The sequence below is a fragment of the Streptomyces sp. NPDC050147 genome (assembly GCF_040660195.1).
Classification (GTDB): Bacteria; Actinomycetota; Actinomycetes; order Streptomycetales; family Streptomycetaceae; genus Streptomyces.
This window is the reverse complement of sequence record NZ_JBFALJ010000011.1, coordinates 57,672-171,042: the sequence shown is the minus strand read 5'-3', so window position 1 is coordinate 171,042 and position 113,371 is coordinate 57,672. Positions and strand designations below refer to the sequence as shown.

Annotated in this window: 109 protein-coding genes, 5 tRNA genes, 1 pseudogene and 1 riboswitch (2 of these 116 only partly in view); of the genes and pseudogenes, 82 read left to right on the top strand and 33 right to left on the bottom strand. The window is 69.9% G+C overall.

Translation table 11 applies throughout. The features are described from left to right. The 3 genes from AB0I94_RS19085 to AB0I94_RS19075 form a co-directional block, all read right to left on the bottom strand. Positions 1-366, bottom strand: the 5' portion of a protein-coding gene (locus AB0I94_RS19085) for a DUF742 domain-containing protein (RefSeq protein WP_363310723.1). Its footprint begins 39 nt before the window's first position; 366 of the gene's 405 nt are visible here — the first part of the coding sequence; its start codon is at positions 364-366; its stop codon lies off the left edge, out of view. A gap of 120 nt (positions 367-486) precedes the next feature. Beyond that, positions 487-906, bottom strand: coding sequence for a roadblock/LC7 domain-containing protein (locus tag AB0I94_RS19080; protein WP_098244998.1), 420 nt, complete (start codon positions 904-906; stop codon positions 487-489). Further along, positions 907-4,776 carry a nitrate- and nitrite sensing domain-containing protein gene (locus AB0I94_RS19075; protein WP_363310722.1) on the bottom strand — a complete coding sequence of 1,290 codons (3,870 nt, stop codon included), beginning with the start codon at positions 4,774-4,776 and terminating at the stop codon, positions 907-909. It lies immediately after the preceding gene. 573 nt (positions 4,777-5,349) lie between these two features. Between AB0I94_RS19075 and AB0I94_RS19070 the strand changes: the two genes are divergently transcribed. The 3 genes from AB0I94_RS19070 to gltX all read left to right on the top strand — a co-directional run bounded on the left by AB0I94_RS19070 (position 5,350) and on the right by gltX (position 7,891). Then, a complete protein-coding gene (locus tag AB0I94_RS19070) occupies positions 5,350-5,550 on the top strand; it encodes a hypothetical protein (protein WP_363310721.1) in 201 nt (66 codons plus the stop codon). A 78-nt stretch (positions 5,551-5,628) separates the two neighbouring features. Beyond that, a complete protein-coding gene (locus AB0I94_RS19065; RefSeq protein WP_363310720.1) occupies positions 5,629-6,417 on the top strand; it encodes a fumarylacetoacetate hydrolase family protein in 789 nt (262 codons plus the stop codon). After that, positions 6,410-7,891, top strand: coding sequence for a glutamate--tRNA ligase (gltX, locus tag AB0I94_RS19060; RefSeq protein WP_363310718.1), 1,482 nt, complete (start codon positions 6,410-6,412; stop codon positions 7,889-7,891). Before AB0I94_RS19065 ends, gltX begins: the two co-directional genes overlap by 8 nt. A gap of 73 nt (positions 7,892-7,964) precedes the next feature. On the opposite strand, the gene AB0I94_RS19055 is transcribed toward gltX, so the two are convergent. Beyond that, positions 7,965-8,390 carry a hypothetical protein gene (locus AB0I94_RS19055; protein ID WP_363310716.1) on the bottom strand — a complete coding sequence of 142 codons (426 nt, stop codon included), beginning with the start codon at positions 8,388-8,390 and terminating at the stop codon, positions 7,965-7,967. Positions 8,391-8,489: 99 nt separating this feature from the next. On the opposite strand from AB0I94_RS19055, the gene AB0I94_RS19050 reads away from it, so the two are divergent. The 6 genes from AB0I94_RS19050 (at position 8,490) to AB0I94_RS19025 (ending at position 9,798) form a co-directional block, all read left to right on the top strand. Beyond that, positions 8,490-9,215, top strand: a complete 726-nt coding sequence (locus AB0I94_RS19050; protein WP_363310715.1) for an HAD family hydrolase — start codon at positions 8,490-8,492, stop codon at positions 9,213-9,215. Between the two features lie 87 nt (positions 9,216-9,302). Continuing rightward, positions 9,303-9,374, top strand: a tRNA-Gln gene (locus AB0I94_RS19045). Between the two features lie 21 nt (positions 9,375-9,395). Then, a tRNA-Glu gene (locus tag AB0I94_RS19040) sits at positions 9,396-9,468 on the top strand. Between the two features lie 62 nt (positions 9,469-9,530). After that, positions 9,531-9,603, top strand: a tRNA-Glu gene (locus AB0I94_RS19035). 28 nt (positions 9,604-9,631) lie between these two features. After that, positions 9,632-9,703 (top strand) — tRNA-Gln (locus AB0I94_RS19030). Positions 9,704-9,725: 22 nt separating this feature from the next. Next, positions 9,726-9,798, top strand: a tRNA-Glu gene (locus AB0I94_RS19025). 78 nt (positions 9,799-9,876) lie between these two features. Here the strand turns inward: AB0I94_RS19025 and AB0I94_RS19020 are convergent. Continuing rightward, positions 9,877-10,524, bottom strand: a complete 648-nt coding sequence (locus tag AB0I94_RS19020) for a MerR family transcriptional regulator (RefSeq protein ID WP_363310714.1) — start codon at positions 10,522-10,524, stop codon at positions 9,877-9,879. A 133-nt stretch (positions 10,525-10,657) separates the two neighbouring features. On the opposite strand from AB0I94_RS19020, the gene AB0I94_RS19015 reads away from it, so the two are divergent. Further along, complete coding sequence (locus AB0I94_RS19015) at positions 10,658-11,116, top strand: DUF4188 domain-containing protein (protein WP_363310796.1); 459 nt, start codon at positions 10,658-10,660, stop codon at positions 11,114-11,116. A gap of 96 nt (positions 11,117-11,212) precedes the next feature. On the opposite strand, the gene ndgR is transcribed toward AB0I94_RS19015, so the two are convergent. Further along, on the bottom strand, positions 11,213-11,929 hold the full coding sequence (gene ndgR, locus AB0I94_RS19010) for an IclR family transcriptional regulator NdgR (protein WP_053137572.1): 717 nt from the start codon (positions 11,927-11,929) through the stop codon (positions 11,213-11,215). Positions 11,930-12,109: 180 nt separating this feature from the next. Between ndgR and leuC the strand changes: the two genes are divergently transcribed. From leuC to AB0I94_RS18990, 4 genes are all read left to right on the top strand, one after another. Next, positions 12,110-13,543 (top strand): 3-isopropylmalate dehydratase large subunit, encoded by a 1,434-nt coding sequence (leuC, locus tag AB0I94_RS19005; protein WP_363310713.1) that lies wholly within the window; start codon positions 12,110-12,112, stop codon positions 13,541-13,543. Between the two features lie 5 nt (positions 13,544-13,548). Next, on the top strand, positions 13,549-14,142 hold the full coding sequence (gene leuD / locus AB0I94_RS19000; RefSeq protein WP_363310712.1) for a 3-isopropylmalate dehydratase small subunit: 594 nt from the start codon (positions 13,549-13,551) through the stop codon (positions 14,140-14,142). A gap of 238 nt (positions 14,143-14,380) precedes the next feature. Beyond that, positions 14,381-14,617: a hypothetical protein gene (locus tag AB0I94_RS18995; RefSeq protein WP_363212500.1), complete on the top strand. Its 237-nt coding sequence runs from the start codon at positions 14,381-14,383 to the stop codon at positions 14,615-14,617. Positions 14,618-14,790: 173 nt separating this feature from the next. Next, the gene (locus AB0I94_RS18990) at positions 14,791-15,480 is read left to right on the top strand and encodes an HU family DNA-binding protein (RefSeq protein ID WP_363310711.1); all 690 of its coding nucleotides are present in this window, start codon (positions 14,791-14,793) and stop codon (positions 15,478-15,480) included. A gap of 127 nt (positions 15,481-15,607) precedes the next feature. Here AB0I94_RS18990 and AB0I94_RS18985 read toward each other — a convergent pair whose 3' ends face one another. Further along, positions 15,608-15,811, bottom strand: a complete 204-nt coding sequence (locus AB0I94_RS18985; protein ID WP_160507421.1) for a hypothetical protein — start codon at positions 15,809-15,811, stop codon at positions 15,608-15,610. 13 nt (positions 15,812-15,824) lie between these two features. Next, positions 15,825-16,460 (bottom strand): 2-phospho-L-lactate guanylyltransferase, encoded by a 636-nt coding sequence (cofC, locus tag AB0I94_RS18980; protein ID WP_363310709.1) that lies wholly within the window; start codon positions 16,458-16,460, stop codon positions 15,825-15,827. Positions 16,461-16,619: 159 nt separating this feature from the next. On the opposite strand from cofC, the gene AB0I94_RS18975 reads away from it, so the two are divergent. The 3 genes from AB0I94_RS18975 to AB0I94_RS18965 are packed head-to-tail and all read left to right on the top strand — an operon-like array spanning position 16,620 to position 19,656. After that, positions 16,620-17,435 carry a lysophospholipid acyltransferase family protein gene (locus tag AB0I94_RS18975; RefSeq protein ID WP_363310708.1) on the top strand — a complete coding sequence of 272 codons (816 nt, stop codon included), beginning with the start codon at positions 16,620-16,622 and terminating at the stop codon, positions 17,433-17,435. Next, positions 17,432-18,442 carry an NAD(P)H-dependent glycerol-3-phosphate dehydrogenase gene (locus AB0I94_RS18970; protein WP_363310706.1) on the top strand — a complete coding sequence of 337 codons (1,011 nt, stop codon included), beginning with the start codon at positions 17,432-17,434 and terminating at the stop codon, positions 18,440-18,442. The genes AB0I94_RS18975 and AB0I94_RS18970 overlap by 4 nt, the downstream gene beginning before the upstream one ends. A 35-nt stretch (positions 18,443-18,477) precedes the next feature. Further along, positions 18,478-19,656, top strand: a complete 1,179-nt coding sequence (locus AB0I94_RS18965; protein ID WP_363310704.1) for a D-alanine--D-alanine ligase family protein — start codon at positions 18,478-18,480, stop codon at positions 19,654-19,656. A gap of 49 nt (positions 19,657-19,705) precedes the next feature. Here AB0I94_RS18965 and AB0I94_RS18960 read toward each other — a convergent pair whose 3' ends face one another. Further along, complete coding sequence (locus AB0I94_RS18960; RefSeq protein WP_363310795.1) at positions 19,706-20,188, bottom strand: DUF3515 domain-containing protein; 483 nt, start codon at positions 20,186-20,188, stop codon at positions 19,706-19,708. Positions 20,189-20,214: 26 nt separating this feature from the next. Beyond that, positions 20,215-20,448, bottom strand: a complete 234-nt coding sequence (locus AB0I94_RS18955; protein WP_030787487.1) for an Lrp/AsnC ligand binding domain-containing protein — start codon at positions 20,446-20,448, stop codon at positions 20,215-20,217. Between the two features lie 209 nt (positions 20,449-20,657). Here AB0I94_RS18955 and AB0I94_RS18950 point away from each other — a divergent pair, with 209 nt between their 5' ends. Together AB0I94_RS18950 and thiD are read left to right on the top strand one after the other, a co-directional pair. Next, the gene (locus tag AB0I94_RS18950) at positions 20,658-21,626 is read left to right on the top strand and encodes a thiamine-phosphate kinase (protein WP_160507427.1); all 969 of its coding nucleotides are present in this window, start codon (positions 20,658-20,660) and stop codon (positions 21,624-21,626) included. After that, on the top strand, positions 21,623-22,420 hold the full coding sequence (gene thiD / locus AB0I94_RS18945; protein WP_363310703.1) for a bifunctional hydroxymethylpyrimidine kinase/phosphomethylpyrimidine kinase: 798 nt from the start codon (positions 21,623-21,625) through the stop codon (positions 22,418-22,420). Before AB0I94_RS18950 ends, thiD begins: the two co-directional genes overlap by 4 nt. A gap of 179 nt (positions 22,421-22,599) precedes the next feature. On the opposite strand, the gene rpmB is transcribed toward thiD, so the two are convergent. Further along, positions 22,600-22,785, bottom strand: coding sequence for a 50S ribosomal protein L28 (gene rpmB / locus AB0I94_RS18940; protein ID WP_160507429.1), 186 nt, complete (start codon positions 22,783-22,785; stop codon positions 22,600-22,602). Between the two features lie 228 nt (positions 22,786-23,013). Between rpmB and AB0I94_RS18935 the strand changes: the two genes are divergently transcribed. The 9 genes from AB0I94_RS18935 (at position 23,014) to mutM (ending at position 32,221) form a co-directional block, all read left to right on the top strand. Then, positions 23,014-24,711, top strand: coding sequence for a DAK2 domain-containing protein (locus AB0I94_RS18935; RefSeq protein WP_363310702.1), 1,698 nt, complete (start codon positions 23,014-23,016; stop codon positions 24,709-24,711). 70 nt (positions 24,712-24,781) lie between these two features. Further along, positions 24,782-26,992, top strand: a complete 2,211-nt coding sequence (recG, locus tag AB0I94_RS18930) for an ATP-dependent DNA helicase RecG (RefSeq protein WP_363310701.1) — start codon at positions 24,782-24,784, stop codon at positions 26,990-26,992. A 96-nt stretch (positions 26,993-27,088) separates the two neighbouring features. Next, the gene (rsmD, locus tag AB0I94_RS18925; RefSeq protein ID WP_363310700.1) at positions 27,089-27,682 is read left to right on the top strand and encodes a 16S rRNA (guanine(966)-N(2))-methyltransferase RsmD; all 594 of its coding nucleotides are present in this window, start codon (positions 27,089-27,091) and stop codon (positions 27,680-27,682) included. Positions 27,683-27,708: 26 nt separating this feature from the next. Continuing rightward, positions 27,709-28,188 carry a pantetheine-phosphate adenylyltransferase gene (gene coaD / locus AB0I94_RS18920; RefSeq protein WP_363310794.1) on the top strand — a complete coding sequence of 160 codons (480 nt, stop codon included), beginning with the start codon at positions 27,709-27,711 and terminating at the stop codon, positions 28,186-28,188. Positions 28,189-28,286: 98 nt separating this feature from the next. Then, the gene (locus AB0I94_RS18915) at positions 28,287-29,381 is read left to right on the top strand and encodes a cell division initiation protein (protein ID WP_363310699.1); all 1,095 of its coding nucleotides are present in this window, start codon (positions 28,287-28,289) and stop codon (positions 29,379-29,381) included. A gap of 128 nt (positions 29,382-29,509) precedes the next feature. Continuing rightward, positions 29,510-30,202, top strand: a complete 693-nt coding sequence (locus AB0I94_RS18910; protein WP_363310698.1) for a DUF177 domain-containing protein — start codon at positions 29,510-29,512, stop codon at positions 30,200-30,202. A gap of 2 nt (positions 30,203-30,204) precedes the next feature. Then, positions 30,205-30,378: a 50S ribosomal protein L32 gene (rpmF, locus tag AB0I94_RS18905; protein WP_003965982.1), complete on the top strand. Its 174-nt coding sequence runs from the start codon at positions 30,205-30,207 to the stop codon at positions 30,376-30,378. A 7-nt stretch (positions 30,379-30,385) separates the two neighbouring features. Continuing rightward, entirely contained in the window at positions 30,386-31,243 is an 858-nt protein-coding gene (gene rnc / locus AB0I94_RS18900; RefSeq protein ID WP_363310697.1) for a ribonuclease III, read from the top strand. Positions 31,244-31,357: 114 nt separating this feature from the next. Beyond that, entirely contained in the window at positions 31,358-32,221 is an 864-nt protein-coding gene (mutM, locus tag AB0I94_RS18895; protein ID WP_363310696.1) for a bifunctional DNA-formamidopyrimidine glycosylase/DNA-(apurinic or apyrimidinic site) lyase, read from the top strand. Here the strand turns inward: mutM and AB0I94_RS18890 are convergent. Continuing rightward, complete coding sequence (locus AB0I94_RS18890; RefSeq protein ID WP_363310695.1) at positions 32,191-32,595, bottom strand: helix-turn-helix domain-containing protein; 405 nt, start codon at positions 32,593-32,595, stop codon at positions 32,191-32,193. The two genes, mutM and AB0I94_RS18890, sit on opposite strands and share 31 nt — an antisense overlap. Positions 32,596-32,658: 63 nt before the next feature. Then, positions 32,659-33,615 (bottom strand): CAP domain-containing protein, encoded by a 957-nt coding sequence (locus tag AB0I94_RS18885; protein WP_363310694.1) that lies wholly within the window; start codon positions 33,613-33,615, stop codon positions 32,659-32,661. A 132-nt stretch (positions 33,616-33,747) separates the two neighbouring features. Here AB0I94_RS18885 and AB0I94_RS18880 point away from each other — a divergent pair, with 132 nt between their 5' ends. The 4 genes from AB0I94_RS18880 (at position 33,748) to AB0I94_RS18865 (ending at position 40,170) form a co-directional block, all read left to right on the top strand. Next, on the top strand, positions 33,748-34,029 hold the full coding sequence (locus AB0I94_RS18880) for an acylphosphatase (protein WP_363310693.1): 282 nt from the start codon (positions 33,748-33,750) through the stop codon (positions 34,027-34,029). A gap of 383 nt (positions 34,030-34,412) precedes the next feature. Beyond that, on the top strand, positions 34,413-34,616 hold the full coding sequence (locus tag AB0I94_RS18875; RefSeq protein ID WP_135333243.1) for a hypothetical protein: 204 nt from the start codon (positions 34,413-34,415) through the stop codon (positions 34,614-34,616). 311 nt (positions 34,617-34,927) lie between these two features. Further along, positions 34,928-38,491 (top strand): chromosome segregation protein SMC, encoded by a 3,564-nt coding sequence (smc, locus tag AB0I94_RS18870; RefSeq protein WP_363310692.1) that lies wholly within the window; start codon positions 34,928-34,930, stop codon positions 38,489-38,491. Between the two features lie 251 nt (positions 38,492-38,742). Beyond that, complete coding sequence (locus AB0I94_RS18865) at positions 38,743-40,170, top strand: sugar porter family MFS transporter (protein WP_363310691.1); 1,428 nt, start codon at positions 38,743-38,745, stop codon at positions 40,168-40,170. A 44-nt stretch (positions 40,171-40,214) separates the two neighbouring features. On the opposite strand, the gene AB0I94_RS18860 is transcribed toward AB0I94_RS18865, so the two are convergent. Together AB0I94_RS18860 and AB0I94_RS18855 are read right to left on the bottom strand one after the other, a co-directional pair. Next, positions 40,215-41,195, bottom strand: coding sequence for an LLM class flavin-dependent oxidoreductase (locus tag AB0I94_RS18860; protein WP_363310690.1), 981 nt, complete (start codon positions 41,193-41,195; stop codon positions 40,215-40,217). Between the two features lie 91 nt (positions 41,196-41,286). Further along, positions 41,287-42,732: a cytosine permease gene (locus AB0I94_RS18855; protein WP_363310689.1), complete on the bottom strand. Its 1,446-nt coding sequence runs from the start codon at positions 42,730-42,732 to the stop codon at positions 41,287-41,289. A 208-nt stretch (positions 42,733-42,940) separates the two neighbouring features. Between AB0I94_RS18855 and ftsY the strand changes: the two genes are divergently transcribed. Then, positions 42,941-44,143: a signal recognition particle-docking protein FtsY gene (ftsY, locus tag AB0I94_RS18850; protein WP_363310688.1), complete on the top strand. Its 1,203-nt coding sequence runs from the start codon at positions 42,941-42,943 to the stop codon at positions 44,141-44,143. Positions 44,144-44,240: 97 nt separating this feature from the next. Here ftsY and AB0I94_RS18845 read toward each other — a convergent pair whose 3' ends face one another. Next, positions 44,241-44,903, bottom strand: coding sequence for a bifunctional DNA primase/polymerase (locus AB0I94_RS18845; RefSeq protein ID WP_363310687.1), 663 nt, complete (start codon positions 44,901-44,903; stop codon positions 44,241-44,243). A gap of 423 nt (positions 44,904-45,326) precedes the next feature. Between AB0I94_RS18845 and AB0I94_RS18840 the strand changes: the two genes are divergently transcribed. From AB0I94_RS18840 to ftsH, 6 genes are all read left to right on the top strand, one after another. After that, positions 45,327-46,802 carry a hypothetical protein gene (locus AB0I94_RS18840; RefSeq protein WP_363310686.1) on the top strand — a complete coding sequence of 492 codons (1,476 nt, stop codon included), beginning with the start codon at positions 45,327-45,329 and terminating at the stop codon, positions 46,800-46,802. A gap of 336 nt (positions 46,803-47,138) precedes the next feature. Next, a complete protein-coding gene (locus tag AB0I94_RS18835; RefSeq protein ID WP_363310685.1) occupies positions 47,139-48,509 on the top strand; it encodes an ammonium transporter in 1,371 nt (456 codons plus the stop codon). Further along, entirely contained in the window at positions 48,506-48,844 is a 339-nt protein-coding gene (locus AB0I94_RS18830; RefSeq protein ID WP_249587501.1) for a P-II family nitrogen regulator, read from the top strand. Before AB0I94_RS18835 ends, AB0I94_RS18830 begins: the two co-directional genes overlap by 4 nt. Positions 48,845-48,921: 77 nt before the next feature. Further along, on the top strand, positions 48,922-51,381 hold the full coding sequence (locus tag AB0I94_RS18825; RefSeq protein ID WP_363310684.1) for a [protein-PII] uridylyltransferase: 2,460 nt from the start codon (positions 48,922-48,924) through the stop codon (positions 51,379-51,381). Between the two features lie 234 nt (positions 51,382-51,615). After that, positions 51,616-53,169, top strand: a complete 1,554-nt coding sequence (ffh, locus tag AB0I94_RS18820) for a signal recognition particle protein (RefSeq protein ID WP_363310683.1) — start codon at positions 51,616-51,618, stop codon at positions 53,167-53,169. Positions 53,170-53,298: 129 nt separating this feature from the next. After that, the gene (gene ftsH, locus AB0I94_RS18815; RefSeq protein ID WP_363310682.1) at positions 53,299-55,239 is read left to right on the top strand and encodes an ATP-dependent zinc metalloprotease FtsH; all 1,941 of its coding nucleotides are present in this window, start codon (positions 53,299-53,301) and stop codon (positions 55,237-55,239) included. Between the two features lie 30 nt (positions 55,240-55,269). Here the strand turns inward: ftsH and AB0I94_RS18810 are convergent, their stop codons facing one another. Then, positions 55,270-55,893, bottom strand: a complete 624-nt coding sequence (locus tag AB0I94_RS18810) for a maleylpyruvate isomerase family mycothiol-dependent enzyme (RefSeq protein ID WP_363310681.1) — start codon at positions 55,891-55,893, stop codon at positions 55,270-55,272. A 70-nt stretch (positions 55,894-55,963) separates the two neighbouring features. Between AB0I94_RS18810 and AB0I94_RS18805 the strand changes: the two genes are divergently transcribed. Beyond that, positions 55,964-56,872, top strand: coding sequence for a LysR substrate-binding domain-containing protein (locus AB0I94_RS18805; RefSeq protein ID WP_363310680.1), 909 nt, complete (start codon positions 55,964-55,966; stop codon positions 56,870-56,872). Between the two features lie 4 nt (positions 56,873-56,876). Here AB0I94_RS18805 and AB0I94_RS18800 read toward each other — a convergent pair whose 3' ends face one another. Next, positions 56,877-57,740 carry an SAM-dependent methyltransferase gene (locus AB0I94_RS18800; protein WP_363310679.1) on the bottom strand — a complete coding sequence of 288 codons (864 nt, stop codon included), beginning with the start codon at positions 57,738-57,740 and terminating at the stop codon, positions 56,877-56,879. Positions 57,741-57,967: 227 nt separating this feature from the next. Here AB0I94_RS18800 and proS point away from each other — a divergent pair, with 227 nt between their 5' ends. From proS to AB0I94_RS18710, 18 genes are all read left to right on the top strand, one after another. After that, positions 57,968-59,383, top strand: a complete 1,416-nt coding sequence (gene proS, locus AB0I94_RS18795; protein WP_363310678.1) for a proline--tRNA ligase — start codon at positions 57,968-57,970, stop codon at positions 59,381-59,383. Between the two features lie 237 nt (positions 59,384-59,620). Continuing rightward, positions 59,621-60,217, top strand: coding sequence for a hypothetical protein (locus AB0I94_RS18790; protein ID WP_363310677.1), 597 nt, complete (start codon positions 59,621-59,623; stop codon positions 60,215-60,217). Positions 60,218-60,425: 208 nt separating this feature from the next. Then, positions 60,426-60,863, top strand: coding sequence for a 30S ribosomal protein S16 (gene rpsP, locus AB0I94_RS18785; RefSeq protein WP_363310676.1), 438 nt, complete (start codon positions 60,426-60,428; stop codon positions 60,861-60,863). Between the two features lie 2 nt (positions 60,864-60,865). Then, positions 60,866-61,105, top strand: a complete 240-nt coding sequence (locus tag AB0I94_RS18780; protein ID WP_030361979.1) for an RNA-binding protein — start codon at positions 60,866-60,868, stop codon at positions 61,103-61,105. A 124-nt stretch (positions 61,106-61,229) separates the two neighbouring features. Further along, positions 61,230-61,793 carry a ribosome maturation factor RimM gene (gene rimM / locus AB0I94_RS18775; RefSeq protein WP_363310675.1) on the top strand — a complete coding sequence of 188 codons (564 nt, stop codon included), beginning with the start codon at positions 61,230-61,232 and terminating at the stop codon, positions 61,791-61,793. Next, entirely contained in the window at positions 61,793-62,614 is an 822-nt protein-coding gene (trmD, locus tag AB0I94_RS18770) for a tRNA (guanosine(37)-N1)-methyltransferase TrmD (RefSeq protein WP_363310674.1), read from the top strand. The genes rimM and trmD overlap by 1 nt, the downstream gene beginning before the upstream one ends. Before the next feature lie 132 nt (positions 62,615-62,746). Next, on the top strand, positions 62,747-63,097 hold the full coding sequence (gene rplS, locus AB0I94_RS18765) for a 50S ribosomal protein L19 (RefSeq protein ID WP_363310673.1): 351 nt from the start codon (positions 62,747-62,749) through the stop codon (positions 63,095-63,097). Between the two features lie 45 nt (positions 63,098-63,142). Further along, positions 63,143-63,862: a signal peptidase I gene (gene lepB / locus AB0I94_RS18760; RefSeq protein WP_363310672.1), complete on the top strand. Its 720-nt coding sequence runs from the start codon at positions 63,143-63,145 to the stop codon at positions 63,860-63,862. Beyond that, on the top strand, positions 63,855-64,940 hold the full coding sequence (gene lepB / locus AB0I94_RS18755; RefSeq protein ID WP_363310671.1) for a signal peptidase I: 1,086 nt from the start codon (positions 63,855-63,857) through the stop codon (positions 64,938-64,940). Before lepB (AB0I94_RS18760) ends, lepB (AB0I94_RS18755) begins: the two co-directional genes overlap by 8 nt. After that, the gene (gene lepB, locus AB0I94_RS18750; protein WP_363310670.1) at positions 64,825-65,796 is read left to right on the top strand and encodes a signal peptidase I; all 972 of its coding nucleotides are present in this window, start codon (positions 64,825-64,827) and stop codon (positions 65,794-65,796) included. Before lepB (AB0I94_RS18755) ends, lepB (AB0I94_RS18750) begins: the two co-directional genes overlap by 116 nt. Positions 65,797-65,876: 80 nt before the next feature. Further along, positions 65,877-66,644 carry a signal peptidase I gene (gene lepB / locus AB0I94_RS18745; protein WP_363310669.1) on the top strand — a complete coding sequence of 256 codons (768 nt, stop codon included), beginning with the start codon at positions 65,877-65,879 and terminating at the stop codon, positions 66,642-66,644. A 70-nt stretch (positions 66,645-66,714) separates the two neighbouring features. Then, complete coding sequence (locus tag AB0I94_RS18740; protein ID WP_363310793.1) at positions 66,715-67,173, top strand: NUDIX hydrolase; 459 nt, start codon at positions 66,715-66,717, stop codon at positions 67,171-67,173. 55 nt (positions 67,174-67,228) lie between these two features. Further along, the gene (locus tag AB0I94_RS18735) at positions 67,229-67,537 is read left to right on the top strand and encodes a DUF2469 domain-containing protein (protein WP_003965949.1); all 309 of its coding nucleotides are present in this window, start codon (positions 67,229-67,231) and stop codon (positions 67,535-67,537) included. Between the two features lie 162 nt (positions 67,538-67,699). Beyond that, positions 67,700-68,077, top strand: a complete 378-nt coding sequence (locus AB0I94_RS18730; RefSeq protein WP_363310668.1) for a YraN family protein — start codon at positions 67,700-67,702, stop codon at positions 68,075-68,077. Beyond that, positions 68,077-69,696 (top strand): ATP-binding protein, encoded by a 1,620-nt coding sequence (locus AB0I94_RS18725; RefSeq protein WP_363310667.1) that lies wholly within the window; start codon positions 68,077-68,079, stop codon positions 69,694-69,696. Before AB0I94_RS18730 ends, AB0I94_RS18725 begins: the two co-directional genes overlap by 1 nt. Then, positions 69,693-70,859, top strand: coding sequence for a DNA-processing protein DprA (dprA, locus tag AB0I94_RS18720; protein ID WP_363310666.1), 1,167 nt, complete (start codon positions 69,693-69,695; stop codon positions 70,857-70,859). The genes AB0I94_RS18725 and dprA overlap by 4 nt, the downstream gene beginning before the upstream one ends. 328 nt (positions 70,860-71,187) lie before the next feature. Continuing rightward, positions 71,188-72,030 carry an RNA polymerase sigma factor WhiG gene (gene whiG / locus AB0I94_RS18715; protein ID WP_363310665.1) on the top strand — a complete coding sequence of 281 codons (843 nt, stop codon included), beginning with the start codon at positions 71,188-71,190 and terminating at the stop codon, positions 72,028-72,030. A 132-nt stretch (positions 72,031-72,162) separates the two neighbouring features. Then, positions 72,163-72,720, top strand: coding sequence for a helix-turn-helix domain-containing protein (locus tag AB0I94_RS18710; protein WP_363310792.1), 558 nt, complete (start codon positions 72,163-72,165; stop codon positions 72,718-72,720). Between the two features lie 195 nt (positions 72,721-72,915). Here AB0I94_RS18710 and AB0I94_RS18705 read toward each other — a convergent pair whose 3' ends face one another. Further along, positions 72,916-73,428, bottom strand: coding sequence for a M23 family metallopeptidase (locus AB0I94_RS18705; protein ID WP_363310791.1), 513 nt, complete (start codon positions 73,426-73,428; stop codon positions 72,916-72,918). 425 nt (positions 73,429-73,853) lie between these two features. Here AB0I94_RS18705 and rpsB point away from each other — a divergent pair, with 425 nt between their 5' ends. The 10 genes from rpsB to AB0I94_RS18655 all read left to right on the top strand — a co-directional run bounded on the left by rpsB (position 73,854) and on the right by AB0I94_RS18655 (position 84,576). Then, entirely contained in the window at positions 73,854-74,777 is a 924-nt protein-coding gene (gene rpsB / locus AB0I94_RS18700) for a 30S ribosomal protein S2 (RefSeq protein WP_363310664.1), read from the top strand. 93 nt (positions 74,778-74,870) lie between these two features. Further along, positions 74,871-75,707, top strand: a complete 837-nt coding sequence (gene tsf, locus AB0I94_RS18695) for a translation elongation factor Ts (protein ID WP_363310663.1) — start codon at positions 74,871-74,873, stop codon at positions 75,705-75,707. Positions 75,708-75,893: 186 nt separating this feature from the next. Beyond that, positions 75,894-76,655 carry a UMP kinase gene (gene pyrH / locus AB0I94_RS18690; protein WP_363310662.1) on the top strand — a complete coding sequence of 254 codons (762 nt, stop codon included), beginning with the start codon at positions 75,894-75,896 and terminating at the stop codon, positions 76,653-76,655. Between the two features lie 149 nt (positions 76,656-76,804). Then, positions 76,805-77,362 (top strand): ribosome recycling factor, encoded by a 558-nt coding sequence (frr, locus tag AB0I94_RS18685; protein ID WP_363310661.1) that lies wholly within the window; start codon positions 76,805-76,807, stop codon positions 77,360-77,362. Between the two features lie 34 nt (positions 77,363-77,396). Then, positions 77,397-78,461, top strand: a complete 1,065-nt coding sequence (locus AB0I94_RS18680; protein ID WP_363310660.1) for a phosphatidate cytidylyltransferase — start codon at positions 77,397-77,399, stop codon at positions 78,459-78,461. A gap of 80 nt (positions 78,462-78,541) precedes the next feature. After that, complete coding sequence (gene rlmN / locus AB0I94_RS18675; protein WP_363310659.1) at positions 78,542-79,648, top strand: 23S rRNA (adenine(2503)-C(2))-methyltransferase RlmN; 1,107 nt, start codon at positions 78,542-78,544, stop codon at positions 79,646-79,648. 20 nt (positions 79,649-79,668) lie between these two features. Beyond that, positions 79,669-79,786: riboswitch (TPP riboswitch) on the top strand. Positions 79,787-79,878: 92 nt separating this feature from the next. Further along, positions 79,879-80,964, top strand: coding sequence for a thiamine ABC transporter substrate-binding protein (locus AB0I94_RS18670; RefSeq protein ID WP_363310658.1), 1,086 nt, complete (start codon positions 79,879-79,881; stop codon positions 80,962-80,964). Between the two features lie 62 nt (positions 80,965-81,026). Next, entirely contained in the window at positions 81,027-82,637 is a 1,611-nt protein-coding gene (locus AB0I94_RS18665; protein WP_363310790.1) for an iron ABC transporter permease, read from the top strand. Beyond that, on the top strand, positions 82,637-83,692 hold the full coding sequence (locus AB0I94_RS18660) for an ABC transporter ATP-binding protein (protein WP_363310657.1): 1,056 nt from the start codon (positions 82,637-82,639) through the stop codon (positions 83,690-83,692). The genes AB0I94_RS18665 and AB0I94_RS18660 overlap by 1 nt, the downstream gene beginning before the upstream one ends. A gap of 92 nt (positions 83,693-83,784) precedes the next feature. Beyond that, positions 83,785-84,576, top strand: coding sequence for a maleylpyruvate isomerase family mycothiol-dependent enzyme (locus AB0I94_RS18655; RefSeq protein ID WP_363310656.1), 792 nt, complete (start codon positions 83,785-83,787; stop codon positions 84,574-84,576). Positions 84,577-84,686: 110 nt separating this feature from the next. Here the strand turns inward: AB0I94_RS18655 and AB0I94_RS18650 are convergent, their stop codons facing one another. The 6 genes and pseudogenes from AB0I94_RS18650 to AB0I94_RS18625 form a co-directional block, all read right to left on the bottom strand. Beyond that, the gene (locus tag AB0I94_RS18650) at positions 84,687-85,859 is read right to left on the bottom strand and encodes an LOG family protein (RefSeq protein WP_363310655.1); all 1,173 of its coding nucleotides are present in this window, start codon (positions 85,857-85,859) and stop codon (positions 84,687-84,689) included. 84 nt (positions 85,860-85,943) lie between these two features. Further along, a complete protein-coding gene (locus AB0I94_RS18645; protein ID WP_363310654.1) occupies positions 85,944-86,348 on the bottom strand; it encodes a VOC family protein in 405 nt (134 codons plus the stop codon). 172 nt (positions 86,349-86,520) lie between these two features. Further along, on the bottom strand, positions 86,521-87,708 hold the full coding sequence (locus AB0I94_RS18640) for a hypothetical protein (RefSeq protein ID WP_363310653.1): 1,188 nt from the start codon (positions 87,706-87,708) through the stop codon (positions 86,521-86,523). A 356-nt stretch (positions 87,709-88,064) separates the two neighbouring features. Continuing rightward, positions 88,065-88,754 (bottom strand): annotated as a pseudogene (locus AB0I94_RS18635) (ATP-binding cassette domain-containing protein); the annotation flags it as partial. Between the two features lie 196 nt (positions 88,755-88,950). Next, on the bottom strand, positions 88,951-90,330 hold the full coding sequence (locus AB0I94_RS18630) for an aspartate aminotransferase family protein (RefSeq protein ID WP_363310652.1): 1,380 nt from the start codon (positions 90,328-90,330) through the stop codon (positions 88,951-88,953). Further along, positions 90,315-90,827, bottom strand: coding sequence for an Lrp/AsnC family transcriptional regulator (locus AB0I94_RS18625; RefSeq protein WP_344525405.1), 513 nt, complete (start codon positions 90,825-90,827; stop codon positions 90,315-90,317). Before AB0I94_RS18625 ends, AB0I94_RS18630 begins: the two co-directional genes overlap by 16 nt. A 161-nt stretch (positions 90,828-90,988) precedes the next feature. On the opposite strand from AB0I94_RS18625, the gene AB0I94_RS18620 reads away from it, so the two are divergent. The 3 genes from AB0I94_RS18620 (at position 90,989) to AB0I94_RS18610 (ending at position 96,625) form a co-directional block, all read left to right on the top strand. Next, positions 90,989-92,428 carry a gamma-aminobutyraldehyde dehydrogenase gene (locus tag AB0I94_RS18620; RefSeq protein ID WP_363310651.1) on the top strand — a complete coding sequence of 480 codons (1,440 nt, stop codon included), beginning with the start codon at positions 90,989-90,991 and terminating at the stop codon, positions 92,426-92,428. A 273-nt stretch (positions 92,429-92,701) separates the two neighbouring features. Further along, positions 92,702-95,305: an MXAN_6230/SCO0854 family RING domain-containing protein gene (locus tag AB0I94_RS18615; RefSeq protein WP_363310650.1), complete on the top strand. Its 2,604-nt coding sequence runs from the start codon at positions 92,702-92,704 to the stop codon at positions 95,303-95,305. Positions 95,306-95,434: 129 nt separating this feature from the next. Further along, positions 95,435-96,625, top strand: a complete 1,191-nt coding sequence (locus tag AB0I94_RS18610) for an extracellular solute-binding protein (RefSeq protein ID WP_363310649.1) — start codon at positions 95,435-95,437, stop codon at positions 96,623-96,625. An 11-nt stretch (positions 96,626-96,636) separates the two neighbouring features. Here AB0I94_RS18610 and AB0I94_RS18605 read toward each other — a convergent pair whose 3' ends face one another. After that, on the bottom strand, positions 96,637-97,107 hold the full coding sequence (locus AB0I94_RS18605; protein ID WP_363310648.1) for a hypothetical protein: 471 nt from the start codon (positions 97,105-97,107) through the stop codon (positions 96,637-96,639). A 386-nt stretch (positions 97,108-97,493) separates the two neighbouring features. Between AB0I94_RS18605 and AB0I94_RS18600 the strand changes: the two genes are divergently transcribed. Beyond that, the gene (locus AB0I94_RS18600; RefSeq protein WP_363310647.1) at positions 97,494-98,306 is read left to right on the top strand and encodes a hypothetical protein; all 813 of its coding nucleotides are present in this window, start codon (positions 97,494-97,496) and stop codon (positions 98,304-98,306) included. Continuing rightward, entirely contained in the window at positions 98,303-98,971 is a 669-nt protein-coding gene (locus AB0I94_RS18595) for a class F sortase (protein ID WP_363310646.1), read from the top strand. Before AB0I94_RS18600 ends, AB0I94_RS18595 begins: the two co-directional genes overlap by 4 nt. On the opposite strand, the gene AB0I94_RS18590 is transcribed toward AB0I94_RS18595, so the two are convergent. Both AB0I94_RS18590 and AB0I94_RS18585 read right to left on the bottom strand, forming a co-directional pair. Then, complete coding sequence (locus AB0I94_RS18590; protein WP_363310645.1) at positions 98,923-100,137, bottom strand: serine hydrolase domain-containing protein; 1,215 nt, start codon at positions 100,135-100,137, stop codon at positions 98,923-98,925. The two genes, AB0I94_RS18595 and AB0I94_RS18590, sit on opposite strands and share 49 nt — an antisense overlap. Before the next feature lie 147 nt (positions 100,138-100,284). Further along, complete coding sequence (locus AB0I94_RS18585; protein WP_363310644.1) at positions 100,285-100,659, bottom strand: helix-turn-helix domain-containing protein; 375 nt, start codon at positions 100,657-100,659, stop codon at positions 100,285-100,287. An 80-nt stretch (positions 100,660-100,739) separates the two neighbouring features. Here AB0I94_RS18585 and AB0I94_RS18580 point away from each other — a divergent pair, with 80 nt between their 5' ends. After that, complete coding sequence (locus AB0I94_RS18580) at positions 100,740-101,408, top strand: NAD(P)-binding domain-containing protein (protein ID WP_363310643.1); 669 nt, start codon at positions 100,740-100,742, stop codon at positions 101,406-101,408. Here AB0I94_RS18580 and AB0I94_RS18575 read toward each other — a convergent pair. The 3 genes from AB0I94_RS18575 to AB0I94_RS18565 are packed head-to-tail and all read right to left on the bottom strand — an operon-like array spanning position 101,395 to position 103,371. Further along, a complete protein-coding gene (locus tag AB0I94_RS18575; protein ID WP_363310642.1) occupies positions 101,395-101,562 on the bottom strand; it encodes a hypothetical protein in 168 nt (55 codons plus the stop codon). The genes AB0I94_RS18580 and AB0I94_RS18575 overlap by 14 nt on opposite strands. Before the next feature lie 30 nt (positions 101,563-101,592). Next, positions 101,593-102,291, bottom strand: a complete 699-nt coding sequence (locus AB0I94_RS18570) for a glycerophosphodiester phosphodiesterase (protein WP_363310641.1) — start codon at positions 102,289-102,291, stop codon at positions 101,593-101,595. A 21-nt stretch (positions 102,292-102,312) separates the two neighbouring features. Further along, on the bottom strand, positions 102,313-103,371 hold the full coding sequence (locus AB0I94_RS18565) for an adenosine deaminase (RefSeq protein ID WP_363310640.1): 1,059 nt from the start codon (positions 103,369-103,371) through the stop codon (positions 102,313-102,315). Between the two features lie 124 nt (positions 103,372-103,495). Here AB0I94_RS18565 and AB0I94_RS18560 point away from each other — a divergent pair, with 124 nt between their 5' ends. Beyond that, complete coding sequence (locus AB0I94_RS18560; protein ID WP_363310639.1) at positions 103,496-104,185, top strand: DUF4190 domain-containing protein; 690 nt, start codon at positions 103,496-103,498, stop codon at positions 104,183-104,185. Between the two features lie 262 nt (positions 104,186-104,447). On the opposite strand, the gene AB0I94_RS18555 is transcribed toward AB0I94_RS18560, so the two are convergent. Further along, positions 104,448-105,029: an NADAR family protein gene (locus tag AB0I94_RS18555; protein ID WP_363310638.1), complete on the bottom strand. Its 582-nt coding sequence runs from the start codon at positions 105,027-105,029 to the stop codon at positions 104,448-104,450. 176 nt (positions 105,030-105,205) lie between these two features. Here AB0I94_RS18555 and AB0I94_RS18550 point away from each other — a divergent pair, with 176 nt between their 5' ends. The 7 genes from AB0I94_RS18550 to AB0I94_RS18520 all read left to right on the top strand — a co-directional run bounded on the left by AB0I94_RS18550 (position 105,206) and on the right by AB0I94_RS18520 (position 113,018). Next, the gene (locus tag AB0I94_RS18550) at positions 105,206-106,708 is read left to right on the top strand and encodes a gamma-aminobutyraldehyde dehydrogenase (RefSeq protein ID WP_363310637.1); all 1,503 of its coding nucleotides are present in this window, start codon (positions 105,206-105,208) and stop codon (positions 106,706-106,708) included. Between the two features lie 55 nt (positions 106,709-106,763). After that, a complete protein-coding gene (locus AB0I94_RS18545; RefSeq protein ID WP_363310636.1) occupies positions 106,764-108,008 on the top strand; it encodes a spermidine/putrescine ABC transporter substrate-binding protein in 1,245 nt (414 codons plus the stop codon). Between the two features lie 59 nt (positions 108,009-108,067). Next, positions 108,068-109,228: an ABC transporter ATP-binding protein gene (locus tag AB0I94_RS18540; RefSeq protein WP_363310635.1), complete on the top strand. Its 1,161-nt coding sequence runs from the start codon at positions 108,068-108,070 to the stop codon at positions 109,226-109,228. Continuing rightward, positions 109,225-110,154 carry an ABC transporter permease gene (locus AB0I94_RS18535; protein ID WP_363310634.1) on the top strand — a complete coding sequence of 310 codons (930 nt, stop codon included), beginning with the start codon at positions 109,225-109,227 and terminating at the stop codon, positions 110,152-110,154. Before AB0I94_RS18540 ends, AB0I94_RS18535 begins: the two co-directional genes overlap by 4 nt. Further along, a complete protein-coding gene (locus tag AB0I94_RS18530; RefSeq protein ID WP_363310633.1) occupies positions 110,154-110,960 on the top strand; it encodes an ABC transporter permease in 807 nt (268 codons plus the stop codon). Before AB0I94_RS18535 ends, AB0I94_RS18530 begins: the two co-directional genes overlap by 1 nt. 29 nt (positions 110,961-110,989) lie before the next feature. Continuing rightward, the gene (locus AB0I94_RS18525; protein WP_363310632.1) at positions 110,990-112,408 is read left to right on the top strand and encodes an FAD-dependent oxidoreductase; all 1,419 of its coding nucleotides are present in this window, start codon (positions 110,990-110,992) and stop codon (positions 112,406-112,408) included. Positions 112,409-112,541: 133 nt separating this feature from the next. Then, positions 112,542-113,018: a hypothetical protein gene (locus tag AB0I94_RS18520; RefSeq protein ID WP_363310631.1), complete on the top strand. Its 477-nt coding sequence runs from the start codon at positions 112,542-112,544 to the stop codon at positions 113,016-113,018. A 29-nt stretch (positions 113,019-113,047) separates the two neighbouring features. On the opposite strand, the gene AB0I94_RS18515 is transcribed toward AB0I94_RS18520, so the two are convergent. Next, on the bottom strand, positions 113,048-113,371 hold the final stretch of the coding sequence (locus AB0I94_RS18515) for a phosphatase PAP2 family protein (protein WP_363310630.1). 417 nt of this gene lie beyond the right edge of the window; 324 of the gene's 741 nt are visible here — the last part of the coding sequence; its start codon lies beyond the right edge, outside the window; the stop codon is at positions 113,048-113,050.

Here is a 113,371-nt window from a genome sequence, read left to right as displayed (position 1 = left end):
TGTCACGTCTGGCTGACCGCCGGCGTTCTCGTCGCCGCCGGGCTGGTGAATGGCGACGAGCCCGGCCTCGGCCAGGTCTGCCACGAGAATCCGGGCCACGCCGAGCGGCATGGAGAGCAGGGCCGACACCTCGGCCACCGACTTGACCTCGCGGCAGAGGTGGCAGATGCGCTGGTGCTCGGGGAGCAACCCCATCAGCTGGGCCGGGTCGGCCGTCGTGCTGACCAGCGCCTCTATCGCGAGCTGGTAGCGGGGCCTGGTCCGGCCGCCGGTCATCGCGTAGGGACGCACCAGCGGCTGGTCGCCTTCGTAGCCGTACGACCCGTGAGAGCCGTACGGGTCGTGAGAGGCGGTGGGCGGGGTCATGGATCCTCCGGGCGGGACAGCAGGTGGTCTGCTTGCCGTCTGATAGAGCCGGTGGGGGGCACCAGGTTGGCCGGACGGTGGTCAGTACGTTCGGTCGGTGGGGCGGCCGATGGAGAAGAGCTAGTGCAGCAGGCTGCCCTGCAGTTCGGCGCGGAGGTCCGGGGTGAGGACGGCGCCCGCGCGGTCGACGAGCAGCGCCATCTCGTATCCGACGAGGCCGATGTCGCACTCGGGGTGCGCGAGCACGGCCAGGGACGAACCGTCGGAGACCGACATGAGGAAGAGGAACCCCCGCTCCATCTCCACCACGGTCTGGGTGACGGCGCCGCCCTCGAAGATCCGGGAGGCCCCGGCGGTGAGGGAGGTCAGACCCGACGCGACCGCGGCCAGCTGGTCGGCGCGGTCACGGGGGAAGCCCTCGGACATCGCCAGAAGCAGGCCGTCGGCGGAGACCACGACGGTGTGCGACACCCCGGGGGTGTTGTCCACGAAGTTCGTGATCAACCAGTTCAGATTCTGTGCCGCCTGGCTCGGACTCAACTAACGCTCCTGCTGGTGAGTGGGGAAACTGCCGGTCTGGCCGGTACCGGCCTGGCGACCCTGCTGGATGCCCCGACGGAGATTCGTCAGCCGGCCGCGTACCTCTTCGGGCGCACGCGAGACCTGCGGACCTGTGCTGTCCTGCTGCTGCTGAGCTGTGCCCGCGACGAGGTTGGCTCGCGGGACGCGGCGTGGCAGGCCGGATGTGGTGATGCCACCGGCGGACGGCTTCCGGACGCGCTCGGCCTGGCGGCCCAGCTCGTCGTTGGGTGAGGTGCGCCAGGAGGTGGCGCTGCCGTTCGTCACGTGGCTGCCGTTCCCGCCGCCGGTTCCGTTGGACGCGGGGGCGGGCGCTGTGTCCGGGCGCTGGGGTGCGGCCGGGTTCTGCGGCTGCTGTGCCTGCGACCTCGACGGAAGGGGCGACGAGGGCTGCTTCCGCTGCGGCCGCTGGGGCTGCTGCTCGGGGGCGCCGGGCGCGGGGGAGCGGTCGCCGCCCTGCGGGCCCTGGTGCCCTTGCTGCTGCTGCTGCTGCTGTTGTTGCTGCTGGAACCAGTTGGTCTCCAGCGTGTCGAACAGCGGGGTACGGCCGTCGCCGGGACCGGCGGGCGGCAGCTCGTCCGGCTGCGAGGGGCGCACGGGCTGCTGAGGCTGGGGCGGCACCGGCGGGATGCCGAGCTGACCGCCCTGGCTCTGACCGCCGGGGCCCTGCTGGCTCTGACCACCGGGACCCTGCTGGCCCTGAGCCTGACCAGGGTTCTGACCGCCCCGAGGCGCTCCACTGTTGTAGCCGGGAGCGCTCGTGCCGGGACGCTGGAACTGGCCCGTGCCCGAAGAGGAGTCCTGCCCACCGAAGACGTCCGGGCGGACGAACTGACCGGTGCCCTGCTGCCCCTGTCCCTGCCCCGGACCTTGGCCCTGACCACCCTGCCGGCCCGCGTTCTGCGGAGAAGCCGTGCCGGGCGGCGGCCCGTTGAAGTCCGGCCGAGCGAACTCGGCGGTCGAACCGGGGCCTTGCGCGGCGCCGGCCGAGGGGTGCGGGAACTGTCCGGTGGACTCCGGCTCCTCGTGCCCACGCGGGGCGTCGATCGGCTCGCGCGATATCTGCGGCTGGGCGTTCTCGTCGCTCCAACTGGGCACGCGCGGCTGGGGGTTGCCCCCGGGAAGCTCGGCACGCGGGCCACCGCGCGGCGGCAGCTGCGGCCTACGCCCCTGGTCTCCGGCGTCGTTCGCGGAGGGGTTCACCGGGCCCGCGGGGGGCACCGGGCCTGCGGGGTTCGCCGGACCCGCGGGGTTCACCGGGTTCGTACGCTGCTGGGGCACGGGAGGCTGCGGTGCGGAGGCAGGACCGCGGCCACCGCCCTGTCCGCCCCCGAAGAGGCTGCCACCGGACGAGCCCGGGGCACCGGCACCCTGTCCGGGCGGACCCTGACGGGGAGGCTGCTGACCGGAGGGCGGGCCCGCCGGAGCGGACGGCGAACCGTTGCGCGGCCCCGGCCCCGCGTCACGCGAGGGCAGCGCGGCACGCGGCCCCGCGCCCGCGACCTGACCACGGGGCGGTCCGGCGCCGAGCCTGCCCTGGGATCCCGCGGGACCCGCCGAGCCGTGCGCGCCGTTGCCGCCGCCGTTCCCGGCACCGACTCCGCGACGCGCTGCCGCGGCACCCGCCGACGCCTGCGCGGCGACAGGGCCACCGCCCTGGCCGGGGCCGGGCGCGCCGGGCTTGTTCGGCGCCTTCTTGCCGCCCTGGGCGACGTCGATCGGCAGCATGACGAGCGCGGTCGTGCCGCCGGAGTCCGACGGACGGAGCTGGATGCGGATGCCGTGGCGCTGCGAAAGACGGCCGACCACGAACAGACCCATGCGGCGCGAGACCGAGACGTCCACGGTGGGCGGCGACGCGAGCCGCTCGTTGATCGCGGCGAGGTCCTCGGGCGACAGGCCGATGCCGGTGTCGTGGATCTCGATAAGGACCCGACCGTCGGGCAGCGCGTGACCGGTGACCTTGACCTTGGTCTGCGGCGAGGAGAACGACGTCGCGTTCTCCAGGAGCTCGGCGAGCAGGTGCACGAGGTCGTTGACCACGCGTCCGGCGACCTCGGTCGTCGGGACCGCGGAGAGTTCGATGCGCTCGTACTGCTCCACCTCGGACGCGGCGGCACGCAGCACGTCGACGAGCGGAACGGGCCGGGTCCAGCGGCGGCCCGGCTCTTCACCGGCGAGAACGAGGAGGTTTTCGCCGTTACGGCGCATGCGGGTCGCGAGGTGGTCGAGCTTGAAGAGCGAGGACAGCTGGTCGGGGTCGGCCTCGCGCGACTCCAGCTCGGAGATGAGCGAGAGCTGGCGCTGGATGAGGCCCTGCGAACGGCGCGAGAGGTTGGTGAACATCGCGTTGACGTTGCCTCGCAGCAACGCCTGCTCGGCGGCGAGGCGGACCGCCTCGCGGTGCACGTCGTCGAAGGCCGCGGCCACCTGGCCGATCTCGTCCCGGGAGTGCACACCGACGGACTCGACGGAGGTGTCGACGTCCTGCGGGTCGGCCTCGGAGAGCTGCTTGACGAGCTCGGGCAGCCGGTCCTGGGCGACCTTGGTCGCGGTGTCCTGGAGGCGCCGCAGCGAGCGGATCATGGACCGGGCCACGACGAAGGCGCCGACGAGCGAGACACCGAGGACGAGCAGGATCAGCGCACCGTTGAGGATGGCGGCCTGCTCGGACTCGTTGCGCAGCTCGCGGGCCTTCTGCTCCATCTCGTTGAGCAGCGTGAGCTCGATCTTGGACATCGCGTCGATCTTGGTGGTGTCGGCGTCGACCCAGTCCTTGTACGACCGCTTGTCCTGAAGCTTGATGCCGCCCTCCTGCTCAAGCACACGCTTGGCGTAGGAGTCGGCGCCCTTGATGGCGGAGTTGCCGCCGTCGATGGGCTTGGTGAGCTCGTCGGCGTTGCCCGAGTAGATGCCCTTGAAGGCCTGGAGCTCCGAGCCCTCCTTGTCGAGGGCGGACCAGCCGTAGCGCCGGTCGGTCTCGGAGATCTTGCCGAACGTGCCGTCGCCCGCGGGGAGGGAGGCGGCGATCACGGCGCGCTGCACCGAGGCGTACTCCTTGGCGGAGGAGAAGGCCGTCAGGGCGCGGGTGCGCTGGATCATGTCCGGGTTGCTGGTCGCCTGCGCCATGTCCGAGGACAGCGAGAGCAGCTGCTCGATGAGCTGGCTGTAGGCATCCACCGTCTGGGAGGTGGAGTTCGCGTCCTTGTAGGCGTCCTTGCGGACCTTGTTGATCTGCTGGAGCTGCTGGGTGATCTCGACGGTGTTGGCGCGGACGCCGAGGAGACCCTTGTCGCCGTCGGTGTTGTCGAGGTCCTGCGTCTCCTGCAGGAAGCGGTTGTACGCGCGGTCGGTCTTCTGCCGGGCGCCCTTGACCACGTAGTCCGACGAGTTCGCGCCGTGCGCGAGGGGGCCTGCCGAGCGGTCGCGCTCCTCCTGGAGCGCGGAGGCCAGCTCGGTGGCGCGCTTGGTCATGTCGGTCAGCAGCTTCATGTTGTTGAGCTGCTGGATCTCGTCCATGGACTCGTTGATGCGGAGCGCGCCGAGGGAGGTCGCTGTGATCACGGGGAGCGCGAGCAGCGAGACCAGTCGGGTGGAGATGCGCCAGTTGCGCAGGGCTATTCGCGAGCCGGGTCCTGTGGGCGACTTCACGGTGCCCGTCGTGCCGCCCGATGCCGTGGGCAGGCTCACGCCGCCGGCTCCGCGACCGGTGTCGCCGGACTGAACCTGCCCGGGGTTCTGGGCGTGCTGGGCCGAGGAGCCGCGGTCGGTCCCGCCGCGCTCCGGCTCTGCCGCAGCGCTGCTGCCATCCCTCTTGAAACGTCCCTGCACTAGCGTCGCAACCTCTGGACCAGGCGTCCTGCCGCACAAACGGCGGGACGGTGTCGGCGTCGTGGGGCGCGGAACGCCCCATGGTGGTCGTGAGTGACCGGCGCTGGCTCCCCTTTCCCGCCGCCACTCGGCGCTTCGTTGCGCCCCTGCGCGCCGGTTCGATCCCGCGGCGGTCCCGGGAATTCCAGCACAGTGCAGGATCTCCAACAAGGCCCGTGTGTCGCGCCGCGACCTCCGTGACTAGGTGTGAGTGGCGCGTTACGAGACGTAGAAAGTGATCTGGGGCAAAACGGTCCATTGGACCCAGGAAGGCCATGGCCGATGAGTGTCCCAGTGTTCATGATCGGGAGCGGAATGATGGCTTCAGTGGCGCAATGTCCGATTCCAACAAGCTCTACACGAGCCTGAATTACCCCTTTTGCCCGCTAGTTCGTGAGCAAACTCACATCAAGATCAAGGCCTCATCCCGGCTTTGGGCGGGAATTGGATGTTTAGCCTGACGCTTTACAGGGATGGCGTATCCGACAACCCGCGTCCTCCACGACGCCTCAACGGACAGGACACGAACAGCACATGAAGACCGTCAAGTCGGCGATGTTCCGCAACATAGCCAACCCGCGCCGCACCACTCTCGCCCACCTCACGGACGCCGACGACGTCCAGCCGGCCACCGACCAGCCGGAGCACGCGGTGGAACTGCCGGCGGTGACGGCCAACCCGAAGCGCACGATCCTGATGGACGTGCCCGAGCAGCCCACCCCCGTAGCGGGCTGACAAGGGGAGGCCGGCCCCCTTGCCGCGTTAGCCTGGAGCGTCAGACTCCACCCATTCCAGCAAGGGGCCAAGGCACACGTGCGCATCGCCAGGTTCTCCATCGACGGCAACGTCGCCTTCGGCGCGGTCGAGGGCGAAAGCCCCCCCGGAACGACCGATGGGCTCGTCCTCGACATCATCAAGGGCATTCCGTTCGCGGACTTCGAGCTCTCCGGCACGAAGGTTCCGCTGAGCAAGGTCAGGCTGCTGCCTCCGGTGCTCCCCAACAAGGTCGTGGGCATCGGCCGCAACTACGCCGACCACGCCAAGGAACTCGGCAACGAGGTCCCCGACGTTCCCGTCGCCTTCTTCAAGCCGTCCACCTCGGTGATCGGCACCGGCGACGCCATCGCGTACCCCTCCTTCTCGCAGGAGGTGCACTACGAGGCCGAGCTGGCCGTGGTCATCGGCCGCATGTGCCGCGAGGTCCCGCGCGAGCGCGCCCGCGACGTCATCCTCGGCTACACCTGCGCCAACGATGTCACCGCGCGTGACGTCCAGCAGCGCGAGAAGCAGTGGGCCAGGGCCAAGGGCTTCGACAGCTCCTGCCCGCTCGGCCCCTGGGTGGAGACCGAGCTCGACCCCTCCGACCTCACCATCCAGTGCACGGTCAACGGCGAACAGCGCCAGCTGGGGCGTACGACCGACATGGTCCGCTCCGTCGAGGACCTGATCGTGCACATCTCCGAGGCCATGACGCTGCTCCCGGGCGACGTCATCCTCACGGGCACCCCGGCAGGCGTCGGCCCCCTCAACGTCGGCGACGAGGTCGCCGTCACCATCGAAGGCATCGGCACTCTCACCAACAGGGTGATCAAGCGTGGCTAACGCGACCCCCGTACGCGTACGGTTCTGTCCCTCGCCGACCGGCAACCCCCACGTGGGCCTGGTCCGCACCGCTCTCTTCAACTGGGCCTACGCCCGGCACAACGAGGGCGTCCTGGTCTTCCGCATCGAGGACACCGACGCGGCTCGCGACTCGGAGGAGTCGTACGAGCAGCTGCTCGAGACGATGCGCTGGCTGGGCTTCGACTGGGACGAGGGCCCCGAGGTCGGCGGCCCGCACGCGCCGTACCGCCAGTCGCAGCGCATGGACATCTACCAGGACGTCGCCAAGAAGCTCCTGGACGCCGGCCGCGCGTACTACTGCTACTGCTCCACGGAGGAGCTGGACGCGCGCCGCGAGGCCGCCCGCGCCGCCGGCAAGCCGTCCGGCTACGACGGCCACTGCCGCGACCTCACGACCGAGCAGCGTGCCGCGTACGAGACCGAGGGCCGCAAGCCCATCGTCCGCTTCCGCATGCCCGACGAGACGATCACGTTCACGGACCTGGTCCGCGGCGAGATCACCGTCCAGCCGGAGAACCTCCCGGACTACGGCATCGTCCGCGCCAACGGAGCACCGCTCTACACCCTGGTGAACCCGGTCGACGACGCCCTGATGGAGATCACCCACGTCCTGCGCGGCGAGGACCTCCTCTCCTCGACCCCGCGCCAGATCGCCCTCTACAAGGCGCTCACGGACCTGGGCATCGCCAAGGAGACCCCGGCCTTCGGCCACCTCCCGTACGTGATGGGCGAGGGCAACAAGAAGCTCTCGAAGCGTGACCCGCAGGCGTCCCTGAACCTCTACCGCGAGCGCGGCTTCCTCCCCGAGGGCCTGCTGAACTACCTCTCCCTCCTGGGCTGGTCGTTCTCCGCGGACCAGGACGTCTTCTCGATCCCCGACATGGTCGCCAAGTTCGACCTCGCGGACGTGAACGCCAACCCGGCCCGCTTCGACCTGAAGAAGGCCGAGGCGATCAACGCCGACCACATCCGCATGCTGGACGTGAAGGCGTTCGCGGCGGCTTGTGAGCCCTGGCTGAAGGCCCCGCACGCCAACTGGGCCCCCGAGAGCTTCGACCAGGCGGCCTGGGAGGCCATCGCCCCCCACGCCCAGACCCGCATCAAGGTCCTCTCCGAGATCACGGAGAACGTGGACTTCCTCTTCCTGGAGGAGCCCGTCGAGGACGAGGCGTCCTGGACGAAGGCCATGAGCAAGGGCGACCCGGCCGCGCTCCTGACGACGGCCCGCGCCAAGCTCGACGCCGCCGACTGGACGTCCCCCGAGTCCCTCAAGGAGGCCGTCCTGGCCGCCGGCGAGGAGCACGGCCTGAAGCTCGGCAAGGCCCAGGCCCCGGTCCGTGTGGCCGTCACGGGCCGCACGGTCGGCCTGCCCCTCTTCGAGTCCCTGGAGATCCTGGGCAAGGAGAAGTCCCTGACCCGCATCGACGCGGCCCTGGCGAAGCTGGCCGAATAGACCCTGGATATGCGAAGGGCTCGGACACCGTGACGGTGTCCGAGCCCTTCGCATTACTGTGCGTCCACTGTCCTCAGGCGCCGGCGGGGAAGGAGTCCCAGGCGCTGCACGTGCCCTCGATCACATTCCCGTTGTTACGGATGCAGACCTTCAAGTAGACGTAGGACGACTCACCCGCGCTGGCGTTGACCCTTTCGCAGGTGCCCCGGCCCCCACCGGCATAGAGCGGGTGGACGGTGCCGCCGCTGCCAACCTTCCAGTACCCGATCACACCGGCGCCGTCCGAAGAGTTGTCGCAGGTGCTGATGTGCTCGCCGACGCTCTGGAAATTCATCGATCCGGCGAAAGCAAGGTAGGAACCGGATGCACGGGTGTTGACGTCGAAGACTTGGGCCGCCGCAGGCCCGGCCGCGAAGACCGCCGCGGCGGAAGCGGCCGCAGCGACACCGGCGACAGACATCAAACGCTTACGCAGAACAGACAACAGTGCTCCCCACACAAGAGTTCAAGCGATTCGAACGTTTACTCGGGGAAGGTATCAGCGGAGCGATTCCAAGTCCGGCCCTCCGCGAAATCCGCCGGCGCCTAGGCTGAGCCCATGCCCATCAAAGCCGTGGTCTGGGACATCGACGACACGATCTTCGATTACGCGTACGCCGACACCACCGGCATGCACGCGCATCTCACCGCCGAGGGCATCATCGAGCGGTACGAAACCGCGGAGCGCGCCCTCGCCCTGTGGAAAGAGGTCACCGAGCGCCACTGGGCGCGTTTCAGTGCCGGAGGGATCGAGTTCGAGGCGCAGCGCCGCGACCGCGTACGCGACTTCCTGGGTGCCGTCCTGAGCGACCAGGAGGCGGACGCCTGGTTCGAGCGATACCTCACGCACTACGAATCCGCCTGGACCCTCTTCCCCGACACCGTCCCCGTCCTGGACGCCCTCGCCGACGACTACCGCCACGCGGTCCTCTCCAACTCCGCGCTGATCGTCCAGGACCGCAAGTTGCGTGTCCTCGGCGTGCGCGACCGCTTCGAGTCCGTCCTGTGCGCCGCTGAACTGGGCGTCTCCAAGCCCGCGGCGGAGGCCTTCCTCGCGGTGTGCACGGCGATGGGTCTCGCGCCCGGGGAAGTGGCCTACGTGGGGGACCAGCCGGAGATCGACGCACGGGGCGCCCGGGACGCGGGTCTCCTCGGGATCTGGCTCGACCGCAACAGCACGGCCCACGAAGGCCCGTCGGGCGTGCATCGGATCACGCGTCTCACCGAGCTGCCGCCGCTGCTCCGCGCCGATACCCGTTTTGGAGCGCCGTCCACCATCGGGTAATGTTCTTCCTGCGCCGCCCGAGAAGGCCGAAAGGTCCGATCAGGAAGCGCAAGTCGAGCAAAACTCCCGCAAGGGGTTGCGTATCGATGGCCTATGGTGTAATTGGCAGCACGACGGTTTCTGGTTCCGTTAGTCTAGGTTCGAGTCCTGGTAGGCCAGCTCGCAGAGCTTATCTGCAACGCCCCCGTTGTGTAGCGGCCTAGCACGCCGCCCTCTCAAGGCGGTAGCGCCGGTTCGAATCCGGTCGGGGGTACAGATCCTTCCCATGGAAGCAGTCCGGGTCGCACCCACTGCAGCCGATGCAGGATCGCTAGGGCCCCCGTTGTGTAGCGGCCTAGCACGCCGCCCTCTCAAGGCGGTAGCGCCGGTTCGAATCCGGTCGGGGGTACGCAGGGTCTGGCTGGTCTAGACCACAGTGGGCTATGGTGTAATTGGCAACACGACGGTTTCTGGTTCCGTTGTTCTAGGTTCGAGTCCTGGTAGCCCAGCGCAGTACAGCAGGACAAGCTAGCCCCCGTTGTGTAGCGGCCTAGCACGCCGCCCTCTCAAGGCGGTAGCGCCGGTTCGAATCCGGTCGGGGGTACAGAAGAAGGGGTCTTCCCGTGAGGGAGGGCCCCTTCGCCATGTCCGCATCTTGTCCGTCTCTTCGTGCCTGCTCCGGTCAACCCTCTTGCCCGTAACGGCGGTTGGACTCCTCGGCCTGAGCGAGCCTGCGCAGGCTGAGCAGAACCGGCTCGTACAGCACGGTCAGGGCGACCGCCGCCTCCAGCTGTTCGTCGGGCGACTCGTGACGCTCCACCAAGTCCAGGTCGGATGTGGCCAGTTGTCCGGCGGAGCGCGCGTACGGCGCCAAGTCCTCGACGGCGCAGGGGTATCCGAGCCGGGCGAGCGTCCCGACCGCCGTCACGAGCATTCCGTACGCCGGTGACAGGGACCCGTGGTCCTGGCTGGACCGCCAGCCGAGCCGGTCGAGCAGGGCGTCCACCGTGTCCCGCGCCTTCTCCGTCGCCGGGTCGTCCGCGACGGGCTCGGGGCCGTGGGGGAGCGCCCAGACCGCCGTGCCCAGACGGGAGTTGCGGTCCAGGGAGTCGTCCTCCAAGGCGGTGAGCACCTCCCGGGCGGACGCGATCGGCACCCGGCCCACCTGGATGAGCGCCCGGACGAGACGCAGCCGCTGCAGGTGCTTCTCGTCGTACTCCGCCTGCGTCGCCGTCACGCGGCGGCCCGGCGGGAGCAGGCCCTCGCGCAGGTAGTACTTGATCGTGGCCGTCGAGACCCCGCTGCGCGTGCTGAGCTCCGCCAGTCTCATCGGCTCGCTCCTCCTCTTGGTTCTCTCTTGCGCATCCCCTTGGGGAGTGGCACTATCCAATCATGGATAGCGAAGCTATCCAACGCTCTCTGAAGGGGGAACCATCGTGAGCACCGAGCTGATCCAAGGGCGCATGACCGCCGACGCGCAGGGCGGCGTCACCGTCTTCACCATCGGGATGCGCATCAACAACTTCCGTGCCCTGCGGAGCTGGTGGCCCGTCTTCCGTGCGATGCCGCGGATGCTCAAGGAGCTGTCCATGGACCGGGGGAGCGGCATGCTCGGCCATCAGCTGCTGTTCGGTGGCTTGCGGGTGCTGTACGTCGTCCAGTACTGGGAGTCGTCGGAGAAGCTCCTGGCCTACGCGTCCGACCAGGGCAAGGAGCACCGGCCGGCCTGGGCCGCCTTCAACCGGCGGATGCGGGAGGGCAAGGGGAAGGTCGGCTTCTGGCACGAGACGTATGTCGTGCCGCCCGGTGCTCATGAGGCGGTCTACATCAACATGCCGGAGTTCGGCCTGGGCAAGGCCGTCGGCGTGGTGCCGGTCGGTCTCCGGGGGGAGAGGGCCGCCGACCGGCTCAAGACGGTCTGAGTCCGGCCGGGCCGAGGCGTGAAAACGCCCGAGGGGCAGCCGCGGCGTTGAGGCGGCCCCTCGGGCGTTCTGTGTGCTGACTGTGGGTGGTGCGGGTCAGCCCGTGCGGCGCAGGGCCTCGGACAGACGCCCCGCGGCGTCGATGATGGCCTGCGCGTGCATCCGCCCCGGGTGACGGGTCAGGCGCTCGATCGGCCCGGAGACCGAGACGGCGGCGACCACGCGGTTCGAGGGGCCGCGCACGGGGGCGGAGACGGACGCGACGCCCGGCTCCCGCTCGCCGATCGACTGGGCCCAGCCCCGGCGCCGTACGCCCGAGAGGGCCGTGGCCGTGAAACGGGCGCCCTGAAGGCCACGGTGCAGGCGCTCCGGCTCCTCCCAGGCCATCAGGATCTGGGCGGAGGAGCCCGCCTTCATGGTGAGCGTCGAGCCGACCGGAACCGTGTCCCGCAGGCCCGAGAGGCGCTCGGCCGCCGCGACGCAGATGCGCATGTCGCCCTGACGGCGGTAGAGCTGCGCGCTCTCGCCCGTCACGTCACGCAGGTGCGTGAGGACCGGGCCCGCCGTGGCGAGCAGGCGGTCCTCGCCGGCCGCCGCCGCGAGTTCCGCGAGCCGCGGGCCGAGAATGAAACGGCCCTGCATGTCGCGCGCCACCATCCGGTGGTGTTCCAGTGCCACGGCGAGACGGTGTGCCGTGGGTCGTGCGAGTCCGGTGGCCGCGACCAACCCCGCGAGGGTGGCCGGACCGGACTCCAGGGCGCTCAAGACGAGAGCCGCCTTGTCGAGAACGCCGACGCCGCTAGAGTTGTCCATGCGTCGATACTCGCGTCTCACTCTGTGAAACGCAAGTTCAATTTTCCATGGAACACGTCACCCTGTACGTGCGATCCGCGGACCAACGGAAAGCGGTCCACGCGCGGCACGAGGGGTACGGGCGTGGACGAACAATTCTCTAGTTGGGCCGGCCCAACACAGCCGGTCGGAGGGAAAGCGATGGGTAGGACACTCGCGGAGAAGGTCTGGGACGACCATGTCGTCCGGCGCGCCGAAGGCGAGCCCGACCTCCTCTTCATCGATCTGCACCTGCTGCACGAGGTGACGAGCCCGCAGGCCTTCGACGGCCTTCGCCAGGCAGGTCGCCCCGTGCGGCGTCTCGACCTCACCATCGCCACCGAGGATCACAACACCCCGACCCTCGACATCGACAAGCCCATCGCGGACCCCGTCTCGCGGGCGCAGTTGGAGACGCTGCGCAAGAACTGCGCCGATTTCGGCGTGCGGCTGCACTCGCTCGGCGACGTCGAGCAGGGCGTCGTCCACGTGGTGGGCCCCCAGCTCGGCCTGACCCAGCCCGGCACCACCGTGGTCTGCGGCGACTCCCACACCTCCACGCACGGTGCCTTCGGCGCGCTGGCGTTCGGCATCGGCACCTCCCAGGTCGAGCACGTCCTGGCCACCCAGACGCTGCCGATGGCCCCGCCGAAGACGATGGCCATCACCGTCGACGGCGAACTGCCCGAGGACGTCACGGCCAAGGACCTGATCCTCGCGATCATCGCCAAGATCGGCACCGGCGGCGGCCAGGGCTACGTCCTGGAGTACCGAGGCTCCGCCATCGAGAAACTCTCGATGGAAGCCCGCATGACCATCTGCAACATGTCGATCGAGGCCGGTGCCCGCGCGGGCATGATCGCCCCCGACGCCACCACCTTCGACTACATCGAGGGCCGCGACCACGCCCCGAAGGGCGAGGAGTGGGACGCGGCGGTCGCGTACTGGAAGACCCTGAAGACGGACGAGGACGCGGTCTTCGACGCCGAGGTCTACATCGACGCCACCAAGCTCGCGCCGTTCGTCACCTGGGGCACCAACCCGGGCCAGGGCGCGCCGCTCTCCGCGCAGGTCCCCGACCCTGCTTCGTACGAAGACGCGTCGGAGCGCTACGCCGCCGAAAAGGCCCTGGAGTACATGGGGTTGACCGCCGGACAGCGGCTGCGCGACATCAAGGTCGACACCGTCTTCGTAGGTTCGTGCACCAACGGCCGCATCGAGGACCTGCGTGCGGCCGCCTCCATCGTCGAGGGGCGCAAAGTCGCCGACGGCGTACGGATGCTGGTCGTCCCCGGCTCCGTCCGGGTCGCCCTGGAGGCCGTCGCGGAGGGTCTGGACAAGGTCTTCCTCGCCGCGGGCGCCGAATGGCGGCACGCCGGCTGCTCGATGTGCCTGGGTATGAACCCCGACCAACTGGCGCCCGGCGAGCGCTCGGCGTCGACCTCCAACCGCAACTTCGAGGGCAGGCAGGGCAAGGGCGGCCGCACCCACCTGGTGTCGCCCCAGGTCGCCGCCGCCACCGCGGTGACGGGCCACCTGGCCTCGCCCGCCGACCTGACTGATGCCCCTGACGCCCCTGTCACCGCCGGAGTCTGAGAGCCATGGAAGCATTCACCACGCACACCGGCCGGGCCGTTCCGCTGCGCCGCAGCAACGTCGACACCGACCAGATCATCCCCGCCCACTGGCTGAAGAAGGTCACCCGGGACGGATTTGAGGACGGGCTCTTCGAGGCCTGGCGCAAGGACGGCGAGTTCATCCTGAACAAGCCCGAACGCCAGGGCGCCACGGTCCTGGTGGCCGGCCCCGACTTCGGTACGGGCTCCTCGCGCGAGCACGCCGTGTGGGCGCTGCAGAACTTCGGCTTCAAGACCGTCATCTCCTCGCGCTTCGCCGACATCTTCCGCGGCAACTCGCTGAAGAACGGCCTGCTCACCGTCGTGCTCGACCAGAAGGTCGTGGACGCGCTCTGGGAGCTGACGGAGCGCGATCCGCAGGCCGAGGTCACCGTTGACCTGCAGGATCGCCAAGTCCGCGCCGAGGGCGTCACCGCCGACTTCGAACTCGACGAGAACGCCCGCTGGCGTCTCCTGAACGGTCTGGACGACATCAGCATCACGCTCCAGAACGAGCCGGACATCGCCGCCTACGAGGCGGGGCGCCGCTCGCACAAGCCGCGGACGGTGCAGGTCTGACACCCCGCAACACCCTGGTGTACCCCCAATCGTGGACGGTTGGGGGTACATCTGTGTCCGGGCCCGGGAGGGTGCCCGATGACCTGAACGGGTGGTCTCAACTCCCGTGATTCGGACGGAAGAAGAGGCTTGAAATCCCCTTGTACTCCGTCCGACCGGGTACCCTCAGGAGGGCGCCGGATGTGGGTAGTTACCCCCTGCGGAGGCGACAACTCGCCCCAGATGGCACAATCGGTGCATGGAACGTGACAGCCAACTCGAGCTCTACGGGCTTGTTGCGGACCAACTGAAGGAAGCGCACTCAAGGGTGCGTGCACTGCAAGTCCCGGAGGGCGTACGGATGGCGCTGACCCGGAAGCTGCTGGTCATTACGGCCGCGGCCAAACACGATCTCGCCGATGCGGCAAGGCGTCTGGAGCGATTGATGGCGTCCCTCGACGAAGCGGAAGAGGGCCGATTCCCCGAAGACGCCTGAGCCGCAAGGCTCAAACGGCCCTTCGAGGAACCTTCGAGGAACTCATGGACAGTCGAGTTCGTTGCGGCACAAGGGTGATTAGCCCGTTTCGTGTTTGATTTGCGGTATATATCTGCCTAACGTGCGAAAAAGCCTGGCGAATACGCTCGGGCGAGGTCTCCGAAGGGGAAGACGTGAACAAGGCGCAGCTCGTAGAAGCGATTGCCGACAAGGTGGGCGGCCGTCAGCAGGCCGCCGACGCCGTGGACGCGGTTCTGGACGCAGTCGTCCGTGCCGTGGTCAGCGGAGACCGTGTTTCGGTCACCGGGTTCGGATCGTTCGAGAAGGTTGACCGTCCGGCCCGTTACGCCCGCAACCCGCAGACCGGGGAGCGCGTTCGGGTCAAGAAGACCTCGGTTCCGCGCTTCCGCGCCGGTCAGGGCTTCAAGGACCTGGTGAGCGGCTCGAAGAAGCTCCCGAAGAACGACGTCGCGGTCAAGAAGGCGCCCAAGGGCAGCCTTTCGGGCGGCAGCGCTTCGGCGACCGTCAAGAAGGCCGCGGCCAAGAAGGCCACCGCCAAGAAGGCGACGGCGAAGAAGGCCACCCCCGCCAAGAAGGCCAGCCCCGCCAAGAAGACGACGGCGACGGCCAAGAAGGCGTCCACCGCCAAGAAGGCAAGCCCCGCCAAGAAGACGACGGCGACGGCGAAGAAGGCGGCCACGGCCAGCAAGGCGACGGCCAAGAAGGCCAGCCCCGCCAAGAAGGCCACCGCCAAGAAGACCGCGCCGGCCACCAAGAAGGCCACCGCCAAGAAGACCGCGCCCGCCAAGAAGTCGACGGCGCGCAAGACCACCGCCAAGAAGGCGACCGCCCGCAAGAAGTAAGGCACGAGGGCACTCACGCGCCGGGCCGGGCTCCCAACTGGGAGCCCGGCCCGCGGCGTGTGGCCCAGAAGTGTGTGGGCCCCAGGAGTGTGTGGGCCTCAGGAGCCCATGGACCCTAGGAGAAGGCCTAGAACGTCTGCAGCGTCACCAACGTGATGCGGCGCCCCTCGCCCTCTCCCTCGACCTCGATCCGCACCCGCTGGCCGGGCCTGAGCAGCCGCAGACCACCCGCGTCGAACGCCGGGGGATCGAAGGGCACCGGAGTGCCGTCGTCGAGCAGCACGCTGCCGCTGCGGGTCTCGGAGTCGTATGTGTACGCGGTCGCCTGCATGGCGGAAGCGTACTCAGTCCGCGATCAGAAGCCTCGCGGCAGCCGCCGCCGTGCGCGGTCCCACGCCCAGCGCGAGCGCGGCCCGCAGGTCATCGCCCGTGTCCACGTCCTGGCGTACGGAATCCACGTCGTCGAGTGGAAGTTCCATCGCCCCGGAGCCGGCGTGCCGGGAACGCGACGCCGCGCCGAATGCCGGACGCAATTCCATGCCGGGAGCCGCGGCGAGCAGCGTCGTACCGATTCCGGCGGCATCCGAAAGGAAAGAACGCGGAAATCGGGTCGCGCTGTCCAGTACCCGGGTCAATTCCAGGGGCCGCAGCGCGGGGAGATCGGCGTTCAGCGCCGCGACGGCCGCGTCCGGCCGCCCGGCGCGCACGGCCGCCGCTCCGTGGGCCAGGGCCGCGTTGAGGCCCCCCACGGGCTCGTCACGGACGATCCGGGCCCCCAGCGCCGCCAGCTCGCGCCCGGCGAGGCCGTCGTCCGTGACGACCACCACATCCCGTACCGCCGGGCAGGCCACCGCGGCGGCCACGGTGTCCTGCGCGAAGGCAAGGGCGAGGCCGGGGCGCAGCGTGTCGCCCGTGGTGGCGGTGAGCCTGCTCTTGGCGCGCTCCAGCGGTTTCAGGGGTATCACCAGGGTCCACTGCACGGGTGGCGGCTCCGTCCTTCGCGTCGGGCCCATTGTGACCTGCTGGGCGGAGCACTACAGGGGCCGGGCTCCGGGGGCGGGCGTACGGTGTTCTCGACAGACAGGCAGCCTGGGTCGACACTTGTGCGGCCGACCAGGTTCATGGAGGAAGGTGTCCGAGTGTCCCGCCGCAGAATCGGCTTCTGGTACCGCCTGGCCGCGGTCATCGCAAAACCGCCGCTGGTGGTTCTGTTCAAGCGGGACTGGCGAGGAATGGAGCACATTCCGGCCGACGGTGGATTCATCACTGCGGTGAATCACAACTCATATATCGATCCGCTCTCGTACGCGCATTTTCAGTACAACACCGGACGAGTGCCTCGCTTCCTGGCAAAGGACGGCCTTTTCAAGGACGGCTTCGTCGGCAAGGTCATGAAGGGCACGGGCCAGATCCCGGTCTACCGCGAGACCACGAATGCGCTCGACGCCTTCCGTGCCGCGGTCGAAGCGATCGAGCGCGGCGAGTGCGTGGCGTTCTACCCCGAGGGCACCCTCACCAGAGACCCCGAGATGTGGCCGATGACGGCCAAGTCCGGTGCCGCGCGGGTCGCCCTGCGGACCAAGTGCCCGGTGATCCCCGTCGCCCAGTGGGGCGCCAACCTCGCGCTTCCCCCGTACAGCAAGAAGCTCAGCCTCTTCCCGCGCAAGAAGCTCCAGGTGCTCGCGGGCAAGCCGGTCGACCTCTCGCGCTTCTACGACAAGGAACCCACCCCCGATGTCCTGCGGGAGGTGACCGAGGAGATCATGGCCGGAGTCACCGAACTCCTGGAGGAGATCAGGCAGGAGAAGGCCCCCGCGGTTCCGTACGACCCGCGCAGGGCGCGGCTCGCGCAACGCCGCAAGGCGATGGGCACGAGCGGTCCGGGCGTCCCCGAAACCGTCCCTGAGGCCATCCCCGAGACCATCCCTGAGAACACCACGGAGGACAGCAAGTGACGAACCCGGTGAGGGCCGCCGTCTTCGGAACGGGATCGTGGGGTACTGCCTTCGGCATGGTGCTCGCCGACGCGGGGTGTGACGTCACCCTGTGGGGCCGCCGCGCCGAACTCGCCGACGCCGTCAACTCCTCGCACAGCAACCCGGACTACCTCCCCGGTGTCGATCTCCCGGAGAACCTCAGGGCGACCACCGACCCGGCCGAGGCCGCGGCCGGCGCCGACTTCACCGTGCTCGCGGTGCCCTCGCAGACGCTGCGCGGCAACCTCGCCGAGTGGGCTCCGCTGCTCGCCCCCGACACCGTGCTCGTCTCCCTCATGAAGGGCGTCGAACTGGGCTCCGCGATGCGGATGAGCGAGGTCATCGAGGACGTCACGAAGGTCGCCGCCGACCGCGTCGCCGTCGTCACGGGTCCCAACCTCGCCCGCGAGATCGCCGCCAGGCAGCCCGCCGCCGCCGTGGTCGCCTGCCGCGACGAATCGATCGCGCAACGCCTCCAGACCGCCTGCCACACCCCGTACTTCCGCCCGTACACGAACACCGACGTCATCGGCTGTGAACTCGGCGGCGCCGTGAAGAACGTCATCGGTCTCGCCGTCGGCATCGCGGACGGCATGGGACTCGGCGACAACACGAAGGGTTCGCTCATCACGCGCGGGCTCGCCGAGACCACCCGCCTGGGCATGGCGATGGGTGCGGACCCGCTGACGTTCTCCGGACTCGCGGGCCTGGGCGACCTGGTGGCCACCTGCTCGTCGCCGCTGTCGCGCAACCACACCTTCGGCACGAACCTCGGCAAGGGCATGACGCTGGAGGAGACCATCGCGGTCACCAAGCAGACCGCCGAGGGCGTCAAGTCCTGTGAGTCGGTGCTCGATCTGGCCCGCAGGCACGGCGTCGACATGCCCATCACCGAGACGGTCGTGGGCATCGTGCACGAGGGAACGCCCCCGGTGGTCGCCCTCAAGGAGCTGATGTCACGCAGCGCCAAGCCCGAGCGCCGCTGACTCTCCCCGGGGCCAGCGGGTACCCTCAAGCCGATATGAGCAGCGAGAACCTCCCCCAGAGCCCCGAGCCGCGCCCCGAGCAGAGCTCTGAGCTGCCGCTCCGCAAGCCGCGTGTGGCCGTCGTGTTCGGCGGCCGCAGCTCGGAGCACGGCATCTCGGTCGTCACCGCGGGCGCCGTGCTGCGTGCCATCGACCGCACCAAGTACGACGTCCTGCCCATCGGCATCACGACGGACGGCCGCTGGGCCCTGACCGCCGACGATCCCGAGCGCATGGCGATCACCGACCGTCAGGTGCCCAACGTCGCCGAGCTGGCCGAGTCCGCCGACGGGAGCGTGGTGATGCCCCTGGACCCCAACAACCGCGAGGTCGTCTACAGCGAGCCCGGCTCCGTGCCCAAGGCGCTCGGTGAGGTCGACGTCGTCTTCCCGATGCTGCACGGCCCCTACGGCGAGGACGGCACCCTCCAGGGACTCCTGGAGCTCTCCGGAGTGCCGTACGTGGGCGCCGGAGTGCTCGCCTCGGCCGTCGGCCAGGACAAGGAGTACATGAAGCGGGTGTTCACCTCCTTCGGGCTGCCCGTCGGCCCGTACCTGGTGATCCGCCCGCGCGAGTGGGACCGCGACCAGGAGGGCGCCCGCAAGAAGATCGCGGAGTTCGCCGGCGACCATGGCTGGCCGCTGTTCATCAAGCCCGCGCGCGGGGGCTCTTCGATGGGCATCACGAAGGTCGAGTCCTTCGAGGGCCTCGACGAGGCGATCGAGGAGGCCCGTCGCCACGACCCCAAGATCCTCGTCGAGTCGCTCCTGCGCGGCCGTGAGATCGAGTGCGGTGTCCTGGAGTTCGAGGACGGGCCGCGCGCGAGCGTGCCCGCCGAGATCCCGCCGGTGCAGTCGCACGACTACTACGACTTCGAGGCGAAGTACATCGACTCGACGCCCGGGATCGTGCCCGCCCCGCTGACGCCCGAGCAGACCGCCGAGATCCAGCGGCTGGCGGTCGACGCCTTCGAGGCCACGTCCTGCGAGGGCCTGGTGCGCGCGGACTTCTTCCTCACCGAGGACGGGTTCGTGATCAACGAGATCAACACGATGCCGGGCTTCACGCCCATCTCGATGTACCCGCAGATGTGGGAGGCGAGCGGCGTCAGCTATCCCGAGCTGGTGGACCGTCTCGTCCAGGCGGCCCTCAACCGCTCGACGGGCCTGCGCTAGCACCCTCCGTAGAAGGCACTGCGTCAGAAGGCACTGCGTCGCGAGGGCTCTAGGCGATCCCCTTGGGGATGGTCTTCTTGACGGGGGCGGCGAAGTCCGTGAGCGGGCTCACGCCGTCCCCCACACGCTCCTTGGGCAGCGTGATCTCCACGTACGCCTTGCGCAGCGTGGAGGTGAAGCGGAACGACCCGTCGTCCTGCTCGTCGAGCAGCCAGTTGACGCCGTCCACCGTCACGCCGTCCGCCTCGGGGTCGTTCATCTTGGTCGGTCTGGCGACACCGCAGCGCAGTATGATCGCCGGGTCTCCCCACCCGGCGGTCAGCTCCGACTTCGGCTCGGGATCAGCGCGCTCAAGACCGTCCACCTTCTTCGGCAGCCGCTCGTCCAGGTTCCGGCACAGTTCGGTGACCTTGCTGTCCGGGCTGGGAACCGCAGCCTTCGCCGCTTCGTCTGCTGAGGAGCAGCCCGCGGACGCGATCAGCAGTGCGAGGGCGGGAGCAGAGACGAGGCAGCGACGCCGGCGACGGGAAATCTTCACCGGCCAAGGGTAGACGGGGGCTACAGGTGCACGACGGGGCAGGTCAGGGTCCGGGTGATGCCGTCCACTTGCTGGACTTTGGCGACCACCATGCGGCCGAGTGCGTCGACCGTGTCCGCCTGGGCGCGCACGATGACATCGTAGGGTCCGGTCACGTCCTCGGCCTGGATCACTCCTGGGATCTTGCCGATCAGCTCGGCGACGGTCGACGCTTTGCCGACCTCGGTCTGGATCAGGATGTACGCCTGTACCACGGAACCTCCAGGGCGGCCACGAGGATCATGTGGGGAGAAGGGACGCCACGGTACCGCGTCGCCGCTTCTCGCGGGGAGACCCGGGGGACCTGTGGCGCGCACATCGCGGTGGACGGGCAACAGAAGTTGACGGTCATATCGACCGTACCTATGACAGTGACGGCTCGCGACCGCAAGCCGAGCAGCGTGAAAGGGCATGGTGAGTCCCGGTGAAGGGAACCGTCGGCGAGTTGGGGGAGTTCGGGCTCATCAGGGAACTCACCTCCCGGCTCACCTCCACCCCGGCCGTCAGGCTCGGCCCGGGCGATGACGCCGCCGTCGTGTCGGCCCCCGACCGCAGGGTCGTGGCGAGCACCGACATCCTCCTGGAGGGGCGGCACTTCCGCCGCGACTGGTCGACCGCCTACGACGTGGGCCGCAAGGCCGCCGCGCAGAACCTCGCGGACATCGCCGCCATGGGCGCCGTACCGACCGCGCTCCTGCTGGGCCTCGTCGTGCCCGCCGAACTCCCCGCAAGCTGGCCCACCGAGCTCATGGACGGCCTGCGGGACGAATGCCAGGTCGCGGGAGCCGCGGTCGTGGGCGGAGACGTCGTACGGGGCGACACGATCACCGTCGCGATCACCGCGCTGGGCGATCTGCGCAACCACGAGCCCGTCACCCGTGCGGGTGCTCAGCCCGGCGATGTCGTCGCCGTCACCGGCTGGTTGGGCTGGTCCGCCGCCGGGCACGCGGTGCTCTCGCGCGGTTTCCGCTCGCCCCGCGCCTTTGTGGAGGCCCACCGCAGGCCCGAACCGCCGTATCACGCGGGCCCCGCGGCCGCCGGTCTCGGCGCCACCTCGATGACGGACGTGAGCGACGGGCTCATCGCCGACCTCGGCCACATCGCCGAGTCGAGCAAGGTACGCATCGACATCCGCTCCGGAGACGTCGACGTGCCCTCCCAGATGAACGACATCGGCCAGGCCGTCGGCGTCGACCCGCTGCAGTGGGTCCTCAACGGCGGCGAGGACCACGCGATCGTGGCGACGTTCCCCCCGGACGTGAAGCTGCCCGCCCGCTGGAAGGTCATCGGCGAGGTCCTCAACCCCTCGGCCCTGCCCCAGGTGACGGTGGACGGTGCGCCCTGGACCAGCAAGGGCTGGGACCACTTCGGGGACAACGGGGACATGGAGTGAGTGCCGCACCGCCCCGCGTCCTGACCGTCGCGGGCTCCGACTCCGGCGGCGGCGCGGGCATCCAGGCCGACCTGAAGACGATGCTGGCGCTCGGTACCCACGGCATGAGCGTCATCACCGCCGTCACCGCGCAGAACTCCCTGGGCGTGCAAGGCGCTTGGGAGCTGCCGGTGCAGGCGGTGCGCGCGCAGTACCGCAGCGTCGTCGACGACATCGGCGTACAGGCCGTGAAGACCGGCATGCTGGCGTCGGCGGAACTGGTCGAAGAGGTGGCCGAGTTGATCGCGGGCACGGACGCCCCCTCGGTCGTCGACCCGGTGGGCGTCTCCAAGCACGGCGACTCGCTCCTGGCCGCCTCGGCGCTCGAATCCGTGCGTACGAAGCTGCTGCCCGTCGCCACCGTGGCGACCCCGAACCTCGACGAGGTCGCACAGCTCACGGGCGTCCACGTCGAGTCGGAGGACGGGATGCGGCGGGCCGCGGCCGCCCTCCTCGCGTACGGCCCGCGATGGGCGCTCATCAAGGGCGGTCACCTTCGGGGGGACGCGGTGGATCTGCTCACCGACGGCTCCGAGGAGCACTGGTTGCGCGCGCCCCGCCACGACAACCGCCACACGCACGGCACGGGCTGCACCCTCGCGAGCGCCATCGCCTCACACCTGGCCAAGGGCCTGCCGGTGCCGGAGGCCGTCGCGGCGGCGAAGGAGTACGTGACCGGGGCGATCGCGGCCGGGTTCGCACTCGGCGGCGGGATCGGGCCCGTGGATCACGGGTGGCGGTTCAGGGGGCAGTAAGTACTGGCAGGTGCGCAGGCCAGTAAGTACTGGAGTAAGTACTGGCAGGTATGCGTACCTGTGCGCCGCGTCAGATGTGCTGCGCGTCACCTGCGCGTCACCTGTGCGGCACACGAAAGAGCCGGTCCCCCGAGGGGGACCGGCTCTTTCAGCAACCAGCTAGGTGGCCGCGCTAAGCGTCAGCGCGAGACCTTGCCGGCCTTGATGCACGAGGTGCAGGCGTTGAGCCGCTTCGGCGTCCCGCTGACCACGGCACGAACGCGCTGGATGTTCGGGTTCCAGCGACGGGACGTACGGCGGTGAGAGTGCGAGATGTTGTTGCCGAAGCTCGGCCCCTTGCCGCAGACGTCGCAGTTGGCAGCCACGGGTCACTCCAAGACTTCAGATGCACTTACGGTTAATCCCGGCATGCCGGGATCAGTGCAATGATCGTGGGTGGCGTTGCCAGGAGGAATGTCCCGATGGGTATCGGGCAACCGGAGCAGCATACAACGACTGCTTCGGTAGAACGAAACTACCATGTCTCGCCCCGACCCCGCCCCGACCCCGCCCCGGGCCTCCGCCCTTCCCGGTCTACGCTGCGTCCATTCCGGATGCCTTTAGGAGGCGAGCAGGTGCCGCAGAACCTCGACGCCGTCGCGGTGCGCGCCTGGTGCGGCCTCGCTCTGGACGCCCTGGGAAGGGCCCGCGAGGAGATCGACGCGATCAACGTCTATCCGGTCGCGGACGGGGACACCGGAACCAACCTCTATCTGACCGTGGAATCGGCGTCCCAGGCGGTCGACGCCGCCTTCACGGGCCTGGAGCCGGCCCGTCCCACACTGGCCGAGGCCGCGCGCGCGATGGCGCACGGAGCGCTCATCGGGGCTCGCGGGAACTCGGGCACGATCCTGTCGCAGCTGCTGCGGGGAATGGCGCAGGTCCTGGGCGCCGACCGCGACGCTGATCAGGCCGACGGCCGTGCTCTTGCGCTCGCGCTGCGCCGGGCCGCCGAGTCGGCCTACCAAGCGGTGGCCCGCCCCGTCGAGGGCACGGTCCTGACGGTGGCAGCCGCCGCCGCTGACTCCGCCTCCGGCTGTGAAGGCGACTGCGGGGCGGTGGCGCGGGCCGCGTACGACGGCGCCTGCCGGGCGCTGGACGCGACACCGGATCAGCTCGCGGTGCTCGGGCGTGCGGGGGTGGTGGACGCCGGGGGGCGCGGGCTCGTGGCGGTGCTCGGGGCGCTCGTGGGGGCCCTGTCGGGCGGGACGCTGGACCGGGCGCCCTCGTCGCCGAGGAATACCGGGGCGGGCGGCCACGCGCGCGTGGAGGCCCAGCAGGACGCCGTCGGCACCATCGAGTGCCAGGACGCCCTCGCCGACGCGGCGGCCCCCGCCTTCGAGGTGATCTACCTCCTGGAGGCCGACGACACGGCGGTGGCCCGGCTGCGGACGCGCCTTGACGGGCTCGGGGACTCGCTCGTCGTCGTCGGCGGTGACGGCCTGTGGAACGTCCACGTCCATGTGGACGACGCGGGTGCGGCCGTCGAGGCGGGCGTCGAGGCAGGGCGGCCCCACCGCATCCGCATCACCCACTTCGGGGTGGGCGACGCGCACACCGCGGGCGCCGCACAGCCGCCTCGTGAGCGGGTGCAGCGCGGGATCGTCGCCGTCGTGCCGGGGGAGGGGCTCGCCGGGCTCTACGCCGATGCCGGCGCGACCACCGTGCCCACCCGCCCCGGGGAGCCGCCCGCCAGCGGCGAACTCGTCGAAGCGATCCGGCGGGCCCACGCGCGCGAGGTCGTTCTCCTGCCGAACGACGCCGAGCTGCGCCACACCGCCGCGGCCGCGGCCGAGCAGGCCCGCACCGAAGGGGTGCGGGTCGCGCTGATCCCGACCCGGTCCGCGGTCCAGGGCATCGCGGCGCTCGCCGTGCACGAACCGGACCGCCGCTTCGACGAGGACGTCGTCGCGATGACCTCGGCGGCCGGCGCGACGCGGTACGCCGAACTTGCCGTCGCCGAGCGGCAGTCCTGGACCATGGCGGGCATCTGCCAGGCCGGGGACGTCCTCGGCCTGATCGACGGCGATGTCGCGCTGATCGGCGACGACACCACGCGCACCGCACGGTCCGTACTCGACCGGATGCTGGCCGCGGGCGGCGAGATGGTCACGCTGGTGCTCGGCGACGACGTGCCGGACAGCCTCGGCGACAACCTCGAGAAACATGTGCGCGAGGCCCATCTGGCGGTCGACACGGTGGTCTACCGCGGCGGACGCCAGTCGGCCCTGCTGCTGATCGGCGTGGAGTGACCCCGCATGCGACGTCCCTCACCTGCGGATTTCGGGGACGTACGCCGAATTGTCAGTGGCGTGGTGTGCAATGGATCTCGTGCCCGCGCTCGAAGAACCCCTGAAGAAAGTGGTCGGTCCCGCCACCGCGAAGGTGATGGCCGAGCACCTGGACCTGCACACCGTCGGTGACCTGCTGCACCACTACCCGCGGAGGTACGCGGAGCGGGGCGAGCTCACCCGCCTCGCCGACCTCCCGCTGGACGAGCACGTCACGGTGGTCGCCCAGGTCGCGACGGCGCGCATCCTGACGTTCAACGGCGGCAGGGGCCAGCGCCTCGAAGTGACGATCACCGACGGCAGCGGCCAGCTCCAGCTGGTCTTCTTCGGCCGGGGCATCCACAAGCCGCACAAGGACCTGCTGCCGGGCACACGCGCGATGTTCGCGGGCAAGGCATCGGTCTTCAACCGCAAGATGCAGCTCGCCCACCCGGCGTACGAACTCCTGAAGGGCGACCCGGACAACGCCGACGAGGCGGTCGACTCCTGGGCCGGCGCCCTCATCCCGATCTATCCGGCCACCGCCAAGCTGGAGTCCTGGAAGATCGCCAAGTCCGTCGACGCGGTCCTGCCGAGCGCCCAGGAAGCCGTCGACCCGCTGCCGCCGAGCCTGCGTGAGGGACGGGAGCTGATCCCGCTCCCCGAAGCGCTCCTGAAGATCCACCGCCCGCACACGAAGGCGGACATCGCCTCCGCCCGCGACCGCCTGAAGTGGGACGAGGCCTTCGTCCTCCAGGTCGCCCTGGCCCGCCGGAGGCACGCGGACGCGCAACTCCCCGCGACCCCCCGCCGCCCCCGCGATGGCGGCCTCCTCGACGCCTTCGACGCGAAGCTGCCCTTCACACTCACCGAGGGCCAGGAGAAGGTCTCCAAGGAGATCTTCGACGACCTGGCGACCGAACACCCGATGCACCGCCTCCTCCAGGGTGAGGTCGGTTCCGGTAAGACGATGGTGGCTTTGCGCGCCATGCTCGCCGTCGTCGACGCGGGCGGGCAGGCCGCGATGCTCGCGCCCACCGAAGTCCTCGCCCAGCAGCACCACCGCTCGATCACCGAGATGATGGGCGAGCTCGCCGAGGGCGGCATGCTCGGCGGCTCGGACCAGGGCACCAAGGTCACGCTGCTCACCGGCTCCATGGGCACGGCGGCCCGCCGCCAGGCCCTGCTCGACCTGGTCACCGGCGAGGCCGGGATCGTCATCGGCACCCACGCGCTGATCGAGGACAAGGTCCAGTTCCACGACCTGGGCCTGGTCGTCGTCGACGAACAGCACCGCTTCGGGGTCGAGCAGCGCGACGCCCTGCGCGGCAAGGGCAAGCAGCCCCCGCACCTCCTCGTCATGACGGCCACGCCCATCCCGCGCACGGTCGCGATGACCGTCTTCGGCGACCTGGAGACCTCGGTCCTCGACCAGCTCCCCGCGGGCCGTTCGCCGATCGCCAGCCATGTCGTCCCGGCCGAGGACAAGCCCCACTTCCTGGCGCGCGCGTGGGAGCGCGTGCGCGAGGAGGTCGAGAACGGCCACCAGTCGTACGTGGTCTGTCCCCGGATCGGCGACGACGTCGACGAAGCCGCCGACCCGAAGAAGGCCAAGAAGAAGGCCGAGGAGGAAGCCACCGCCGACAAGCGGCCCCCGCTCGCCGTCATCGAGGTCGCCGAGCAGCTCTCCAGCGGCCCGCTGAGCGGCCTCAAGGTGGAGGTCCTGCACGGCCGCATGCAGCCCGACGACAAGGACGCGGTGATGCGCCGCTTCGCCGCGGGCGAGACCCAGGTCCTGGTCGCGACGACGGTCATCGAGGTCGGGGTGAACGTCCCGAACGCCACCGCCATGGTGATCATGGACGCGGACCGCTTCGGCGTCTCGCAGCTGCACCAGCTGCGCGGCCGCGTCGGCCGCGGCTCGGCCCCCGGCCTCTGCCTCCTGGTCACCGACATGCCCGAGGCGAGCCCCGCCCGCGCCCGCCTGGCGGCGGTGGCCGCCACGCTCGACGGTTTCGAGCTCTCCCGGATCGACCTGGAGCAGCGCCGCGAGGGCGACGTACTGGGCCAGGCACAGTCCGGTGTCCGCTCCAGCCTGCGCATGCTCGCGGTCATCGAGGACGAGGAGATCATCGCCGAGGCCCGCGAGGAGGCCGTGGCGGTGGTCTCGAACGACCCGGAGCTGGAGCATCTGCCCGAGCTGCGCACCGCCCTGGACGCCCTCCTGGACGACGAGCGCGAGCAGTACCTCGACAAGGGGTGAGCAGGGGTCACAAGGCCTGACAGGCAGGAGCGGCACAGAGGCTGAGAGACTGAGGGCGGATCTCCCCGCACTTTTCGTTCACCGACAAGGACTCAGATGACCCGCGTGATCGCCGGTGTGGCCGGCGGACGTCGCCTCGCCGTCCCGCCAGGAAACGGCACACGGCCCACGACCGACCGCGCACGCGAGGGCCTGTTCTCCACCTGGCAGGCCCTGCAGGGCACGCTGGACGGAGCGCGCGTCCTCGACCTGTACGCCGGATCAGGGGCCATCGGCCTCGAAGCGCTCTCGCGCGGCGCGGGCCACGCCCTGCTCGTCGAGACCGAAGCCCGCGCGGTGCGCACCATCAGGGAGAACGTGAAGGCGATCGGCCTTCCCGGCGCCGAGGTCAGGGCGGGCAAAGCAGCCCAGATCATCCAGGGCGGCGCCCCGACGGCCCCGTACGACCTGGTCTTCCTCGACCCTCCGTACGTCGTCACCGACGACGATCTTCGCGAGATACTGCTCACACTCCGCGCGGGGGGCTGGCTCACGGACGATGCGCTCGTCACCGTTGAACGCAGTACCAGAGGCGGAGAATTCGGCTGGCCCGACGGCTTTGAAGCACTGAGGTCCCGTCGCTACGGCGAAGGCACGTTTTGGTACGGTCGCGCCGCCTCTACGTGCGACGACCCAGTGATCGCGCCATGACCGGACCGGAGAGCGAGGGACTTCAGTTGCGCCGCGCCGTCTGTCCGGGGTCATTCGACCCCATCACCAATGGACACCTCGACATCATCGCCCGCGCCTCCCGGCTGTACGACGTGGTGCATGTCGCGGTGATGATCAACCAGTCGAAGAAGGGCCTGTTCACCGTCGACGAGCGGATCGAGCTGATCCGCGAGGTGACCGCCGACTTCGGGAACGTGGAGGTCGAGTCCTTCCACGGCCTGCTCGTCGACTTCTGCAAGCAGCGCGACATCCCGGCCATCGTCAAGGGTCTGCGCGCGGTCAGCGATTTCGACTACGAGCTCCAGATGGCCCAGATGAACAACGGCCTGTCGGGCGTCGAGACCCTCTTCGTCCCCACCAACCCCACCTACAGCTTCCTGTCCTCCTCGCTGGTCAAGGAGGTCGCGGCCTGGGGCGGTGACGTCGCCCACCTGCTGCCGCCGGTGGTCCACGAGGCGCTCACCGATCGCCTCGGCAAGAAGTGACGCACTGACAGTCCGTCACCCGGTGTCGGACGGCCGCCGACTGGCCTTACAGTCGTGCCGTCCGTCTCCAACCAGCTGTAGAGAGTGGCGAGCACACGGTGGACGTGCAGAAGAAGATCGACGAGATCGTCGACGCGGTCGGCAGTGCCCGGTCCATGCCTATGTCCGCCTCGTGCGTGGTCAACCGTGCCGATCTGCTGTCGATGCTCGAAGAGGTGCGCCAGGCGCTGCCCGGCTCCCTCGCCCAGGCCCAGGAGCTCATCGGCGGCCGCGAGCAGCTCGTGGAGCAGGCCCGCCAGGAGGCGGACCGCATCATCGAGACCGCGCACGCCGAGCGCGGTTCGCTGATCTCCGACACGGAGGTCGCCCGCCGCTCCCAGGGTGAGGCCGAACGCATCCTCGCCGAGGCCAGGCAGACCGCCGAAGAGGTCCGCGCCGAGGCCGACGACTACGTGGACAGCAAGCTGGCCAACTTCGAGGTCGTCCTCACCAAGACGCTCGGCTCCGTCGGCCGCGGCCGCGAGAAGCTCCTCGGCACCGGCCCCGGCCTCGACGAGCAGGGCTACGAGGACGAGGACGCCCCGCAGCGCAGCCACGACCCCGAGACGCTGCGCCGGGACGCGGACGCGTACGTCGACGCCAAGCTCGGCGCCTTCGAGGCGGTCCTCGCCAAGACCCTGGAGGCGGTCGGCCGCGGCCGTCAGACCCTGCACGGCCGTGCGCCCGCCGACGATCTCGCGGGCCTATCGGAGGGCCTCGCCTCCCAGGCGCACACCACGGACGCCGAGTACCTCGCCGGCCTCACCGACCCCACGGCGCCCGCGGCGGCTGCCCCGGCGGCCCCCGCGGCCCCGGAGCCTCCCCAGGCGCCCCCGCAGATCCCCGCACAGCAGCCGTACGCCCCGCCCCAGCAGGAGCCGGACCCGTACGCGTACCAACAGCAGGACCAGTACGGCTACCAGCAGCAGTACGCCCAGCAGGATCCGTACGGCTATCAACAGCAGGATCCGTACGGCTACCAGCAGCAGGGGTACGACCAGGCCCAGCAGCAGGGGTATGACCAAGCCCAGCAGCAGGGGTACGCGGAGCAGCAGGAGCATCGCCAGGCCCCCGCAGTGCTCGACGAGACCAGTCTCTTCGACACCGGCATGATCACGGCGGAGCAGCTGCGCCAGTACGAACAGGGCCGCTAGCGCCCGGCCCGAGGTCCGCCCGGGACCGGATTGGGCCGAGAGCGAAAGGTCCAGTATCCTGGCTCTTCGGTCGCGCGTACGTCCGCGATCCAGGCTGCCCGGCCAATGAGCGAAGCTAAGCGAAGCTCATGACGGGGGCGGCCCTCCTTGAACTTCCAGGATCGAAAGCAGGAAAAGCCCTGAGTGCTCGCCTTGACCACCGAAACCCACTCGTGTTCGACACGCACGAGCTGGGTCGGCGTCCCGGTGCGCTGCAGCGGCTGACCCGTTCCGTCGAGGCCCCCGGTTCGCCGGTCTTCGGCATCGAAGGGGTCATCGGGGTGCCGGAAGGCGCACCGGTCGAGCTGGAGATCCGTCTTGAGTCGGTCATGGAAGGGGTGCTTGTCACAGGCACCGCCCGTGCGTCGGCCGAGGGGGAGTGCGTAAGGTGTCTGGAGCCGCTGAAGCTTGAGGTGGAAGCGGACTTCCAGGAGATGTTCTCGTACCCTGACGCCGACGACCGGGGCCGCACCGCGGAACCGGCCGACGACGCCGAGGACGACGAGGACAGGCTCTATCTCGAGGACGGCTTGTTCGACCTCGAGCCCGTGCTGCGTGACGCGGTAGTGCTCGCACTGCCGATGCAGCCGGTGTGCCGGGACGACTGTCCGGGCCTGTGTTCCCAGTGTGGAGCACGGCTCGCGGACGACCCGGAGCACCACCATGACGCCGTCGACATTCGTTGGGCGGCACTGCAGGAACTCGCCGGGACCATCCAGGACGGCGAGAAGGACGACGTGAGCGGCGCCGAAGCCGGCGTCGACGAGAAGCAGGAGAAGTAGCCGTGGCTGTTCCGAAGCGGAAGATGTCGCGCAGCAACACGCGCCACCGCCGGTCGCAGTGGAAGGCTGCGGTCCCCACTCTGGTTTCGTGTGAGCGTTGCCAGGAGCCGAAGCTGCAGCACATCGCGTGCCCGAGCTGCGGCACGTACAACAAGCGCCAGGTCCTCGAGGTCTGAGCGGCTGGTGAGAGGCACCGTGTCTAGCCACAAAACGGCGGATGACGCCAAGGCGGAAAACGCCAAGAAGCAGGCGGAAAACACGGCCTCGTCCCACACGCTTTTGGAAGGGCGGCTCGGGTACAAACTCGAGTCCGCCCTTCTGGTGCGTGCACTGACCCACCGTTCGTACGCGTACGAGAACGGCGGTCTGCCGACGAATGAGCGGCTCGAGTTCCTCGGGGACTCGGTGCTCGGTCTCGTCGTCACGGACACGCTCTATCGCACCCACCCCGACCTGCCCGAAGGCCAGCTGGCCAAGTTGCGGGCCGCGGTGGTCAATTCGCGTGCGTTGGCGGAGGTCAGTCGTGGCCTCGACCTCGGCTCCTTCATCCGGCTCGGCCGGGGCGAAGAGGGTACGGGTGGCCGGGACAAGGCATCCATCCTCGCCGACACCCTTGAAGCGGTGATCGGCGCGGTCTATCTGGACCAGGGTCTGGACGCGGCGGGCGAGCTGGTGCACCGGCTCTTCGACCCGTTGATCGAGAAGTCCTCGAACCTGGGCGCGGGCCTGGACTGGAAAACCAGCCTCCAGGAGCTCACCGCGACCGAGAGCCTCGGCGTTCCCGAGTACCTCGTCACGGAGAGCGGCCCCGACCACGAGAAGACCTTTACTGCTGCCGCCCGCGTCGGAGGCGTCTCGTACGGCACCGGCACCGGCCGCAGCAAGAAGGAAGCGGAGCAGCAGGCCGCGGAGTCCGCGTGGCGCGAGATTCGTGCCGCCGCGGATGAGCGGATCAAGGCGGCGGAAATCGCCGCCGCGGCACCCCCTGCCGCTACCGTTACCGCGCAGGTCGACGGGGGCGCCGAAGCCCCGTCGGTCTGAGTGTCGCTTTACTGTCTGGTGCCGGTCGCCCTGTCGGGCGGCCGGCACCAGCCATTTCGCCGCTTCGCGGCATTTTTCCAGCCCACCCACCCGTTTACCCCGGAGTGAATCCCCGTGCCCGAGCTGCCCGAGGTCGAAGTCGTCCGGCGTGGTCTTGAGCGGTGGGTGGCTCATCGCGTCGTCGCCGATGTAGAGGTGCTGCACCCGCGCGCCGTGCGGCGCCATCTCGCGGGTGGCGACGATTTCGGGCTCCGCCTCAAGGGCCACCGGGTCGGTACGGCGATGCGGCGCGGGAAGTATCTCTGGCTGCCCGTCGAGGACAGCGGCACCTCGATCCTCGCGCACCTCGGCATGAGCGGACAGCTGCTCGTGCAGCCCCAAGAGGCGCCCGACGAGAAGCACTTGAGGATCCGCGTGCGGTTCGCCGACGCGCTCGGCACCGAGCTCCGCTTCGTCGACCAGCGGACCTTCGGCGGACTCTCGCTGCACGCGAACACCCCGGACGGACTGCCGGACGTCATCGCGCACATCGCACGCGACCCGCTGGACGAGGAGTTCGACGACGCGGCCTTCCACACCGCGCTGCGCCGCCGTCGTACGACGATCAAACGCGCCCTGCTCGACCAGTCATTGATCAGCGGCGTCGGCAACATCTACGCGGATGAGGCGCTTTGGCGGGCGAAGCTGCACTACGAACGCCCCACCGCCACGTTCACGCGTCCGCGCACGGCTCAACTCCTGGGCCACGTGAGGGACGTGATGAATGCCGCCCTTGCCGTCGGCGGCACGAGCTTCGACAGCCTGTACGTGAACGTGAACGGCGAGTCCGGGTACTTCGAGCGGTCGCTCGACGCCTACGGACGTGAGGACGAGCCGTGCCGTCGCTGCGGTACCGCGATGCGCAGGCGTCCCTGGATGAACCGCTCCAGCTACTTCTGCCCGCGCTGTCAGCGGCCGCCGGTCGCCCGGTTGTCGTAGCGCTCGCGCGCTTCGAGTACGCCGTCCATCCTGCCCTCGACGAAGTGGATGAGGCCCATCAGACGGTCGGTGATCTCCCGTCCCAGCGGGGTGAGCCGATAGTCCACGCGCGGCGGGTTGGTGGGCTGGGCGTCGCGGTGGACCAGGCCGTCGCGTTCCAGCGCGTGCAGCGTCTGGGACAGCATCTTCTCGCTCACACCGTCGACCCGGCGGCGCAGTTCGTTGAAACGGAACGTACCGTCGTGCAGCGCGCCCAGGGTGAGGGCGCCCCAGCGTCCGGTGACGTGCTCCAGGGTGCCGCGCGAGGGGCACTGCCTGGAGAACACGTCGTACGCCATGTCCTGGGCGTCGTCGGCCTGAGCGGTGGAGTCCATACGGCCAGCATACTCCGGCGCAGCGCCACCTCACAGGTGGCGCTAACCGAGAGTTAGTGCAGCTTAGAAGCCGAAGTCCTGCGTCCACCACGGGCCGCCCGGCGCGAAGTGCGCGCCGACGCCCAGGGTCTTGTAGTCGCAGTTGAGGATGTTGGCCCGGTGGCCGGGGCTGTTCATCCAGGCGTCCATCACGGACTGGGCGTTGGCCTGGCCCCGGGCGATGTTCTCGCCGCCGAGGTCCGAGATCCCGGCCTTGTCGGCGCGGTCCCACGGGGTCGCGCCGTCCGGGTCGGTGTGGTCGAAGAAGTCACGCTCGGCCATGTCGGCGCTGAAGTTCCCGGCGAGCGAGGCCAGCGCGGCGTCACCGCGCACGGGGGAGCAGCCCACCTTGGCCCGCTCCTGGTTGACCAGGGTGAGGACATCCGCCTCGGCGACGCTCTCGGCGGACGGCGACTTCGAGCCGGTGGCCGGCGGGGCCTTCGGCTTCTCGGCAGGGGTGCGCGAGGGGCTCGGGGGCGTCGTCTTCTTCTCGTCGACCCGGTCGTCGGCCCGGTCGTCGGCCTGGGGCGCGGGCGCCTTGGACGACGGCTTCTTCGACGGCTCGGCCGAGGGCTTCTCCGTGGACTGCGAGGGGGAGGGGGCCGGGGCGTCCGGGCGGCCGGAGCCGCGGCTCGGCGGGGCCGACTCGCGCTCGACGGTGCCGGTGTCGCCACCCTGGGGCGTCACCTCGCTCGGGGTCGTGGCGGCGCGCACCTTGTTCGATTCGCCACCGCCGCCCAGGGAGTAGTTGTCGGCGCCCGGGATCAGGCCGGACGCGACCGCCACGGCACCCATCGCCACGGCTGCCGAGACCCCGAGCAGGCCGGTGCGCACCGGTGCGGCACGGCCCCTGCGACGGTGTGACACGGTGGCGGGGCGGGACTCCGGGACGCCGGCGTGCCCGCCCGCGTACGTGTCGGAGACCCCGGTGGCGCGGCCGGTGGCGGCTGCCCCTGCGCCGGAGCGTCGGTGGCGTCCCATCTCCTGGCCTTCCTCGTCCTCAGCGGTCAACGTGGCTCACCCATACGGGTGAGGCTCATCGAGTCGGGACTGTACGCGATGGCGCATGGGGACGAAGTGCTCCGAGAGCAATTGGCCGGTTAGCGTGCACCCATGAACGAAGAAGTCAGAGTCACGGCCTGGGTGCGTGGCCAGGTACAAGGCGTGGGTTTCCGCTGGTTCACGCGGGCCAAGGCTCTGGAGATCGGGGGCCTGAGTGGTTTTGCTCTCAATCTGGAGGACGGCCGTGTGCAAGTCGTCGCCGAAGGACCCCGCGAGGGCGCCCAGGGGCTGCTCGACTGGCTGCGTGAGGGCGACACTCCCGGCCGCGTCGACGGTGTCACTGAGATCTGGGACACGCCGCGCGGCATCTACGACACGTTCGCGATTCGCTGACGGAGAGCTGTCGGGCGGACCCGCTCCCGTGTGGTCGTGGCAACTGCCCGGGGCAGAAAACACCTGGTGGTTGCCAAGAACGCCCCGCCGTGGCAGGCTCCCGGGTGAAGGATGATCGACACGCCCTCAGGGCCCCGCAGCAGAGGCAGCGCCGCCGTTTCCACGGCCGCAGGCCCCCGGGTTGCCCGCCAATACGGGGCGTGATCGTGTTGACCGTCAAACTTTTTGGTGAGACTCTGAAAGCCCCGCGCACCTTAGCTGTTTGGCATGTGAGAACGGCCCGTAAGACCCAGCACGAACAACGAGTGCCAAGCACCGCGGGTGCGATTCCCTCACGACCCACACCGCTTCGGTCGGTCACTCATTGTGGAGGACCATCCATCATGGCAAAGGCGCTTCTCGGTTACGTCGGCGGTTCCGACCCGCGACTTCTCGCCGAGATGCGACGGCTCCAGCAACGCGTCCAGGACCTGGAATCTGAGCTCGTGAAGATCCAGGCCGAGAACGACGCGCTCGCGGCTGCCGCTTCTCACGAATCGCTCCTGGAGAGCATCGACGTACCCCAGGCGGAGCCTGCGCTCACCTGACCACCACCTTCAGTAAGGCGCTCACCCTCGCACGACCGTGCGTAACGCTTGGTCGCGTCACGCTCTCTTCGGTCTGTGTGTCTGTGTGCCGCCTGTCAACGCACGTGGTCGGGCTGCCCGTGTCAGCCGCTTGTCCAGATATGCAAGGGACGCTTCGGCGTCCCTCCTTTCTTGCCGCCGCCGGCCTGTTTGCTTTACACCTGATGTGCCCTGCATCTTCCGGGGTGAAACGGTGAAAGGGAAGGTGCGGCGCGCAGCGCCCCCCTGCAAGGGCGGTGGTGGAAGACGGGTGGAAGGTAGAGTCCGGCGGCGTGCACCTCAAGGCCCTGACACTGCGCGGTTTCAAATCCTTCGCGTCGGCCACGACGCTGAAGTTCGAGCCGGGCATCACCTGCGTCGTCGGACCGAACGGCTCCGGCAAGTCCAATGTCGTGGACGCACTGTCCTGGGTCATGGGCGAACAGGGCGCCAAGTCGCTGCGCGGCGGCAAGATGGAGGACGTCATCTTCGCCGGCACCACCGGGCGCCCGCCGCTCGGCCGTGCCGAGGTCTCCCTCACCATCGACAACTCCGACGGCGCGCTGCCCATCGAGTACGCCGAAGTCACCATCACGCGGATCATGTTCCGCAACGGCGGCAGCGAGTACCAGATCAACGGCGACACCTGCCGCCTCCTGGACATCCAGGAACTGCTCTCCGACTCCGGCATCGGGCGCGAGATGCACGTCATCGTCGGCCAGGGCCAGCTCGACGGCGTCCTGCACGCCGACCCCATGGGGCGCCGCGCCTTCATCGAGGAGGCCGCGGGCGTCCTCAAGCACCGCAAGCGCAAAGAGAAGGCCCTGCGCAAGCTCGACGCGATGCAGGCCAACCTCGCCCGCGTCCAGGACCTGACCGACGAGCTGCGCCGCCAGCTCAAGCCGCTGGGCCGGCAGGCCGCCGTGGCGCGCAGGGCCGCCGTCATCCAGGCCGATCTGCGCGACGCCCGCCTGCGGCTGCTCGCCGACGACCTCGTACGCATGCGGGACGCGTTGCGGACCGAGGTCGCCGACGAGGCGGAGCTCAAGCGGCGCAAGGACTCCGCGGAGGCCGAGCTGAAGAAGGCGCTCCAGCGGGAGGCCGATCTGGAGGACGAGGTGCGCCGCCTCACGCCACGGCTTCATCGGGCGCAGCAGACGTGGTACGAGCTGTCACAGCTGGCCGAGCGCGTGCGCGGCACGGTGTCGCTGGCCGACGCACGGATCAAGAGCGCCACCGCCGCGCCTCCGGAGGAGCGGCGCGGCCGTGATCCCGAGGACATGGAGCGCGAGGCGGCGCGGATCCGCGAGCAGGAGGCGGAGCTGGCGGCCGCCCTGGAAGCCGCGGAGCACGCGCTGGAGGACACCATCGGCCACCGCGGCGACCTGGAGCGGGAGCTGGCCGTCGAGGAGCGGCGCCTCAAGGACGTCGCGCGGGCCATCGCCGACCGGCGTGAAGGGCTCGCCCGGCTGAACGGCCAGGTCAACGCGGCGCGCTCGCGGGCGGCCTCCGCGCAGGCCGAGATCGACCGGCTCGCCGTGGCACGTGACGAGGCGGGGGAGCGCGCGGTCGCCGCCCAGGAGGAGTACGAGGAGCTGAAGGCGGAGGTCGACGGGCTCGACGCGGGTGACGCGGAACTCGGCGAGCGGCACGACGAGGCGAAGCGTTCCCTCACGGAGGCGGAGGGTGCGCTGACCGCTGCCCGGGAGGCGGCGACCGCCGCCGAACGCAAGCGGGCCGCGGTCGCCGCCCGGCACGAGGCGTTGGCGCTCGGCCTGCGCCGCAAGGACGGCACGGGCGCGTTGCTCGCCGCCAAGGACCGCCTCGCGGGGTTGCTCGGTCCTGCGGCCGAGCTGCTGACGATCGCCCCCGGGTACGAGGTCGCGATCGCGGCGGCGCTCGGCGCCGCGGCGGACGCGATCGCGGTGACCACCCCGGCATCGGCGGCCGAGGCCATCCGGCTGCTGCGCAAGCAGGACGCGGGCCGGGCCGCGCTGCTCCTTGCGGGGGCGCCGGACGCCGGCCCCGGTGACGTACGACGGGAAGGTTCCCAAGGGCCGCCTCTGGTGGCCGAACTGGTGCGCGGGCCCGAGGAGTTGATGCCCGCGGTGCGGCGGTTGCTGCGGGGGATGGTCGCCGTCGGTACCCTTGAGGACGCCGAGGACTTCGTCTACGCGCACCCGGAGTTCACCGCCGTCACCGCCGAAGGTGACCTGCTCGGGGCGCACTTCGCGCAAGGCGGGTCCGCCGGGGCACCGAGCCTGCTCGAAGTGCAGGCCTCCGTGGACGAGGCGGCGGCGGAGCTTGAGCGACTCGCCGAGCAGTGCGATGAGTTGGCGCACGCCCAGCAGGTGGCGGGCGAGCGGCGCAAGGAGGCGGCCACGCTCCTCGAGGAGTTGGGGGAGCGCAGGCGCGCCGCCGACCGGGAGAAATCGGCCGTGGCGCAACAGCTCGGGGCGCTCGCCGGGCAGGCCCGGGGCGCCGCGGGTGAGGCCGAGCGCAGTGCGGCCGCCGCGGCCAAGGCGCAGGAGGCGCTGGACAAGGCGGTCGAGGAGGCCGAGGAGCTGGCCGAGCGGCTCGCCGTCGCGCAGGAGGCTCCGGTCGAGGAAGAGCCCGACACCTCGGTACGCGACCGGCTCGCCGCCGACGGGGCCAACGCCCGGCAGACCGAGATGGAGGCCAGGCTCCAGGTGCGTACCCACGAGGAGCGGGTCAAGGGGCTCGCGGGACGCGCCGACTCGCTGGACCGGGCCGCGCGCGCCGAACGCGAGGCACGCGCGCGTGCCGAGCAGCGCAAGGCCCGGATGCGGCACGAGGCCGCGGTCGCCGAGGCCGTCGCCCATGGAGCGCGGCAGCTCCTCGCGCACGTCGAGGTCTCCCTCGTACGGGCTCAGGAGGAACGTGCCGCCGCCGAGCGCGCCAAGGAGGTGCGCGAGCGGGAGCTCGCCACCGAGCGGGGCCGGGGGCGTGACCTCAAGGCCGAGCTCGACGCATTGACGGATTCAGTCCACCGCGGCGAGGTACTCGGTGCCGAGAAGCGGCTGCGGATCGAGCAGCTGGAGTCCAAGGCACTGGAGGAACTCGGTGTGGAACCCGCAGGACTCGTCTCCGACTACGGCCCCGACCAGCTCGTGCCGTCCTCCCCCGCGGCCGAGGGCGAGGAGCTGCCCGATGACCCCGAGCACCCGCGCAACAGGCCCGTGCCGTACGTCCGCGGTGAGCAGGAGAAGAGGCTGAGGTCAGCCGAACGGGCGTATCAGCAGCTCGGAAAGGTGAACCCGCTGGCTCTTGAGGAGTTCGCCGCGCTTGAGGAGCGTCACAAGTTCCTGAGCGAGCAGCTGGAGGACCTGAAGAAGACGCGGGCCGACCTCCTGCAGGTGGTGAAGGAGGTCGACGAGCGCGTCGAGCAGGTCTTCACCGAGGCCTACCGGGACACCGCCCGCGAGTTCGAGGGCGTCTTCTCGCGGCTCTTCCCGGGCGGCGAGGGACGGCTGATCCTGACCGACCCCGACAACATGCTCGCCACAGGAGTCGACGTCGAGGCGCGCCCGCCCGGCAAGAAGGTCAAGCGGCTCTCGCTGCTCTCCGGCGGTGAGCGCTCGCTGACCGCCGTGGCGCTGCTCGTTTCGATCTTCAAGGCGCGGCCGAGTCCCTTTTACGTGATGGACGAGGTCGAGGCCGCGCTCGACGACACCAACCTGCAGCGGCTCATCCGGATCATGGAGGAGCTGCAGGAGGCCTCGCAGCTCATCGTGATCACGCACCAGAAGCGGACGATGGAGGTCGCCGACGCGCTGTACGGCGTGTCCATGCAGGGCGACGGCGTCTCGAAGGTGATCAGCCAGCGGCTTCGGTAGCCCCTCGTCGGTTCACACCGACGCCTGCGGACTCTCCCGTTCACATCACCTTCATAACTTCAAGACTTGAACGAAGCTCGCCTTACAGGTGCCTGAAAATCACACGAACCCAGGTATTGACTTCGAAACTTGAAGGCATAGTCTCTGCAACGTTGCTTTTACCTTCAGGTGGTGGGCGGCGTGAAGTTGTGCGCCACTTGAAGTGCTCACCCCCACCCCCGGCGATGCTGCCGGTGGCCCGAGGAGTCCATGTGACCAGCACAACGAAGGTGCCGCAGCCCGGCCACGGCAGAGAGGCCCACCCGGACCATCTCGGCCACGTCATCTTCATCACGGCGGCCGCCGCGATGGGTGGCTTCCTGTTCGGCTACGACAGTTCGGTGATCAACGGCGCGACCGTCGCCATCCAGCACCGATTCGACGTCGACGCCAACATGCTCGGCTGGATCATCGCCACCGCACTGCTCGGCTGCGCCGTGGGCGCCGCACTGGCCGGACGCATCGCCGACCGCATCGGCCGTATCCGCTGCATGCAGATCGCCGCCCTCCTCTTCGCGGCGAGCGCCGTCGGCTCGGCACTGCCCTTCGCGGCCTGGGACCTCACGATGTGGCGCTTCATCGGCGGCATCGGCATCGGCATGGCCTCCGTCATCGGCCCGGCCTACATCGCCGAGGTCGCGCCGCCCGCGTACCGAGGCCGTCTCGCCTCGTTCCAGCAGGCCGCGATCGTCATCGGCATCGCCGTCTCCCAGCTGGTCAACTGGGGCATCCTGAACATGGCCGACGGCGACCAGCGCGGCAAGCTGATGGGCCTGGAGGCCTGGCAGCTGATGCTCGGCGTCATGGTCATCCCGGCCCTTCTCTACGGCCTGCTCTCCTTCGCCATCCCCGAGTCGCCGCGCTTCCTCATCTCGGTCGGCCGCGACACCGAGGCGAAGAAGGTCCTCGCTGAGGTCGAGGGCACCAAGATCGACCTGGACGCGCGCGTCGCCGAGATCCACGAGGGCATGCGCCGCGAGCACAAGTCCTCCTTCAAGGACCTGCTCGGCAAGGTCGGCTTCCTGCCGATCGTCTGGATCGGCATCGGCCTCTCGGTGTTCCAGCAGCTCGTCGGCATCAACGTGATCTTCTACTACTCGAACCAGCTGTGGCAGTCGATCGGGCACGACCCGAGCAGCTCGTTCCTGTACTCGTTCGAGACGTCGATCGTGAACATCGTCGGCACGGTCATCGCGATGGTCTTCGTCGACCGGATCGGCCGCAAGCCGCTGGCCCTGATCGGGTCCGCCGGCATGGCCCTGGCGCTGTTCACCATGGCCTGGGCCTTCTCGTACCGGACCGGTTCCGGCGACAACGTCTCGCTACCGGACGCTCAGGGTCTGACCGCGATCATCGCCGCCAACACCTTCGTGCTCTTCTTCGCCCTCTCCTGGGGCGTGGTGGTCTGGGTCCTGCTCGGCGAGATCTTCCCGAACCGACTCCGCGCCGCCGCACTCGGTGTGGCCGCGTCCGCCCAGTGGCTCGCCAACTTCGCGATCACGAAGACGTTCCCGAGCATGTCCGAGTGGAGCCTGACCGGCTCGTACATCGTCTACGGAGCCTTCGCGGCGCTCTCCATCCCCTTCGTCATGAAGTTCGTCAAGGAGACGAAGGGCAAGACCCTGGAGGAGATGGGCTAATCCCCGCTGCCCCTCCTCTGAGGAAGCTGCCCCGGTTCAAGGACCTATTCCTTGAGCCGGGGCAGTACGTTTTCGCAGAAGTGGTGCAGGCTGCGCCATCCCTCGTCGACCGGCATCCCGCCGGAGAGCGGATGCAGTACGAGACTGTCGGCGCCGCCCTGCACATGCGCCACGCACTCGTCGGGCGTGAGGACGCGGTAGACACCCTCTTCGCGCAGCTCGGCGACCGTGGTGGCGGCGGACTTCACCGCCGAGCGGATGTCCTTGGACTGCCAGGAGGCGTAGGTGCGCGCCTCGTGCAGGAAGTGCTCGCCGTGCTCGGCCCAGGTGCGGTCCGGGTCGTCGGCGATGTGCAGGAGCGCGGTCCTGGCTGCGGGCATCATGGTCCAGCCCTCGGTGCCGTACTCCGCGAGGCGTTCGTTGTAGTACGCCTCAAGCTCCGGCAGATGGGCGCTGGGGAAGAACGGCAGGCCGAGCCGGGCCGCGCGTCGGGCCGCCGCCTGTGAGGAGCCGCCGACCAGGAGCAGCGGGTGCGGCTGGGTGTACGGACGCGGGGTGACGCGCGCGGTGCGGCCACGGAACTCGAAGGGCTCGCCCGTCCACGCCTGCAACAGGGTCTCCAGGAGCTCGTCCTGGAGCTTGCCGCGCCGCTTCCACTCGACGCCGAACGCCTCGTACTCCTCGGGCCGGTAGCCGATCCCCGCCACGGTCACCAGACGGCCGCCGCTGAGCAGATCGAGTACGGCGATGTCCTCGGCGAGCCGCAGCGGATCGTGCAGCGGGCCGATGATCGCGGAGACCGTGACCGTGATGCGGCGGGTCGCGCCGAAGACCGCGCCGGCGAAAGTGAAGGGCGAGGGCAGCCAGTTGTTGCCGACGCCGTGGTGTTCCTCGGTCTGCACGGTGGAGATGCCCCGGTCGTCCGCGTATGTCGCCATCTCCAGGGCGGCCTTGTAGCGCTCGCTCAGTGAGGAGGGTGTCGCATCCGGATCGACGAGGTTGAAGCGTACGACTGTGACGGGCATGGAAAACGTCCCCCTTCACCGTGGGCGGGCGAAGAGGGACGTTAGATGACGCGATGTCAGATGACCAGGGTTCGGCGGCAGTTGCTCCGGATCAGGCCGATACCAGCTCGCTCTCGCCGTCACCCTTGCCCTTGGGGACCTCGACGGCCGGGGTCCTCGGAAGCACCGCGTACAGCGCGGCGGCGATGAGGATCGTGGCCAGCCAGCCCAGGCCGTTGCGGCCGATCCAGGAGGTGGCGAGCGGGCCGCTGAACCAGTCGACCTTCGTGAAGAGCAGCCCTGCCACCAGGGCGATGGCCCACGCCGTCATGGCCTGCCAGGCGAAGCCCGCCTTGTACCAGTAGGCGCTGGTGCGCTTGGTGTCCATCAGCGCCTCGCCGTCGTACGTCTTCCGGCGCAGCATGTCGATGCCGAAGACGCCGATCCAGGCGGAGAAGGCGACGGCGAGCAGCGTCAGGAAGGAGATGAACGAACCGATGAAGCTGGTGGCCACGTTCATCAGGAGGTAGCCGAAGATCAGGCTGATGATGGCGTTGATGGACACGGCCCACGTGCGCGGGACCTTGATGCCGAGCGTCATCGCGGTGAAGCCCGCGGAGTACATCGACATCGAGTTGATCAGCAGCATGCCGATCAGGGCCATCAGGAGGTACGGCACCGCGATCCACGTCGGAAGCAGCTCGCCCAGGAAGGAGACCGGGTCGGAGGCCTTCGACAGGTTCGGCGTGCTGACCGCCATGACCGCGCCCATCAAAACCATCGGTACGACGACGATGCCGGCGCCGCCGATGGCGTTGCCCACCAGGGCCTTGTTGGAGGCCTTGCGCGGGAGGTAGCGCGTGAAGTCCGGGCCGGTGGGGACCCAGCTGATGCCGCCCGCGGCGATCACGCCGACGCCCGCGACCATCGCCGCGGTGGATCCCGCCGACTTCGAGAAGACATCCGACCAGGGGGTGTTGGCCACCAGATAGACCAGCACGAGGACGCTGAACGCGCCGAAGAGGTACGTCGCCCAGGTGTTGCAGATGTGCAGGACCTTGCGGCCGAGGCCACTGATGACGAACGTACAGGCGACGAAGATGACCAGGGTCACGACCGTCAGCCACGTGCTGGACTTCACGCCGAAGCAGATGTCCAGGACGGTGATGATCGCGTACGCGCCCGTGACCGCGTTGATCGTCTCCCAGCCCCAGCGCGCGACCCAGATCAGCGAGCCGGGGAAGAGGTTGCCGCGCTGGCCGAAGACCGCGCGCGAGAGCGTCATGCCGGGGGAGCCGCCGCGCTTGCCCGCGATCGAGATGAGACCGACAAGGCCGTAGCTGAGAAGCGGCGAGACCAGGGCGACGACCAGGGCCTGCCAGAAGTTGAGGCCGTTGGTCACGATGAGGCCCGCGCCCATGGTGAGCAGCAGGACGCTGATGTTGGCCGCCACCCAGGTGGGGAACAGCTCGCGGGTCCTGCCGGTGCGCTCGGAGTCGGGGACGGGCTCGAGGCCGCGTGTCTCCAGGGCGCCTTCGGTTTCGGCGGTGGTGCTCATGGGGTGGGTCCGTGCCTCTCGCTCGGATCGCAACGCCGCGATCCGTCCGTGATCTGTCCGTGGGGGTGATCGGGTTGGACTCTACGCGCGTTGATACGGGGAGCTCCATCGTACTTTAGTCCGAGTAGTGCCCTCTATGAGCTTATGTTCTTTGGAGGAAACTACAGCCTGAGCCCCTGTTGCCCCCATGGCTGATACTGGGTGGGTTATGGAAATCGTCATCCTTGCTGTAGTCATCGCCGTGGTCGTGATCGGCGCGCTCGGCGGGCTCGTGGTCGGCAGTCGCAAGAAGAAGAAGCTGCCGCCGCAGGCTCCGTCGTCCACGCCCACCATCACCGCCCCTCCGGCCGAGCCGCATGTCGGCGACGAGGCCGAGACGCCGCGCGACGAACCGCGCCGCACGATCGAGGAGGTGGAACTCCCGCTCGCCGAGCCCTCGGCCCCCGTGGTCATCGAGGAGCCGGCCGCTCCGGAGGTCGAGACCCCGGAGCCCACGGCAGGTCGCCTGGTCCGTCTGCGCTCGCGCCTCTCGCGCTCGCAGAACGCGCTCGGCAAGGGGCTGCTCACGCTCCTCTCCCGCGAGCACCTGGACGAGGACACCTGGGAGGAGATCGAGGACACGCTCCTCACCGCCGATGTCGGCGTGGCCCCCACGCAGGAACTGGTCGAGCGGCTCCGCGAGCGCGTCCGCGTGCTCGGCACCCGCACCCCGGACGACCTGCGCACGCTGCTGCGCGAGGAGCTCGTGGCGCTGGTCGACCCGGACCTCGACCGCACGGTCAAGACCGAGTCGGGCCTGGGGACGCCCGGCATCGTGATGGTCGTCGGCGTGAACGGCACCGGCAAGACCACCACCACCGGCAAGCTCGCCCGCGTCCTGGTCGCCGACGGCCGCTCCGTGGTCCTCGGCGCCGCCGACACGTTCCGCGCGGCCGCCGCCGACCAGCTGCAGACCTGGGGCGAGCGCGTCGGCGCGCGCACGGTCCGCGGCCCCGAGGGCGGCGACCCCGCCTCGATCGCCTTCGACGCGGTCAAGGAGGGCATCGCGGAGGGCGCCGACGTCGTCCTCATCGACACCGCGGGGCGCCTGCACACCAAGACCGGCCTGATGGACGAGCTCGGCAAGGTCAAGCGCGTCGTCGAGAAGCACGCGCCGCTGGACGAGGTGCTGCTCGTCCTGGACGCCACGACCGGGCAGAACGGCCTGGTGCAGGCACGGGTCTTCGCCGAGGTCGTGAACATCACCGGCATCGTCCTGACGAAGCTGGACGGCACGGCCAAGGGCGGCATCGTCGTGGCGGTCCAGCGCGAGCTGGGCGTGCCGGTGAAGCTGATCGGACTCGGCGAGGGCGCGGACGACCTGGCGCCGTTCGAGCCCGAGGCGTTCGTGGACGCGCTGATCGGCGAGTAGCCTCCCGCGTACGGGCGAGCAGCCTCCCGCGTACGAGAGAAATGCCCCGCCCCGGGGTGCAGCCGGGGTGGGGCATTTCCGTGTGCGGGCGCCGTGACTACGCGGGTGAGCGATGGGCCACGTACGCCAGGGTCCCGAGGAGCAGCCGGGCCTGCGGGGGATGCGTCGCCGAGTCCAGGTCCGGGGCGCGAAGCCAGCGGACCGGGCCGAGGCCCGCGTGGTCGGAGGGTGGGGCCGTGATGTGCGTGCCCGGACCCAGGCCGTGCAGGTCGATGGCGGCGTCGTCCCAGCCCATGCGGTAGAGCAGCTGGGGGAGTTCGGCGGCGGCGCCGGGGGCGACGAAGAAGTGCGCGCGGCCCTCCGGGGTGGCGGCCACCGGGCCGAGCGGCAGGCCCATGCGCTCCAGGCGGACCAGGGCCCGGCGTCCTGCCGCCTCGGCCACCTCGATGACGTCGAAGGCGCGGCCCACGGGCAGCAGCACGGCGGCGCCCGGGAACTGCGTCCAGGCCTCGGTCACTTCGTCGAGCGTCGCCCCGGCGGGCACCTCGGCGGCGAACTCCAGGGGGTGGGCGCCGGGGGCCGCGCAGTCGGCCGCGCCGCAGGAGCAGCGGCCGCCCGAGGCGCGTGCGCCTGGGACCGCGGCCCATCCCCACAGTCCGGTGTACTCCGCCACCGCCGTGCAGTCCGACGTGCGGCCGCGCCGCCGTGTACCGGTGCGAGGCTTGTCGGTTCCCCGGATGCCGCCGATCGTGAAGCCCATGCCCCCTCCAACGGGTCGAGCGCGGTGTGGTTACGTGACGGAATCGGATCGTTACCCTGTGCTCTTGTTTGTCGGCGTGCAGGGGCGCAAAGGGGGTGCGCCCGGTCATGCGCGCCCCCGAGTGCTCCGTTCCGCCCACCTTCGGTCGTCCACTGTCAAGTCAATCGCTTGTAGCGGCCCGGGAGTTCATTCGAAGGGGTGGCGAATGGTGGCGTTTCCGCGATCGCCCTCGCCGGAGGGGTGATCGTAGGATTACTTTCAGTACATGGACCTTGAGTGCTGTGCACTCGTGGGTATGCCGGAGGCAAGTCGGTTCCCTGTTCGACGGGTGACGTTCTCCGGACGGAGAGCCGCGGTGCGCGGCATCCTGGTAAGGCTTGGCGTGGACAGCGTGTAAGTGTCTTGAGGGATGGGGGCGTTCCGGTGGGCGGCAATGGCGGAAGTGGTGCGAACGCTGACAAGCGCCCCAACGAACTGCTCAATTCCTGGTTCGTGCGCAGCGGCTGGTCGAAGGGCGAGCTGGCGCGCCAAGTGAACCGCAGAGCACGGCAGTTGGGTGCGCATCACATCTCCACCGACACCTCGCGGGTGCGTCGCTGGCTGGACGGCGAGAACCCGCGCGAGCCCATCCCGCGCATCCTCTCCGAGCTGTTCTCCGAGCGGTTCGGCTGTGTCGTCGCGGTCGAGGACCTCGGGCTGCGTGCCGCGCACCAGGCGCCCTCCGTCTCGGGGGTCGACCTGCCCTGGACCGGGCCCCAGACCGTCGCCCTCATCAGCGAGTTCTCGCGCAGCGACCTGATGCTGGCCCGGCGCGGCTTCCTCGGCACCTCGCTCGCGCTCTCCGCGGGCCCCTCCCTCATCGAGCCCATGCAGCGCTGGCTGGTCCCCGGCCCGACGACCCCGGCCGGCCCCCCGGAGCCGCTCACGTCGTCCCGCAGGCCCGGCCGGCTCTCCAAACCGGAGCTCGACCTCCTGGAGTCCACGACCGTGATGTTCCGGCAGTGGGACGCGCAGTGCGGCGGCGGACTGCGGCGCAAGGCGGTCGTCGGCCAACTGCACGAGGTGACGGATTTGTTGCAGGAGCCGCAGCCGGAGGCCACGTCCAAGCGGCTCTTCAAGGTGGCGGGCGAGCTGGCCGAGCTGGCCGGCTGGATGAGCTATGACGTCGGCCTCCAGCCCACCGCCCAGAAGTACTTCGTGCTTGCCCTGCACGCCGCGAAGGAAGCGGGCGAGAAGCCCCTCGGGTCGTACATCCTCTCCAGCATGAGCCGCCAGATGATCCACCTCGGGCGGCCCGACGACGCGCTCGAACTGATCCACCTCGCGCAGTACGGAAGCCGGGACTGCGCGAGCCCGCGCACCCAGGCCATGCTGTATGCGATGGAGGCCCGCGCCTACGCCAGCATGGGCCAGCCCGGCAAGTGCAAGCGGGCCGTGCGCATGGCCGAGGACACCTTCGCCGACGCCGCCGACTTCGACGAGCCCGAGCCCGACTGGATCCGCTTCTTCTCCGAGGCCGAGCTGAACGGCGAGAACGCCCACTCGTTCCGCGACCTGGCCTATGTGGCGGGCCGCAGCCCGACGTACGCCTCGCTGGCCGAGCCCGTCATGGAGCGCGCCGTCGACCTCTTCGGCAAGGACCCCGAGCACCAGCGTTCGTACGCACTGAACCTCATCGGGATGGCGACGGTTCACCTGCTCCGGCGCGAGCCCGAGCAGAGCACCGTCCTCGCGGGCCAGGCCCTGACCGTCGCCAAGAAGGTCCGCTCCGAGCGGGTCAACACCCGCCTTCGCAAGACCGTGGACACCGCCGTGCGGGACTTCGGCGACATCGCCGAGGTCGTGCAGCTGACCGACCAGCTCGCCATCGACATGCCGGAAACCGCGGAGGCGGTCTGACGGCGCCCACCAGAACTCCGGCCGCGGCCGGCCCATCCCGAACTGCCCGACTCGGCTCCCCCATGCCAGGTCAATCGGATGGCCGCCGCGGCCGGTTTGTGCGGTGTGCGCAGGGTATGAAACCGCGCCCCGCCTGACCCGGCAGTTCATGGACGCGTAACACGTACGACCTCTTCGTCACTGCGGCGAAACATCGAGGGGCGCCCCCTGAAACGGCGCTGGGCCAATCTCATGGCGCATAACGGCCCACCTTCCCCAAGCTCTCGGCTCCGCTCGAGCAGGGGAGGCCCCGCCAGCCCGCCCGCACGGGCCGCATACGACGACGAGGAGACGCCGATGCCCCCAGGCATCACGATCGCCGCAGACGCCCCGCAGCTGTCTGCCGCCAACACAGGGTTCATGCTCATCTGTTCCGCCCTGGTGATGCTCATGACGCCGGGACTCGCCTTCTTCTACGGAGGCATGGTCCGCGTCAAGAGCACGCTGAACATGTTGATGATGAGCTTCATCAGTCTGGGAATCGTCACCATCCTCTGGGTGCTGTACGGCTTCTCCATCGCGTTCGGCACCGACCACGGCAGCCTCATCGGCTGGTCGTCCGATTACGTCGGGCTGAGCGGCATCGGGCTCACCGAGCTGTGGGACGGCTACACCATCCCGGTCTACGTCTTCGCGGTCTTCCAGCTGATGTTCGCGATCATCACGCCCGCGCTGATCAGCGGTGCGCTCGCCGACCGCGTGAAGTTCACCGCCTGGGCGCTGTTCGTGGCGCTCTGGGCCACGATCGTCTACTTCCCGGTCGCGCACTGGGTGTGGGGCACGGGCGGCTGGGCCTTCGAGCTCGGTGTCATCGACTTCGCCGGTGGTACGGCCGTGCACATCAACGCCGGTGCCGCCGCGCTCGGCGTGATCCTGGTCATCGGCAAGCGCGTCGGCTTCAAGAAGGACCCGATGCGGCCGCACAGCCTGCCGCTGGTGATGCTCGGCGCCGCACTGCTCTGGTTCGGCTGGTTCGGCTTCAACGCCGGGTCGTGGCTGGGCAACGACGACGGCGTCGGCGCGATGATGTTCCTGAACACGCAGGTCGCCACCGCCGCCGCCATGCTGGCCTGGCTCGCCTACGAGAAGATCCGGCACGGCGCGTTCACCACGCTCGGCGCCGCTTCGGGCGCCGTCGCCGGGCTCGTCGCGATCACCCCGGCCGGCGGTTCCGTCTCGCCGCTCGGCGCGATCGCCGTCGGAGCCATCGCCGGTCTGCTCTGCGCCATGGCCGTCGGCCTGAAGTTCAAGTTCGGCTACGACGACTCCCTCGACGTCGTGGGTGTCCACCTCGTCGGTGGTGTCGTGGGCTCGCTCCTCGTCGGCTTCTTCGCCACCGGTGGCGTCCAGTCCGACGCCAAGGGCCTCTTCTACGGCGGCGGCCTCGAACAGCTGGGCAAGCAGGCCGCGGGTGTCGGCGCCGTCCTCGTGTACTCCATGATCGCTTCCGCGATCCTCGCCCTCCTGGTCGACAAGACCATCGGGATGCGGGTCAGCGAGGACGAGGAGGTCGGGGGTATCGACCAGGTGCAGCACGCCGAGACCGCGTACGACTTCAGTGGTGCGGGCGGTGGCACGGCGCCCCGTACCGCCGCCCCAGTGCCCGGCCCGCCGGCCCAGGACGCCGGCAAGGCTGCGAACGAGAAGAACAAGAGGGTGGACGCATGAAGCTCATCACCGCGGTCGTCAAGCCGCACCGGCTCGACGAGATCAAGGAGGCCCTCCAGGCCTTCGGAGTCCAGGGCCTGACCGTGACCGAGGCCAGCGGCTACGGCCGCCAGCGCGGCCACACCGAGGTCTACCGTGGCGCGGAGTACACCGTCGACCTCGTGCCGAAGATCCGGATCGAGGTCCTGGTCGAGGACGACGACGCCGAACAGCTCGTGGATGTCGTGGTGAAAGCCGCCCGGACCGGCAAGATCGGGGACGGCAAGGTCTGGAGCGTGCCGGTCGAGACGGCGGTCCGGGTGCGGACCGGAGAACGTGGCCCGGACGCGTTGTGAGCTCGGTCGGCAACGGCTGAGCCACCAGAGCTGAGCGGGACTGAGCGGAACTGAGCGGGACTGACAGGAGCTGCTGGGTGACGAGTGTGGACGTACGAACTGAATCGGACTCGGAAGACTCCGGACCCAGCGGCTATGCGGCGGCCCGGCTGCGCCTCCTGCAAGGGGCGGCGCAGTCCGGGCCGCCGCGCCGTTCGGCCCTCGCCGGCCTCACGGACGACTGGCTGACCGGCCTTTTCACGGCCGCGGGTGCGCCACGGGGGGCCGCACTGGTGGCCGTGGGCGGGTACGGCAGGGGTGAGCTCTCGCCGCGCAGCGACCTCGACCTGCTGTTGCTGCACGACGGCAGCGCGGACGCCGGTGAGGTGGCGGCCCTCGCCGACCGCATCTGGTACCCCGTCTGGGATCTCGGGCTGGCGCTCGACCACTCCGTGCGCACGCCCGCGGAAGCGCGCAAGACCGCGGGCGAGGACCTCAAGGTGCAGCTGGGGCTGCTCGACGCGCGGCACGTCGTGGGCGATCTCGGGCTGACCGCCGGGCTGCGCACGGCGGTGCTCGCCGACTGGCGCAACCTCGCGCCGAAGCGGCTGCCCGAGCTGCGGGAGCTGTGCGAGGAACGGGCGGAGCGGCAGGGGGAGTTGAGCTATCTCCTGGAGCCGGACCTGAAGGAGGCCCGGGGCGGGCTGAGGGACGCGACCGCGCTGCGGGCCGTCGCCGCTTCATGGCTGGCGGACGCGCCGAGGGAGGGCCTTTCCGAGGCCCGGCGACGGCTCCTCGACGTGCGGGACGCGCTGCATCTGACCACGGGGCGGGCCACGGACCGGCTCGCCCTGCAGGAGCAGGATCAAGTCGCGTCGGAATTGGGCTTGTTGGACGCGGACGTCTTGCTGCGGCAGGTGTACGAGTCCGCCCGCACCATCTCGTACGCGAGCGACGTGACGTGGCGCGAAGTGGGCAGGGTGCTGCGGTCCCGTTCGGTGCGGCCTCGGCTGCGGGCCATGCTGGGCGGCAAGGGGGCGGCGGCCGAGCGGTCGCCGCTGGCCGAGGGGGTCGTGGAGCAGGACGGGGAGGTCGTCCTCGCGCGGGCGGCCCGGCCCGAGCGCGATCCCGTGCTGCCGCTTCGGGCCGCCGCGGCCGCGGCCCAGGCGGGTCTGCCCCTGTCGCTGCACGCGGTGCGCAGGATGGCCGCGGCGGTGCGGCCGCTGCCCACGCCGTGGCCCGCGGAGGCCCGGGAGCAGTTGGTGACGCTCCTTGGAGCCGGGCGGCCCACGGTCGAGGTGTGGGAGGCGCTGGAGGCCGAGGGCCTCGTCACCCGGCTGCTGCCCGACTGGGAGCGGGTGCGGTGCCGGCCGCAGCGCAACGCCGTGCACACCTGGACGGTCGACCGGCATCTGGTGGAGACGGCGGTGCGGGCCTCGGAGCTGACCCGGCGCGTGGGACGGCCCGACCTGCTCCTCGTGGCCGGGCTGCTGCACGACATCGGTAAGGGCTGGCCGGGGGACCACTCCGAGGCCGGGGAGATCATCGCCAGGGACGTCGCCGCCCGGATCGGTTTCGACCGGGCCGACGTGGCGGTCCTCGCGACCTTGGTACGGCATCACCTGCTGCTCATCGAGACGGCCACGCGACGGGACCTCGACGACCCGGCCACGGTTCGGGCGGTCGCGGACGCGGTGGGTTCGACGGGGACCCTTGAGCTGCTGCACGCACTGACGGAGGCGGACGCGCTGGCCACCGGCCCCGCGGCCTGGTCCACCTGGCGGGGTTCGCTCGTCGCGGACCTGGTGAAACGGGTGGGGGCGGTGCTGTCCGGGGAGGAGCCGGTGGGAGCGGAGGACGTCGCTCCCACCGCCGAGCAGGAGCGCCTCGCGGTGGAGGCGTTCCGCACGGGCGGGCCGGTGCTCGCGCTGCGGGCGCAGACGGAGGGGTCGGCGGGGGCGGGTGAGGAGGCGGCGTCGGGGGACCCCGAGCCGCTGGGCGTGGAGCTGATCATCGCGGTGCCGGATCAGCCCGGCGTGCTGTCCGCTGTCGCCGGGGTGCTCGCCATGCACCGGCTCACGGTACGGACCGCGGAGTTGCGGGGGGTGGGGCTGCCGTCCGGTCTCGAGGACCCGGTGCTGCTCCTCAACTGGCGGGTCGCCGCGGAGTACGGCTCTCTGCCGCAGGCCGCGCGGCTGCGGGCGGACCTGGTGCGGGCGCTTGACGGCTCACTGGACATCGCGGCGCGGTTGGCCGAGCGGGATGCCGCGTATCCGCGGCGGCGGGGGACCGTCGCGCCGCCGCCCCGGGTGACCGTGGCTTCGGCGGGTTCGCGTCTCGCGACGGTGATCGAGGTGCGGGCCCAGGACGCGCCGGGGCTGCTGCACCGGATCGGCCGGGCGCTGGAGTCGGCGGGGGTGGAGGTGCGGAGCGCACATGTGTCGACGCTGGGCGCGAACGCGGTGGACGCGTTCTACGTGACGGGGGCGGGGGCTCCGCTTACGGGGGAGCGGGCTGCGGGGGTGGCTCGGGCTGTGGAGGAGGGGTTGAGGGGTTGAGGGGGTAGGGGATGGGGTGCGGGGGGAGTGGGAGAGGGGTGTCTGGTGGGGTCGTTGTGGGGCGAGGAGTGAGACAGGGCCCCGCGCCCGGGGGTGCACCAGCTCAGCCCGGACGCTGCGGGCCCGCCCGCCCGGCGGTGCAGATACCCTGGAGGGCGACCTATCCGCCCTCCCCCACGCTCAGCTCCGCGCCAGCGGGGGGCGTCCCCTTCGACCCGAGGATTCGCGACCGCCGTGTTCGACACTCTTTCCGACCGCCTCGCAGCGACATTCAAGAACCTCCGGGGCAAGGGCCGCCTGTCCGAGGCGGACATCGACGCCACGGCGCGCGAGATCCGCATCGCCCTGCTCGAGGCGGATGTCGCCCTCCCTGTAGTCCGTGCCTTCATCAAGCAGGTCAAGGAGCGCGCCGCCGGCGCCGAGGTCTCCCAGGCCCTGAACCCCGCCCAGCAGGTCATCAAGATCGTCAACGAGGAGCTCGTCGGCATCCTCGGCGGCGAGACGCGACGCCTGCGGTTCGCCAAGAACCCGCCGACCGTCATCATGCTCGCGGGCCTCCAGGGTGCCGGTAAGACCACCCTCGCCGGAAAGCTCGGCCTCTGGCTGAAGGGGCAGGGTCACTCCCCGCTCCTGGTGGCGTGCGACCTCCAGCGCCCCAACGCCGTGAACCAGCTCTCCGTCGTCGCCGAGCGCGCGGGCGTCGGCGTCTACGCCCCGCAGCCCGGCAACGGCGTGGGCGACCCGGTCCAGGTCGCGAAGGACTCGATCGAGTTCGCCAAGACCAAGCAGTACGACGTCGTCATCGTCGACACCGCGGGCCGCCTCGGTATCGACGAGGAGCTGATGCGGCAGGCCGCGGACATCCGCGACGCCGTCAGCCCGGACGAGGTCCTCTTCGTCGTCGACGCCATGATCGGTCAGGACGCCGTCAACACGGCGGAGTCCTTCCGCGACGGCGTCGGCTTCGACGGCGTCGTCCTGTCGAAGCTCGACGGTGACGCCCGCGGTGGCGCCGCGCTCTCCATCGCGCAGGTCACCGGCCGTCAGATCATGTTCGCCTCCAACGGCGAGAAGCTGGACGAGTTCGACGCTTTCCACCCGGACCGCATGGCGTCCCGCATCCTCGGCATGGGCGACATGCTCACGCTGATCGAGAAGGCCGAGCAGACCTTCTCCCAGCAAGAGGCCGAGAAGATGGCCTCCAAGCTGGCGAGCAGCAAGGGCAAGGACTTCACCCTCGACGACTTCCTGGCCCAGATGGAGCAGGTCCGGAAGATGGGCAGCATCAGCAAGCTGCTCGGGATGATGCCCGGCATGGGGCAGATCAAGGACCAGATCAACAACCTGGACGAGCGGGACGTCGACCGCACCGCCGCCATCATCAAGTCGATGACGCCGGGCGAGCGCCACGAGCCGACCATCATCAACGGCTCCCGCCGCGCCCGTATCGCCAAGGGTTCCGGCGTCGAGGTCAGCGCCGTCAAGAATCTGGTCGAGCGTTTCTTCGAGGCACGCAAGATGATGTCGCGCATGGCGCAGGGCGGCGGAATGCCGGGTATGCCCGGGATGCCGGGCATGGGTGGCGGCCCCGGCAAGCAGAAGAAGAAGCAGAAGCAGGCCAAGGGCAAGCGGAAGTCGGGCAACCCGATGAAGCGCCAGCAGGAGGAGCAGGAGGCCGCGGCCCGCCGCGAGAAGGCGGCTCAGGAAGGCGGCGCCTTCGGCCTTCCCGCCGGGCAGCAGGGGCAGAACTTCGAGCTGCCGGACGAGTTCAAGAAGTTCATGGGCTGACCGCCGGGAAGTCCAGGGGCTGACGCCCCACATCTCGTACGCCGGCTGGGGCGTCCCTCTGCCGAGAGGGACGCCCCAGGCGTTTCCGGAGCAGGTGCCCAGCCCCTGTTTGTGTCGTAACGTCCCCGTATGAGCAACCCTGTGCCACCGCGCCGGGCGCCCGACCAGCCATGGCGCTCCGAGGGCGCGCCCCCGCCCGAACCCAAGCCGCCGCCGAAGAAGAAGATGCCGGGCGGATGGGGCGGGCTCATCCTCACCGCGCTCATCGTCTACCTCATCGCCAACCTCGTCCTCTCCTTCTTCAACGACGGCGACGAGCCGACGATCTCGTACACGGAGTTCAGCAAGCAGGTCGACTCCGGGAACGTCACGAAGATCTACTCCAAGGGCGACGCGATCCAGGGCCAGCTCAAGAAGGAGCAGGAGAAGCCGGGCGACGAGAAGGGGAAGTACACCAAGTTCCTCACCCAGCGCCCCGCCTTCGCCGACGACAAGCTCTGGGACGACCTCACCAAGCACGACGTCACCGTGACCGCCGAACCCGTCGTCCAGGAGCGCAGCTTCCTCTCCAACCTGCTGATCTCGCTCGCCCCGATGCTGCTCCTCGTCTTCCTGTGGATCTTCATCGCCCGGCGGATGAGCGCGGGCATGGGCGGCGGCGCGGGCGGCATGCTGGGGCGCAAGGTGCCGCCGAAGCCGGTGGAGCTCGAACCCGGCGACAAGCGCACCACCTTCGAGGACGTGGCGGGCATCGACGAGGTCGAGGGCGAGCTCAGCGACGTCGTCGACTTCCTGAAGAATCCCGCCGCCTACCGCGACATGGGCGCCAAGATGCCGCGCGGCGTACTGCTCGCGGGGCTGCCCGGCACCGGCAAGACGCTGCTCGCGCGGGCCGTCGCCGGTGAGGCGGGGGTGCCGTTCTTCTCGGCCTCCGCGTCGGAGTTCATCGAGATGATCGTGGGCGTCGGCGCCTCGCGCGTACGCGAACTCTTCGCCGAGGCAAGGAAGGTGGCGCCGTCCATCATCTTCATCGACGAGATCGACACCATCGGACGGGCGCGTGGTGGCGGCGGCGGGATGGGCGGGCACGACGAACGCGAACAGACGCTGAACCAGATTCTCACCGAGATGGATGGTTTCTCGGGCTCCGAAGGCGTCATCGTCCTCGCGGCCACCAACCGTGCCGACATCCTCGACCCCGCCCTGACCCGCCCCGGACGCTTCGACCGAGTCGTCACCGTCAGCCCGCCGGACCGGGGCGGACGCGAGGCCATCCTCAAGATCCACACCCGTGAGATCCCGATGGCGAGCGACATCGACCTCGCCCAAGTCGCCCGTACGACACCGGGGATGACCGGCGCCGAACTCGCCAACCTCGCCAACGAGGCCGCCCTGCTCGCCGTCAAGCGCAAGCAGAAGGAGGTGACGCAGGCCGACCTCTCCGAGGCGCTGGAGAAGGTCCAGCTCGGTGCCGAGCGGCCGCTGGTCATGCCCGACGAGGAGCGTCGGCGCACGGCGTACCACGAGAGCGGACACGCCCTGCTGGGCATGCTGCAGCCCGGCGCCGACCCGGTCCGCAAGATCACCATCGTGCCCCGGGGCCGCGCGCTCGGCGTCACGCTGTCGACGCCGGACGCCGACAAGTACGCGTACACGGAGGAGTATCTGCGCGGCCGCATCGTCGGCGCCCTGGGCGGCATGGCGGCCGAGCACGTCGTCTTCGGCGTCATCACGACAGGCGCCGAGAGTGACCTGGAGCAGGTCACCAACATCGCCCGCGGCATGGTCGGCCGCTGGGGCATGAGCGAGCGCGTGGGCCGGCTCTCCGCGCTGCCGAGCGACGCCCAGCAGGCCTACGGACTCTCGGCCGCCCCTGGCACCCTCGACACGATCGACCACGAGATGCGGCGGATCGTCGACGAGTGCTACGAGAGCGCCTGCCGCCAACTCCGGGACCACCGGGCGCAACTCGACGCCCTGGCCGCCGCGCTCCTGGAGAACGAGACGCTGGAGGAAGAGGCGGCGTACCGGGTCGCCGGCGTCACGCGGCTCACCAAGGACATCGACTAGAGCCCTTCGCGGAGATCCGTCAGAAGGGCCCTAGGCCCCTTCGCGGACGAAGCGGCTTTGCGGCTCCCCTCGGAGGCGACCCGGAGGGAGCTTCCTGCCGTACAGGACGAGGAGAAGGTCCTGCGCGGCGCCGGTCAGCGGGGTGCCGGTGCCGTAGGTCCAGTCGAGGTCGTCGGCGCACAGCTTCACGCCGCCGACGTCCGCCCCGAAGAACCTGGTGCTCTTGGGCGTGACCTTCTTGAGAAGGACGCGTACACGGTCCCGGGGGACCCCGCGGTCGAGCCCCAAGGCCACCGAGATGTCGAGACCGTGCACCACGTCGTGGCCCAGCGCTCCCTCGATCCCGGCGAAGGGCGGCTGCCAGGGGTGATCCGCGTTGTCCCTGAGGAACGCGGCGAGCTGACCGGTCGAGTAGGCGGCGGCGTCCTTGCGGGCGCACCGGTCGGTCATCCGGTGCAGGCTCCCGCGCGCCTTGACCAGTTCGGCCAGCGTCCTCGGGAGCGAGTACCGGAAGCCCAGCGACATATGGGCCGCCACGTCACGGACCCGCCACCCCGCGCACAGAGTCGGCGACTCCCACTGTGCGGGGGACAGATCGTCGAGCAGGGCGGCCAGCTCCTGGCGTTCGGCGGCGACAGCGGTTGCGATGTCCACCCCTCCAGCGTGTCGATCGTTTCGTCATAAGTCCAAGAGCTGGATCTTCTCGCGACTAGCATTCCCCGTTATGGAACTCCGCCAGCTCCAGTACTTCGTCGCCGTCGCGGAGGAGGCCAACTTCACCCGCGCCGCCGCCCGCCTGCACCTGGCCCAGCCGGGCGTGAGCGCCCAGGTCCGGCAGCTGGAGAGAGAACTCGGGCAACGACTCCTCGACCGCTCGGGGCGGTCGGTGACCCTGACGGAGGTGGGCGAGGCCGTGCTGCCGTTCGCGCGGGCCGCTCTCGCCGCGGTCGAGGGTGTGCGGCACACCGCGGACGAGTTCACCGGACTGCTCCGCGGTCAGATCGTGCTCGGTCTGGTGTCCGGCGCCGCCACCCACGAGTTCGACGTGGTCTCCGTTCTCGCCGACTTCCACGACGACCATCCCGGGGTCGAGATCGCCCTCACCGAGGACAGCTCGGACCGGATGCTGGCCGCGGTGCGGGGCGGCGCACTCGACATCGCCCTCCTGGGCCTGACGGACGAGGAGCCCCCGCCGGGCATCTCCCTGCGGTTGGTGATCGACGAACCCCTGGTGGCCGTCGTGCTCCCGGGGGACGCCCTGCTCGCTCCCCAGGGGCGTACGACGGTTCCGCTGGCCGAGCTCCGCGACCGCCCGCTGATCACCCTGCCGCGCGGCACCGGCGTACGCGGCGTGCTCGACCGTGCCTGCGCGCAGGCGGGCGTCCGGCCCCGCGTCGCCTTCGAGGCGGCCGCCCCGCAGGTCCTCGTACAACTCGTCGTCCGCGGCATGGGCGTGGCCGTCCTCCCCGCGCTCGAACCCCGTACGGCGGCCGCGTACGGACTGCGGACGCTGGAGATCACCGATCCCCGGCCCCGCGGCAGGATCGCCCTGGCCTGGCGCGCGGACGGGCCCGCGAGCCCGGCGGCCAGGGCGCTGCTCGACCGCCTTCAAACGGCGCTCGGCACCAGTTAGCCCGCTACCGCGTACGCGCGATCAAGTACCGGAACACGTTCGGCATCCACACGGTCCCGTCCCGCCGCTTGTGCGGGTGCAGGGCCTCCGTCAGCTCCTTGTCGACCTGTACCTGATCGGTCGCCCCCACCGCCGCGTCGAACAGCCCCGTGGAGAGCAGGCCGCGGACCGCGCTCTCCGTGTCCGCGTACCCGAAGGGGCAGGCGACGCGGCCCGAGCCGTCCGGCTTGAGGCCCGCACGCTGGGCGACCTCCTCCAGGTCGTCACGGAGGGCGGGGCGCCAACTCCCCGTACTGCGGAGCGGTTCGGCGAGCTTGGTCGCCACCTTCAGTACAGAAGAGGTCGTGCAGCGCTCCGGTGGACCCCAGCCGGCGAGCACCACGGGGGTGCCACGCCCGGCCAGCGGGACGGTGGCCTCCAAGAGACCGGAGAGGCCTTCGGAGTCGCCCGCCATACAGCCGATCGGCTGGAACGCGGTCACCATGTTGAAGAGGGGCACATCCGGCCCCGAGACGTCGGCGGGCCCTCCCTCGACGAGCCGTGTGCGGCCTCGTCGTCGCGCGTCCGAGCTCGTGTCGGGCAGCAGGCGTTCGCGTGCCAGGGCGAGCCGTTCGGGAGCAGAGGTGTCGACACCGGTGACCGACGCGCCCCGGGACTCCGCCATCAGGAGGGCGAGCCCGGAACCGCAGCCGAGACCGAGAAGCCTTGTTCCGCCGCCTACGTCGAGTCGTTCGTACACCGCTTCGTAGAGCGGGACCAGCATCCGTTCCTGGATCTCCGCCCAGTCACGCGCGCGTGCGCACCGGTCCACGCCGCGGGGGGTGGTGCCCGCGCGCGGGAGGTGCGGCTGCGCGAGTGTAGGTGTCATCGAAAGCGCCCCAATCCGCCGAGAGTTGCTGGAGTGTCGTATTCAAACGGTTCGTCCGCCCCCGTGCAGTGCGCTCGTACTCCCCCCGTATGCCAGAGAACTCCGCATCCGTCGCGGCGTCCAGAGGTTGTGGGGCAATGCTTGCGTGCCACCGTCGTGCGCCCCCTGGAACAGCGCCGGAGGAATTCCATTCACGCTCTCCGGAGGCCCGCCGTACCATGCGCGCCATGGCTAAGGCACCCGTACTCACGCCCCGGGCGGAAGACTTCCCGCGCTGGTACCAAGACCTGATCAACAAGGCCGAGCTGGCCGACAACGGCCCGGTGCGGGGCACCATGGTGATCCGACCGTACGGATACGGCCTGTGGGAACGCATGCAGCAGGACATGGACGCCCGCATCAAGGAGACGGGTACCCAGAACGCCTACTTCCCTCTCCTCATCCCCCAGTCGTACCTGACCAGGGAGGCCGAGCACGTCGAGGGCTTCGCCCCCGAACTGGCCGTCGTCACACACGGCGGGGGCAAGGAGCTGGAGGAGCCGGTCGTCATCCGTCCGACCTCCGAGACGATCGTCAACGAGTACTTCTCCAAGTGGGTGCAGAGCTACCGCGACCTGCCGCTCCTGATCAACCAGTGGGCGAACGTGGTCCGTTGGGAGCTGCGGCCCCGGCTCTTCCTGCGGACGTCCGAGTTCCTCTGGCAGGAGGGCCACACCGCCCACGCCACGTACGAGGAAGCACGCGATTTCGCGGCCCGCATCCACAGGGACGTCTACGGAGCCTTCATGCGGGAGGTCCTCGCGATGGACTTCGTGCTGGGCCGCAAGACCGCCCAGGAGCGCTTCGCGGGCGCCATCAACACCCTGACGCTCGAGGGGATGATGGGCGACGGAAAGGCCCTCCAGCTCGGCACCAGCCACGAACTGGGCCAGAACTTCGCCAGGGCCTTCCACACTCAGTACCTCTCCAAGGAAGGCAAGCAGGAGCTCGTCTGGCAGACCTCTTGGGGCAGTACGACGCGGATGATCGGCGCCCTGGTGATGATGCACGGCGACGACAGCGGCCTGCGGGTCCCGCCGCGCCTCGCACCGGTCCAGGCCGTCGTCATCGCCATCAAGGGCGACGAAGCGGTGCTCGCCAAGGTCCGCGAGATCGGTGACCGCCTCAAGGCCACCGGCGTGCGCGTGCAGGTCGACGAGCGCACGGACACCCCCTTCGGGCGGCGCGCCGTCGACTGGGAGCTCAAGGGAGTGCCGGTGCGGGTCGAGGTCGGCCCGCGCGACCTGGAGAACGGCACCGCGATGCTGGCCCGTCGCATCAGGGGAGGCAAGGAGCCGGTCCCGATCGACTCCCTGGCGGCCCTGCTGCCCACCGTCCTCGAAGAGGACCAGAAGCTGCTCCTGGACCAGGCCCGCGAGCGCCGGGAGGCCCGCACCTGGGACGTCACCACGGTGGAGCAGGCCGTGGAGGCGACGGCCGCCGGTGGCTGGGCGCGCATCCCGTGGGCCACGCTCGGCCCGGAGGGCGAGGCGAAGCTCGCGGAGCACTCCGTCTCCGTACGATGTCTCGTCACGGAGGACGGGTCGGTGCCGGACGCCGACGAGACCCCGGGTAACGTCGCTGTGGTGGCCCGCGCTTACTGACGAGCGCGCCTCCGGTACCGGCGCGCTCGCTCTCGGGGAGTGGTGGCGTGAGACGGGCGGGCGTACGCGCCACTACGTACCGGCTTGCCATGAGCTGCGAGGCTTCTGGGCAGATCAGCGCACCCGCCCTCGTCCGGACGCATCAATGGCACATCAATGGCAACTGACGGGTACGTGCAAATTATTTGAGATGCCCCGGAATGGAACCCCTGGGCATCCCGGCTCGTTGTTCACGACGTGAGCACGACACCACCTGTTCTCGCCGCAGAGCTGGCACAGGCGTGGGCCGATATTCAGCGGCACCACTCCGAGCTGCCCGATCTTGCCGCGCCCGAATCCCTGATCGGAGAGTCGTCGTCCGCCTGCGGCGCCGAACTCTCCTTCGAGCGACTGCTCCACGAGGCAGTCCATGGCATCGCCGCGTCACGCGGCGTACGCGACACCTCACGCGCGGGCCGCTATCACAACCGCAGATTCCTCGCCATCGCAGAGGAACTGGGCCTCGACCACCCCGAGGAGCCGCATCCCAGCAGCGGCTTCTCGCTGGTCACGCTCAACCCGGAGGCGCGCAAGCGCTACCGCCCGACGATCGAGCGGCTCCAGCGCGCCCTCAAGGCGCACACCGTGGCGACCGCCGCCGACACGGCACGCAGCTTCCGGGGCCCGGCCGCCCGGCACGGCTCCTCCGGGGGCGGCGTCCGCGTCAAGGCGGTCTGCGACTGCGGACGCAACGTCCGTGTGGTTCCTTCGGTGCTCGCCCAGGCGCCCATCGTCTGCGGTGGGTGCGGCAAGCCCTTCCGTATCCCGGAAGCTGTCGGCGCAGCGGCACGCTGACGGGCTGAGCTGCGGGATGCGCCGCCGGGGCGCCCGGACCGGATTCGGACGCCCCGGCGGTGTATGGCACAATGGCTAGCTGTACTCGACAGCCGCATAGGAACCCTCTCGCCTCCGGCTGACGCGTCCATCGGGCACCCCGAGTACCGCAACCCCACGTGGCATCTCGTTGTGCCCAACCACGTCAAGACCAGGAGACACCACTCCAGTGGCAGTCAAGATCAAGCTGAAGCGTCTGGGCAAGATCCGTTCGCCTCACTACCGCATCGTCGTCGCCGACTCCCGTACCCGCCGTGATGGTCGGGCCATCGAGGAGATCGGCCTGTACCACCCGGTGCAGAACCCCTCGCGCATCGAGGTCGACTCGGAGCGCGCGCAGTACTGGCTCTCCGTCGGCGCTCAGCCGACCGAGCCGGTCATGGCGATCCTGAAGCTCACCGGTGACTGGCAGGCGCACAAGGGCCTTCCGGCCCCGCCGCCGCTGCTCGTCGCCGAGCCCAAGGACAAGCGCGCCGCGTTCGAGGCCTTCACCAAGGGCCTCGAGGGCGACGAGTCGAAGGGTGAGGCCATCACCCAGAAGGCCAAGAAGGCTGACAAGAAGGCGGACGCGGCCGAGGCTGCGCCCACCGAGTCGACCGAGGCCTGAGCATGCTCGAGGAGGCTCTCGAGCACCTCGTGAAGGGCATTGTCGACAACCCCGACGACGTGCAGGTCGCCTCGCGCAACCTGCGCCGGGGGCGTGTGCTCGAGGTCCGGGTTCACCCGGACGACCTCGGCAAGGTGATCGGCCGCAACGGCCGTACGGCACGCGCTCTGCGGACCGTCGTGGGCGCCATCGGCGGCCGTGGTGTCCGCGTCGACCTCGTCGACGTGGACCAGGTTCACTGAACCACAGGTAGCACCGGCACGGGCCGGGGAGGGCTTCTGGGCCTTCCCCGGCCCGTAGTCGTCTGCGGAAGTCTGTAGTCGCCCACGGGGCCCGTCCGTAGGCACACGACAGGAGAGAAAAGCAGTGCAGCTGGTAGTCGCGCGGATCGGCCGCGCCCATGGCATCAAGGGTGAGGTCACCGTCGAGGTGCGGACCGACGAGCCGGAGCTGCGGCTCGGCCCCGGCGCCGTACTCGCCACCGACCCCGCCTCCACGGGTCCGCTGACCATCGAGACCGGCCGGGTGCACAGCGGCCGCCTCCTGCTGCGCTTCGAGGGCGTACGCGACCGCACGGGCGCCGAGGCGCTGCGCAACACGTTGCTGATCGCGGAAGTCGACCCGGAAGAGCTTCCGGAGGACGAGGACGAGTACTACGACCATCAGCTGATGGACCTCGACATCGTCACCAAGGAAGGCCTCGAGGTCGGCCGGATCACCGAGATCTCGCACCTGCCCTCGCAGGACCTGTTCATCGTGGAGCGGCCCGACGGCAGCGAGGTGATGATCCCCTTCGTGGAGGAGATCGTCACCGAGATCGACCTGGAGGAGCAGCGGGCCGTCATCGACCCGCCGCCCGGCCTGATCGACGACCGCGCGGTGATCGCCTCGGCCAGGGACGAAGAGGAGCCTTCGGAGGACGACGCCTGATGCGGCTCGACGTCGTCACGATCTTCCCCGAGTACCTGGAACCACTGAACGTCTCCCTCGTCGGCAAGGCACGCGCGCGTGGGCAGCTCGACGTGAACGTGCACGACCTCAGGGGATGGACGTACGACCGGCACAACACGGTCGACGACACCCCCTACGGCGGCGGCCCCGGCATGGTCATGAAGACCGAGCCCTGGGGCGCGGCCCTCGACGACGTGCTCGCCGAGGGGTACGAGGCCGGTGCCCACGGGCCCGTCCTGGTCGTCCCCACGCCCAGCGGGCGGCCCTTCACCCAGGAACTCGCCGTCGAGCTCTCCGAACGGCCCTGGCTGGTCTTCACGCCCGCGCGCTACGAAGGCATCGACCGCCGCGTCATCGACGAGTACGCGATCCGGTTGCCGGTCTACGAAGTATCGATCGGCGACTACGTCCTCGCGGGCGGCGAGGCGGCCGTCCTGGTCGTCACCGAGGCCGTGGCCCGGCTCCTGCCCGGCGTCCTCGGCAACGCCGAGTCCCACCGCGACGACTCCTTCGCCCCCGGCGCCATGGCCAACCTCCTCGAAGGCCCCGTCTACACCAAGCCCCCCGAGTGGCGCGGACATGGCATCCCGGACGTGCTCGTCAGCGGCCACCACGGCAAGATCGCGCGCTGGCGCAGGGACGAGGCGCTGCGGCGCACGGTCCGCAACAGGCCCGACCTGATCGAGCGCTGCGACCCCGCCGTCTTCGACAAGAAGGACCGCGAGATGCTCTCGATCCTGGGGTGGCGTCCGGGCCCCGACGGCCGATTTGGGCGAGACCCCGAGGCCGTGGAAGAATAGGCCGCTGCTGTACGTCCAGCGTGCGCCCCTGCCACAGGGGGAAAGACGCCCGCCCGACGCGAACAGCTATCGAATCCTCATCACGAATCTCCCGCTGATGACCTGTGGCATCAGTGAAGAAAGCAGACGATCATGGCTAACCTGCTCGACTCCGTCGACAGCGCTTCGCTGCGCACCGACATCCCGGCCTTCCGCCCGGGTGACACCGTCAACGTCCACGTGCGCGTCATCGAGGGCAACCGCTCCCGTGTCCAGCAGTTCAAGGGCGTAGTCATCCGTCGCCAGGGTGCCGGCGTGCGCGAGACCTTCACGGTCCGCAAGGTCTCCTTCTCCGTCGGCGTCGAGCGCACCTTCCCGGTGCACACGCCGATCGTCGAGAAGATCGAGCTCGTCTCCCGCGGCGCCGTGCGCCGCGCGAAGCTGTACTACCTCCGTGACCTGCGCGGCAAGGCCGCGAAGATCAAGGAGAAGCGCGACAACTGAGCTCGCGCACGGGTCCACAGCGGAGCCGGATAGCATCTGGCTCCGATGGACACCGAAGCACAGCACACGGAGCGCGACCGCTCCTCCCCACCCACTGATTCCCAGGACGCCGAGCGCGTCGGGGAGTCCGAGGGGGCGGAGGACCGGTCGCGCTCCGCTTTTGTGTCGTTCGTTTCCTGGCTGCCCGGCGGCAGAGCCACCCTGACACTGCTGATCTGCATGGTGTCCCTGCTGCTCGTGAGCACCTTCGTGATGCAGCCGTTCCAGATCCCCAGTGGCTCCATGGAGCCCGCGTTCCGGGTCGGAGACCGCGTACTCGTCAACAAGTTGGCGTACCGTTTCGGTTCCGAGCCGCAACGAGGTGACGCGGTCGTCTTTGACGGCAGTGGCTACTTCGGAGATGCCGACTACATCAAGCGGGTCGCAGGGGTAGGGGGAGACCGGGTGGTCTGCTGCGACAAGCGGGGGAGGATCAAGGTGAACGGCGAGCCCGTCGACGAGCCGTACCTGTACCCGGGGGACGCCCCCTCGAAGCCGCGCTTCGTCGCGGTCGTCCCCGAAGGCAGCCTGTTCCTCCTCGGTGACCACCGCAGTGACTCCCGCGACTCCCGTGATTACCTGGGCCGGCCCGGCGGCGGCATGATCCCCGTCGACTCCGTGATCGGCAGGGCCGACTGGATCGCCTGGCCCATCGGGCACTGGACCTCCCTGGAGCGTCCCGACAGCTACGCGCGCGTGCCGGCACCAGGCGGCGCGCATGGGTAACCGCGGGCGTACGCGCGCCGCCAGTCACCGAGTCGACACCCGGCTGCCCACCGGCGACCGGCCCACCACCGGTCCCGTACTGCCAGGAAGGGCCGAGCGGCGCAAGCTCGCGCGGAAGGTGAAGCGGCGCAGGCGACGCTCGGCGATCAAGGAGATACCTCTCCTCATAGGTGTCGCGCTGCTGATAGCCCTGGTCCTGAAGACCTTCCTGGTGCAGGCCTTCGTGATCCCCTCGGGCTCGATGGAACAGACGATCAAGATCGGCGACCGCGTACTCGTCGACAAGCTCACCCCGTGGTTCGGCTCCAAGCCGGAGCGCGGCGATGTCGTCGTCTTCGAGGACCCCGGCAACTGGCTCGAGGACGAGCAGACCAAGAAGAAGGACGACCCGGTAGGCGTCAAGCAGGTCAAGGAAGGTCTCTCCTTCATCGGACTGCTGCCGTCGGACAACGAACGCGACCTGATCAAGCGCGTGGTCGGCGTCGGCGGCGACACCGTGAAGTGCTGTGACAAGAACAAGAAGCTCACGGTCAACGGAGTCCCCCTCACCGAGCCGTACATCAACCCTGGTGACGAGCCCTCGTCCTTCGAGTTCGAGGTGAAGGTCCCCGAGGGGCGCCTCTTCGTCATGGGGGACCACCGTTCCGACTCGGCCGACTCCCGTTTCCACCGCACCGAGAAGTTCAGCGGCACCGTCTCCGAGGACAGCGTGGTGGGACGCGCGCTCGTCATCGCCTGGCCTTTCGACCACTGGCGCAAGCTGGAGGAGCCCGACACGTACGCGTCCGTGCCCGACGCGCGTGCGGGGACGGACACCGCGCTGGGGCCGTCGCATAGGGTGGCACCCGGCGATCGATACGGATTGACCGGACTCCCGACCCCTGCGGAACTCCCGCTCGTTATGGGAGTGGTGGGCCTGCATCGCATCAGGCGCGGGCAGCGGCACGGACTGAGGAGTGGATGTGGGGGATGTGGCGGTCGGCGCACGGTCCGGACACGGTGGGCCCGAGGAACAGCCAGGGCGATCAGACGAGCCGGGGGTCGAGGCCACGGCGGACGGCGTGAGCCCTGGGAGTGACACCGCGGGTGCCGGGCCCGCTCCCGGTGAGCCGGACGGGAAGCAGACCAGGGAGACGAAGAAGCCCCGCTCCTTCTGGAAGGAGCTGCCGCTCCTCATCGGCATCGCGCTGATCCTGGCACTGGTGATCAAGACCTTCCTGGTGCAGGCGTTCTCGATTCCCTCGGACTCGATGCAGAACACGCTCCAGAAGGGCGACCGCGTCCTGGTCGACAAGCTGACCCCGTGGTTCGGCTCGGAGCCCGAGCGCGGCGAAGTCGTCGTCTTCAGGGACCCCGGCCACTGGCTGGACGGCGAGCCCACGCCCGACCCGAACGCGATCCAGCGGGTCCTCGGCTGGGTCGGCCTGATGCCGTCCGCGGACGAGAAGGACCTGATCAAGCGCGTCATCGCGGTCGGCGGCGACACGGTGGAGTGCAAGGGCACCGGTCCGGTGAAGGTCAACGGCAAGGCGCTGAACGAGCCGTACGTCTTCGAGGGCAACACCCCGTGCACCGTCGACGACCAGGGCGGCCAGTTCAAGCTCACCGTCCCGGCGGGCAAGATCTGGGTCATGGGTGACCACCGGCAGAACTCGCTGGACTCCCGTTACCACCAGAACCAGCCCGGCGGCGGCGCCGTCCCCGTGGACAACGTCGTGGGTCGCGCCATCGTGATCGCCTGGCCGCCCACCCGCTGGGCGACGCTGCCCAAGCCGGACACCTTCGACCAGCAGGGCATCAACGCCGCGATGAGCGCGGCGCCGGCGGCCCTCGGGCTGGCGGGTGCGGTGCCGGTGGTGCTCTGGCGCCGGCGTCGGTTGACGGTGGCTGCTGCCCAGGCCGCGAGGGTTTCTGGCGGACGTACCGCCGGGTAGGGTGCCGTCCCAGATCGCCGATCTTCCCCGCTCCTGTCGTAGGGGGCGCGGGGTCGTCTCCGAAATGGGGGAGCACCGGGATGAGCAGGACACAACGTACGGACGAGGGCCACGGACGGCTCGGCAGCGTGCTGTCGGGACTGGCCGTGGCCTTCGGCTGTGTCCTCTTCCTGGGAGGCTTCATCTGGGGCGCCGTCCTGTACCAGCCCTACACCGTTCCCACCGGGTCGATGACGCCGACGATCGGTGCGGGCGACCGGGTCCTGGCCGAGCGGATAGACGGCAGTGAGGTACGCCGCGGTGACGTCGTCGTCTTCAGGCAGGCGAGCTGGGGCGACCTGCCGATGGTCAAGCGTGTGGTCGGCGTGGGCGGCGACCGGATCTCCTGCTGCACCGACGGCAAGCTGATGGTCAACGGCAAGCCCGTCGCAGAACCGTATCTTCCGAAGGGCAAGGGCGCTGCGGCCACCGGAATCCCGGCCACCACGGTCCCCAAGGGCAACCTCTTCCTGCTCGGCGACGAGCGCAGCGGCTCCCTGGACTCCAGCGTGCACCTGGGCGATTCCAACCGTGGCTCCGTGCCGCGCGGCGCGGTGGAGGGGCGGGTCGACGCGGTGGCCTGGCCGACGGACAGATTCGGGACGCTGGAGCGCCCCGAGGGCTTCGCGGACATGCCGGGCGGGATCTCCGACCCCGGGCCCGTGCGGCTCATGGTGTGGGCGGTGGTGGTCGGTGCGGTCCTGGTCCTGGGCGGAGCGGCGTACGGGCCGGTGGCCAACCGGCTGCGGCGCGGGCGTGAGCGTCCGCAGAGCCGTGACCGCGCGGGGGCGACGGCCCGTGTCGGCTGAACCGCAGCCGCAGCCGCAGCCGCAGCCGCAGCCGCAGCCGCAGCCGGAGGCGCCGCGCAAGGTCGCGAGGGTGGTGCTGCTCGACCCGCAGGACCGGATCCTGCTGCTGCACGGACACGAGCCGGAGGACGCGGCGGACGACTGGTGGTTCACGCCGGGCGGCGGTCTCGAGGGCGACGAGACGCATGAACAGGCCGCACTACGTGAACTGATGGAAGAGACGGGCATCACCGAGGTCGAGCTCGGCCCGGCCCTGTGGCAGCGGTTCTGCTCGTTCCCCTTCGCCGGACGGCGCTGGGACCAGGACGAGCGGTACTTCCTGGCGCGTACGTCGCAGACGCGCACGCGGGCCGCGGGGCTGACGGAGCTGGAACGGCGGAGTGTCGCGGGAGCGCGATGGTGGACGTGCCAGGAACTGACCGAGGCGCATGAGACGGTGTATCCGACCAGGCTCGCCGAGTTGCTTCGCAGGCTGCTCGACGAGGGTCCTCCGAGCCGGCCCGAGACCCTCGACACGGAAATCGTGTAGAGGCTCCAGGGGCTGACGCACAATAGGGGGACGCACGGCTGAAGGGGAACATGCCATGAGCGCCGAGGACCTCGAGAAGTACGAGACCGAGATGGAGCTGAAGCTCTACCGGGAGTACCGCGATGTCGTCGGTCTGTTCAAATATGTGATCGAGACCGAACGGCGCTTTTATCTCACCAACGACTACGAGATGCAGGTGCACTCCGTCCAGGGTGAGGTTTTCTTCGAGGTGTCCATGGCGGACGCCTGGGTGTGGGACATGTACAGGCCCGCACGGTTCGTGAAGCAGGTGCGCGTCCTCACGTTCAAGGACGTGAACATCGAGGAGCTCAACAAGAGCGATCTCGAGCTGCCGGGCGGCTGAGCCGATCGACGCGGATTCAGCGACGCGGATTCAGCGACGCGGATTCAGCGACGCGGGTTCACCGGCACGGGTGAGCGAGTTTTCCACAACGCGTGAGTCGTCCACCAAGATCCACAACGTTCGGGGCTGAGTCCCAGTGTGGGTGTCGGAGGTGGTTCCGACATGAACGCACGTGGGGCACTTGGGCGGTACGGCGAGGATCTCGCCGCGCGGCGGCTGGGCGAAGCCGGAATGACGGTGCTTGAGCGCAACTGGCGCGGCGGCAGGACCGGCGAGATCGACATCGTGGCCATGGACGGCGAAGCGCTGGTCGTCTGTGAGGTCAAGACGCGCAGAGCCGGCCTGGTCGGCTCGGGGATCTATCAGCATCCGATGGCCGCCGTGGGTCAGGCCAAGGCGGAGCGGCTACGGCGTCTCGCCGAGCGCTGGATCGATGAGCGCGGCGGCCCACCGCCGGGCGGAGTGCGGATCGATCTCGTCGGCGTGCTGATCCCACGCCGAGGGGCTCCTGTCGTGGAGCACGCGCGGGGGGTGGCCTGATGGGATTCGCGCGTACGTGTTCCGTGGCTCTGGTGGGCGTCGAGGGTGTGGTCGTCGAGGTGCAGGCCGACCTGGAGCCGGGCGTGGCGGCGTTCACGCTGGTCGGGCTCCCGGACAAGAGCCTGACCGAGAGCAAGGACCGGGTCAGGGCCGCGGTGGTCAACTCCGGAGGGGAGTGGCCCCAGAAGAAGCTCACCGTGGGCCTCAGCCCGGCGTCGGTGCCCAAGGGCGGCAGCGGATTCGATCTTGCGGTGGCCTGCGCGGTGCTCGGCGCGGCGGAGCGCATCGATCCGCGGACTCTCACCGACATCGTGATGATCGGAGAGCTGGGACTCGACGGGCGGGTGCGGCCGGTCAGGGGAGTGCTGCCCGCGGTCCTCGCGGCGGCCGACGCGGGCTATGAGCAGGTAGTCGTCCCGGAATGCACGGCGGCCGAGGCCGCGCTGGTGCCGGGGGTCTCGGTCCTCGGGGTGCGCAGCCTGCGGCAGTTGATCGCCGTGCTGACCGATGAACCGGTGCCGGAGGAAGAGCCGGACGAGCCGGGACGCCCCGACCCGATGCTCGCGGGGCTCTGCGTGCCCGGGACCGGCGTGGGCACAGGGCTCAGCGGCGGCCTGGACGACGCTCTCGCCCTGGACCTCGCCGATGTCGTCGGACAGACCTCGGCCCGGACCGCCGTGGAGGTGGCGGCGGCAGGCGGGCACCACCTCTTTCTGCAGGGACCGCCGGGCGCGGGAAAGACGATGCTCGCGGAGCGGCTGCCGGCGGTCCTGCCCCGGCTGACCCGCGAGGAGTCCCTGGAGGTCACGGCCGTCCACTCCGTGGCGGGCATGCTGCCACCGGGCAAGCCCTTGGTGGACGCCGCGCCGTACTGCGCGCCGCACCACTCGGCGACGATGCAGTCGCTGGTGGGAGGCGGCAAGGGAATCGCACGGCCGGGGGCGGTCTCGTTGGCTCACCGTGGGGTGCTTTTTCTCGACGAGGCGCCGGAGTTCAGCAGCCAGACGCTGGATTCCTTGCGTCAGCCTCTGGAATCTGGTCACGTGGTGATCGCTCGCAGCGCTGGAGTGGTGCGCCTGCCCGCGAAGTTCCTGATGGTGCTCGCGGCCAACCCCTGTCCCTGCGGTCGGCACACCCTGCTGGGCGACGGCTGCGAGTGCCCGGCCTCCGTCATCCGTCGCTACCAGGCGCGGCTCTCGGGTCCGCTGCTCGACCGGGTCGACCTGAAGGTCGAGGTGGAGCCCGTCATGCGCTCCGAGATTGCCGGGCGCGGAACTCCGGGGGACTCCACGCAGACGGTCGCCGACCGGGTGCGCGCGGCCCGGGAGCGGGCCGCGGCCAGGCTGACCGGCACCGGCTGGCGGACGAACAGCGAGGTGCCGGGGCACGCGCTGCGCACGCGATGGCCTGCCGAGCCGGGCGCCCTGGACGCGGCCGAAGTGGACCTGGAGCGCGGCTTCCTGACTGCCCGAGGGCTCGATCGCGTGCTGCGGGTCGCCTGGACCGTGGCGGACCTCGCGGGACGTGGCCGGCCTGCCGCGCAGGACGTCGCCCTGGCGCTGCAGTTGCGTACGGGGATCTCGCGAGGAGTGCCCATGGCGATCGGGGCGCTGACATGACCCCGGACCCGGGCTGTGCCCCGGAAGAGGAGCGGCTGGCGAGGGCCGCCCTGACCCGGATCCTCGAACCGGGGGACGAGGTGGGCGGACGGTGGTTGCGCGAGACCGGGGCGGTCGCAGTGGTGCGGCGGCTGGTCGAGGGGGAGAGGCGGCTGGACGGGGTGACACCGGCGAGGTGGGAGGGGTTGCGGGCGCGGGCCGTGAAGGCGCGGCCCGCGCGGGATCTGGCGGTGGCGCGGGATGCGGGGGCGCGCTTCGTGTGCCCGGGGGAGGCGGAGTGGCCCGCCCAGTTGGACGACCTCGGGGACGCGCGGCCCGTGGGGCTGTGGGTGCGGGGCCAGCCCAGCCTGCGGATATGGGCGCTGCGGTCGGTGGCGGTGGTCGGCGCGCGGGCCTGCACGGAGTACGGGGCGCATATGGCCGCCGGTCTGGGTGCGGGGCTGGCCGAGCGGGGCTGGGTGGTCGTGTCGGGCGGCGCCTATGGGGTGGACGGCGCCGCGCACAGGGGAGCGCTGGGGGCCGGCGGGGCCACGGTCGCGGTGCTCGCGTGCGGGGTCGATCAGGCCTATCCGCGCGGGCATGCCGAGTTGCTCAGGAGGATCGCGGAACAGGGACTGCTGGTCGGAGAGTTGCCGCCCGGGGACCATCCCACGCCGAGCAGATTCATCCTCAGAAACCGCGTGATCGCCGCTCTCACCCGGGGGAGTGTCGTCGTCGAGGCCGCCTACCGCAGTGGTGCGCTCGCCACGGCGCGCAGCGCGCAGGAGCTCGGGCGGTTCACGATGGGGGTGCCGGGTCCCGCGACGAGTGGTCTCTCGGCGGGGGTGCACGAACTTCTGCGGCGTGACGGAGTTCTGGTGACCGACGCGGCGGACGTCGTCGAGTTGGTCGGCGACATGGGTGAGCTGGCCCCGGAGCGGCGGGGGCCCGTCGTGCCGCGCGATCTGCTCGCCCCGGACGCCGCGCGCGTCCTGGCGGCGGTGCCCGGCCGGGGGAGTTCGCCGGCCCGGGAGATCGCACTCGAAGCCGGCACGGCGGTGGACCTGGCGATCGGTCGGCTGTACGAGTTGCGCTCTCTGGGGTTCATCGAACGACACGGCGACGGCTGGCAGTTGACACGCCAGGCGATTGTGTCGGTCTCGCCGGAGGGAGGCCCTTCGTGACCGACCGTGCTCGGCCGTCCGGATGAACCTCCGATGGCCTTGGGAATGCTCGCAGTTGACGCTTCGAACTCGTCACGTACGGCGACGAGGGGCACTCGGTGGGGCGCCCAGCGGAACGTATCTGCGTACGCGAGATCCCCTATTGTTCGCACACTGCGACACTCCAGTCACGCTACGCTCACAAGGATTCCGACGCGGACAGGCAACCACAGGCAAGCAGACGGACAACCTCATTCACTTCACGCAAGCTCACCACCACGCGGGGACGGGCGAATCCATCGGCTCGCACGACCTCACCGGTTCACGGCAGAACGGCTCAAGGCAACAAATGCCCCAGCACACCTCAGGGTCCGATCGGGCGGCGGCTCCCCCCGCCGCCCGTAGCGGCGAGCGGGAGCGGCCCCCCGCTCCCTCGTCGCTGGACGAGCTGTGGCGGTCCTACAAGGACACGGGGGACGGGCGGCTGCGCGAGCAGTTGATCCTGCACTACTCGCCGCTGGTGAAGTATGTCGCGGGCCGGGTCAGCGTGGGCCTTCCGCCCAATGTCGAGCAGGCAGACTTCGTGTCGTCCGGGGTGTTCGGGCTGATCGACGCGATCGAGAAGTTCGACATCGAGCGGTCCATCAAGTTCGAGACGTACGCGATCACCCGCATCCGCGGCGCGATGATCGACGAACTCCGGGCGCTCGACTGGATTCCCCGGTCGGTGCGGCAGAAGGCACGCAACGTCGAGCGGGCCTACGCGACGCTCGAAGCGCAGCTGCGGCGTACTCCGTCGGAGGGCGAGGTCGCCCATGAGATGGGCATCGCCATCGAGGAACTGCACGCCATTTTCAGCCAGTTGTCGCTGGCGAACGTGGTGGCCCTGGAAGAACTGCTGCACGCCGGCGGCGAGGGCGGCAACCGGCTGAGCCTGATGGACACGCTCGAGGACACCGCGGCCGACAACCCCGTGGAGGTCGCCGAGGACCGCGAGCTGCGGCGGCTGCTCGCGCGCGCGATCAATACGTTGCCGGAGCGGGAGAAGACGGTCGTCACGCTCTACTACTACGAAGGTCTGACGCTCGCGGAGATCGGCAACGTGCTCGGGGTGACGGAGAGCCGGGTGAGCCAGATCCACACGAAGTCGGTGCTCCAGTTGCGGGCGAAGCTGGCGAGTTTCGGCCGCTGAGGGCGCTGAATCGTCTCTGCCCCCGGCATGTGCCAAGCGATCGGGACGTGAGGTTATCCGGGACGCATCGACTCCCGTCCCGGCGGTCACGTCCGTAGAGTGGAGGGCGTGCCAAGGATTCGAGCGGCCTCTGTGGCCGAGCACCGGTCGATGCAGCGCGGCGCCCTCCTGGACGCCGCCCGGTCCCTGTTGTCCGAGGGTGGTACGGAGGCGTTGACCTTCCCCGCCCTCGCTGAACGCACCGGACTCGCACGGTCATCCGTGTACGAGTACTTCCGGTCGCGCGCCGCGGTCGTGGAGGAGCTGTGCGAGGTCGACTTCCCCGTCTGGGCGGCGGAGGTCTCCGCCGCGATGGAGGGGGCCGACTCCGCCGAGGGCAAGGTCGAGGCGTACGTCAGGCGCCAGCTCGATCTGGTGGGTGACCGGCGGCACCGGGCCGTCGTCGCGATCTCCGCGGCCGAGCTGGACGCGGGCGCGCGGGAGAAGATCCGGGCCGCGCACGGCGGGCTCGTCGCCATGATCGGCGAGGCGCTGCACGAGTTGGGGCACGTCGAGCCACGGCTCGCGGCGATGCTGCTGCAGGGGGTCGTGGACGCGGCCGTGCGGCGCATCGAGCTGGGCGCCGCCGAGGACCCGTCCGCCATCACCGAAGCGGCCGTCGCCATGGCCCTGCGGGGTGTGCGGGGCTGAGGCCCCGCTCGTCTGCACCTGGCAGCGGGGCCTCGCGTGCCCCCCGCCTGGCAGCGGGGTCTCGCGTGCCCCCCGCCTGGCAGCGGGGCCTCGCGTACCCCCCCCGCCCGGCAGCGGAGCCTCACGTGCCCCCACCCGTCAGCGTCCTCGCGCCCACCCGCCCCCGCCCCCGCCCCCGCCCCGCGCCAGGCCTGCTCACAGCGGGACCAGCCGCGAGAACGGCACGTCGATCACCGGCAGCAAGCGGGACGCCCCGCGTCGCAGCAGCCATGGCGGCATCAGTGACAGCGGGTCCAGATACGCCTCGGCCCTGAGCAGACCCCAGTGGAGGCAGCCGGCCGGGCAGTGGGCGCGGGGCGGTTCCAGTAACCCCAGCGTCTCGCCCGCCGCCACCTCGGCGCCCTTCTCGACCGTGGCCCGCACCGGCTCGTACGTCGTGCGCAGGGGCGGACCGCCCGTGCCCGTCAGCTCCACGGCGATCACTCCCCGCCCCGCCACCCGGCCCGCGAAGGAGACCTTGCCCGCGGCCGCCGCCCGGACCACGGAGCCCGGCGGCGCCGCGAGGTCCACGCCCCGGTGGCCCCGGCCGTACTCCGTCGCCGGGGGCTCCCAGCCCCGTACGACAGCGGGCCGCACCCCCACGGGCCAAGCGCGGCCCACCTTCGGCACGGGCGCCCCGCCCACCTTCGGCACCGGCTCCCCGGCCACCCCAGCCGCAGGCGGTACCGCACCCCCGGCCTCAGCCGCAGGCGGTACCGCATCCCCCGCCGCCCCAGCGGCAGGCAGTACCGCCGCAGTGATCAGTGCCACGGACAGCAGTGTCAGACCCAGGCTTCTACGCATGTGAGACATGCCAGAACCGTCCCGCGACGGGCCGCCCCGCGGGGATCATGGTGCGGATCTGTGGATGACCAGCCACTTGTGGACAGCGGCGTCACCCGCTGCCTCGCGGGTCCCGTACACTTCTTGTGGCGATCCGGGTCACCGGGTCGACTTCGCACGCCCCGACACCAGGTCATGAAAAGCCAGGTGCCAGCGCCTCTCGGTCCTTTGTGGCACGGCGCATCGCGGGCGTCAGGCGTGTCTGCCATCCGGCGGACGCGGCACAACCGAGAACACCAAGGAGTACGGCCATGGCCGTCGTCACGATGCGGGAGCTGCTGGAAAGCGGCGTCCACTTCGGTCACCAGACCCGTCGTTGGAACCCGAAGATGAAGCGTTTCATCTTCACGGAGCGCAACGGCATCTACATCATCGACCTGCTCCAGTCGCTGTCGTACATCGACCGCGCCTACGAGTTCGTCAAGGAGACCGTCGCCCACGGCGGCACGGTCATGTTCGTCGGCACGAAGAAGCAGGCGCAGGAGGCCATCGCCGAGCAGGCGACCCGCGTCGGCATGCCCTACGTGAACCAGCGCTGGCTGGGCGGCATGCTCACCAACTTCTCGACCGTCTACAAGCGCCTGCAGCGCCTGAAGGAGCTCGAGCAGATCGACTTCGAGGATGTGGCCGCGTCCGGCCTCACCAAGAAGGAGCTGCTCGTCCTCTCCCGCGAGAAGGCCAAGCTGGAGAAGACCCTCGGCGGTATCCGCGAGATGTCCAAGGTGCCCAGCGCCGTCTGGATCGTGGACACCAAGAAGGAGCACATCGCTGTCGGCGAGGCCCGGAAGCTCAACATTCCGGTCGTCGCGATCCTCGACACGAACTGTGACCCCGACGAGGTCGACTACAAGATCCCGGGCAACGACGACGCGATCCGCTCCGTCACCCTGCTCACCCGCGTGATCGCCGACGCCGTCGCCGAGGGCCTCATCAGCCGCTCCGGCGTCGCCACGGGCGACCAGAAGCCGGGCGAGAAGGCCGCCGGCGAGCCGCTCGCCGAGTGGGAGCGCGACCTGCTCGAGGGCGAGAAGAAGGCTGACGAGCCCAAGGCCGAGGAGCCGAAGGCCGCCGACGCCGAGGCCGAGGCCGAGAAGCCCGCCGAGACCGAGCAGGCCGACGCCCCCGCCGAGGCCGCTGTCGAGGCGCCCGCCGCCGCGGAGACCGAGCAGGCCTGACCTTCACAGGTTCGGTAGTTGACGGCGGGGGCCCACAGGCCCCCGCCGTTCACCCGTAGATCTTTCAGACCTCCGAAAGAGAATTTCAGGATCATGGCGAACTACACCGCCGCTGACGTCAAGAAGCTCCGTGAGCTCACGGGCGCCGGCATGATGGACTGCAAGAAGGCGCTCGACGAGGCCGACGGCAGCGTGGACAAGGCCGTCGAGGCCCTGCGCATCAAGGGCCAGAAGGGCGTCGCCAAGCGCGAGGGCCGCTCCGCCGAGAACGGCGCCGTGGTTTCCCTCATCGCCGACGACAACACCTCCGGCGTGATCGTCGAGCTGAAGTGCGAGACGGACTTCGTCGCCAAGGGCGAGAAGTTCCAGACCGTCGCGAACTCGCTGGCCGCGCACATCGCCAAGACGTCCCCGGCCGACCTCCAGGCGCTCCTCGCCTCGGAGATCGAGGCCGGCAAGACCGTCCAGGCGTACGTCGACGAGGCCAACGCCAACCTCGGCGAGAAGATCGTCCTCGACCGCTTCGCCCAGTTCTCGGGCGCGTACGTCACCGCGTACATGCACCGCACCATGCCCGACCTGCCCCCGCAGATCGGTGTTCTGGTCGAGCTGGACAAGGCCGACGCCGACCTGGCCAAGGGCATCGCCCAGCACATCGCCGCCTTCGCGCCGAAGTACCTCTCCCGTGAGGACGTCCCGGCCGAGGTCGTCGAGTCCGAGCGCCGCGTCGCCGAGGAGACCACCCGCGCCGAGGGCAAGCCCGAGGCCGCGCTGCCCAAGATCGTCGAGGGTCGCGTCAACGGCTTCTTCAAGGAGGCCACCCTCCTCGGTCAGCCGTACGCGCTCGACAACAAGAAGTCCGTCCAGAAGGTCCTGGACGAGGCCGGTGTCACCCTGAAGCGCTTCTCGCGCATCAAGGTCGGCATCTGAGTCCGTACCGCGATCGACGGTAGACCCCGCTAGGGTCGACAGCGGTCGCCCGCGTACCCCACGCAGTACGCGACGTACGACCGCAGATCTGACGAGGAGGCCATTGCCGAGCATGGGATGCGAACAACACCCCACCGGCAGTGGCCTTCTTCGTATGTGCGCCGAGCAAAAAGAAGCGAGAACTCCATGACCACCAAGGCCGACACAAACAGTGGTGACGACAAAGTCGCCGGTCGTTTCCTGCTGAAGCTCTCCGGTGAGGCATTCGCCGGCGGGGGCGGCCTTGGCGTCGACCCCGATGTGGTGCACGCGATCGCCAAGGAGATCGCCGCGGTCGTCCGTGACGGCGCCCAGATCGCGGCCGTCATCGGCGGCGGCAACTTCTTCCGCGGCGCCGAGCTGCAGCAGCGCGGCATGGACCGGGCCCGCTCCGACTACATGGGCATGCTCGGCACGGTCATGAACTGCCTCGCCCTCCAGGACTTCCTGGAGAAGGAAGGCATCGAGTGCCGCGTGCAGACCGCCATCACGATGGGCCAGGTCGCGGAACCGTACATCCCGCTGCGCGCCGTGCGGCACCTGGAGAAGGGCCGCGTGGTCATCTTCGGTGCCGGCATGGGCATGCCGTACTTCTCCACCGACACGACGGCGGCGCAGCGCGCCCTGGAGATCGACGCCGAGGCCCTGCTCATGGGCAAGAACGGCGTCGACGGGGTCTACGACTCCGACCCCAAGACCAACCCGGACGCGGTGAAGTACGACGCGCTCGGCTACGGCGAGGTCATCACCCGCGACCTGAAGGTCGCCGACATGACCGCCATCACGCTGTGCCGCGACAACAAGTTGCCCATCCTGGTCTTCGAGTTGCTCTCCGCCGGCAATATCGCGCGTGCCGTCAAGGGTGAGAAGATCGGCACACTCGTGGGCGACGAGGGCAACCGCGCCTGATCTCGGGCACTCCCCGAGGGATGGACAAAGCCCTGCCGGTCGGACACGGTGCAGGGAAAGAGACGCGACGCAGCCGACACCCCATGGACTCCCCCTACTTCACCGTGTGGGGGCGCCCCCAGCCCACTCACAACACGCAGGAGCAAGTGGTGATCGAAGAGACCCTCCTCGAGGCCGAGGAGAAGATGGAGAAGGCCGTCGTGGTCGCCAAGGAGGACTTCGCCGCGATTCGCACAGGCCGTGCGCACCCGGCGATGTTCAACAAGATCGTGGCCGACTACTACGGCGCCCTTACGCCGATCAATCAGCTGGCCTCGTTCTCGGTGCCCGAGCCGCGGATGGCCGTGGTGACCCCGTTCGACAAGAGCGCGCTGCGCAACATCGAGCAGGCGATCCGCGACTCCGACCTCGGCGTCAACCCCGGCAATGACGGAAACATCATCCGGGTGACGTTCCCCGAGCTGACGCAGGACCGCCGCAAGGAGTACATCAAGGTCGCCAAGACCAAGGCCGAGGACTCCAAGATCTCGATCCGCTCCATCCGCCGCAAGGCCAAGGAAGCGATCGACAAGGCGGTGAAGGACGGCGACATCGGCGAGGACGAGGGGCGTCGCGCGGAGAAGGAGCTCGACGACACCACCGCGAAGTACGTCGCTCAGGTGGACGAGCTGCTCAAGCACAAGGAAGCCGAGCTGCTCGAGGTCTGAGGGCTCGAAGTCTGAGGACTGAGGAATCCGATCCGTGAACGACTCTTCCTGGGGGGCGCCTCCCAGAACCGGGTACTGGGGGCCGCCCGACCAGGGCCCTGCTCAAGGGGCTGCCCCGGCAGGTCCCGCGTACGATGCGCATGACGCCCTGTATCCAGCAGAGACGCAGCCCATGCCCATCGTGCCTGACATGCCTGAAGTGCCCCAGGAGCCCATGCCCAGCGCATCACAGCCCGCCCCAGAGGCTCCGCGAGCGCCTCAAGCGCCTCAAGCGCCGCAGAAGAAGAGCGCGGGCCGTGATCTCGGGGCGGCCATAGGAGTCGGCGTGGGGCTCGGCGCGGTGATCGTCGCGTCGCTCTTCATCGTGAAGGCCGTCTTCATCGGCGTCATAGTGGTCGCCGTCGTGGTCGGTCTCTGGGAGCTCACCTCGCGGCTGCAGGAGCGCAAGGAGATCAAGGCGCCGCTGGTCCCGCTCGCGGTGGGCGGCGCCGCGATGGTCGTCGCCGGATACGTCCGCGGCCCCGAGGGCGCCTGGGTCGCCATGGCACTGACCGCGCTGGCGGTGCTCGTCTGGCGGATGACCGAGCCGCCCGAGGGCTATCTGAAGGACGTCACGGCGGGCGTCTTCGCGGCGTTCTACGTCCCGTTCCTCGCCACGTTCGTGGCGATGATGCTCACCGCGGACGACGGCCACATGCGGGTGCTCACGTTCCTGCTGCTGACCGTCGTCAGCGACACCGGGGCGTACGCGATCGGCTGGCGCTTCGGCAAGCACAAGCTCGCCCCGCGCATCAGCCCCGGCAAGACCCGCGAGGGCCTGCTCGGCGCGGTGACGTTCGCGATGGCCGGTGGCGCGCTGTGCATGGAGTTCCTGATCGACGGCGGCACGTGGTGGCAGGGGCTGCTCATCGGCCTCGCGGTCGCGGCGAGCGCGACGCTCGGGGACCTGGGCGAGTCGATGATCAAGCGTGACCTCGGCATCAAGGACATGGGCACGCTGCTGCCGGGACACGGCGGCATCATGGACCGCCTCGACTCGCTGCTGCCGACGGCGCCGGTGGTCTGGTTGCTGCTCGTGATCTTCGTTGGCTCGGCCTGACCTGCACTTTTGTAGGTGAGGGGCTCGTCGTCCACAGGGCGGCGGGCCCCTTGCCGTATGTCTGCGACACTGGATGGACCATGCCTGTACCCGGAGAACTCACCTTCGTCGCGCCCCGCGGAGCCAAGAAGCCGCCGCGGCATCTCGCCGACCTCACGCCCGCCGAGCGCAAGGAAGCCGTCGCCGCCGTCGGCGAGAAACCGTTTCGCGCCAAGCAGCTCTCGCAGCACTACTTCGCGCGGTACGCGCACGACCCGGAGCAGTGGACCGACATTCCCGCCGGTGCGCGCGGAAAGCTCCAGGAAGCGCTGCTTCCCGAGCTGATGTCCGTGGTGCGGCACATCAGCTGTGACGACGACACCACCCGCAAGACGCTGTGGCGCCTGTTCGACGGGACGCTCGTCGAGTCCGTGCTCATGCGCTATCCGGACCGCGTGACGATGTGCATCTCGTCGCAGGCCGGCTGCGGGATGAACTGCCCGTTCTGTGCGACGGGGCAGGCCGGACTCGACCGGAATCTGTCGACCGCCGAGATCGTGCACCAGATCGTGGACGGGATGCGGGCGCTCAGGGACGGAGAGATCCCGGGCGGCCCGGCGCGGCTCTCGAACATCGTCTTCATGGGGATGGGTGAGCCGCTCGCCAACTACAACCGCGTGACCGGTGCCATCCGCAGGCTCACGGACCCCGAGCCTGACGGCGTCGGTCTCTCGCAGCGCGGCATCACCGTGTCGACGGTCGGCCTGGTGCCCGCCATCCACCGGTTCGCCGACGAGGGCTTCAAGTGCCGCCTCGCCATCTCGCTGCACGCGCCCGACGACGAGCTCCGCGACACCCTCGTACCCGTGAACACGCGGTGGAACGTGCGTGAGGTGCTTGAGGCGGGCTGGGAGTACGCCGCCAAGTCGGGGCGCCGCCTCTCCATCGAGTACGCGCTGATCCGGGACATCAACGACCACGCCTGGCGCGGTGACCGGCTCGGGCGGCTGCTCAAGAACAAGCCCGTGCACGTGAACCTGATCCCGCTGAACCCGACGCCGGGCTCGAAGTGGACGGCATCGCGGCCGGAGGACGAGAAGGCCTTCGTGGACGCCATCGCCGCTCATGGGGTGCCTGTCACGGTTCGTGACACCCGTGGTCAGGAGATCGACGGGGCGTGCGGTCAGCTCGCCGCGTCCGAGCGTTAGTCTGGCCGGAAGACATCTTCATATTCCGACAGGGGAGCGCCACAGCGCTGAGAGTGCGGCAGCCAAGGACAGGTTGGCCGCAGACCCTCTGAACCTTGCCCGGGTCATTCCGGGTAGGAAGTTCGGTCATCACTCAAGCTGTTGCGCCCTGCCCGCGGCCCCTTCCGGTCCGCGGGCAGGGCCGCGTCTCTTCCTGGTCACTCCAGGAGGAATGAACTCAGTTGAACTCAGTGAGCACCACCAAGAAGATCACCGTCACCGCGATCGCGGCTGCCCTCGGGCTCGTCGCGCTCTCCGCGTGCGGCAGCTCGTCCGACAGCGGCGACAAGGCCGACTCCAAGAGCGTCACGCTGGTCAGCCATGACTCCTTCAACGTCTCCAAGGACGTACTGAAGGCGTTCGAGAAGAGCTCCGGTTACAAGGTCAACGTCCTCAAGGACGGGGACGCGGGTGCCGCCGTGAACAAGGCGATCCTGTCGAAGGACAACCCGCAGGGCGATGTCTTCTTCGGCGTCGACAACACCCTGCTCTCCCGCGCGCTCGACAACGGCCTCTTCCAGTCGTACGAGGCCAAGGGCTCAGATCAGGTTCTTCCGCAGTTCCGCGTCGATCAGGGCAAGCACCGGGTCACGCCCGTCGACAGTGGCGACATCTGTGTCAACTACGACAAGAAGTACTTCGCCGACAAGAAGCTGGCGCCGCCGAAGTCCTTCGAGGATCTGACCAAGCCCGCCTACAAGGACTTGCTGGTCACCGAGAACGCCTCGACCTCGTCGCCCGGCCTCGGGTTCCTGCTCGGCACCGCCGCCCAGTACGGCGACGAGGGCTGGCAGGGCTACTGGAAGAAGCTCAAGAGCAACGGCGTCAAGGTCGTCGACGGCTGGGAGCAGGCGTACAACGAGGAGTTCTCCGGCTCCGCGGGCGGCAAGAAGGCCAAGGGTGAGCGGCCGCTCGTCGTCTCCTACGCCTCGTCGCCGCCCGTCGAGGTGCTCTACGCCAAGCCGCAGCCCAAGGAGGCGCCGACCGGCGTCGCGACCGGTACCTGCTTCCGGCAGGTCGAGTACGCGGGTCTGCTGAGCAACGCCGGGAACGAGAAGGGCGGCAAGGCGCTGCTCGACTTCCTGATCAGCAGCGAGTTCCAGGAGGACATGCCGCTGAACATGTTCGTGAACCCTGTGCGCGAGAACGCCGAGCTGCCCCAGCTGTTCGTCGAGCACGGCGCGAAGATCGACAAGCCGGAGACCATGGCCCCGAAGAAGATCGCCGACAACCGCGAGCAGTGGGTCAAGTCGTGGACCTCGCTCGTACTGAAGTAAAGGACCCGGCCCGCAAGGACCGTAAGGGATCCACCCGAGGGAGCGCGGCGCGGCTCGGCCTGATGGCCGTGCCCGTCGCCTTCTTCGCGGTCTTCTTCGCCTATCCGGTCTCCGCGATCGTCGCGCGCGGCCTGAAGGTGGGCGGACAGTGGCAGTTCGGGCGGATCGCGGACGTCATCGGGCAGTCCGACGTCCGGCACGTGCTGTGGTTCACCACCTGGCAGGCGCTCGCCTCGACCGCGCTCACGCTGCTGATCGCGCTCCCCGGCGCGTACGTCTTCGCGCGCTTCGAGTTCAGGGGCAAGCAGATCCTGCGGGCGGTCGTCACGGTGCCGTTCGTGCTGCCGACGGTCGTCGTCGGGACGGCGTTCCTCGCGCTGCTCGGCCGGGGCGGGCTGCTCGACGAGATGTGGGGCGTGCGGCTCGACACCACCGTGTGGGCGATTCTGCTCGCGCATGTCTTCTTCAATTACGCCGTTGTCGTACGGACCGTCGGCGGGCTCTGGTCGCAGCTCGACCCGCGTCAGGAGGAGGCCGCGCGGATGCTCGGCGCCTCGCGGTGGACCGCCTGGCGGACGGTGACCCTGCCCGCGCTCGGTCCCGCGGTCGCCGCGGCGTCCCTCATGGTCTTCCTGTTCACGTTCACCTCGTTCGGTGTCGTGCAGATCCTCGGCGGGCCCGCGTACTCCACGCTCGAAGTCGAGATCTACCGGCAGACCGCCCAGCTTCTCGACTTGTCGACGGCCGCCGTCCTGACCATCGTGCAGTTCGCGGCGGTCGGCGTGATCCTCGCCGTGCACGCGTGGACCGTGCGCAGGCGGGAGACCGCCCTGAAGCTGGTCGACGCCTCCGCGGTCGCGCGGCGACCGCGCGGCGCGGGGCAGTGGACGCTGCTCGCCGGGGTCATGGTCACGATCGCCGTGCTGATCCTGCTGCCGCTCGGAGTGCTGATCGAGCGGTCGCTGAGCGGGCCCGACGGTTACGGCTTCACGTACTTCAGGGAGCTGACATCGGCGGACGGCGGGGCGTTCCTCGTCCCGCCGATCGAGGCCGTCTGGAATTCGCTGCAGTACGCGCTCGCCGCCACCGCCATCGCCCTGGTGATCGGCGGGCTCGCCGCGGCGGCGCTCACCCGGAGAGCCGGTCGCCTGGTGCGCGGCTTCGACGCGCTGCTGATGCTGCCGCTCGGGGTGTCCGCGGTGACGGTCGGCTTCGGCTTCCTGATCACACTGGACAAGCCGCCGCTGGACCTGCGGGCGACGTGGATTCTGGTGCCGCTCGCGCAGGCGCTGGTGGGCGTGCCCTTCGTCGTACGCACCATGCTTCCCGTCCTGCGTGCGGTGGACGGACGCCTGCGTGAGGCGGCCGCCGTGCTCGGAGCCTCGCCGCTGCGGGCGTGGCGGGAGGTCGACCTGCCGATGGTGCGCAGGGCGCTGCTCATCGCCGCCGGGTTCGCCTTCGCCGTGTCCCTGGGGGAGTTCGGCGCGACCGTGTTCATCGCGCGGCCGGACAACCCGACCCTTCCGGTCGCGGTGGCGCGGCTCCTGGGGCGGGCGGGCGAGCTCAACTACGGGCAGGCGATGGCACTTTCGACGATCTTGATGGTGGTGTGCGCGGTGTCGCTGCTGCTGCTCGAACGGCTCCGTACCGACCGGACGACTGGGGAGTTCTGATGAGTGCGGGTGTAGGCGCGGGTGCGGGGCTGCTGACGCTGGCCGATGCGACGGTGCGGTTCGGGGCGCGTGCCGTGCTCGACCGGGTCGGGCTCGCGGTCGACAAGCACGAGATCGTGTGCGTCCTCGGGCCCAGCGGCAGCGGCAAGTCGACGCTGCTGCGCGCGGTCGCGGGCCTCCAGGAGCTCGACGCCGGGCGGATTCTGCTCGACGGCCGCGATCAGCGGGGCGTGCCCGCGCACAAGCGTGGGGTCGGCCTGATGTTCCAGGACCATCAGCTGTTTCCGCAGCGCGACGTAGCGGGCAATGTCGCCTTCGGGCTGCGCATGCGTGGGGCGTCCCGGGGAGAACAGGCCGACCGGGTGGCCGAGTTGCTCGAACTGGTGGGGCTGCCGGGTGCCCAGCGCCGGGCTGTCGCCTCGCTCTCGGGTGGAGAGCAGCAGCGGGTGGCTCTCGCGCGGGCGCTCGCGCCGAGGCCGCGGTTGCTGATGCTCGATGAACCGCTCGGGCAGCTCGACCGTTCGCTGCGGGAGCGCCTCGTGGTCGAACTCCGCGAGCTCTTCGACGAGTTGGGTACGACGGTCCTTGCGGTCACGCACGACCAGGGCGAGGCGTTCGCGCTCGGGGACCGGGTCGTGGTGATGCGGGACGGGCGGATCGCCCAGTCCGGTACGCCACTTGAGGTCTGGCGGCATCCGGCGGACGAGTTCGTGGCGCGGTTCCTGGGCTTCGACAACATCGTCGACGCGACGGTGGCCGGTGACGTGGCCGACACCGCCTGGGGCAAGGTTCCGGTGCCGGAGAACTCTGGGGGCGCGGAGGGCGGACGGTGCCGGCTGCTGGTGCGGCCGGCCGGGGTGCGGCTCGTGCCTGCCGATGAGGGGCTGCCGTGTGTGGTGACGGCGCGCACCTTCCGGGGTACGCATGTCGCCGTCCACCTGGAGCCTCGGACCGGGCCGCGGCTCGAGGCGGCCTGTGCGTTGCGGGACGCGCCTGGGGTGGGGGAGACGGTGGGGGTCGCGTTCGACGCGGGAGATGTCGTGGTTCTGGGCTGAGCCGGGTTCTGGGCCGGGGCGGGTTCTGGGCTGAGAGGGGCCGCGGCGTTATTGAGGTGTGGGCGCCGCGGGATCTGCCTAGGGTTCGGCCCATGACGACATGGGAGTACGACCGCCACCGCGCCGAAGTCATGGTCCAGCTGGGCCTCTTGAGGGACACGCTGGCCGGGGCGGACCTGTCGGTCACCGTGCCGACGTGTCCGGAGTGGACGCTGGGGTACCTCGCCCGGCATGTGGGTGGCGCCGTGCGCTGGGCCGAGCGGCTGGTGGGCACGCGGGCCACGGGGGACATCCCCGAGGAGGACGTCCCGGGCATCCGGGGCCCCGAGGGCGACGATCCCGCCGCCCTCGACGCCTGGCTGGCCGAGACCGCCGAGCTGGTCGGCGAGACGTTCTCCGCCGCGCGCGCCGATACCCCGGTGTGGACCTGGGCCGAGCCGCAGAACGCCGGGTTCTGGGCGCGGCGCATGACGCACGAGGTGGCCATTCACCGTGCGGACGCGGCGATCGCCGCGGGTGTCGCGTATGAGATCGCGCCGGATGTCGCCGCCGACGCGATTGATGAGTGGCTGGAGATCGTGCGGCATGTGCAGCGGTCTGACCCGGGGGACAGTGCCGCAGAGTTGAGGGGTGCGGGGCGCAGTATCCATTTGCATGCGACGGATGCGCCTGCGGGGTTGAACGCCGAGTGGGTCATCGAGTTCGGTGAGGACGGGTTCGCGTGGCGGCGGGGGCATGAGAAGGCCACGGTTGCTCTGCGGGGGCCGCTTACCGAGGTGTTGCTCGCGTTCTACCGGCGGCGGTCGCTGGATGGCGGGGCCGTAGAGGTCCTGGGGGAGCGGGAGTTGTTGGACTTCTGGCTGGAGCGGGCCTCGTTCGGGTGATGTGTCCCCAACCCCGCCCCTTCCCGGCTGTGACATGTGCGGCTCCGCCGCGGGCCGCTCTGGCGCGGGGGCCTTAGTGGCCGTCATCACCGGCTTCGCCGAGTTTGTCCTCAAACGCCGGACGGGCTGAAATCTCCGCCGGACGTGATGGCTGACAGTGCGGCCGGGGCCTCCTCCACACTGTCCACCAAGGCGATCTTCGGCTCCATCGAACGGCCCCGTGCCAGCGCCTGCAGCAGTGGCCACGCCGGGAGGCGTTCCGTCCAGTGTTCGCGGTTCACCAGGATCATCGGGGCCGGTTCGCCACGGGACTCGTAGTAGTTCGGCGTGGCCGCGTCGAAGATCTCCTGGAGCGTTCCCGCCGCGCCCGGGAGGAAGATCACACCCGCGTTCGAGCGGGCCAGGAGGCCGTCCTCGCGGGTGGCGTTGGCGAAGTACTTGGCCAGGTGGGTGGCGAAGGCGTTCGGCGGCTCGTGGCCGTAGAACCACGTGGGAATGCCCACCGACGCGCCACCGGACGGCCAGCGCTCACGGACGTCGAAGGCCGCCCGCGCCCACTCGGTGACCGAGGGGGTGAACGACGGTGCCTTGGCGAGGAGTTCGAGCGCCTCGTCCAGCATCTCGTCACGGAAGACGGACGCGTACGCGCCCAGGTTCGCGGCCTCCATCGCGCCGGGGCCGCCGCCGGTGGCGACCGTGAACCCGGCGCGGGCGAGCGAGCGGCCGAGCCGGGCGGCGCCCTCGTACGCCTCCGTGCCACGGGCCATCGCGTGGCCGCCCATCACGCCCACCACCCGCGCGCTGACGAGCAGTTCGTCGAGGGCGTCCGAGATCGAGTCGTCGTGGATGGCCCGGAGCATCGAGGAGAAGACGTCGCCGTCGGCCTTGGTCTCCTGGAACCACGCGTACGCACCGGCGTCAGGAGTCGCCTCGTAACCACCCTCGGAAAGCCCCGCGAAGAGTTCCTCCGGCGTGTAGAGAAGACCGCGGTACGGGTCGAACGGCAGGCCGGGGACGGGTGGGAACACCAGTGCCCCGGCGGTTCGCACCGCGTCCACCGCGCTCTGCTCCATCGCACAGCCGAGGAACACCGCTCCCGTGGCGTCGCAGGCCCCCAACACGGTCGTACGCGCCATCAGGTCTATGGCCTGGACGCGGCATCCGGCGAGGGAGCCGCCCGCGGCGATCTCGTCGAACTCCGCCAGTGACTCGATCTCCCGGTCGCCGCCGGGGAGTCGGGGTGACGGCCTGGGGGCGGGCGCGGGGGCGGGGGTCGGCTGCATCCGCCCATGCTAAGCAGGCCGCGCCGGGCGATGGGCCTCAGCCCCCGAAGCCGCGGACCCGCCCGCCCCCGAAGCCGCGGACTCTCAGCCCTGGACCTCGGACTCGTCCATCCACATGATTTCCCAGGTGTGGCCGTCCAGGTCGTCGAAGGCGCGGCCGTACATCATGCCGAAGTCCTGTGTCTTGCCCTCCGTGCCACCGGCCGCCACGGCCTTGTCGACCAGCTCGTCGACCTTCTCGCGGCTCTCGGCGCTCAGACAGAGCAGCGTTTCGCTGGTCGTCGTCGAGTCCGCGATCTGCTTCTTCGTGAAGTCCTGGTAACGCGGCTTGCTCAGCAGCATGGCGACGATCGTGTCGCTGATCACGACACAGGCGCAGTCGTCCGTCGAGAACTGCGGGTTGATCGTGTAGCCGAGCTCCGTGAAGAACTTCTTCGAGCTGTCGACATCGTTCACGGCGAGGTTCACGAAGATCATCTGCTGGTACATGAGGTGTCTCCCGGTGGGTGGGTTCCGCGTGGCGCGTGTGTTCGGTGTCCTACGTGCTTCCTGCGTGCTTACGGAGGGGTAGACGCACGTTCGACGCAGAACTCATCGCCCCTCGCGGATCTTTTTTCCCACGAGTTCGACCGAGTGCGAACGAGTTCGAGAGCAGGGCTCCTCAGCCCGTGAGCGGTAGCGCGGCCAGCTGGGCGACCACCCAGGTCAGCGGCCCGAACACGACCGCGAGCGCGCCCGCCCGCAGCGCGGCGGTGCCGCGGAGCATCACCGTCGGGGCCCCGAGCTGCAGCAGCGCCGATGTCGTGTCCGAGCGGGCATGCTTGGCCTCGACGGCGGCCGTGGCCAGGGTGAGGACCGCGCAGCCCCCCACGAGCAGCGAGCCGAGGGTGGTCAGCGGGCCGATGTCGGGCCGGTCGCCGGAGTAGAGCGTGAGCCCCGCGTACGCCGCGGAGCCCACCACGCAGAGCACCCCGAGCGGCCGCCCGATCCGCCGGGCCTCCTCCTGCAGCCCGCGCCCGGCCAGCAGCCGCATCGCCCCGGGCCTGGCCGCCTGCAGAAGGTGCCCGCACAGATACGTGAGGCCGGGTCCCGCGAGGGCGAGACCGAGCGCCGTGAGCGCCCACCCGGCGAGAACTCCCGCGGGGCTGCCGCTCAGGCCGCCCGGCAGTGTCAGCTTCGAGTCGCCGGGGGAGCGGCCCGCGTACGCCTCGACGGCGAGGCCCGCCGCGAGGAGCGCGACGCCCCAGGGCAGCCCGCTCGGCGGGGCGTCGGGCGCGGCGGACGCGTCCGGGGCCGCGGTCTCTTCCCGCTCGGCGCCAGGTTTGCCGCCCCGCTTGGCCGTCCGGGGCCGCAGGACGACCGCGCTCGCGGCGGAGGCGGCCAGCGGCACTACGGCGAGCAGAGTGAGCACCGCGGCGATGGGCAACGGCTGTCCGGCGGCGAGCAGTCCGGACGCGGCGCCGTCGAACGGCAGGCCCGTCAGATCACCGCGCAGGTGCAGGAAGAACAGGAGCGCGACCACGGAGCCGAGCGTGCACGCGACGGCCGTGGAGATCGTGGCGAGCACCGTGAGTCTGGTCGGACCGAGCCCCATCGCGGAGAGCCCGGAGCGCGGCCGGGTCGCCGGGTCGGTGCGGGCGACGGTGACGGCGAAGTACACGGTGGCGGTGATCGGCGCGACGCACCAGGCGAGCCGCAGCACGGCCCTGCCGGACGCGTCCGGGTGTCCCATCGCGTACCCCATCGTGCACAGCAGCAGGAAGCCGGTGCCGGCCGAGGCCGCGGCGACGAGCAGCCTGCGCAGCTGGACGAGGGGGTGGGCCCCGCGGGCTAGACGGAGAGCGAGCACGCGGCCCGGCCTTCCGCGCCGTCGGAATCGCCGTCTCCGTCGCAGTCTCCCTCGGCGGAGGCGGAGGCGGAGGCGGAAGTGGAGGTGGAAGCGGAAGCAGAGGCGGAGTCGGACGCCCCGGCGGAGGCACCTGCGCCGTTCCTGCCGTCCCCGCAGTCCCCGGCGGAGGAACATGCGCCGTCCCCGGCGCCCGCGACCTCCGCCCCGGCGGAGGCACCTGCGCCGTTCCTGCCGTTCCTGCCGTCCCCGCAGTCCCCGGCGGAGGCCCTCGCGCCGTCCCCGGCGTCCCCGCCGTCCGCGGTTCCCACCGCCGTCTCCCTCCCACCGGCCCCGGCCGCCGCGGCCTCGCCCGACCCCGGCAGGTGCACCGTGTTCACCCGCCTGCCGTCGAGCAGTGCGACCGTCCGGTCGGCGAGGGCGGCGACCTCCGCGTCGTGCGTGGCGAGGACGACCGTGATGCCGTGCGAGCGGGCCGCGGTCGTCAGCGTCCGCAGGACGTGGGCGCGGTCGGCGCGGTGCAGCGGCGCCGTCGGTTCGTCGGCGAAGATCACGGACGGCATGGTGACCAGGGAGCGGGCGATGGCGATGCGCTGGCGCTGGGCCTGGAGCAGCGCGTGCGGACGCTTGCGGGCGCAGTCGCCGATGTCGAGACGGTCGAGCCACTCCTGGGCCGTGGACTTGGAGACCCGGTGCGACGCGCCGCGCAGCATCAGCGGCATCGCGACGTTCTCCCAGGCGGTGAGCTCGGGCACGAGGTGCGGCTGCGGGTCGATCCAGCCGAAGCGGTCGCGGCGCAGGCGTTCGCGGATCACCGGGCCCATCGTGTGCACCGGCGTGCTGTTGAACCAGACCTCGCCCCGCTGGGGCACCAGCTGGCCGGAGAGACAACGCAGAAGAGTCGTTTTGCCGCTGCCGCGCGGTCCCGTGAGGGCGAGGATCTCGCCCTCACGGATGCCCAGTGATACGCCGGTCAGCGCGGGCGAGCCGTTGTGTGTGACGTGCAGGGCGCGTGCCCACAGCACGTCGTTGTCCGGCGGGGCCACCATCACGTACACCTCGGTTCAGATCAGTTTGCCTCCCCCGTACGGGGGAACGAAGGCGGGGCCGATCGGTCACTGGGCACGCTAGGGATCGAGGCGGCGTTGCCTGGAAACGACGCGGCCCGGTGGCGTCCGTTCTCACTCGAACGGGCGGCACCGGGCCGGTGTTGATCACTCGATCACACTATGGGCACTTGGCGGATCAGAGCTTCGTCCACGCCTCCGTGAGCACCTGACGCAGCACGCCCTCGATCTCGTCGAAGGTCTCCTGGGTGGAGATCAGCGGCGGGGCGAGCTGGACGACCGGGTCGCCACGGTCGTCGGCACGGCAGTACAGGCCGTTCTCGAAGAGCGCCTTGGAGAGGAAGCCGTACAGGACGCGCTCGGTCTCCTCGTCGTTGAAGGTCTCCTTGGTGGCCTTGTCCTTCACGAGCTCGATGCCGTAGAAGAAGCCGTTGCCGCGGACGTCGCCGACGATCGGCAGGTCGTTCAGCTTGCGCAGGGTCTGGTAGAACGCGTCCTCGTTGTCGAGCACGTGCTGGTTGAGACCCTCCTTCTCGAAGATGTCGAGGTTGGCGTTGCCGACCGCGGCCGAGACCGGGTGGCCGCCGAAGGTGTAGCCGTGCAGGAAGGTGTTGTCACCCTTGTAGAACGGCTCGGCGAGCTTGTCCGAGATGATGCAGGCGCCGATCGGGGAGTAGCCCGACGTCATGCCCTTGGCGCAGGTGATCATGTCCGGGACGTAGTCGAACTTGTCACAGGCGAACATCGTGCCCAGGCGGCCGAAGGCGCAGATGACCTCGTCGGAGACGAGCAGCACGTCGTACTTGTCGCAGATCTCGCGGACCCGCTGGAAGTACCCGGGCGGGGGCGGGAAGCAGCCGCCCGCGTTCTGTACCGGCTCCAGGAACACGGCCGCGACGGTCTCGGGACCCTCGAAGAGGATCTCCTGCTCGATCTGGTCGGCGGCCCAGCGGCCGAAGGCCACCGGGTCGTCGGCGTGGATCGAGGCACGGTAGATGTTCGTGTTCGGCACCTTGTGCGCGCCGGGCACGAGCGGCTCGAAGGGGGCCTTGAGGGCCGGCAGGCCGGTGATGGAGAGGGCGCCCTGCGGGGTGCCGTGGTAGGCGACCGCGCGGGATATGACCTTGTACTTCTGGTGGTTGCCGGTGAGCTTGTGGTACTGCTTCGCCAGCTTCCACGCGGTCTCGACGGCCTCGCCGCCACCGGTGGTGAAGAAGACCTTGTTCAGGTCGCCCGGCGCGTAGTGCGCGAGACGCTCGGCGAGCTTGACCGCCTGCGGGTGGGCGTAGCTCCAGATGGGGAAGAAGGCCAGCTCCTGCGCCTGCTTGTAGGCGGTCTCGGCAAGCTCGTGACGACCGTGGCCGGCGTTGACCACGAAGAGGCCGGAGAGGCCGTCGAGGTACTTCTTGCCCTTGTCGTCGTAGATGTAGGTGCCTTCGCCACGCACGATGGTGGGCACGGGTGCGTTCTCGTAGTCCGACATGCGGGTGAAGTGCATCCACAGGTGGTCGTACGCGGTTCGGCTGAGGTCCTTGCTCACGGCTATCGGGTTCCCCACATATAGGTCTGCTTCTTGAGCTTCAGATAGACGAAGCTCTCGGTGGAGCGCACGCCGGGGAGGGCGCGGATGCGCTTGTTGATCACTTCGAGAAGGTGGTCGTCGTCCTCGCAGACGACCTCCACCATCAGGTCGAAGGAGCCCGCGGTCATCACCACGTACTCACACTCGGCCATGGCCGTCAGCGCCTCCGCGACGGGATCCAGGTCCCCCTCGACGTTGATGCCGACCATCGCCTGGCGCCGGAACCCCACGGTGAGCGGGTCCGTGACGGCGACGATCTGCATGACGCCCTGGTCGAGCAGCTTCTGGACGCGCTGGCGCACGGCCGCTTCGGAAAGGCCCACGGCCTTGCCGATGGCGGCGTACGGGCGGCGTCCGTCCTCCTGAAGCTGTTCGATGATCGCCAGGGAGACGGCGTCGATGGAAGAAGAGCTGTTCCCGTGCCGGGAACTACTGGAATCTGCGCTGCGACTGGCCACGACCCCATGGTGCACAGGACTCGTCAGTTCCGCAAGGTCAGATCGATGAAATTCGTTGTTTGGAGCTTCAATACTCACGGATTTCGCAGCTCTGGGGCTCCGGGTATGTTGAAAGCGTCGGTACACCGACTAGGGTGGGTGTCTCATCCAATGGACATCTGACTGGAGGGCCGGAAGTGACCACCGAGCTGCGCCGTCTGCGTAACTACATCAACGGCGAATTCCGGGACGCCGCCGACGGGCGGACCACCGAGGTCGTCAACCCGGCCAACGGCGAGTCCTATGCCACCGCGCCCCTGTCGGGGCAGGCCGACGTCGACGCCGCCATGGAGGCCGCCGCCGCCGCGTTCCCCGCCTGGCGCGACCTGACGCCCGCCGAGCGCCAGAAGGCCCTGCTGAAGATCGCCGATGCCTTCGAGGAGCGCGCCGAAGAGCTCATCGCGGCCGAGGTCGAGAACACGGGCAAGCCGACCGGGCTCACGCGGTCCGAGGAAATCCCGCCCATGGTCGACCAGATCCGCTTCTTCGCGGGCGCGGCCCGGATGCTCGAAGGCCGCGCGGCCGGCGAGTACATGGAGGGTCTGACCTCCATCATCCGCCGCGAGCCGATCGGCGTCTGCGCGCAGGTCGCGCCCTGGAACTACCCGATGATGATGGGCGTATGGAAGTTCGCCCCGGCGCTCGCCGCGGGCAACACCGTCGTCCTCAAGCCCTCGGACACGACCCCCGCGTCGACCGTCCTGATGGCCGAGATCATCGGCTCCATCGTCCCCAAGGGTGTCTTCAACGTCGTCTGCGGTGACCGTGACACCGGTCGCGCGATGGTCGAGCACCACACCCCGGCGATGGCCTCCATCACCGGCTCGGTGCGCGCGGGCATGCAGGTCGCCGAGTCCGCCTCCAAGGACCTCAAGCGGGTCCACCTGGAGCTGGGCGGCAAGGCGCCGGTCGTCGTCTTCGAGGACGCCGACATCCCCAAGGCCGTCGAGGACATCTCCGTGGCGGGCTTCTTCAACGCGGGCCAGGACTGTACGGCTGCCACGCGTGTGATCGTCCACGAGTCCATCCACGACGAGTTCGTGACCGCGCTCGCCAAGGCCGCGGCCGACACGAAGACCGGCCAGCCGGACGACGAGGACGTGCTCTTCGGCCCGCTCAACAACGCCAACCAGCTGAAGCAGGTGTCCGGCTTCATCGACCGTCTCCCGGCACACGCCAAGGTCGAGGCGGGCGGTCAGCGGGTCGGCGAGAAGGGCTTCTTCTACGCCCCGACCGTCGTCTCCGGCCTCAAGCAGGACGACGAGATCATCCAGAACGAGGTCTTCGGCCCGGTCATCACCGTCCAGTCCTTCACGGACGAGGCGCAGGCGATCTCGTACGCGAACGGCGTGGACTACGCCCTGGCCTCCTCGGTCTGGACGCAGAACCACGCGCGCGCCATGCGCATGTCCAAGGTCCTCGACTTCGGCTGCGTCTGGATCAACACGCACATCCCGCTGGTCGCGGAGATGCCGCACGGCGGCTTCAAGAAGTCCGGCTACGGCAAGGACCTCTCGGCGTACGGCTTCGACGACTACACCCGCATCAAGCACGTGATGACGTCGATCGAGGGCTAGGCGCCTCGGGCTCAGCGGGAACCGGCCTGGCAGACGCGTCTGCCTCGCCGCTCGCCGTCGGCCTCAGCGGGTCGTTGGGGCTGGTCGCGCAGTTCCCCGCGCCCCTACAGGGCCCCCGGCGTTAAATCGTGTGACGCCCTTTCCGCCCCCGCGTACCGTCAGGAACGCGGGGGCGGCTCCGTGGTGTGCTTCCTTCTTTCTCATCTCTGCAAAAGATCCGTAGCGCGCCCACTCCCCGCCCCCGCCTTTCTGTACTCACGGGGGTGGGACCTGATGATGACGACGGCTGACGACCTCGCCGGGCTGCTGCTGCGCCGCGGCCAGAGCGTGAACGTTCCCTCCGGCGTGGGACGGTCCGCCGAGACCGCCGCCGCCGTGGTCGTCCTCGAAGCGGAACTCGCCGACCGCGGCCACCTGTTGACGGCCCCGCTGCGCCGCGCGCTGACCGGACTCTCCGTCACCGACCTCGCCGCGACCGGCATGAAGCTGCTCGCCGACGTCGACGCGCTGATGGGCTCCGACCGGCACCACGCGCCGCTGTTCCGACGCTTCCCCGACGAGATCCCGTACCAGTACACGCAGAACCGCTACACCGACGCCGTCCTCGCCTACCTCGCCGCCCAGCCGCACCAGCCCTGCATGAACTGCGCGGGCACCAAGGCCCGCGTGCGGGCGCTCGGGCCCTGCGGGCACCTGCTGTGCGACGGCTGCGTCGAGAAGGTCGACAACTGGGGCTGCTGCGAGGAGTGCTGCGTCTGGTACGCCTGCCCGATCTGCGAGAACCGCTACGAGACCGACGGGCCCACCGACCCCTGGCTCGACACCGGGGCCGGCCATGGCGGCGACGGCGGCGAGATCCTGCGCACCCTGCGCCTGGGCGCGCCCGGCGACGCCGCGGCCGAGCTCGCCGAGCTGCTCGCCCGCCGCACGCCCCTGAACCCCCAGGACCACGACGACCTGGTCCTGCTCCTCGGCACCGTGCACCCGGCCGACGCCGCCGCCTGGCTCCCCGCCGAGATCCCGCTGCGCGAGAACAAGGCCCTCGCGCTCGCGCCCCTGCTCGACGTGCCGCAAGCGCGCTCGCTCGTCGGGCGGTACGCGGACACCGCCACGGACGTGCTGCGCATCCTCGTCGTCCGGTCCGGAGGCGACCCCGACCTGCTCGCACCGCCGCGCCTGCGCGGGCTCTCGCGGCCCGTACGCCGTGCGCTCCTCGGCCTGCTCGACGGATTCGACCTGCGACGGCTCGCCGAGGACATGGCCCGCAACCCGCGCGCCTGGAAGCGGGCCGGTGAAATCCTGCACCCCTTCGAGCAGGCCCACCGCCACGCGCGCGTGGCGCTCGCCTTCGCCGTCCTGCGAGGAACCCGCCTCGCGGACACCGCGCTGTCCGAGGTACTGCTCGCCGAGGCCGCACGCCACGAGGACGTCCGCATCGAGGGCGACCGGCTGCGGATCTCCACTTGGCGGGGCCGTGTCGAGGAGGCCATCGGCCGCTGGGACACCACGGCCGCGGCCGGGCTGCTGCGCGAACGCCCCGGTGAACTGCTGCGCCGCCTGGACCTGTTGCTGGCCCGGTCGGGCGAGGCGACCCTGCCGAAGGCCGTGGGCGAGGCGCTCGCGGACGCCCTGCCCCGCTCCGGACCCGGGCCGCTGCTGGGCGCGTACGGCCGCATGAAGGTCCGCTCCGAACCGGGGCACCGCCGCGTGTTCTTCCCGCGCGGGCGCGTCACCCGGGCGTACGCGGTCGACGACGACCGGCCGCCGCTGCCGCCCCGGGTGGCCGGGCGGGTCGGCGAGCTGATCGAGGCGGAGGCCGTGCGGCGGCTCGCCGACGGGGAGGGCGAGCGGTACGACGTCGCTGTCCTGGACGCCTCGCTCGCCGATCTGCCGGTGCCGTACGCCGAACGCGCCTCCGCGGCGTCCCTGGTCGCCGTGCCGCGCGGCAGCTCGCTGCCCATGCCCGCGGACAGCGAGACCGTGCGCCTCTTCCTGCACTGGCTCCAGCCCAAGGGCGTGCGCGTCGACCTCGACCTGTCCGTCGCGCTCTACGACGACCTGTGGCGCTTCGTCGGCCTGTGCGACTACACGCACCTGATGTACGCGGGCGGCGCCGCCCGCCACTCCGGCGACCTCACCTCGGCGCCCGGCCCGCACGGCGCCACCGAGTACCTGGACCTCGACCTGCCGCGCCTTGCCGACGTGGGGGTGCGCTTCGTGGTGCCCGCGGTCCTCTCGTACAACAACGTGCCCTTCGACGAACTCCCGGACGCCTTCGCCGGGTTCATGGCGGTGGAGGGTACGAAGCGGGCCGTGTACGACCCGCGCACCGTCCGGCAGCGCTTCGACCTCGCGGGTGACGCGGCGCTGCGCGTGCCGATGATCGTCGACCTGCGCACGCGCCGCGCCTGGTGGGCCGACGTCACCCTCGCCACGGGGGAGGGCAACCACGACGTGTGGCGCTACCGCAAGCAGCTCGGGCGCATGGGCAACGACCTGCTCGACACCTTCCAGCCGCGCGGCAGGGCCACCCTGTGGGAGCTCGCCTGCTGGACGGCGGCGGCCCGCACCGAAGGGCCCGTGTACGTGCGCGGCCGTGGCCACGTCCTGTGGGGCTACCGCCGTGCGGAGGACGAGCCGCGTGCCGACTTCGCGCTGCGGGTCCGTGAGGGCTGGGAGCCGGACGAACTGCGCGCGGAGCCGGAGCCCGAGCTGGCGGGGCGACGCGCCCTGCTGGCCCTGCTGCACGGCGAGTTGGCGGGGGCGGAGGGGGTCACGTCGGGCACGGTGTACCGGCTCTACCCGGGGCCGGTCGACGCCTCGCCGCTGGAGCGGATCACCGCGGGGGGCCTGGCGGGGTGGCTGGCGCCGGTGTGATGACACCAGTGTGTCCGCCCCGATGGACGGGGTGATGGACGGGGCGATGGACAGGGTGTCGCTTCCCGCCCGCCCGGCTCGACGCAGCGTCCATTGCCTGTACGGGACACGCAGGCGCATGCTGCCGGGGTGCGAGCGAACCCCAGTGCCTCCTCAGTCTCCCGCCGGTCCCTGCTGCGTGCCATCGGCGGTGGGGCGGCCGTCAGCGCGCTCGCGGGCTGCGGGGTGCCCGCCGCGTACATAGGCCCCGGCGAGCGGGGAGCCGGGGACCGCTCGCGGCAGGACATGACGCTGGCCTTCGCCAACTGGCCGCTGTACATCGACACGGACGACGACGACTCGACGAAGCGCCCTTCGCTCGACGCCTTCGAGAAGCGGACCGGCATAGACGTCCGCTACACGGAGGAGATCAACGACAACGACGAGTTCTTCGGCAAGATCAGTCCGTCCCTGATGAACCACCAGGAGACCGGCCGCGACCTCATCGTCATCAGCGACTGGATGTGCGCCCGCTTCGTGCGGCTGGGCTGGGTCCAGGAGATGGACCGCGCCAGGCAGCCGAACGTCACCAAGTACCTGGACCCGTTGCTGCGCTCACCCAGTTTCGACCCCGGCCGCAAGAACACGGTGCCGTGGCAGTCCGGCATCACCGGCGTCGCCTACAACAAGCGCAGGCTCGGCCGGGAGATCAAGCACGTCTCCGACCTGTGGGCCGACGACCTCAAGGGCCGGGTCACGCTGCTCTCCGGGCTCGACGAGTCGTTCGCGCTGCTGATGCAGGGTGACGGGGTCGACATCACCAAGTGGCGGGCCGACGACTTCCACCGGGTGTGCGACCGGGTCGAGAAGCTGGTGGCCTCGAAACACATCCGCCGCTTCACCGGCAACGACTACATCAAGGACCTCTCCAGCGGCGACGTCCTGGCCTGCCAGGCCTACAGCGGTGACGTGATCCAGCTCCAGGCCGACGACCCGGACATCGAGTTCGTCGTCCCCGAGGAGGGGGCGGAACTGTGGGCGGAGTCCTTGATGATCCCCAACCTGGCCCGCCACAAGCAGAACGCGGAACGGCTCATCGACTACTACTACGAGCCGGAGGTGGCCGCCGAGCTCGCCGCCTGGGTCAACTACGTCTGCCCGGTGCCCGCGGCCCGCGACATCCTCGCCTCGTCCAAGGACAAGGAGCTGGCCTCGCTGGCCGAGGACCCGCTGATCTTCCCGGACGACGCCATGCGCAAGCGGCTCGCGATCGCGCGGGACATCACGTCGGAGGAACGGACGGAGTTCGCGAAGCGGTGGAACGCGATCGCGGGGCTCTAGGCGCCTCCTGCTCAGGAGGAGCGACGTCGGCGCAGGCCCTGCCAGGCGTCTTCGATCGTTTCCCCGGATCGCAGCCACCAACTCTCCAACTTGTTGCGCACAGAGGTGATCACCTTCCGCCGCTTGAGCCACGGTGGCAGGTCGCGGAACGGTACGAAGGTCAGCGTGTCGTCGATGGCGTACTCGGCGAGGCCTTTGTGCCCCTCCACGCGCAGCGCGGCGTACAACTCTGGCGTCAGCTCTCCATTGAGCCGAGCGGCCGTGCCCGCGGCGGTGAACGCGTATGCCCGCTGATCGGTGTCCGGCAACTGTGTCGCCCGGACGATCCGAGGCGACGCCTCCGCCAGCGAGCAATTGAAGGCCAGCCCGATTGCCGCTGTACCGAGACGCTTCTCGCGGCGTTCGTACGCGGCGTCCCACTCGGCGGGGTCGTCGATGCCCAGCAGACCTTCACCGCTGTCCCAGCCCCACTCGGATGCCATGGCCGGCCTTCCTTCTCCGCCTGTCGCCCGTCGCACTTGGGCGGGAGCACTTTCTGCTTCTTGACGTGGTTGATGATGCCCTGCTTCTTCAACTGGTTCAGGTCGCCTGAGGAGCGGCCGGTCGGGGAAAGCCGACGGCAGCGGCCAGGGGGAGATTTCGACGCACCCTCCTCACTTTGAACACCCACGAGTCTCGCTGCGTTTCATAGGTAACTGCATGGCCATCAATGAGGGGGCCAGCCGCCTCCGCGTCTTTGTCCCTTCAACTTCCATGCAGGCAAGGGGAGTTGATGCTCCGGTGGCGATCGGTGGATCGCTCGGGCATCACCCGGAGATCCGTACGACGCGCGGCTGTCCGCTTAGGATGCCGCAGAAGAGGAACGAACGTGATGCCCAAGCGAACCGGACTTCTCGCGGCGCTCGTCGCCCTGCCCGCCGCCCTTCTCACCGTGGTCGTCTCCTCCCCGGTGTACGCGGCGGACCCCCCGGCCTACCAGATCGACCTGGCGCAGCTGAACGACTCCGGCTCCACGGGCACGGCCCTCCTGAGCCTGCGCGGCAACGCGCTGACCGTGTGGATCAAGTCCGAGGGCCTGGTGCCGGGGCAGCCCTCGGCGCAGCACCTGCACGGGTCCACCGACGGGCACGACTTCCAGTGCCCGGACGGCGGCGACGACACGAACGGCGACGGCATCCTCGACAACACCGAGGCCACCGTCCACTACGGAGACATCAACATCTCGCTGACCGAGTCCGGCGCCACCGATGCGGGCAGCGGCCTCGCCGTGGACCGGATGCCGGTGGCCGACGCGCAGGGCAAGGTCTCCTACAAGCGGACCATCACCGTGGGGCAGGACGTGGTCGAGCACATCAAGGACCTGCACATCGTTCAGCACGGCGTCGACCGCAACGACAACGGCAAGTACGACTTCGAGGGCGCGGGCAAGAGCGAACTCGACCCGAAGCTTCCCCAGGAGGCCACCGCTCCGACCAACTGCGGTGTGGTCAAGGGCGCGGCCGTCGGCTCTGTCCCCGTCGGCGGGGTCGAGACCGGCGGAGGCACACAGGACCGTGCGTCCTTCGGGTCCGTGACCGGCGCCGCCGGGGCGGCGGCGGTGACGGCCGCCGCGGCACTGGTCCTCGCCAGGCGGCGCACGGTGCCCGCCGCCGCGGTCGCGAAGACCGGGGACGCCGCGTGAGCCGCTCGGCATGGCGGGTGTGGACCGGGGTCCGGCGTGCCTCGGCCGCCGCTGTCGCCGCCGTCGCGGCGGCTCTGGCGCTCACCGCGTGCGCGGGCCAGGGCGGCAGCGCCACCGCGCCCGCGCCTCCCCGCCAGAGCGCGGCCCAGGACGGCACGACGGGCGCCGCCACGCCGTCGACCGGATCGGGCAAGGCCGCCTCCACGCCCCTGGACCGGTCGGTTCCGCAACGTGTCGCCATCCCCTCCCTGGGCGTGTCCAGCGCGTTGGAGACGCTCGGGCAGGGCGCGGACGGGGCGATGACGACACCGAAGGACCCCGATCTGGCGGGCTGGTACGAACCGGGCCCCACCCCCGGCTCCAAGGGCCCGGCGGTGATCGCGGGCCATGTGACCTGGGACGGCGCGGACGCGGTCTTCAGGAAGCTGAAGACGATGAAGGCGGGGGACACGATCGAGGTCACACGCGAGGACGGCAGGACGGCCACCTTCTCGGTGGACCGTGTCGAGGAATTCCCGAAGAAGGAATTCCCCACCCTGGAGGTGTACAAGAACATCGACCACGCGGGGCTGCGCCTGATCACCTGCGGCGGTGAGTTCGACGCGGACCGGAACTACTACCCCAACAACGTCACGGTCTTCGCGAGCCTGACGGGCGTCGCGTAGGCGGTCCACGCGATCCGCTCGGCGACCGGGTTCATGTCCTTGCCCTTGGCGTCGGTCGCGTTGACCGAGTAGACGAGGGTGCGGGAACCGTCCTCGGTGGAGGCGATCATGTTCGTGTAGCCGTAGCGGGAGCCGGTCTTGAGCCAGACCACCGTGTCGTCGTCGATCTTCATCCGCTGGAGGCCTGCGCCGAACATGGCTTCCGGGACGCCCGGCGCCAGCTTCGGGCGGGTGAACATCTCCTTCAACTGCGGCTCGGGGACGACCTCTCCGTCGAACAGCGCCTGCGTGAAGACCTCCAGGTCGGCCGTGGAGGAGATCATGTCGCCCGCCGCGAAGCGGTCGTACTGGTTCCACTCGGTGACGTCGACGAGCCGGGTGGTGCCGTCCGGCTGCTTCACGCTCTGGTAGCCGCGATTGTGCGGGCCCCGGATGCGGAGGTCGGCGCCGGGGAAGTACGTGTCGCGCATGCGCAGCGGCCGGAAGATCCGCTCCCTCGCCTGATCGGCGTACGAATCGCCGGTGATCCGCTCGATCAGCAGACCGAGCACCGTGTAGTGGATGTTGCGGTAGTGCTGCTCGTCGCCGGGGTCGTTCTCGGGTCCCTTGGAGATGGCCGACGCGACGACCGTCCGGTGGTCCAGCGTGTCGTAGCGGTGGGCGTATTCGTCGTCGAAGCCGTCGCCGGCCTTCAGGCCGCTGGTGTAGTTGAGGAGGCTGCGGACGGGGATGGGCTCGAACCTCTTCTCCGGGTCCCGCTCCTGCTTCGGGAAGAGCTCCGGCATGTAGTGCTGCACCGGCTTGTCGAGGTCCAGCTCGCCCTCGGCCGCCAGTTGCAGCACCACGGCGGCGGTCACGATCTTTGTCGTCGACCCGGCGCGGAAGCGCCCGTGCGGGTCGGCCTTTCTCCCCGTAACCAGGTCGTGTACGCCGGAACTCCCGCGCCAGCTCCCGTCCGTGCCGCCGACGCGGACCAGGGCGGCGGTCGCGTCGGCGTTCGGGAGGCCCTTGATCGCGGCGCGCAGGGCCTTCCCGTCGGGCGCGGAGCCCTGAGCGGAAGCCGTCGCGGCCGGGGTACGCGTGTCCGCGAGGGAGGGGGCGGTCGCGGCGCCGGTGAGGCCGAGGACGAGAGCGGCCGCGAGAGCGGCGCGGGCAGGAAACCGCACAGTGGGACTCCAGGGGTGGCTGTGGTGTGGTGCTTCCCATCCTGGCGCTCTGGGTGGCAGGGCGGATCGTCACTGGGGAGGGCGGGAGTCGGACCAACCCTGAGGGGTCAACGCCCCTTCGTATTCAGGCAAGTTGGGGGATGTCCCCTAGGGGATGTCGGCGCCGGCGGCGGGGTGGTCGGCGCGCTCCTGCGCGGCCATCACCTCGTCGCCGTGGTCGAAGGCCCACGCCCCGAAGGCCTCGATCGGACCGAGCAAGGTACGTCCCAAGGCGGTGAGCTGGTACTCGACGCGGGGCGGCGACTCGGCGTACGACCGGCGCGAGACCAGGCCGTTGTACTCCAGGCGGCGCAGCGTCTCGGTGAGAATCTTGGGGCTGATGCCGCCGATCAGATCGAGCAGTTCATGCGGGCGGCGCAGGCCGTGCCGCAGGGCCCAGAGCGCCACCGCGTTCCAGGTGTTGGCGAGCAGGTCGAAGGCGAGCCGGGCGCGGCAGTCGGCAAGCAGGTTGTCGTCTCTCACGTACCGAATGGTGCCCGAGCCCTTTCCTACTGTCGTTCCGTACCCCGGTGACCGGGGCACCGGACAAGAGGGAGACAGGTATGCGGGCAGGCATCATCGGCACGGGCGGCATGGCGGACGCGCTCGGCACGCAGTGGGTGCGTGCCGGGCACGAAGTCCTGATCGGAGGCCGGGACGAGGGCCGCGCGGCGGCGCTCGCGGCGCGGATGGGCGCGGCGGGGCACGGGACACCGCGTGCTGCGGCGCAGTTCGGGGACGCGGTCCTGCTCGCCCTGCCGTACGCCGCGGGGGCCGCCGTCGTGGGCGAGCTCCGAGCGGCCCTGACCGGCCGGGTGCTGATCGACTGCTCCAACCCGGTGGGGCCGGGCTTCACCCTGCTCACCGAGGGCGGCCCGTCGGCCGCACGGCGGCTCGCCGACGCGGCGCCCGGAGCGCGGGTCGTCAAGGCGTTCAACCTCTGCCACCAGGACGTATGGCGGATGGACCCGCCGGTCTTCGGCGGCCGGCCGCTCGCGGTCCCGGTGTGCGGGGACGACCAGGGCGCGGTGGATGTCGTACGGGAACTGGTGAAGGACGCCGGATGTACGCCGTTCGCCGCGGGCGGTCTGGAGCGGGCCGGTCTGGTGGAGGCGACGGCGGCGCTGCTCATCGGGCTCTGGGTGGAGCAGGAGGTGGACGCGCAGGCCATCGCGCCGCCGCTCGCGTATGCCGCGGGGGCCCCGCAGGGCGGGTCCGTCACCTCGCCATGAGCAGGATGACGAGGACGATGCCGACCAGCAGAGCGAGGGTCAGCATGCGGCCTACGGGATGCCGTGGATTGAGGCGGTGGCCGCGATAGCCCCGTTCGTCGCGCTCGTACACGAAGAGCGGCTCTTCCCGCTTGTCGTCGTCGCTGTTCCCCATGCAACACAAGCTAGTTGAGGGACCGTCCGGCTACGAGAGCGCGCCGTCGGACCGCTCGCGCAGGGCATGCAGCGTGTCGATGCGGTTGGTCGTGATCGCGTCGACGCCGATGTCGAGGAGTCGGCGCATGGAGCGCTTCGTGTCCGGGGTCCAGGCCGAGACGAGCAGCCCCTGACGCCGCACCTGGGTGACCAGTTCGCGGTTGAGCAGCGAGAAGCGGTAGTTGAGCCAGCGCGGCTTGATCGCGTCGAGCACGGCGGCGCGTGGCGGGGCCAGGCTCGTCCAGGTCAGAGCGATCTCGGCGGCGGGATCCACCGCGCGCACCGCGAGCATCGTCCGGGCGCCCGCGCAGTAGTACACCCGCTCCGCCGCCCCGCAGTCGGCGATCACCCCGACGACCGCGCGCACGGACTCGGGTGTGGCGTCCGGAAGATCCACCATGAGCCGGTGGCCTTCGGTCGCCGCGACGGCCTCTTCCAGGGTGGGCACGCCGTCCTCGGTGAGGCCGCGCACCTCGTCCGCGGAGAGCACGGACAAGGGGCGGTCGAGCTCCCACAGGCGTTTGAGGGACGCGTCGTGCAGCAGGACGGGGACGCCGTCACGGCTGAGACGGACGTCGATCTCCACCGCGTCCGCGCCCCGTTGGAACGCGGAGCGCAGGGACGGAAGGGTGTTCTCGCGGACGCGGTAGGGATCGCCTCGGTGGGCCACGGCTGTCACGGTGCGCATGGGGCCCATTGTGCTGCCGCGCTAGGGGGCGAGCCAGGTCCGCGTGTACGTGTCGATCTCCGCGACGAGCTTCGCCTTGCCCGCCGGGTCGAGGAACGACGCGTCGACCGCGTTCTTCGCCAGGGCCGCGATGCCCCGCTCGTCGAGGTCGAGGAGGCGGGCGGCGACCGCGTACTCGTTGTTGAGGTCGGTGCCGAACATGGGCGGGTCGTCGGAGTTGACGGTGACCGGGACCCCGGCGGCGACGAACTGCTTGATCGGGTGCTCGTCGAGGGTGGCGACGGCGCGGGTCGCGATGTTCGACGTCGGGCAGACCTCGAGCGGGATGCGGTGCTCGGCGAGGTGGGCGAGGAGCTTCGGGTCCTGGGCGGCGCTGGTGCCGTGGCCGATGCGCTCGGCGCGCAGGTCGGTGAGGGCGTCCCAGATCGTCCCGGGCCCGGTGGTCTCGCCCGCGTGCGGGACGGAGTGCAGGCCCGCCGCGATGGCGCGGTCGAAGTACGGCTTGAACTGCGGCCGCGGGACGCCGATCTCGGGCCCGCCGAGCCCGAAGGAGACCAGGCCCTCGGGGCGCAGCTTGTCGGTGGTCGCGAGCCGGACCGTCTCCTCGGCGGATTCGAGCCCCGCCTCGCCGGGGATGTCGAAGCACCAGCGCAGTACGACGCCGAGCTCGTCCTCGGCCGCCTTGCGGGCGTCCTCTATGGCGTCCATGAAGGCGCGGTCGTCGATCCCGCGGCGCACGGAGCTGTAGGGGGTGACGGTCAGCTCGGCGTAGCGGATGTTCTGCCGGGCCATGTCGCGGGCGATCTCGAACGTGAGCAGGCGTACGTCGTCCGCGGTGCGGACCAGGTCCACGACCGAGAGGTATACCTGGATGAAGTGCGCGAAGTCCGTGAACGTGAAGAAGTCGGCGAGGGCCTCGATGTCCGTGGGCACCTTGGAGTCGGGGTGGCGGGCGGCGAGGGCCGAGACGATGCGGGGAGATGCCGAGCCGACGTGGTGCACGTGCAGTTCTGCCTTGGGCAGCCCTGCGATGAAGGCATGCGGGTCGCGTGGCTCACTGGTGCTGCGCGGATCGGTCACGGATTCCTCCCCAGGAACGGAAATGATCGGCTGATCGGTGGGTCGGGGATCATCGTAGGCGGCGTACCGTCGGCCGAGGGCGGTGGCCGTAGCATGACGGAACGTACGAAAGAGGTGACGCGGGATGTCCGACGGTTCGGCGGGGCGGGGCGCGTCCGAGGAGCGGGATCCCTGGGCTCCGCCGGCGGATGAGGGAGCGCCGGGGGCGCCGGGCGCGGGCGGGACGTCCTGGCCTGCTTCCGGGCCGGTTCCGCTGGAGAAGCGGGATCCGTGGGCCGCGCCGGCCGCGCCTCCGGCGGGTGCGGGGAGCCAGGGGGAGCCGGTGCCGCCGCCTCCGATCGGACCGGAGGGGCCCGGGCAGGTCCCTTACGGGTATCCCGGGTTCCCTGGGCCGCAGGGCGGGGCTCCCGGGCCGCAGGGCTACCCCGGATATCCCGGCTACCCGGGCTACCAGGGGCAGGGCCCTCCCGGATACGGCTGGCCCGCGATGCCGATGGCGCCCAACAACGGGATGGGCGTGACCGCGCTCGTCCTCGGGATCGTCGCGGCCGCCGTCTTCTGCCTGTGGCCCCTGGCGATCGTGCTCGGCGTCCTGGCGATCATCTTCGGTTCGATCGGGCGCGGCAGGGCGAAGCGCGGCGAGGCGACGAATCCCGGGCAGGCGCTGGCCGGGATCATCTGCGGGATCGCGGGCATCGTCCTGGGCGTGGCGCTGCTGGTGGTGCTGATCGTGACGCCGGACGACGTGTTCGAGGAGGACGGGGCGGCTTCGGGGGGCGGCAGCTACTCGGCTTCCGTGACCGTCGGCTCCTGACGTCGGCTTTTTCGGGCGGGTCGCCTTGTCTGTCGGCCCGCCTGAACCGCCGCTTCGCGGCGGATCTTTCCCGCCCACTCACCCGATCACCCCGCATCGGGGCCCTTCGCTCACCCTGCACCGCAGGGCAAACGGGTGGGCGGGCGAGACACCCGCAGCGAAGCGGCGGCTCAGGACGGGTCCAGCGCAAGTCCCTGGGCGGTGGCGCAAGGCCCCGCCCGGCGGCGTGGACGACCTAAGGCCCCCGGCGCCAGGGAACCGCCTAGCGCAAGCGGTCCCGCGCCTCCATCAACGCGAAGCCCAGCAGATTCGGCCCCCGCCACCTGTCCGGGTCCCGCGCCCGCTCGTCATCGGCCGCCAGGCCGATCCCCCAGACGCGGTCCAACGGGCTCGCCTCCACAAGCACCCGCGACCCCGTGCCGACGAGGAACGAGGAGAGCGCGGCGGTGGACGCGAACTTGTGCACGCTGCCCTCGACCACGATCCCGAACCGCTCCCGGGCCCATATCTCCTCGTCGAACCCCCGCACCAGACGCCCCGCGTTCTTCGCCTCGGCGGGCGTGCGCGAGACGAGGACCGCCCGCTCCGCCTCCGCGTCCCCGAAGAGCCGCGCCTTGGCCGCCATCATCCAGTGCTCCGCCGTCCCGTACTCCACCCCGTCCACGGTGAACGGCGACAGCCACCACTGGCTGAGGCAGCTCGCGCCGAGCGTCCCGTCACGGCGCGGCGTGTGGCCCCAGAAGTGCAGATACTTCACATGCACGCCCGCCCGCACCGCCGTGACCAGCGCGTCCACCGAGTCGATCTTCGTCATACACGCGAGCATGGCACGCACCACTGACATACCGTCCTGGGTTTTCCAGGACGACTCGACACCTGGTCGACAGATTCCGTCGCGTAACCAAAAGGCAACAACGGAATCACTTGTTGGAGTACCACTGCTCTGTCAGGATCGGCACTCAAATCGATCTGGAGCTACGCCGACCCCCTGGGACGGGGACGACGGCGGAGGAGAGCGTCATGCACAACTTCCAGGCGCAGGACCACTTCGCGGAAGGCGCGCAGTACATCGCGGGACGGCTGACCAAGGGCACCTCAGGGCGCTCCCACGCCGTCGTCGACCCGGCCACCGGCGACGAGGTCCACCGCTACGAACTCGCGGGCGAGAAGGACGTCGACGCCGCTGTCGCCGCCGCCGCGCGGGCCTTCCCCGAGTGGGCGGGCGCGACCCCCGGCGAGCGCTCCGACGCCATGCACCGCTTCGCGGGCGTCCTTGCCGAGCGCGCCGAGGAGTTCGCGCAGGCCGAGTCGCTCCAGTGCGGCAAGCCCATCAAGCTCAGCCGGGAGTTCGACGTACCGGGGACGGTCGACAACGCCGCGTTCTTCGCGGGCGCGGCCCGGCATCTCCAGGGCCAGTCGGCCGGTGAGTACTCCGGCGACCACACCTCGTACGTACGGCGTGAGCCCATCGGAGTCGTCGGCTCCATCGCCCCCTGGAACTATCCCCTCCAGATGGCCGCCTGGAAGGTCCTTCCCGCCATCGCCGCGGGCAACACGATCGTCCTCAAGCCGGCCGAGCTCACCCCCTTCACCTCGCTGCTCTTCGCGCGGGCCGCCACCGAGGCGGGCATCCCCGACGGCGTCGTCAACATCGTCAGCGGCGCCGGGCGGGACGCGGGGGAGCGGCTCGTGGGCCACCCCGATGTCGCCATGACCTCCTTCACCGGGTCCACCGGCGTCGGCAAGCGCGTCGCCGAGATCGCCACCTCCACCGTGAAGCGGCTGCACCTGGAGCTCGGCGGCAAGGCCCCGTTCGTCGTCTTCGACGACGCCGACCTCGATGCCGCCGTCCACGGCGCGGTCGCCGGCGCCCTCATCAACACCGGGCAGGACTGCACCGCCGCCACGCGCGCGTACGTGCAACGCCCGCTGTACGACGCCTTCGTGGACGGCGTGGCCGCGCTCATGGAGAGCGTGCGGCTCGGTGACCCGTTCGCCCCCGACACCGACCTCGGGCCGCTCATCTCGCACGTCCACCGCGACCGCGTCGCCGGTTTCGTCGACCGGGCACGCTCCTACGCGCGCGTGGTCACCGGCGGCGAGGCGCTCGACCACCCCGGGGCCTTCTACAAGCCCACCCTCATCGCCGACGCCGCTCAGGACAGCGAGATCGTGCAGTCCGAGATCTTCGGGCCCGTTCTCGTGGTGCTGCCGTTCGACTCCGACGAGGAAGGCATCCGGCTCGCCAACGACACCCCGTACGGACTGGCCGCCTCCGCCTGGAGCCGCGACGTGTTCCGCGCCAACCGCGCCACCCGCGAGATCAAGGCGGGCTGCGTGTGGGTCAACGACCACATCCCGATCCTCAGCGAGATGCCGCACGGCGGATACAAGGCCTCCGGCTACGGAAAGGACATGTCCGCCTACTCCTTCGAGGAGTACACGCAGATCAAGCACGTCATGTTCGACAACACCGCGGTCGTCCGCAAGGACTGGCACCGCACGATCTTCGGGGACCGATAGTCGTCAGGCCGCCCGACCAGCGGCCGCACACCCTCCCGAAAGGGCAACCAAGCGCATGGAGCAGTACGAGCCTCATCCCCTCTCCCCGGCCCAACTGGCCGCCATGCACCGCAGCCTCAGGAACGGCAGGGCCTCCCTCACCCGCCGTTCGCTGCTGCGCGCCTCGGCGAGCGGCGCGTTCGCCGTGGGCGGCCTCGGGGCACTGAGTGCCTGCGGGATCCCGGCCGCGAGCAAGGGCCAGGGCGACGTCTCGTCCGAGGACCACTCGGACAAGGAGAAGCGGATCACCTTCTCCAACTGGACCGAGTACATGGACGTCGACGACGACGAACGCCGCCCCACCCTGGACGCGTTCACGAAACGCACCGGGATCAAGGTCAAGTACACCGAGGACATCAACGACAACGTCGAGTTCTTCGGGAAGCTCAAGCCGCAGCTCGCGGCGGGCCAGGACACCGGCCGCGACCTGATCTGCGTCACCGACTGGCTCGCGGCCCGGCTCATCCGCTTCGGGTGGGTCCAGAAGCTGGACCCGGCCAACCTGCCGCACGCGTACACCAACCTGGCCGCCCAGTTCCGCAACCCGGACTGGGACCCGGGGCGGGCCTACTCGTACCCCTGGACCGGCATCTCCACGGTCATCGCGTACAACAAGAAGGCGACCGACGGCGAGGAGATCACCTCGGTGTCGCAGCTCCTGGACAACCCCAAGCTCAAGGGCCGCGTCGGTTTCCTCTCCGAGATGCGCGACAGCGTCGGCATGACGCTCATCGACATGGGCAAGGACCCGGCGAAGTTCACCGACGACGACTTCGACGCGGCCATCGCCCGCCTCCAGAAGGCCGTCGACAAGAAGCAGATCCGCCGCTTCACGGGCAACGACTACACGTCGGACCTCGACAAGGGTGACCTCGCCGCGTGCCTCGGCTGGGCGGGCGACATCGTCCAGCTCCAGGCCGACAACCCCGACATCGCCTTCCACATCCCCGACCAGGGCTACATCACGTCGACGGACAACCTGCTCGTCCCCAACAAGGCGCGCCACAAGTCCAACGCCGAACGGCTCATCGACTACTACTACGAGCCCGAGCCCGCCGCCCGCCTCGCCGCGTACATCAACTACGTCTGCCCCGTGGACGGCGTGCGCCCCGAGCTCGCCAAGCTCGACAAGGACGCCGCGAACAACCCGCTGATCCTTCCGGACAAGGAGATGGCCGCGAAGTCGCACGGGTTCCGCTCCCTGACGCCGAAGGAAGAGACGGCGTACGAGGAGAAGTTCGCCAAGCTGACCGGTTCCTAGGCCGTGCGCTCGCGCCCGTTCGTAGTTCCCACGCCTCCCCTCGACCCCCTGGACGCACCATGACGACTGCTACAGAACACGGCGGCGACGTCCGCCTCACCGGGATCAGCAAGACGTACGGCTCCTTCAAGGCCGTCCGCCCGCTGGACCTCACCGTGCCGCAGGGCTCCTTCTTCGCGCTGCTCGGCGCGTCCGGCTGTGGCAAGACCACCACGCTCCGCATGATCGCGGGTCTTGAGGAGCCCAGCACGGGCACCGTCCACCTGGGCGAGCAGGACGTCACGGCGCTGCCGCCGTACAAGCGGCCCGTCAACACCGTCTTCCAGTCGTACGCGCTCTTCCCGCACCTCGACATCTTCGAGAACGTCGCCTTCGGCCTGCGCCGCCGCGGCATCAAGTCGGTGAAGGGGCAGGTCGGCGAGATGCTCGACCTCGTGCAGCTCGGCGAACAGGCCCGCAAGAAGCCGCACCAGCTCTCCGGCGGCCAGCAGCAGCGCGTCGCCGTCGCCCGCGCCCTGATCAACCACCCCAAGGTGCTGCTCCTCGACGAGCCGCTCGGCGCCCTCGACCTCAAGCTGCGCCGCCAGATGCAGCTCGAACTCAAGCGCATCCAGACCGAGGTGGGCATCACCTTCATCCACGTCACGCACGACCAGGAGGAGGCCATGACCATGGCCGACCAGGTCGCGGTGATGAACGCGGGCCAGGTCGAACAGCTCGGCGCCCCCGCCGACCTCTACGAGAACCCCCGCACCACCTTCGTCGCCAACTTCCTCGGCACGTCCAACTTCATCGAGGCCGAGATCGCCGGACGCAGCGGCGACGACCTCACCCTCAAGGCCTGCGACAGCAAGCTCACCCTGCCCGCCGCGCGATGTACGGCGCCCACCACCACCGGGGGCAGAGTCATCCTCGGCGTACGCCCCGAGAAGATCTCCCTCACGCACGCCGACGACGCGGGGCAGATCCCCGAGGGGCGCAACCGCATCACGGGCCGCATCGCCGACAGCAGCTTCATCGGCGTCTCGACGCAGTACGTCATCAACAGCCCGCTCTGCGACGCCTTCGAGGTCTACGCCCAGAACATCGAGCGCGATACCCGCCTCGTCCCCGGCGTCGAGGTCGTCCTGCACTGGAACCCCGCGCACACCTTCGGCCTGGACGCCGCCCAGGACATCGAGGCGGGCGTCGAGAAGGTCGAGGAGGACGCCTCCGCATGACGACCACCCTCACCAGAACGCCCCCGGCGAAAGAGCCCGAGGCGCCGCCACGCAAGACCCGCAAGCGGGGCCGCCTCGTCCCCTACTGGCTGCTGCTGCCCGGCATCCTCTGGCTCGTCGTCTTCTTCGCGCTGCCGCTGGTCTACCAGGCCTCGACATCCGTACAGACGGGCTCCCTCGAAGAGGGCTTCAAGGTCACCTGGCACTTCGCCACCTACTCGGACGCGCTGAGCGACTACTGGCCGCAGTTCCTGCGCTCGGTCCTGTACGCGGGCGCCGCCACGATCCTGTGTCTGCTGCTCGGCTATCCGCTCGCGTATCTGATCGCGTTCCGCGCGGGCCGCTGGCGCAACCTCATCCTGGTCCTGGTCATCGCGCCGTTCTTCACCAGCTTCCTCATCCGTACGCTGGCCTGGAAGACGATCCTCGCGGACGGCGGGCCCGTCGTGGGCGCCCTCAACTCGCTGCACGTCCTGGACGTCACCAGCTGGCTGGGTGTCACGGAAGGTGACCGGGTCCTGGCCACACCGCTGGCGGTGATCTGCGGACTCACGTACAACTTCCTGCCGTTCATGATCCTGCCGCTCTACACCTCCCTGGAGCGCATCGACGGCCGGCTGCACGAAGCCGCCGGTGACCTCTACGCGAAGCCGTCCACGACCTTCCGCAAGGTGACCTTCCCGCTCTCCATGCCGGGTGTCGTCTCCGGCACGCTGCTCACCTTCATCCCCGCGGCGGGCGACTACGTCAACGCGGATCTGCTCGGCTCCACCGACACCCGCATGGTCGGAAACGTCATCCAGACGCAGTTCCTGCGCATCCTGGACTACCCGACAGCCGCGGCCCTGTCCTTCATCCTCATGGCCGCGATCCTCGTCATGGTCACCTTCTACATCCGGAAGTCCGGGACGGAGGATCTCGTCTGATGGCTGCCTTCTTCCGCTGGCTCCGCGGCAAATTCGTCGTCATCGCGGGTCTGCTGACGCTCGCGTATCTGCTGCTGCCGAACGTCGTCGTGACGGTGTTCTCCTTCAACAAGCCGAAGGGCCGCTTCAATTACGCCTGGCAGGACTTCTCGCTCGACGCGTGGAAAGACCCCTGCGGTGTCGCCGACATGTGCGGCTCGCTCTCGCTGAGCCTGCAGATCGCGTTCTGGGCGACGATCGGCGCGACCCTGCTCGGCACGATGATCGCCTTCGCGCTCGTGCGCTACCGCTTCCGGGCGCGCGGGGCGGTCAGCTCGCTGATCTTCCTGCCGATGGCGATGCCCGAGGTCGTCATGGCCGCCTCGCTGCTCACGCTCTTCCTCAACATGGGAGCGCAGCTCGGCTTCTGGACGATTCTCATCGCCCACATCATGTTCTGCCTCAGCTTCGTGGTGACCGCCGTCAAGGCGCGCGTGATGTCCATGGACCCGCGCCTGGAACAGGCCGCACAGGACCTCTACGCGGGCCCCGTGCAGACCTTCGTCCGGGTCACGCTGCCGATCGCCGCACCGGGAATCGCGGCGGGCGCGCTGCTCGCCTTCGCGCTCTCCTTCGACGACTTCATCATCACGAATTTCAACGCGGGCTCGACCGTGACGTTCCCCATGTTCGTCTGGGGATCGGCACAGCGCGGTACGCCCGTTCAGATCAATGTCATCGGTACGGCGATGTTCCTTGTCGCCGTGCTCCTGGTGCTCGGCGGAATGATCGTCTCCAAGCGCCGCAGCAAGCAGGCAAAGTCATAGCTCCGAACATTCTGAAGGAGTTGGAAATCATGGCCCCAAGCGCCATGACCCGCTGGACCAAGTCCCTTTCCGACGCCCAGCCCCTCTCGTACTGGCTGGACGACCCCGGCAAGCCTCGCGCCGAGCCCGCCCTCACCGCCGACGAGCAGTGCGACCTGCTTGTCGTCGGCGGCGGCTACAGCGGTCTGTGGACCGCGCTGATCGCCAAGGAACGCGACCCGGACCGCGACGTGATCCTGGTCGAGGGCCGGGAGGCGGGCTGGGCCGCCTCCGGCCGCAACGGCGGCTTCTGCGCCGCGTCCCTCACCCACGGCATCTCGAACGGCCTGTCCCGCTGGCCCGGTGAGATCGCGAAGCTGGAGGAGCTCGGCGCCCGCAACCTCGACGAGATCGAGGCGGCCGTCAAGCGCTACTCCATCGACTGCGACTTCGAGCGCACCGGCGAGATCGACGTGGCCACTCAGCCGCACCAGCTCGCCGAACTGCACGAGATGTACGACGAGATGGCGGAGCACGGCCTCGCGGACGGCTCCGAGCTGCTCGACGCGGACTCCGTGCGCGCCCACGTCGACTCGCCGACCTTCCTCGGCGGCCTCTGGGACCGCGAGGGCGTCGCCATGCTCCACCCGGCGAAGCTCGCCTGGGGACTCAAGCGCGCCTGCCTGGAGAAGGGCGTACGCGTCTACGAGCACACGCCCGCGCTCCAACTCGCCTCTTCCGGCGCCGGCATGGCCGTACGCACCCCGTACGGCCGGATCCGCGCCCGCCAGGTCGCGCTCGCCACGAACATCTTCCCGTCGCTGGTCAAGCGCGTCCGCGCGTACACCGTCCCGGTCTACGACTACGCCCTGATGACGGAGCCGCTGACCGAGGAGCAACTGGCGGCCATCGGCTGGAAGAACCGTCAGGGTCTCGGCGACAGCGCCAACCAGTTCCACTACTTCCGGCTCTCCGCCGACAACCGCATCCTGTGGGGCGGTTACGACGCGATCTATCCGTTCGGCGGCAAGCTGCGCGCCGAGCACGACCACCGCCCCGAGACGTACGCGAAGCTCGCGGGCCACTTCTTCACCTGCTTCCCGCAGCTGGAGGGGGTCCGGTTCACGCACGCGTGGGGCGGCGCGATCGACACCTGCTCGCGCTTCTCGGCGTTCTTCGGCACGGCCCACGCGGGACGCGTCGCGTACGCGGCGGGGTACACCGGACTCGGGGTCGGGGCCACGCGCTTCGGCGCGGACGTCATGCTGGACCTGCTCTCCGGTGAGCGCACGGAGCGTACGTCCCTGGAGATGGTGCGCACGAAGCCGCTGCCTTTCCCGCCCGAGCCGTTCGCGTGGACGGGCGTCGCCCTGACCAAGTGGTCGCTCGCGCGGGCGGACGAGAACGGCGGCAGGCGCAATCTGTGGCTGAAGACGATGGACAAGCTGGGACTGGGCTTCGACAGCTGACCGGATCCGGGCCCGCGACGGCTCGCTGTCGACTCTTCGTCAACAAGTTCCCGAAACCCGCGTAATGCTCCGGCCGTTTCTCCCTCTCTCCTGTGACAGGCACAGCTGCCCCACAGGAAGAGGAGGTCCCGCCATGAGTGGATCGGGCTCGGGAGCGAAGTCGGCGGTCGAGTGGCTGGTCTCGGTGGCGCCGGATCCGGACGCCTGCCGCTGGGAGTGGGAGCGCAATCCACTGGGGGTCGCGCTCCTGCCCGCGGGCAGGCTCTGGGACGTGCTCATCCTCGCGGGCGAACTCGGTTATCCCACGCTCGACGTCCTGACCCGTTGCGTCGACCGCCCGGGCCCGGTGCTCGCGGACTTCGGCGACTCCCGCATGGGGTTCTTCGTGCCGGCGGGCACCGTGGCCCGCTGGCTCGGCACGGGCGTGCGGGGGGCGGGGCGCGGCACTTGGATCGTGGTCCCCTACCCGGGGCGCGCCACGGGCGGCGTCCGCTGGCTCGTCCAGCCCGACGGGTCGGGCACGCTGACGGACCCGGCGCTGCTTGAACTGGCGATGCATGAGGCGGCGGCGCGGCTGACGCCGCGGGACGGGGAGCAGGCGGGGGAGTAGCGCGGCCGGTGAGGGGCGAGAACGGACGGCTACTTCGGCCGAGCGGTGTGCGTACTCGTACCCGTACCCGTACCCATGGCTGTGTCCGCGTCGCTGTCGGCGGGGCGGCGGCCGTACCGCACCACCACGAGCACCATCACCTGCGACACCATCCCGAACAGACACCAGCTAGCCACGACGTCCAGTGGCCAGTGGTAGCCGCGGCGCACGAGGCCGAGCCCGACCCCGAAGTTCAACAGGGCGCAGGCGATGACCAGCTCACGCCGTGCGTACGTGCCGCGCAGATACGGCAGCAGGAGCAGCGCCGCCCCGCCGTAGGCGACCATGGCGGTGGCGGTGTGCCCCGAGGGGTA

Bases quoted from the DNA above. Each gene is read 5' to 3' on its own strand.
- AB0I94_RS19070 (WP_363310721.1), top strand. From the start codon at position 5,350: ATGAAGACCGTCAAGTCGGCGATGTTCCGCAACATAGCCAACCCGCGC.
- AB0I94_RS19050 (WP_363310715.1), top strand. From the start codon at position 8,490: ATGCCCATCAAAGCCGTGGTCTGGGACATCGACGACACGATCTTCGAT.
- AB0I94_RS19020 (WP_363310714.1), bottom strand. From the start codon at position 10,524: ATGAGACTGGCGGAGCTCAGCACGCGCAGCGGGGTCTCGACGGCCACG.
- AB0I94_RS19015 (WP_363310796.1), top strand. From the start codon at position 10,658: ATGACCGCCGACGCGCAGGGCGGCGTCACCGTCTTCACCATCGGGATG.
- ndgR (WP_053137572.1), bottom strand. From the start codon at position 11,929: ATGGACAACTCTAGCGGCGTCGGCGTTCTCGACAAGGCGGCTCTCGTC.
- leuC (WP_363310713.1), top strand. From the start codon at position 12,110: ATGGGTAGGACACTCGCGGAGAAGGTCTGGGACGACCATGTCGTCCGG.
- leuD (WP_363310712.1), top strand. From the start codon at position 13,549: ATGGAAGCATTCACCACGCACACCGGCCGGGCCGTTCCGCTGCGCCGC.
- AB0I94_RS18995 (WP_363212500.1), top strand. From the start codon at position 14,381: ATGGAACGTGACAGCCAACTCGAGCTCTACGGGCTTGTTGCGGACCAA.
- AB0I94_RS18985 (WP_160507421.1), bottom strand. From the start codon at position 15,811: ATGCAGGCGACCGCGTACACATACGACTCCGAGACCCGCAGCGGCAGC.
- AB0I94_RS18965 (WP_363310704.1), top strand. From the start codon at position 18,478: ATGAGCAGCGAGAACCTCCCCCAGAGCCCCGAGCCGCGCCCCGAGCAG.
- AB0I94_RS18935 (WP_363310702.1), top strand. From the start codon at position 23,014: ATGCCTTTAGGAGGCGAGCAGGTGCCGCAGAACCTCGACGCCGTCGCG.
- recG (WP_363310701.1), top strand. From the start codon at position 24,782: ATGGATCTCGTGCCCGCGCTCGAAGAACCCCTGAAGAAAGTGGTCGGT.
- rsmD (WP_363310700.1), top strand. From the start codon at position 27,089: ATGACCCGCGTGATCGCCGGTGTGGCCGGCGGACGTCGCCTCGCCGTC.
- AB0I94_RS18910 (WP_363310698.1), top strand. From the start codon at position 29,510: ATGACGGGGGCGGCCCTCCTTGAACTTCCAGGATCGAAAGCAGGAAAA.
- AB0I94_RS18890 (WP_363310695.1), bottom strand. From the start codon at position 32,595: ATGGACTCCACCGCTCAGGCCGACGACGCCCAGGACATGGCGTACGAC.
- AB0I94_RS18885 (WP_363310694.1), bottom strand. From the start codon at position 33,615: ATGGGACGCCACCGACGCTCCGGCGCAGGGGCAGCCGCCACCGGCCGC.
- AB0I94_RS18880 (WP_363310693.1), top strand. From the start codon at position 33,748: ATGAACGAAGAAGTCAGAGTCACGGCCTGGGTGCGTGGCCAGGTACAA.
- AB0I94_RS18875 (WP_135333243.1), top strand. From the start codon at position 34,413: ATGGCAAAGGCGCTTCTCGGTTACGTCGGCGGTTCCGACCCGCGACTT.
- AB0I94_RS18860 (WP_363310690.1), bottom strand. From the start codon at position 41,195: ATGCCCGTCACAGTCGTACGCTTCAACCTCGTCGATCCGGATGCGACA.
- AB0I94_RS18855 (WP_363310689.1), bottom strand. From the start codon at position 42,732: ATGAGCACCACCGCCGAAACCGAAGGCGCCCTGGAGACACGCGGCCTC.
- ftsY (WP_363310688.1), top strand. From the start codon at position 42,941: ATGGAAATCGTCATCCTTGCTGTAGTCATCGCCGTGGTCGTGATCGGC.
- AB0I94_RS18845 (WP_363310687.1), bottom strand. From the start codon at position 44,903: ATGGGCTTCACGATCGGCGGCATCCGGGGAACCGACAAGCCTCGCACC.
- AB0I94_RS18835 (WP_363310685.1), top strand. From the start codon at position 47,139: ATGCCCCCAGGCATCACGATCGCCGCAGACGCCCCGCAGCTGTCTGCC.
- AB0I94_RS18830 (WP_249587501.1), top strand. From the start codon at position 48,506: ATGAAGCTCATCACCGCGGTCGTCAAGCCGCACCGGCTCGACGAGATC.
- ftsH (WP_363310682.1), top strand. From the start codon at position 53,299: ATGAGCAACCCTGTGCCACCGCGCCGGGCGCCCGACCAGCCATGGCGC.
- AB0I94_RS18805 (WP_363310680.1), top strand. From the start codon at position 55,964: ATGGAACTCCGCCAGCTCCAGTACTTCGTCGCCGTCGCGGAGGAGGCC.
- AB0I94_RS18800 (WP_363310679.1), bottom strand. From the start codon at position 57,740: ATGACACCTACACTCGCGCAGCCGCACCTCCCGCGCGCGGGCACCACC.
- proS (WP_363310678.1), top strand. From the start codon at position 57,968: ATGGCTAAGGCACCCGTACTCACGCCCCGGGCGGAAGACTTCCCGCGC.
- AB0I94_RS18780 (WP_030361979.1), top strand. From the start codon at position 60,866: ATGCTCGAGGAGGCTCTCGAGCACCTCGTGAAGGGCATTGTCGACAAC.
- trmD (WP_363310674.1), top strand. From the start codon at position 61,793: ATGCGGCTCGACGTCGTCACGATCTTCCCCGAGTACCTGGAACCACTG.
- rplS (WP_363310673.1), top strand. From the start codon at position 62,747: ATGGCTAACCTGCTCGACTCCGTCGACAGCGCTTCGCTGCGCACCGAC.
- lepB (WP_363310672.1), top strand. From the start codon at position 63,143: ATGGACACCGAAGCACAGCACACGGAGCGCGACCGCTCCTCCCCACCC.
- lepB (WP_363310671.1), top strand. From the start codon at position 63,855: ATGGGTAACCGCGGGCGTACGCGCGCCGCCAGTCACCGAGTCGACACC.
- lepB (WP_363310669.1), top strand. From the start codon at position 65,877: ATGAGCAGGACACAACGTACGGACGAGGGCCACGGACGGCTCGGCAGC.
- AB0I94_RS18735 (WP_003965949.1), top strand. From the start codon at position 67,229: ATGAGCGCCGAGGACCTCGAGAAGTACGAGACCGAGATGGAGCTGAAG.
- AB0I94_RS18730 (WP_363310668.1), top strand. From the start codon at position 67,700: ATGAACGCACGTGGGGCACTTGGGCGGTACGGCGAGGATCTCGCCGCG.
- AB0I94_RS18725 (WP_363310667.1), top strand. From the start codon at position 68,077: ATGGGATTCGCGCGTACGTGTTCCGTGGCTCTGGTGGGCGTCGAGGGT.
- dprA (WP_363310666.1), top strand. From the start codon at position 69,693: ATGACCCCGGACCCGGGCTGTGCCCCGGAAGAGGAGCGGCTGGCGAGG.
- whiG (WP_363310665.1), top strand. From the start codon at position 71,188: ATGCCCCAGCACACCTCAGGGTCCGATCGGGCGGCGGCTCCCCCCGCC.
- rpsB (WP_363310664.1), top strand. From the start codon at position 73,854: ATGGCCGTCGTCACGATGCGGGAGCTGCTGGAAAGCGGCGTCCACTTC.
- tsf (WP_363310663.1), top strand. From the start codon at position 74,871: ATGGCGAACTACACCGCCGCTGACGTCAAGAAGCTCCGTGAGCTCACG.
- pyrH (WP_363310662.1), top strand. From the start codon at position 75,894: ATGACCACCAAGGCCGACACAAACAGTGGTGACGACAAAGTCGCCGGT.
- rlmN (WP_363310659.1), top strand. From the start codon at position 78,542: ATGCCTGTACCCGGAGAACTCACCTTCGTCGCGCCCCGCGGAGCCAAG.
- AB0I94_RS18665 (WP_363310790.1), top strand. From the start codon at position 81,027: ATGGCCGTGCCCGTCGCCTTCTTCGCGGTCTTCTTCGCCTATCCGGTC.
- AB0I94_RS18660 (WP_363310657.1), top strand. From the start codon at position 82,637: ATGAGTGCGGGTGTAGGCGCGGGTGCGGGGCTGCTGACGCTGGCCGAT.
- AB0I94_RS18655 (WP_363310656.1), top strand. From the start codon at position 83,785: ATGACGACATGGGAGTACGACCGCCACCGCGCCGAAGTCATGGTCCAG.
- AB0I94_RS18650 (WP_363310655.1), bottom strand. From the start codon at position 85,859: ATGCAGCCGACCCCCGCCCCCGCGCCCGCCCCCAGGCCGTCACCCCGA.
- AB0I94_RS18645 (WP_363310654.1), bottom strand. From the start codon at position 86,348: ATGTACCAGCAGATGATCTTCGTGAACCTCGCCGTGAACGATGTCGAC.
- AB0I94_RS18615 (WP_363310650.1), top strand. From the start codon at position 92,702: ATGATGACGACGGCTGACGACCTCGCCGGGCTGCTGCTGCGCCGCGGC.
- AB0I94_RS18605 (WP_363310648.1), bottom strand. From the start codon at position 97,107: ATGGCATCCGAGTGGGGCTGGGACAGCGGTGAAGGTCTGCTGGGCATC.
- AB0I94_RS18580 (WP_363310643.1), top strand. From the start codon at position 100,740: ATGCGGGCAGGCATCATCGGCACGGGCGGCATGGCGGACGCGCTCGGC.
- AB0I94_RS18575 (WP_363310642.1), bottom strand. From the start codon at position 101,562: ATGGGGAACAGCGACGACGACAAGCGGGAAGAGCCGCTCTTCGTGTAC.
- AB0I94_RS18570 (WP_363310641.1), bottom strand. From the start codon at position 102,291: ATGCGCACCGTGACAGCCGTGGCCCACCGAGGCGATCCCTACCGCGTC.
- AB0I94_RS18560 (WP_363310639.1), top strand. From the start codon at position 103,496: ATGTCCGACGGTTCGGCGGGGCGGGGCGCGTCCGAGGAGCGGGATCCC.
- AB0I94_RS18555 (WP_363310638.1), bottom strand. From the start codon at position 105,029: ATGTCAGTGGTGCGTGCCATGCTCGCGTGTATGACGAAGATCGACTCG.
- AB0I94_RS18550 (WP_363310637.1), top strand. From the start codon at position 105,206: ATGCACAACTTCCAGGCGCAGGACCACTTCGCGGAAGGCGCGCAGTAC.
- AB0I94_RS18545 (WP_363310636.1), top strand. From the start codon at position 106,764: ATGGAGCAGTACGAGCCTCATCCCCTCTCCCCGGCCCAACTGGCCGCC.
- AB0I94_RS18540 (WP_363310635.1), top strand. From the start codon at position 108,068: ATGACGACTGCTACAGAACACGGCGGCGACGTCCGCCTCACCGGGATC.
- AB0I94_RS18535 (WP_363310634.1), top strand. From the start codon at position 109,225: ATGACGACCACCCTCACCAGAACGCCCCCGGCGAAAGAGCCCGAGGCG.
- AB0I94_RS18530 (WP_363310633.1), top strand. From the start codon at position 110,154: ATGGCTGCCTTCTTCCGCTGGCTCCGCGGCAAATTCGTCGTCATCGCG.
- AB0I94_RS18525 (WP_363310632.1), top strand. From the start codon at position 110,990: ATGGCCCCAAGCGCCATGACCCGCTGGACCAAGTCCCTTTCCGACGCC.
- AB0I94_RS18520 (WP_363310631.1), top strand. From the start codon at position 112,542: ATGAGTGGATCGGGCTCGGGAGCGAAGTCGGCGGTCGAGTGGCTGGTC.